The following is a 115,343-nucleotide window of genomic DNA, read 5'->3' on the forward strand; positions in this document are numbered from 1 at the left end:
TGTAGAAGAAACGCGACCAAAAAATCAGAATCCATGCCAGAACAAAGAATGGGATAAGCGAACGCAGTGGCGACTCGCGATCTGGCTCTGCAACCGGTTTACTCAATGTTCCACTCGATTTCTGTAGGCTGAGTCGAAACTCAGCGATTTCACAGCGGAAAAGCAATTGAAGCTAATGAGACGATTTCTGATTGTCGCCTGAATTGCCTTGCCGGGAGGAATCCCAGCCAACTCTGATTCACCCTCGTCCAGTTTGTCCTTGCCAGCGTAGCCAGTGGTCTGCGAGGACGATGGCGATCATCGCTTCTGCCATTGGAATGAACCTTGGAAGCAAACAGGGATCGTGGCGTCCTTTGGTTTGGATCGTTGCTTCCTCGCCGGTTTGTGTGACGGTTTCCTGTTCGATGGGCAAGCTGCTGGTCGGCTTCACAGCGGCCCGCAAGACGATGGGCATGCCAGTGGTGATGCCCCCTAACATTCCGCCGTGGCGATTTGATTTCGTGACGATTTTTCGGTCACCATCTTTATTGGCACCGTTCTGTTTCTCGGCAGTAAACAGATCGTTGTGTTCACTCCCTTTCATGGTGACACATCCAAAACCGATGCCATATTCGACGCCGAGCACCGCCGGGAGTGAAAAGAGTGCCTTGGCAAAGTCGGCTTTAATCTTATCGAAAACTGGTTCTCCCAAACCCGGGGGAACATTTGTCGCCACAATTTCGGCTGCTCCGCCGATGGAATCGCCAGCTTTGCGGCATTCATCGATTAACTGAATCATTCGGTCGGCCGCTTCGAAATCGGGACAGCGAACGATGTTCGCCTCACCGTTAGGAAGTTTTTCGACCTGTTCGAGAGTCACCTCGCCCGGGTTTTCGATCTCAGCTTTGATTTCACCAACTTGTGTGACATAGCCGACGACAAGGCCACCAAATGCCTCGGCAATAATTTTCTTGGCGACCACACCAGCTGCGACACGGGCGGTTGTCTCGCGGGCACTGCTTCGTCCGCCACCACGATAGTCTCGGAAGCCGTACTTTGCATCGAAGCTGTAGTCGGCATGACCGGGGCGATAAAGATTTTTGATGTTGCCGTAATCTTTGCTTCGCTGATCCTGATTTCGTATCAAAATCGCCAGACTTGTTCCGGTCGTACGACCTTCGAAAACGCCGGAGAGAATTTCCGGTTCGTCCGCTTCTTTTCGCTGGGTGACGATCTTGCTCTGACCCGGTTTTCGACGATCCAGGTCAACCTGCAGATCTTCGACGGTCAATGAAATCCCCGGTGGAACGCCGTCAATAATCACGACATTCCCGGGACCGTGGCTTTCACCTGCGGTTGTAATACGAAACGATTGTCCAAATGTATTTCCTGCCATGGCGGCATTGTAGAGAGAGCAGGGGCTGCTTGGCGAGTCAGTTTTGGTCGTCACTTTCGGTGGTTGTTGAAAGGCTCCTTGAAACAATTTCACTCGCCACTTGACGAGCATTCCTTAACTGGCTTCAATTGACAGTTCACCCACCTGAAATCCTTGCTCGCCGGAGCCATTATGCGAATCCTGTTTGCCTTTCTCACCCCCCTCCTTCTCGCAACGTCACTGTATTCAGCTGAAGTCACGCTGGAGCAAAGTCCTGAAAGTGTCAAAGCGACCATCGGTGATGATGTCTTTCTTGTTTTTCAGTTCGATAAAAACCGCCGCAAACCTTTCGCGCTTCCAGTCACTGGACCGGGAGGATTCGAGCTTTTGAAGTCAGCGAAGGCCTCGGAAGAAGAGGGAGCAGCGGGACGAAAAGTGATCATTGCTGACGAATCGCCAAAGCTCAAAGGTGGCAAGGCGGACTTCAAAATTGGTGATGAGGTCGAAGTGGGCAAGATTGAAGAGAACTGGCTGGAAATTCCTGCCAAGAAGTTGTGGATTCATCGCAGTTCAGTCGCTCCCATGGTTTCGACTGTAACACGTCAGATCAACGACAATCCGACCAAAGGGCTCGATCGCAAACACCCACTCTATTATGACCATCCGCACCACAAAGGGATCTGGCTGTCGGTTGATGAAATCGAAGGGATCAAGTTTTGGAATGAAGATGGCGAAATCAAAAACCAGTCGGTCGAAATCGTCAAGAAGTCCGGGAATCCGGCAGTTTTGAAAACCGTCAATCACTGGGTTGGGACCGACGGTAAAACACTTCTGAAAGAAGAGACGACGATCTCCGTATATGCAAATCGTTTGCTTTCTTATGACGTGACTTTCACTGCACCCGAGCAGGACGTCAACATCCGCGACACCAAAGAGGGGATGTTTGGTATTCGACTTCCGAACAGTATGCGGGAAATGATTGCGGGCGGTCCGGTCACAAATGCTGAAGGTGCCGAAGGGACCGCTGCCACTTGGGGACGTACGACAAACTGGATTGATTACAAAGGTCCTGTTGATGGTCACGTCTTTGGGGTCACAATCATGGATCATCCGAAGAATCCCTGGAAGTCACGGTATCATGTTCGCAACTATGGCCTCTTTTCTATAAATCCTTTTGGGGCAGGAGCCTACACAAAAGGTCGCGACGATGAACAGCCCGCTCATCATCGAGTTCTCAAGCCAAATGGTGAGAAGCTCAACTTCAAATACGGCCTCTACGTTCATGGCGGAGAGACCACCCCGGACGACATCAACAAAGTGTTCAAGCAGTTTGCGAAAGCAAAGTAAATTGCTCCACTTCCCCCCGGTCGTTGGCCGGGGGCTTCATGAATTGATTCGAGAGAAACGGACGTCTCATGCCGAATAACCCTGTTCAGATTGGCGAGAACGAATGCGGTTCGCAGTTGCCGTTATTGGTCATTGCTGGACCTTGTGTCATCGAGAGTGAGTCATCGTTGCGCGAAATCGCCTTGCGGTTAGCAGACATCGCCAGCGAACAGGAGATTCAGCTTGTTTTCAAAGCAAGTTTCGATAAAGCCAATCGCACCAGTATCGATAGCTATCGTGGTCCCGGTTTGGATCGAGGATTAGAACTTCTGGAACTCGTCCGAGATGAAACCGGGCTGCCGGTCACAACGGATCTTCATGCCCCTGAGCAGGCGGATGCGGTGGCATCGGTCTGTTCGATCTTGCAGATCCCCGCATTTCTTGCGCGTCAAACCGATTTGGTTGTCGCCTCTGCCGAAGCTGCGGCAAAGCATGGTCGAGTCGTCAACATTAAGAAACCACAATTCGTGGCTCCCGAGGATGTCATCCATGCTGTGAAGAAGTGTGAAGCTTCCGGTCAAGACGATATTTTACTCACCGAGAGGGGAACGACCTTTGGTTATGGTCGGTTGGTGAACGATTTTCAATGCATTCCCATCATGCAGGAGATGGGGTGTCCGGTTATCTTCGATGCGACGCACAGCGTGCAACGCCCCGGCGGTTCAACTACCGGAGGGAATCGAGAAATGGTCCCTATCCTGGCTCGGGCCGCAATCGCAGCCGGAGCTGATGGAGTCTTTATGGAAACGCACCCTGATCCGAACAATGCGAAAAGCGACGGTCCGAATCAGGTGCATCTGGAAGATCTCCCGAAGATCCTTGATGAATTGCAACAACTACGTGATCTGGTAAATCAGTTCGCATAAGGAATTTGCCGCACATCTTATAGCAAGAGCTGATTCTCAAACATGAATTTGCTCTCTCTTAGAGCATTTTTCGAATTGGTTTGAAGGATCTGCCTCGTGGCGAACAGCATTTTTAATAGAGAAATGCGTACTTCACGGGCACACGGTAGAGCAAACTGCTCTAGATACCGAAGAAAAGTGACCTTCACGGGGACGACAAGCCTTGAACTGCTTTAAATGTAAACGTTTGTAGATGGCCAAAGCATTCATTCTTCCGTTTGTTGTTTACCTTGCCGGGATGAGTCTCGCTGCGAAGTGGTCGGATCAATTCCCTCTCCTTTATTCGCTCACCGTTCTTGCGACGCTGCTGGTTGTCATCTGGAGTTGGCGAACTTCAAAGGCGATTGTCCCGCATTGGAAAATCATAGATGCGGTTTTGGTCGGACTTGTGGGTATCGTCTATTGGATCTGGATCAGCCACTGGCATCTGGAAGCGACTCTCACAGCAGGTTTTCCAGAATGGATGCAGCCCAGTCCACGGGTTGCTTACGACCCATTTGCAGCGTTTTCCAGTCACCTTGCAGCTTGGGGATTCGTTTCGATCCGTTTGCTTGGGCTCGCTGTTCTTGTGCCGATTGCGGAAGAGTTATTCTGGCGAGGATTTCTGATGCGGTGGATCGTTTCAGAAAAGTGGGAGAGTGTTCCCATTGGCACGATGACAGCTGCCTCTTTCTGGGGAGTAACTCTATTGTTCACTCTCGCTCACCCAGAATGGTTCGCAGCTGCCGGTTACTGCATCTTGCTCAACAGTTTCTTGTACTGGAAGAAAGATCTTTGGAAGTGCGTTGTCGCTCACGGGACGAGCAATCTCGCTCTCGGCGTTTATGTGCTGTCAACTGGACATTACGAACTCTGGTAACGTTCGCGTTGTCGCTCAGTTCAGGCTGAACGGTGGTGGAAATTCGGAGGACAGAAACGCGGGTCGCTCTGATTTCAGCATGTTCAAAACAAGCTCACAACGACGGTCTTCATCGAGTTCATTCAGGATGGTTTCGTGTTCAACGTGGTTCAGCTGACAGCTAAATGCGAAGAGGTCACAGAGTGCTCCAAATGAAAGTTCCCGTTCCCAAAGTGGGGTGACAAACGGGTTTCGCGAGTGTTCAGGAAATCGATTCAGGAATGCGTCGATCAGTAATTCCCGTTGATCTGCACGATTTTGATATGATGAACCGTTCTCGTTTCGTTGTTCTGGGAGGCTGTTCATCGACGTCGTTGAACAGGCTGTCTTGAGATGAATTCGCCGGATTCCTCGGAATTGAGCTTGTCCGGAACTTTCGTCAAAAGCAATCAGAGTTGCCAGGCAGCCGATTTTTGATGTTGCTGTCGGAACGAGAATCACTTGCCGCGTGCTGGTCCATAGTTTGCGGAGGGTGTCCTTCAATTGTCGAGAAACGACCGTCAACGGGAGAGCTAAACCCGGCAGGATCGGGACTTGTGAAAGGCACAAAGTTGGGGGATTCGTTGGGGCAGCTATGGCGCATGTTGGTGATGTTGAAGCATCTTGCATTATTCATCTTCCTTGAAGGTCAGCATCAGTTGAGGAATCAGGGATTCGTCGATACGAATTCCCTGCGGATATGTTTTGTGATGCCCCAAAAGCGGAGCAAAACATTCATCGAACCGAACGAGGAACTGCGTTAGTTCAACACCTTGGCAGCTTGGTTGAAAAGGAGATAAATACCGCACTGCGGAATCGTGCATCTTGCGAGCTCCTCCGAGGTTGCCTTCGGTGAAGTGAAACAATGCGACCGCAGCATGAATCAAGCCTTGCAGGAACTCTCGTTCATCAGTAAGTGTCTCGTCCCAAAGATCTTCGAGTACGTCGTGGCAAGCGAAGTACTCTTGCGAGTTGAAAAGTTCAACAGCCTCTTGAAGACGGGAGTCATTATCGCAAGTTGACATTCTTAAATTTATCCAGTGAGGTCTTTGGCCCCTCGTCCCTGATCACGTTTGCGATTCTAGCGCCGACGTTTGAGGTGTGTCGAACGGAAATTCGTGTAAGATTCACATTTCCTGGAAACGTTTGGAGTCCAGGAATCCGTTTGTTTAGACCCTGAAACAGTTCGTCGCAAATGTTCGATACAATTGATGCCAAAAAGAAACAGGCCCGCAAGGTTGTGACTCGGTTGCGGAAGCAGTATCCGATCGCTGAGTGTGCGCTGCACCATGAAACACCGTTTCAGTTGCTTGCGGCAACAATTCTTTCGGCTCAATGTACTGATGAACGTGTGAACTCTGTTACTCCGATTCTGTTTGAGAAATTCCCTGATGCCGAAGCGTTAGCGGCAGGAACTCAAACTCAAGTCGAGAAAATCGTGAAGTCTTTGGGTTTCTTTCGAGCAAAAGCAACGAACTTACGAGGGATGGCCCAGCGAGTCGTGGAGGTCTATGGTGGGGAACTTCCGCGAACTCTCGAAGAGTTGATCACACTGCCTGGTGTCGGGCGAAAAACTGCCAACGTCTTGCTTGGAACCGCATACGGAATCGCTAGTGGAGTCGTGGTCGATACACATGTTCGGCGAATTTCCAACTTGCTCGGTTTGACGGAAAACCAGAACCCGGACATTATCGAGCGAGACTTGATGGCTGTGCTGCCAAAGAAAGAGTGGATCACTTACTCGCACCGGTTGATTCACCACGGTCGACAAATTTGTATCGCCCGCCGCCCGAAATGCACGGAATGCCCTCTGTTAAAGATCTGCCCACGGGTCGGCCTTGACCCACTGGAATAAAGTTCTCTTCTTGCCACATGTTGAAATGTGTCAAGAAGTCGAGAGTGATTCACTGGCTGCATTTCGTTAAAAAAATGAGAATCAGCTGGAATAAAATCGTCTTGAGTTGGATCATTTCTCTTGGTGACCTTGTTTTGAGGCATTCATGAAACTTCAAAAACTGGAGAAAACGATGAAGACTTTTGCAACAATGTTGACTGTTTTGAGTTTGTTCATCATGGGCTGTTCCGATACGACTGTTGAAAAAGCAAAAGAGACCGCAGAATCGGCAGGGACCGATTTAGGCGAAGCTGCTGAAGACGCCAAAGAGGCCGCAAAGGATGCCGCTGAAGAAGTGAAAGAGGCTACGAAGGACGCTGTTGAAGGTGGCAAAGAAGCTATCAAAGATGGTGCAGAAGCAGTTGAGGAAACCGTGGATGACGGTGTGGAAGAAGGCGCTGAAGCGATCGAAACTGCAACCGGCGACAAAGTCTCGGAGTAATCCGAGGTGAGATTGTCTCGGGGCGAACATCAATTTTATTGATGAAACGCGTTCTTCACGGGCACACTGCAGGGCACACTGCTCTTGCGTGGGGCTGAGTCGTATTGACAAGATCGAACCCGGCACGCTCTTTGGCGTGCCGGTGGTGTATGAGAACGTCTACAACTTTTCTTGAGTAAGCGTTCGCGTTCTGCCTCGTTGCGACCTGCCAAGTTGGGTGCTTATGCAGACCATGGTCTGTGACCATACGATGAGTACGGTCAATCTGGTGGCGAAAGATGTTTTTCTGGTGAAGCCCGTTCTGCGTGGCTTCGCGGTAGGGCAGTCTGCTTTCAAGCAGTACAGGTTGAGTAGTGCGGGGCAGCTGGGTCGAAGTCTTTCGCCCCGTCCGCGTAAAATCAATCTGTTCGGACCGGGAGAGCTCGACGCCACTCAAGAAGTTGTTCACTCAGTTTTTTAGTGACAGTTGGGTGTTGTTTGGCGACGTTTTGCATTTCGCGATTTGATTGCCGAAAATCGTAGAGTTCGACTCTCGATCCATCGTCATTTATTAACAGTTTCCACTGGCCGTCTCTGAGCGCCAGGTTTGGGCTTTGGTCTCTCTTCAAGCCGGGGCGCAAGTAACTTTCATCTCTGCCGTATTCCCACAGAAGCGGTTTGGTTCGTTGACCTTCATTGTTCAGAAGCTGCTGACTGAGGTCTTCGCCATCGAAGTACGTTTTCGGGTCAATGTTGAGAGTCTCCTTGAGGTCGATCCCGGCGAGCGTGGCGAAGGTTGGGAAGAAGTCGACAGTCGATAAGATGAGATCCTGATTGACGGAATTCGCTTCGATTTTCCCAGGCCAGCGTGCGATGAACGGCATGCGGATTCCACCTTCGTACAATGACCATTTACGACCACGGAATCCTGCCGTGCTGCCAGCGGGGTCAACTTTTTGTCGACGGTAATAACGTGCCCAGGCAGTCGGCCCGTTGTCGCTGGTTAAGACGATGAGCGTTTTTTTATCGAGACCAAGTTTGTCGATTCGCTGAATCAGTCGGCCAATCTGTTTGTCCATTTCGACAAGGACCGCAAAGAACTTTTGCTCATTAACATTGTCGGTTTGTTCAGTGAATTTCTCTGCTTCGCCGGGAGCGGGGTTGTGTGCATCATGAACGTCGTTCAGCCACAAATGCAGATAGAATGGTTGATCCTGATGACGCTCGATGAAGTCGATACTGCGGTCGACATAGATGGGGGTCTGCTCATGTTTTTCAACGTGCTCGATTTTCCCCCGTTTCAGCTTCGCACTTTGCTCGGAAAGTCCGCCCGGTGGAAGGATGCGGTCTCCGAGACCTTCGAAGGAAACGAGTGACTCATCGAAGCCGTAGGCGCTCGGCAAGGGAGCGTCGTCAACATCTCGTCCCCCTCCCTGATGCCATTTCCCGAAATGAGCGGTTGCGTAACCATGTTGTTGAAATGCTCTCGCAATGGCAGGGGCATCCGGGTTCAGGAAATCGGCCATTCCGCGTGCTTTGTTCTTCTCACGGCTATTCAGGTAGGAGTTTATCAAATGCCGCGATGGAAATTGTCCTGTCGTGCAGCCAACTCGAGACGGTGAGCAAATTGGTGATGCCACATAGAAGTTCGTGAGACGCAAGCCTTCGCTGGCGAGTTCGTCGATATTCGGAGTTTTGGGGTATCGAGAGATCGTTTCCGAGTCCCAGCCATCGGCTCCCAGATGGTGAAAACAACTCAGGTCCCCGTACCCCATGTCATCAATAAAGATGAACACAATGTTCGGTTGCTCTTCTGCTCTGGCATGTGCGAACAACGAAAAGCTAATAACGACGGCGATCAACCAGTGCGACATGAAAACCTCGAGAGCAAAGATGGATTCCTGATTTTTGTTTTGATCGCAGTCGACTCAGTGGACATCAACTTACAGAAGTATTTCCTTCACGACGCGAGCTTTTTCAACACCGGTCAGCTTTAAGTCGAGACCCTGAAATTTGACGGTGAATCGATTGTGGTCGATACCGAGTTGATGCAACATTGTGGCGTGCAGGTCGCGAACATGGACAACGTCTTCGGTAGCGTTGTAGCCGAGTTCATCGGTGGCACCGTGGCTGATGCCCGGTTTGATTCCTCCGCCAGCCATCCACATCGTGAACCCTTTGATGTGATGGTCTCGACCAGCTCCCCCCTTGCCCTGAAACATTGGTGTCCTGCCAAATTCGCCGCCCCAGATGATGAGTGTTTCGTCGAGCATTCCTCGCTGTTTCAAATCCTGAATCAGTGCGTAGGTCGGCTTGTCGGTCAGGTCGCAGCAGATGTTCATATACCTTTCGAGACCACCATGGTGATCCCAACCGCGATGGTACAGTTGGATAAAACGGACGCCTCGCTCAGCGAGCCGTCTTGCGAGCAGGCAATTTGAAGCGTAGGTTCCGTCGCCGGGTGCAGCTCCGTACATGTCGAGTATGTGCTTCGGCTCGTTTGAAACATCCATGAGTTCCGGAACGGAAGTTTGCATTCGAAATGCCATCTCGTAGGCAGCGATGCGAGCATCGACTTCGGGGTTTTGAATGTTTTTGTTGCGGTGCCGATTAAGTTGATTGACAGCAGCGACAAGTTCTTGTTGCTGCTGCATCGAGATTCCAGGCGGAGGAGAAACGTAGTGGACAGGGTCGCCGGTTGAGTTGAATTCAACTCCCTGAAATCGACTTGGAAGAAATCCTGCGCCCCATTGCCGTGACGCAATCGGCTGAGGGTTGCGTCCGCCGACACTGGTCATCACAACAAATCCGGGCAGGTCTTCGCTCTCGCTTCCGAGTCCGTAATTGATCCACGAACCCATTGACGGTCGACCACTGATCGCCGTGCCGGTGTTCATGAAAGTGTGTGCTGGATCGTGGTTGATTTGTTCCGTCACCATGGACTTGATGACACAAATGTCGTCAGCCATTTTCTGATGCCACGGAAGAAAATCTGAAATCCACTGACCGCTTTGACCGTACTGGTTGAATTTCGTGAGCGGCCCCAGGCACTTCAGTTCCTGCCCTTGTAGCTGTGCGATCGGCTGCCCTTGTGTGAACGAGTTCGGCATCGGTTGGCCATCTAACTCCGCCAGTTTGGGCTTATAGTCGAATGACTCCAGGTGCGATGGACCGCCCGCCATGCAAAGGAAGATGACTCGCTTCACTTTCTGCCCGAAATGCGGAAAGCCAGTTAACCCCTCAGTCAGGCCCCGCGGCAACGATGTCGACGACGAATCGCTCGCTGAAAGGTCGTTCGCCAAAAGCGAAGAGAGTGCGGCACTTCCCAGTCCGACTCCTGTCGATGACAGGAACGTGCGACGGTTCTGGTGGTTGGATAGGTCCGGAAAATTCATGAGGACACTTTCGTGTTTCCTGTCTCCGTGAAACTCGTTGTTACGATTTCATCGATGACTGACCACAAAACAGGAGCTGAGCATCAGTTCTACATAAATTCTCGGCAAGATGTGATGGACTTCGCAAGTTTTAACGACGACATCACTCCGGTGCTGGCTCTGAGCTTCTTGCTTTGTCGGAAATGTCTTTCCGGCACCAGGCACCTTGCCAGCGAATGCACTTGATCGCTTCGTAGGCTCGTTTCTTCGCTTCGGAGAGGTCATCTCCCAGAGCAGTGACTCCGAGGACGCGACCACCGGTGTTGATGACATTGTCACCATCTGTTGCTGTTCCAGCGTGGAAGACTTTTGTTTCCGGAGTTTTCGCAGCTTCATCCAAGCCGCGAATTGGATGTCCTTTGGAGATCGGACCTGGGTACCCTTCTGATGCCATTACGACGCAAATGGCGGATCGGTCGTCCCATTCGAGGTCTGGCAAGTCTTTGAGTTTTCCATCGGCAGCAGCGAAGAGAACTTCGTACAGGTCGGACTTGAGTCGCATTAAAACTGGTTGTGCTTCCGGGTCTCCCAGGCGAACGTTGTATTCAAGGACCTTTGGTCCCTGTTTGGTCAGCATCAGCCCGGCGTATAAGACCCCTTTGAATTCCGACCCATTTTTTCGCATCGTATGAATTGTCGGAATGAGAATCTTTGAGATCACTTCATCGATCAGTTCCGGAGTTGCGAACGGTGCGGGGGTGTAGGCTCCCATTCCACCGGTGTTTGGGCCTTCATCACCATCGTAGGCTGCTTTATGATCCTGTGCCGGTTCGAGAGTGACGATCGTTCTTCCGTCGACGAGTGCGAGCACGCTCACTTCTTGTCCTTCGAGAACTTCCTCGATGATGATTTTTTTTCCAGCGTCACCGAAGACCTTCTGCGTCAACATTTGATGAATTGCTTCGATGGCATCTGATTTGTTGGAGCAAACCGAAACGCCTTTCCCGGCTGCCAGTCCATCCGCTTTGATGACGAACGATTCTTCTTCTCGTTCCTGTACGAATTGAACAGCGTCGGTGGGATCGGTGAAAATCCAGTAGTCCGCTGTGGGGACATTTGCACGGCGCATGATGTCCTTGCAGAAAATCTTACTTCCTTCCAAAGCAGCTGCAGCTTTCGACGGGCCGAAAATACGTAGTCCCTGTGCTTTGAAGATATCAACGATTCCTGCCACGAGTGGGACTTCAGGGCCGACAACCGTCAGGTCAATTTCATTTTCTTTTGCGAAGGCTGCCAAACGTTCACAATCGTCAGCTGCGATATCAACATTCGTGGCGTCTTCAGCCGTACCGGCGTTTCCGGGGGCACAAAAGACTTCGCTCACTTTTGGTGATTGACTCAATTTCCACACGAGAGCGTGTTCACGCCCTCCTTGTCCGACAACAAGTACCTTCGCCATAATTCCAAACCTCGATCAATTGCGGTCGCTGACTGCAATCTTCTAGCTGCTGTTGATTCTTATTACTGTCTTGAACGTTAACACGGTCCCCGCCGGATCGTCATGACGACTTACTGGCGCCTCACCGATTTTTGGCGTCTCACTGACACCACTTGTGCCGGGGCGGAAGTCCCGCCGTACTATATTGACCCGTCGAATTTTCCCGCTGAAACCGTTCTGGACCAAGCCGAAAAACTCAGGAGTCGTCGCTTTTCTCACTGTTTGAGAGAGCAAATTCAGGCTTCAGGATCAGTTCTAGAGCGTTTTCGCAAAGGATGTATGTATCCTGCATCTTGTGGAAAAGGTCGATTCATCATTCGAAAATCGCTCTTTATGCACACTGAAAACACGAAAGTGTTCTAAAACTGGTCTCAAAACTTGCTGTTCACTTCTCTGGTACAGAGAAAGGTCGCGATTCCATTGGTTCTGAGACTGCCTCTAGAGCAGTTTGCTCTACCGTTTGCCCGTGAATAACGCATTTCTCTAGTAAAAATGCTGTTCGCCACGAGGCAGATCCTGCAAACCAATTCGAAAGATGCTCTAGATTCAAATTCTCTGAAGAAGTTTATTTACCGCAGAGGCTCAATCGGTAGCGAGAGAGGCCTCTGTTCAGAAGAATCTCGGTGAGAAACCATCGACAATGATTTCAGTCCGATCTCAGCACCATTATAGTTGCCAGAGTCTGAACTCGCGAGCGGACACTCTGAGCAATTTCAATCAGGAATGCGCGATGGAATTACACCAGCCCGGCCAGTTTTGCACTGTTTCTGCGGTAGAAGTTGTCTCAGAGAAAGCGATTGCGAGGCGAAAAAAAGACGAGATCGCAAAGCGAAACTGAAGAAATAGCCCCGAGTGTCGCATCGACTTGAGTGTTTCTGAATGCTTGTTGTGTCTGTGAATACGACTCTCACAGCTTCATGGATTGCCCACTTGGGTGGAAAGTGAAGTTCAGGATTGAATTTAATTATGAGCCAAGACGAAAAACGATTTGCCACACTTCAAGGGCTGACAGCCGTTGTGACCGGCGCCTCTTCAGGCATCGGGCGAGCGATGGCGCTGGAATTCGCCCGGGGTGGGGCAAATGTTGTGATTCATTATGCGAAATCTCTCGACGCAGCTACTCAGGTCGTAGCCGAGGCTTCTCAGTTCGGTGTGACTGCCTGCAAGATTCAGGCGGGCTTAGGTGCTGTGAATCACGAAGAGTTCGTCCAATCTGTCGAAGAGATTTCAGGTCCGGTTGATGTTTGGGTGAATAATGCTGGAGTCGATTTGCTGACAGGGGAGGGGGCTCAGCTTGCTTATGAGGACAAGCTGACAAAACTGTTAGAAGTCGATGTCGCTGGAAGTCTCCATTTGAGCCGAGCGATTGGGCGGCGTATGAAAATGCGAGGTTCGGGCGTGATTCTCAATATTGGTTGGGATCAGGCCGACCGAGGAATGGAAGGTGACAGTGCAGAGCTGTTTTCGACCGCAAAAAATGCTGTTATGGGTGCGACTCGGTCATTGGCTGTCTCCTTGGCGCCGGAAGTTCGAGTCAATTGTATTGCTCCCGGGTGGATACAGACGGCCTGGGGAGATCAGGCGAGCACAGATTGGCAGGATCGGGTTTTGCGAGAAACTCCGTTGAAGCGTTGGGGGCAACCGGAAGATATTGCCAAACTTGCCCGATTTCTGGTCAGTTCAGACGCTTCATACCTGACAGGACAGGTGATCAATGCAAATGGTGGCGCAATTCGTTGAGAGTTGCCTTGACGTCCAGAGTGAACAGTTTCTAAACTCTTCCATCGCAAGGACAATGGTGAGATTTCACCGGTCTTCAGCGGGTGTAGCTCAGTGGTAGAGCACCACGTTGCCAACGTGGTTGTCGAGGGTTCAAATCCCTTCACCCGCTCTAAAAGATAAACATGAGGAACCAGGTCTTCGATCATTGAAGACTGGAGACTTGTTTCTCCAAGCAGGTCGCAGCTCGGTTTATCTTGATAACGCAGAAGTAGAGTGCGAAAAATGACATTCTCTTATGATGGAGAATGTCCCGCAGTGAACGCAGTGTGATCAATTCAAATGTGGTCAATGCAGTGCATCACAAACAACGAATCAACACACTCTTGTTTGGCCGTGATCCTGGCGGGTTACCGGCCGTTTTTTTTCTAAAGTCTGGCGATACTGGCTCGATCTTCGATACGATCTTTCTATCATCAGGTGAATTGAACCATTAAACGTTTTTGTCAAACCAGCCATGCTGGGGGGTAGTCGACGTGTCTGAAGAAATTGATCAGAACGCTGAAGTACAGGCTGATGGCGATGTTGGAGTCGCAGAAGCAGAACAGGCAGCTGAATCCAAAATGGACTTGAACGTCACGATTGAAGACGTTGGTCCATGCAAAAAGCATGTTCGAGTCTCCGTTCCACGGAATTCTATTGACGAAGTCTTTTCGGAACTCCTCGAAGAATATGCCGAAAAAGCGGAAGTTCCGGGATTCCGAACTGGAAATGTCCCAACTTCGCTGGTCGCAAAACGCTTCAAAAGCGAGATTTCAGAGCAGGCGAAGCAGCGTGTTCTGATGGCAAGTCTTGAGCAACTTGGCGAAGATTCTGATCTCGACCCGATCAATGAGCCAAACCTCGACCTCGAAAGTATCGAAATCCCTGAAGAAGGTGATTTCGAATATGAGTTCGACGTTGAAGTTCGTCCCTCGTTCGATTTGCCAGAATACAAAGGGCTGAAGGTTGAGCGGCCAAATCGCGAGACAACCGATGAAGAAGTTGACGCGTACCTCGAGCAGTTCCTCGAGCAGTACGGTTCGTTGACTCCGGTTGAAGCTCCTGCTGAAGAGGGTGACTACGTTACCGTCGATATTCAGGCGGCTCATGACGGAAAAACTCTCACCAAAATTGACGATGTTTCCGTTCGCGTCCGACCGACTCTCCGGTTTCAGGATGCGGAATTTGAAGGATTTGCGGACTTCATTAAAGGAGCTTCCGCAGGGGATTCGCGTGAAGCGGATGTGACCGTTTCCATGGAAGCTGACACAATCGGCATGCGAGGCGAGTCAGTCCATCTGACCTTCAAGGTTTTGGACGTCAAACGTATTGACACACCAGACCTTAACGAAGAATTCCTTGGTCGAATTGGAGCATCATCCGTTGATGATCTTCGTGATCAAGTACGGCAAATGCTGGATCGTCAGGTCAAATACGAACAACGGCAAGCCACACGTCGCATGGTGATGGAGAAAATCACTGAGTCGGCATCTTGGGAACTGCCAGAAGATCTCGTTAATAAGCAAGTTGATAATGCCTTGCGTCGTGAAATCCTTGAGCTTCAACAAGCAGGGTTCACGTCAAAGGAAATTCTCGCAAGAGAAAACGATTTGCGACAGAATTCACTCAGTATGACGCGACAAAACTTGCAGGAACACTTTGTTCTTGACCGCATCGCTGAGCAGGAAAACATTGAAGTCACAGATGAAGATCTCGATATGGAAATCTTCAGCATGGCGATGCAAAAGGGTGAAAACCCACGTCGTGTCCGTGCCAGAATGATCAAAAACGGAACCATCGAAAACCTGGAAGCTCAGATTCGTGAGCGAAAAGCAGTCGATGTGATTCTGGATTCTGCAGAATTTACTGACATTAAGATGCCACCAACCGTTTCTAACAACATCGAAGCACTCAATCGAAGTGTCTGTCGAACGACTTCACAGTCGGATATCGATGCAGATGCGGACGATGACGAGGGCGACGAAGAGTAAGGCCTCGTTGCTGCAAACGAAATTTTGTTTTGCAGATGCAGGAATCACGATTGAAGGTGCGAGCAAACCTGCTCGCACCTTTTTCTTTGCGCTAACGAACCTCTCTCACCTGACGGTTTTCGTCTGCCAATGATCTCGCTATCGTTCTGAAAACAGGAGCAAGGATGTGCGGGGATCACGTATTTGCTTATTCGGGGAGCTGTCTTGTTGTTGAGGGACGAAAGTCTTCTCCGGATACTTCAGAAATTATTCAGATGCGTAGGCGTAGAGGAGGAAGAGTTCGGAAGTGGAGTGTGGAAAAGTCATTTTGAGCATGTTCGCGACTGGTCAACGGTTAGTCGGCAGTAAGATCGCAGCATCTTTGGTAAACATTGAGTCTCAGTTGAGTCGTCGGAGGCTAAATGGGACACTGAAGGCCTGATTGAAGCAGGTTTTAGAGCAGGGAAGAATTTGGGTGCATATTCTTTACTCGGTCGCTCAAAGAGCATGTGAGCATCGACGCTGATGAATCCAACTTGGAGTGACCCTGCACAGCTCGTGAATTCTTCGCTTGGAAGTTTTCGCGTAAAGCATCTTTCGAATTGGTGTGCAGATTCTTGCTCGTGGCAAAGAGCAATTTTATTGATGAAACAGGTTCTTCACGGGTACACGGTAGAGCAAACTGCTCTAGATAAATCGTAAGATTACTTTTTCGAAATCATTTCTTTCTACGGAAAGCTAACGACGTGGCAAACGTTCTGGATAAAATTGTTGAGTACAAACGTGGCGAAATCGCTGCTGCCAAGCTTCGCCGGTCTGTCGCCGACATCCAGTCAGCGATCGTCGACGCTCCTCAGGTTCGCTCATTCACTGAGGCTTTGAAGTTCCGTCACCCAATGGGTTTGATCGCAGAAGTTAAGCGGGCATCTCCCTCGGCGGGGTTGATTCGTGAAGACTTTGATCCAGTCGAAATTGCGAGAATCTACGAGCAGAACGGAGCAGCCTGCATTAGCGTTTTGACGGATGAGCACTTCTTTCAAGGTTCGCTTGGTTACCTTGAAGAGGTCCGCAAACAGGTGGGCATCCCGGTCTTACGTAAAGACTTTATTCTGGATCCATATCAGGTCTATGAAGCACGGGCAGCAGGGGCGGATGCGATTCTACTCATCGCTGAGTGTCTTAACGATCGCGAGTTACTCGAGCTTTATACTCTCGCGGTTGACCTTCAGATGGAAGCGCTCGTCGAGGTTTATGAACCTGCGAACGTCGAGTGTGTGCTTAAACTGAACCCTCCACTGATCGGTGTGAATAATCGCAATTTGCAAACATTTAAAACTGACCTGAATCATACGATCTCGCTCCGAAAACAGATCCCGGACCATATTCTTCTAGTCGGAGAAAGTGGTATCCACACACGAGCAGATGTTTTGCAACTCCAGAGCGGTGGGGCACATGCAATTCTGGTCGGCGAATCCCTGATGCGCTCTGCAGACATCGGCTCGCGGGTCCGTGACATTCTTGGAACATCCTCGACTTCTGAAAAGGAAGACTGATGACGACTGAATCAACAACTGTCGAACATGTGCTTGTGGTCCCAACGTCGCTGTTTCACGAAATAGGGCATTTCCAAGGCTACACCACGGATATCCAGCCATATCTGGAGAGACTCTTCGATCCGGAGCACATGAGTTATCGTCCCAGAAACGAAGTTGAGGAAGACCCTGGCTTCAAGCAGCTCATTCCCTACTGCATCTTCCGTCATGCGGGGGAAGTCTTTTATTACACGCGCGGCTCGGAATCTGGCGAAGGACGCCTGCACGCGAAGCGATCGATTGGGATTGGCGGACATATTTCTGCAGAAGATCAAAATTCTGGAAGTCATGTTTATCACGTCGCAATGCAGCGTGAAATTGAAGAGGAAGTCTTTATGGAATCGGGGTTTACGCAAAAGTGTGTAGCTCTGATTAATGATGATGAAACCGAGGTTGGAAAGGTCCATCTTGGGATTGTTCACATCTTTGACCTGGAAGCGGCAAAAGTTCGACCACGTGAAAAGTCGATCATACAGACAGGATTCGAAAAACCGGCACAACTGGCTAAGTCTTCAGAGAACTTTGAGACTTGGTCGCAAATCTGTCTCGAATTCCTCAAGGACGAAAATAATTCATAGCGACTCGAGTGCGAGCAGCCTCATGGCCTCAAATCGAGTCGCTCAAGCGAGTCGGATGCAGACAAAGGAGTCTCTGTCGTGAAGGTCATTAAAAGTTTGCTGGTCGCCGGAGTTCTGGCGAGTGTGGGGACATCCACAGTGAGTGTTCAGCAGGCGTCTGCTCAAGATCAGGCTGCTGTCAGGGTGACAGAAGATCAGCTTGGAGAGCTCATTTCTGCTTTGGGGCTCGAGCCCGAGAAGAAAGTCTCGCGGTACGATTTCGCATTTCAGACAGTCGTCAATGACGAAGAGTGGGAACTCTCAATGTCTGCGATTTTGAGCAAGGATGGATCAGGTGTGTGGCTCATGGCCTGGCTGGACCCGCTTCCTACAGTCTCGGCGGAAGTTCCTAAAACAGCCCTTCTTCGCCTGTTAGCCCAGAATGACGAGCTTGGAGGCGGGAAATTCTTCTCATATATCCCAACCACGCGTCGTTTTGTTTTACAGAGGACAATTCCAAATGAGGAATTGACCTCGGCAAAGCTTCGATTAAGCTTGCAGGACCTGGGAGCGAGTGTCGTGCAAACTTATCCCGTCTGGTCGGTTTCCAACTGGAATCCAACTGGAATTCCAGCGGCTCCAACTGGTCGAAGCACGCAACCTGCCTCAACAAGCGCGACTCAATCTGCTGTCAACGAATCGAAGTTCGAGCAGCCAATTCGTAAGTAAAAAGCATGTTCAGCATAGTTTGAGCCGATTAGAAACGGCTGCTGAACACCACGACTCCGGGGGCGATACCCGGGTTGCAGCCGCGACTTCATCGGCAGGGTTTCCTGATTCAGGAGGCTCTCTCGATGGAGTTGCGGCTCACCTTGTTGAACACCGATTGTTTTCTCATGTTTTGAACTTGATTTGGTTCGAAAAATCACACTGGTTCTCAGGGCCAGAAATGTTTATGCTGATGGCGACAGATACTAGAATGCAGAATAGAATTCGAGTTTTTTGACTCACAACTTACCAATTTTGTTCACTCTCATTTTTTAATTTGCGAGGGAACGTGAAGCGAACGATAGAGAGATCTGTCTCTCGTTCGTCAAAAAGGAGTGAAGGGCGTGTCGACAATTACCGACGAGAATCCGACAAGAACCACGCCCGGTGCTGCAAGAACATTGTTCACTCGCCGTACTAGTTCGTTGCTTGGAATCCAGATTGCTGGATGTGGGTCGTATGTCCCTGATCTGGTCGTCACCAATGAACAGCTCGATCAAGAATACGGCTGCGATCCGAACTGGATTGTGCAGCGGACCGGGATTCGTGAACGACGCCATTGTCCACCTGGAATGGCCACCAGCGACATGTGTGTTGAGGCCTCTCGTAAGGCGATCCGCTCATCCGGCGTCGATCCGCAACAGATTGACCTCCTCGTTTGTGGGACGTTTACGCCCGATTATCACTGCCCCTCGACAGCCTGCCTGGTGCAAGACAAGTTAGGGCTCGATTGTCCTGCGTTCGATACTGCAGCCGCCTGTGCTGGCTTCATGTACGCTCTGGTGACGGCATCGCAGTTCGTTGCCACTGGAAATGCAAGATACGCCCTCGCAGTCGGAGGTGATCTGAACAGCCGTATCGTGAATCCAAAAGATCAGCGGACTTATCCTCTCTTTGGGGATGGAGCAGGGGCTGTGCTCGTTACAAGAGGAACACCGCATCAGGGGCTGGTTTGCTATCAACTCGGCTCAGACGGGTCAGGTGGGCCGCTGTTAGACCGGCCAGCTGGCGGGACGCATACACCAATTACGCCTGAAGCGATCGTTGCGGGAGAGCAGTATCTCCGTATGGATGGTCGCAGCGTGTTTAAATGGGCAGTCCGCATGCTGGCGGACACTATTGAGCTCGTTCTGGAAAAGAGCGGGATGAGTGTCCACGATATCTCTCAGTTTGTCCTGCATCAGGCCAACGTTCGGATCATCAACGCTGCTGCCGATCAGCTTGGGATTCCTCATGAGAAGCTATTTGTGAATCTGGATCGCTATGGCAACACATCTGGCGGGTCCATTCCCATTGCACTGGATGAAGCTTTCCAGGAAGGGAAGATCCATCGAGGTGACGCCATTCTGATGTGCGGATTTGGTGGTGGGCTGACTTGGGGAACTGGCGTCTTCCGCTGGTAAGCTTGCGAGCCTTTGATCTCCGTCCCTGCTTTGCTTAATAGCATTTCCGAACTGGTGTTCGCTTTCTGCCTTGAGGTGAACACCAATGGTACTCGTGAATCGCGTTCTTCGCGGAGACTCGGTCAGCCAACTGATCTACAGATGATCTACCGACTCGTGTAGGGCAAATTCACGATTGGTCTGCAGTCATATCGCTTGATCCTGGGTGTGAGATGCCCCGGTGAATAGCTGCCAAAGATGCAGCGATTTCACTGCAAATCAGCCGTGAAGATGCCCTAGTGAAAAAGCTATTCGCCACGAGGCAGAGCCTGCAAACCAATTCAAAAGATGCTTTAGTAGTTGTGCATCGTTCGTTTCGAGTGTTATCTCGGATCGTGCTCGATCAAATTTAATGCGATTCACGCTCGTGAAGATTGCTTTCGCGCGTTTGTCTGAAGTTCGCTGACGGTACAAAAAAACGCCGAAAGCTTTGCGGCTTTCGGCGTTTCTGTTTCACGTCACAGCGGGATCAGGTTCAGATCACGCGAACGTTTTCTGCACGTGGTCCTTTTGGGCCTTGTCCGACGTTGTACTCAACGCGTTGACCTTCGCGGAGGTCGTCGTAGCTAACCCCTTCTAGTGCTGAACTGTGGAAGAACATGTCTTTTCCAGTTCCATCTTCAATAAAGCCAAATCCTTTTGAGGTGATTCGCTTAATTGTTCCTTCTGCCATAACTCTCTTCCAGTACTCTCAGAATGGTGTGCTGTCATCTGTTCGTGAAACACTCACGTAGTCTTGACTGCAAAGGTTGTCGTAAAATCTTCTTTGTACACTTTGCAAAATGCGTCAGTGTTTTGGCTTGTGCCTATGAATTGTGAGTGTGATTCACATTTCACTTTTGGCGGATAGCAAATATTAGCAGAGCAAGTCTGCCCGGAGTGATTGAACGTGTTGACGAACCGTCTCAAACGGACTCAGATTCATCAGACGGATCCGCTTCGGCGTCTGGAGGCTCCGGAGGAATAACAAGTCCTCCAGTTTCTTTTCTCTCCACGCGGCGAGCACGCTTGGCTTCTGCTTTAGCGCGTTTCTCCGCTTCTCGTTGACGCTTGGCGAATGTGTTCTGATTTTTTGCGATGAGGTCTCTCCATTTAAACGGGATTCAGTTGAATTCACAATCCTATGAACCACGACTGATACTTCTAGTTGATCTCTGTCGGAAAGTCACGTGACTCGCATTGAGTGGCACGCTTGTGAGTGTGCCGGAGTGCTAAGTTTTACATGACTTTGAGTTTTAACAGAGACTCCAAGGTGTTGTTGAGACCTTGGATGCACAGTCGCAATTCCATGTGTTATTTAAGTGAATTCAGGCTATTCATGGCTCTTTATTATATCCAGTGAAAGGCTGGACTGGCAATCGATTCAGTTATGAAGGTGTGTGTTTGACCTTCGGACCCTTCTTGAATGGCTTTTTCTTTGAATTGTATTTTCTTTTGGGTTTCCCATTCGGTGTCGCTGCGGACTCTGTCGTCCGGCGTTTTGCCGGTCGGTTTTGTCCACCACCGGGCCCCTTACCAGATGCAGGTCGGTTGTTCGATGAGGAGTTTCCACGTCGACGTGACGGAGAACCACCTTGGCGTTCTCGTCGTTGCGGAGCCGGAAACTCTGGGTCGACAGGAACTTTTTGGCCAATGAACTGCTCGATGACATGTAGCAGTCGACGTTCTTCACTGCTGCAGAAAGAAATCGCAATTCCATCTGCTCCAGCGCGTCCGGTACGTCCAATTCGGTGAACATAGGCTTCCGCTTCGAGCGGGATATCGTAGTTGATGACATGGGTAATGCCGTCGACATCGATTCCTCGGGCTGCGACATCGGTTGCAACCAGGACTTTGACGTGCTTGCTTTTGAAGGCGTTTAGTGCACGTTGGCGAGCGTTTTGTGATTTGTTTCCATGGATCGATGTCGCTTTGACATCACGATCTTGCAATCGTTCAGTCACCATGTCAGCAGTCCGCTTTGTCTTTGTGAAGACAAGAGCTTGTTCAACACCCGGTCCGTCGAGGATCGTCTGCAGCATGTTTTGCTTACGACCACGGTCCATGTGGAGGACTCGCTGTGTGATTTTCTCGACGTTTGTCTTTTCCGGAGTCACATCGACAGTGGCCGGTTCAACAAGCAGGCTTTGCGAGAGTTCGATAATCTTTGGAGGGAGCGTTGCTGAGAAGAACAGAGACTGTCGCTTCTCAGGAAGTTCTCGAATGATTCGCTTTAAGTCTGGGAGGAATCCCATGTCCAGCATGCGATCCGCTTCATCCAAAACGAAGCACTCGAGTTGGTTCAGTTCGATATGTCCCTGGTTCATCAGATCGAGCAAGCGACCTGGTGTAGCGATCAGGATATGCGCCCCACGTTTGAGTTTCCGGACCTGGTCTCGTTGGGAGACTCCTCCGTAAACGAGGACGTGTCGCAACCGCAGGTGGCGACCATAAGTCGCAATACTGTCGCCGATCTGGACAGCCAATTCACGTGTGGGGGCGAGAATTAAAGCGTGTGGTCGATTCGAAACGGCTCTTCGATTCGTGCGTCCGAGTTGGTTCAGGATTGGCAGTGCAAATGCTGCTGTTTTTCCTGTTCCTGTCTGGGCAGAGCCGAGAACGTCTCGTCCTTCAAGAGCAACCGGGATGGTCTGCGCTTGAATAGGTGTTGGTGTTTCGTAGTTTTCATCTGCCAGTGCACGTTGCAAGGGAGCAATGAGATTCAGTTCCGCAAACGTCTTCAATTGAATTCCTTAAGTGGTTTAGTGCCAACCAGAAAATTTCTGAGATGTGAGGTTCTGTCAGTATTTGAGAGACCAGAGTCAGTTTTTCGGATCAGTCCTTCAGCAACGTCGTTGCTTATTGATTTTGGTAATGATGCTGTTTGAAATCGACGTTTTGATTCGAATTATCCGTACTGATTTTCAATCAACAATTTTGGCACAAGGTCTTGTCAGACATTGTTCACACAGGTTCATCCAGAACATCAGGCCGGTTTCTCACACTGTTGATTCAAAAAGAACAACACGCGGGGCCGAAACCAGGCTAAAGTTTCAAATGGCGGAACACAGTATTTTGCATCGCATGGAGCACTTCGATGGAGTTGGTTATCGACAGTTGACAGACCAATTCGTCGGAGACTTGCGAAGATGTGTCAATAAAATCGACAACACCAGATAGCAAACGCCGCGTTCCGGGGAATTCTGGACAAACAAGAAATTCACAGAATTCATTGCATCATTTGATGACGCTGGCGGCTTCCCAGAGCGGTTAACACAACCGATAGTTGGCAGCAGGATGTGCGGAAAAAAGACCGACACACAACAACGGGATGACAGGAGGTTCCAGCTCTTAGATCAAAAGTACCCGTTCGACCGGAACAACGTCTTCATTTTACTGAAGCCGTTACTCGCTTTTCTCCGACCGATTTGTTCCGGGAAAATTTCCTTGAACAGGAGGGAGTATATCCATGGGATGGGCATTCGCCAACCCACAATTTTAAGAAATATGACTATCTGGAGCCTTTTTTCAGTTCACGGTCAATATCGGAACTACTCAAATTACTGTCATGATAGGTTTTCGAGTGGGTGAGAAGACTCACTGATCCATTGGTCGTTTTTTCTTTTTTGGGCAAGTTTTCCTTCCAAGTATTGAAGGATCTCGGGTCTTGAGAAATGAATTGCCATTGTTTGAGGGTGGATCTCGAAGCTGATTTTGAATTCCTTGAGAGCGAAATTCAGAGCCAGCATATCAAGATCTGGACTATTAAACTTTGGATCTTGATTTCGTTTTGCCAACCTCACTTTCAAGCCATTACTTCATTTCGGGATGTGCAGCCTGAACAAATGTATTCGAGTAAACCTCGACAGACATGACCGGATTTGCGAAAGTCTGCTATGACCAATCCGCGACATAAAGAGGAGACAGCTGTGATTCAGGATGATCAACAGCCAAAGAATTCTCAGAATTTGTGCCAGGACTCCTCGATGGGAATGGCTCTCGGAAATGCGTTCGCTGGTCCTCAATCCTCTTTATATCTGGGGATCGACCCCGGATTGAACCGGACCGGCTATGCTTTAATTCGTCGTTCAACACAGCGTCCGATTTTGCTCGAAGGAGGGGTCATTTCATCGACAAAATCGAAAACGCTTGCAGAACGTGTGCACGAAATCGGTTCGGGAATTCGCGAGGTGCTGGCTGAGTTTTCACCCGGAGCGATCGCGATTGAGCAAGTCTTTTCGATGACTCGTAACCCGAAGACTGCAGTCTTGATGGCACATGCCCGTGGGGCGATACTCTTTGCTGTTGCGGAAACTGGAATACCGCTGGTCCATTATACCCCTCGGCAAATCAAAAAATTGTTGACAGGAACCGGGACCGCCTCGAAAGAGCAGGTGCAGTTGGCAGTTCAGCGAGAATTGAAACTCAAAAGAGTCTTGGAGCCGAACGATGTCGCCGATGCGAGTGCAATTGCTCTTTGCCATTACTACAGTGCAAGAGTGAATTTGAACGAATCGCAACCCTGTCCAGTGATTTAAGCTTCTAACTTGCACGTCACTTCATCAACCTGCCATGCCTTTAGCCCCTTATCGAAGACGAGATGTCTGATCGCCCCGCACCGAACGTTTTGATTCTCTGCAAAGACCTGATGTTCTCCAGCCAACTTAATGGAGCCGTTCAGCGAGCGGGACTCGTTCCCCAAACATGTCTCGGGCAGATCACGCTTACTCAGAGTCTGTCCCAATACGAGATTCAATGGGTCATTGTTGACCTGGAGACAGAGAAGCTCGACCTGGAAGCTCTCAGGTCTGCAACTACCGGCAAATTGGTTGGCTTCGGCCCGCATGTTCATACTGCGAAGCTGGGAGCCGCTCAAGAAGCGGGGTTCGACTTTGTCTTAAGCCGTGGGCAAATCTCTCGAGGACTCGATCAGCTACTCGGCTCTTGAAGATTTTCGTGCCCTCGAAAAGATGCCTGTAGTAACGAATACGCCCGAGCAGCTTTCGGCATTGTTGTGATGTTCTGCCTCGTGGCGAGGAGCTTGTGAAGTAGTGAAAGCGTTTTTCACGGGCACGAAAAACATTGAAAATGTTTATGGGGTGATGACTGGGAGTGTTTGTGTTGCTTTTGGCGATTTTGGTTTCGGCTGTTCGGTGGCTTTGCCTTCTCGGAGTTCTTTTGCGGTTCCGCCGTGGACACGTCGGTTGAAGATGTCTGGATCGAACGGGTCGGGCTGGCTTTGGTTGAGGATATCTTGCAGGCGGATGCTTTCTCGCCGAGGAGTTGTCGCTGGGGTTGCGGTGGTCTCTGGTGAATTCATCTCTGCGCTCGTCTGTTGAATCACTTCTTGTGAGTCAAGTTCTTCAGCATTTGCGATTGTGTTGGACTTGGGGGAACCGATGAGATCGCGGGCAACGCTTGCAACCCAATCCTTCAGGACTTGATGTTGGTCATTCCCGTGCGGTCCGAGAAAGATTTTTTGATGATGCGAATCGACAGCGATGGCCTTCATTAAAAAGGGGCTTCGCTCGGGGGACTTCAGGTCAAGTTGTTGCAACACATTCTCCAGGTTGCTTTGGCTTTGAAGTTTATTCCCCAATGAACCCTGGCGAATTGCATCCAAGTGAAATCCATTCTTGGCGGCCTGTCCGTGGCAGTAGGCGTTTCCGCATTTATTATGAATCAGCGGTTGGATGTGTCGAATGAATTTCTGGTGAGTCTCTCGGCTTAACCCGGCAGATGTTCGCTCTTGGGGGCGTAGGAACCCATCCATTGTCATGGCTGGCCCGGATGGAAGTTGGACCTGTTTTTTGGCTGGATTCAATTTTTCTTCGATTTTGACCATCAGCGCTCGCGACTCAGGGCGAAGCGGTTCCAGCTTCAGAGCTTTGGAAACTTCTGTTCTTGCTTGTCCAACTAAGTCGTTTGTGAGACACCACTCAGCCAGGACGAGGTGGTCATCGGCTCTGGGGTTGAGTGTCCGGTCTCGCAGTGCAATATATGCTTCGTTGAGGGTCCGGGCAGTGACGTACACTTTGCCAAACGGCACGATTCCATAGGTTCCGTTGTTGTCGATCCGGTATCCTCCCGCGACGTTGCTGATTCGTCCAGAGAAGACTCGCCCGTCTTCGAGGACGATCACTCCATCGGTAAAGTCCAGACCAGGAGATCCCGGAGTTTGAGTCGCATTGGGGGGCTGGATTTGTCCGGGAGCTTGAGGCTGCACCGCGTCCTGAGCCTGCGATGATGCCGAAAGACAGCAGAAGACAGAGAGGATCATCAGGCGAAATTGCCTCGTCCGACTATTCATTTCGTCACTCCTTGACGTGAAAATATCCAGTGGCTGACAGTCTCTTGGAGATTGGAGCAGAGAGTCAAGATCGGTTCTCCGAATGTCTCGACTGACAAGAGCGGGGAGGGGGTGAGTCGTTGCTGAGCGGTCCGTGAGCGGCATAACCGGACCTTTCGAGGGAAGAGAACTCCTGATATTGGTGAATCGAAATGTGCATTTTGTCGGGAAGTTGCTAGATTGACTGGACTTGCGGAACGGACTTTTGATTCGATGTTGGCTTGTCGACGAGCGCCATTGAAGCAATTCAACCTGTTGTTTTCGTTTGTTTTTGCTGTTCCGAAAGCCAATGCTGGAGCGAATTGATGCCGAAGATCCGTTGCAAAAGTTGTGAAGCGACATTGAATGTTCCCGAGAAAGCTCTCGGCAAAACAATCAAATGCCCTAAGTGCAGCAACAAAATAAAGGTTCCGAGTGGCGGGAGTGGCGGAGCATCTCCTCAGCAACAACGAAGAAAGAAGAAGCCAGTCAAGTCGGCGGCTGCAGATGACCCGTTCGGTTTGGGGAATCTTGATGATTATGATCTGGAAGACAAAGACGAGCAGATCTGCCCTTACTGTGCGAAGGACATCGACGAAGATGACGTGATTTGCCAGAGTTGCGGGATGAACCTCGAAACCGGGCAGATGGATCGTCGTGAAAAGAAAAAGCGGTCCCGCAAAGGTCCTGACCCTTCCAAGTTTTTCGCTGCGGCATTTCCGGAATCGTGGAAGTTCGTGCTCAGTGAACCAAGGATGGCGATCCGGGTGGGAACCGGCTTCACGTTCTTTACAACATTAGCCCTCATGTGCGGCTACATGGGGTTTGTTTATGTCCAGGAGCAAATGCCACCCAAAGTCTTCTGGATTATGTTGTCTTTGCTTTGCGGTCTCTCAGTGCCAGGCTTGATGTGGTATCTGACATTGAAAATTGTTGACTCGACCCGACGCAACGATAAATTTCAGTCCGATCGAATTCAGTTTGATCTGTTTACTTCTATTGCAGCTGGGGTTCGTGCGTTCTTCTGGCCGCTGATTCTGATCCCCGGAGCGCCTGTGATACTCGCTGGAGGGGTTGTTTATAGCTTGTTGTTTTCCGGTGATCTGAGCAATCCAGCCTTTCTGATCGTCGGTGGCGGGCTGTTAGGGTTTGCACTCTTTTTGCTGCCGATGGCCATGGTCCACATGACCGCGAGATACACTTATAAAGGCTGGATTCTCTGGGAGCTCTTGCAGATTCTCTTCCAGAATTTGGTCGGGATTATCTACATGCACCTCGTCGCCTTTGTAGCCCTCATTCCCGCGTTGCTGGTGGCTGTCCCGATCCTGCTGGTGATTAAGGGAGATGGTGGGTTCGAATCGATGAACCCCTTCGGAAGCGGTGTCGTCAACGGGATTACCGCAGGGATTACAACCTGGTTCCTGAACATTGTTGGTATGAATCCAGACCCGGAAGGGGGAATGTTCACAATTATTCGGGCGATGCTTAACATCGCAGCGGCGTTTATTGTCATCGCTCCGATCGGCTATCTCTCAGCCTTCCCTGCCATTTTCGTAATGAAAGCGTGCGGGCTGTTTGGGTACTACCACAGCTCAACGCTGGGGCTGGTTGACCAGAAACGTGAGTACGAAATCGCCACATTCTGGGTCCGCTACCTGGGGCATATTATTGACAACTTATGTGCACCTCTCGCGGTGTTTTTAGTCAGTTCGAATGCCAAACTCTCTAAGGTCGCCTGGGTCTTTACCGGTTTCCTTGTGCTTTCATTTATCTTTGCGAAGGTCGCGTTCCCAGGGATGTTTGTGTTGTGGCTAATCTATAGCAATTGGATGTACTGGGTTGTTCAGGAAGCCTCTGAGATTCGCACGACACTCGGAAAGGATGCTTTCGGTTTGATTGTGATTACAGAAGACAACAAGCAATTAACGATGAAGCAAGCCACGATGAAATGGTTTCTCCGAAATGTCTCGGATAATCTGGCGGGCATCCCGTTCCTTTTCGCAGCTATTCCCCCCAAGAAACAAGCTCTGCACGACATGGCTACAAAAACCAAAGTCGTCTGGAAAGGGGATCGATAGATCCGTCGGGAATCGTCGATCTATATTGCCAGTTGAAAGGTTGATTGAGGAACATCAACGGGCCAGCGCCACCTTCCGCGTTGCCGTTTCCAAAATGATCTTCTAATTTGGACAGGGCGGGCTGGCCAAGTCCGTTTTTATGAACGACTGGTGTTAATACAGTCATGAAGATGATGACGTTTCAAGAATGGCTAGCAATTCGGGAAGGGTTGTGGCTCAACGATAACAAGGCCGTGGAAGGTCTGTCGAAATTGCCCCAGCCCAATCCGAAGACAACACTCCAACGTAAGCCGCTCACGCAGGCCGTGAGGCCGGCTAAGCCGCAGGTGCGTCCCGTGCTGCCGACGTCTTCCATCGTACCAACGAAAAACGGACGACCGTGATGGTCGCCCGCCTTGTATGCTTGCTAGTTCTGTCAGTCAGGTTACGCCGTAGCCTCTTGCTGCTTCTCGCGTCGGCGCCGACGAGCGGCCCCAAATCCTGCGACGCAGGCACAGATGCCGAACAGAGCTAGTGATGAGGGTTCGGGAACGGGAGCAAGGTCGTTTGTCGTAATCACTAAGTTGTCAATGGCCCAATGGTCAAAATCTGGCCCACTATGGGCTCGCTGTTGAAAGCGAAATTGTGTCAATGTGGTCTGGGCTGCCAGCGGAATTACGATGTTAAAATTGTTCCATGTGGTTGGATTCTCACCTTCATCCATTTCGGTGTTCAGTATTTGGAAATCAATAAAGTTCGTTCCCCCATCAATGGAGTAGGCAAGGTCAGCCCATTCATTGGACTCACTGTCTTCCCAGAAAGCTTCTCCATCTGTCAATTCATTACCGCCACGAAAGTCAAACGAGATCGAGCCCCCTTGTGATACGTCGAGTGGATTCGTGATGGCAAACGGTGTTGAACTGGCTTGTCCACCAAAGTGCAAGGCGTTTCCAGAGAGGAACCCTTGGAGGCCATTTCCTAACGCTGCAGCGTTTTGAGTGGATTGGAAAGTTCCTGATCCAAGCCCAGGGTCAAAGTCATCAGAAAGAATAATACCCGCCTGCACCTGCCCCGCCGTGGCGATCAGCACTGCCACGCACGCCGCTGCCCGTTGAATAGCCCGTATCATCACGCTTCTCCCGTGTTGTTTTATTGGAAAGTTTGGCCCGCTAACGATCCAATATCGGTAGCGTCTGATGTATAACGCTAGCTTGCCGTGCAAGGGGGAGCAATAGACAACGGTGCAAAAAATTAGAAAAAAGGAAATTTCACGCCTTGCCCAAGCGCTCAAATTGGATCATAAAGTGTAAGGTCTCGATGTTTGCGGTAGAAAGCGGTGATGCGTTTGTGTTTTCGACTTTGTTACGCTTAGTCTGGCCAGAGGCGTCATTGTAAAACTAGGCTACGGGATAGAGTTGCAGTAGCAACTCTTTTTCAGATGGATCGTTGATTTCTTCCAGTTGCTGTTTGAACTCGTTTCTCGCTTGGGCTGCTTGCTGCTCTTGCCCGGCAAGCTGATGTGCAAGGGCACTCGCACCTGCGAGGCAGGCGTGGTCGAAAGGGTTTGCGTCCTTAATGGTTTTCAAATGCGCTCTCGCGTGTGAAGCGTAGACGAGTCCATTTTCTGGACGTTTAGCGATGCAATACGCTGTCGCCAGCAACAGGTCTGCTTTCAAAAGATTCAGCTCTGTACCAGCATGCTGCCAGTGAAATCTTGCGGCATGGGCCAAATGCAACATTTCCTCGGTTTGTGTCTCGGTCCGTGTCTCCGCCTCAACAAGATCCCAACTTCCGTTGTTACATTCAATTGCAAACCAGCGATGAGCAGCTTCGACGTCAATCTGGGGAGTTGTCATGTTTCTCTCTCAATAAGCTTTGAACTGGAGCATTTTTCGAATAGGTGGACAGGTTCAGCCTCGTGGCGAGTCGTCTATGAATTCATGTAAGTGACTTTCACGGGCAAAGTAAGTATTAAAGATGCCCTGAGTTATGAAATTCTTTTATTACTTTTTGCAGGCTTTCTCCAGGTTTTTTAGTCGACAAGTGGGAGCTGGCTGTTCAAGCTTGTGTCTGCGACGCCAGGAAAATTCTGACTTGTCACATTAGAGCAGTTTGCTCTACCGTTTGCCCGTGAAGAACGCATTTCTCTAGTGAAAATGCTGTTCGCCACGAGGCAGAACCTGCAAACCAATTCGAAAGATGCTCTAGAAGTCGCAAGGACATCGAGAGCAGCACTCCTGAGGTTTGAGTCGTTTTGAATCCAGATGTAAGTTGTGTTTGCATGTCCTCGCAAGATACCATATCAGTTGAATTGACAATGCTCATGAACACTGTGTTTGAGGAACCTGCTGTGCTCTTAGGTGATATTCACTTGACTAAGGTCGAGGTGGAATCCAGATGAGTAGTGGAATGACCCCCGTCGAAGAGATGGTCCACCGCATTCTTGTTGTCGAAGATAACAAGGACGAGGCGGAGTTTCTGAAGACATTTCTCAACGAAAATAAGTATACAGTCGAAATCGCAAAAGACTCGGGGCAAGCACATGTCGCCTTCTCGATGCACCTGCCGGATTTCGTGATTCTTGATGTCATTCTGCCGAATGAGGTCTCCGGTTTTGAAGTTTGTGAACGGATGAAGAAAGAGAATCCGTTTATTCCCGTCATGATGCTGACCGCCATCGATATGGATGACGCCCGCTTACTCGCTTCACGCGTTGGAGCGGATGGATATATGACGAAGCCGTACGATCCGGAAGAACTCCTTTCTCAGATTCATGTCATCGCAGAGGATGTCTGGAAGCAGCGACATTTAGGAACTCGTCCTGACACGGGTGAGAAAGTCCGCTTTAATTGTGGAGAGTGCGGGAAACGTTTGAAGGTGAAGGCGTCGCACCGAGGTCGCACCTTGAATTGTCCTCGCTGTGGCCAGCCGGCAGTTGTTCCGCTTCACGATTAATCACGAAACACATTCTTGATGTTGCTCAAGCCAAGTTGAATTCACTGATGGATAAATTACCTCTCCTCGAAATTCAGACCGGACGTCACAAAGGTCGAAAGATTCGGTTGACGGATTCGGAGACGATCATTGGTCGTTCCGAGGACGCCAAAATTCGCATCAGTTCGGAAGACGTCAGCCGCCATCACTGTTTGCTGGTCGTTCGCGACGATACAGTTCTCGTCAAAGATCTTGAAAGTCGTAACGGAACATTTGTTAACGGACGACCGATCGATGGGGAAGTGGTGCTTCAGCCCGGCGGAACGCTGGCAGTCGGTCCGATGGTGCTTCGCTTGCGAGGTGGTTCAGAAGATTCAAGCAGCGTCGAAGTCAAAATTACTGTGAAGTCTCCGTTACAAATCGCAGAGCCACTTTCGGATGATGACATCGCATCTTGGCTGTCAGATAGTGAATTAGAGAATCGCATTGAGTCGGACACTGCGACTTATGATACCCCGTCCGTACCTCCTCCACGCGAAGCCCCAAGCGTTGAAGATACGGCTCCGAAAATACGACGCCGGGCTTTTGCATCGGTCGCAGAGGAAGCCAAAGACATTATCAGGCGGCACTTCGAAGGGCTTGAACAGGATTGATTCATCCGTTCGAAGATGTCCACGACGAACTCCTCTGTTGAATATGCTGAGCATGGAAACCTAATGCGAATTATTGCTGGGAAATATCGAAGACGAAAACTGCAAACGAACCCGGGGTTGACCACCAGGCCGATCACGGATCGGGTGAAGGAGGCTCTGTTCGAGAACATTCATCAACGTGTCGAAGGAAAACGGGTTGTCGATATCTTCGCAGGGACCGGGACGATTGGGCTCGAGGCTCTTTCGCGAGGAGCGACGAGCGTGACCTTCATCGAGAAGGATCGCAAAGCCCTTCAGTTTCTCAAAGAAAACGTTGCCACACTGGATTGCAAAGAGGACGTTCTCGTCTGGCCAGCGGATGTGCTTCGCTGTTCCTACCGTCCCAAGGGTGATCGCATTGCGGACTTCGTACCCTGGGAAGTGGTCTTCTTCGATCCGCCATATCAAATGGTCCGAGACATTATCCCCGAGAAGCCATTATGGACCTCTTTGAAGCGGCTCGCCAAAGAGGAATCAACAGCTGAAAACGCCACGCTGGTCTTACGGGTCCCCAAACGTGCAGAATTCGAACTTCCCGAAGAGTGGGCGGTCAATTGGTCAATGACAATGTCCGGCATGACAATCCACATCTGCGAAAAGACGTCCGGCACAGCGGCTGAAACAGATCCGCCATCGGAGACGCCGTAACGCTTCGTAACACGTACTCTTCTTGAAGCATCTTTTGAATTGGTCTTCAGTATCGATATCGCCCCCGGTGAGTCACTACCGGGGGAGGTCATCGACCACTCAAAATGCAGTAATATTACTGCGGACAAATCGTTAATTGACTTTAGAGCATCTTTCGAATTGGTTTGCAGGATCAGCCTCGTGGCGAACAGCATTTATCTAGAGGTGGTCCTGAAGCTTGAAATTGCTCTCTCAAACGTTGAGGAACGCGACGATTCCAGAGGTTTTCGAACTGGTTCTAGAGAAATGCGTTCTTCACGGGCACACGGTAGAGCAAACTGCTCTAGAAGTCGCTGATGATTTCTCCGCCGCTGCGAGTTGCCAGCGATTGAAAAACGCCTTCGTCAATGTTCTCGCTGATGAAAGCAACATGACCATCACCCAGGACGAACTGAGCTCCTCCGGTGTGGGAGCTACCGAAGTCTTCAGGGTGGTGATTAAAGTTCGGGGGATGTTCCGCGTGACCAACTATGCGAGCTGCTTCTTCGTCAACTTCAGGGAGAGCTCCTGACCAGGTGCCGTAGAACTTTTCGCCAGTCGTGGTGTCTGTGAAGGTTGTTCTCTCACCAACAATGATTGTTGAACTCGATCCATCAGTAAAATCACGAAACCTGATTTTGCTGTTGTGAAAAAAAGCACCGTCGCTGATGCATTGTCCAGACGAAGTGACCGGTGCGGTCCCCGGAGCATTTTCGCAACCATGGAGTTCAACTGTTCCGAAAACAGCTGGGTAGTTGAAGGTCGCTAATTCAATGTCGGCTCCATTCCTGTCCTGAATTGTAAAGACTTCCGGCTTTGGATCGCTCGGACATTGATAAGTCGATAGGGAGCTGTTGAGGAACTGGCGATTTGGTGCAGCGTCCATCGGGAAAGAGAAATCAAGTTGATTGTAAAGAGGAGACTGGTCCAGGAACGGCAGCAACATCGTTCCCCAACCGAAACCACTTTCGCCCGCTGGGTTGGCCATTCTGTTTTGAACACCGATCCACCCGGACGGGAAGCATCCGTGGACATCGTGGTAGTTATGCAGGGCGAGGCCAATTTGCTTCATGTTATTCTTGCAGCTGGATCGGCGAGCCGCTTCACGGGCTTGCTGGACAGCAGGCAACAGCAACGCCACTAAGATCGCGATGATTGCAATCACCACGAGTAGTTCGATGAGCGTAAAACCCTTTTTGAGTCGGGCAGGCATAAGAAACTCCAAAGTCAATTTATGAAAGATAAGTACGAATATGAAGAAGTCGCTGATGGCAGAAATCCTGCCATTAGAAAAAATATGATGATTCGATACATGCACAGCCACGCGCCCGGTCAGGCAACTGGCTCGGACAAATTCGGACTGTGGGCTTTATCCCGCGCGGAAGAGACGTTCGAGAGTTGAGACGGTTTCAGGAAAGAGAATCGATCGCAGATGGATCTTGATTCACTTGTTGCTGGAAACCTTCCAGGGGCTCTTTCATATTCAACATGCGCACGAATACGGCTTTAAGACCATGGCGTGATGTTGAATCGCACTTCTTGTCATCGCCAATCAATTTGCGCATGCAAACAGAGAACAGCGAGAGCGGCAACGGGACTACGAGAGAGCAGGTGGTCCGCGAACGAATGCTCGGTATTGAGATGGAGCAGAGAGAAAGATCGCGACAGCATCAATCGCAAATTCGACTGATTCGACGCCAGAGATTTCTATGTCGCACGAAAGCGTGCTGGCACGTTCCGTGAGAAAACTACAAATGTGGCAATCTTCAGCCGGGTGCGGATGAGGATGTGGACAGGCGGGTTTCCCGTCAGCGGCAGCGGGATGAGCGTGCCCGTGTGAATGGCAGCACTTACGTGAGTGGGCTTGCTGATGTACTTGTGTCTCAGAATGGTGGTGGGAGTGTCCATGCTTTTGATGAGCTTCAGCATGCTCTGACTGAGCCTGCGACTCAAGAGATTCAACAACATGGTGCAGAGGCGAGTGCAACCATTGGGTCGCTAACAGCATTGCGAATGACGCAATGGCTAGCACTTTTCCCAATTGTGTGTGGAATCGCCGCATGGTGCTTGATTCGTTCTCACATGATCTGAATGTGTGGTCGTCAGCAGAGAAGACGTATCCTGATTATTCAGTGCACGGCCACTATCTTAGTATTCGTCATTACGACAATGAAGAATAGGGGGAGATTGTGAATTATGCGTTAAGTTCAACATCAGTTGGAAGTTTTTTCAAAAATTCGAAACCGAGCCAACTTTAATTTTTGCAACCAGAATTGTAACAAAACCCAAAGTGTGGTGCATCCGTACTTGACGCATCGCCGGAAGTTGATGCTTGACGCTTCGTCGAAATAACGGACTGGGACAGGAATATCTCCCAGCTTGAAGCCGAAGTGGACAGCCTGTGCCAGAAACTGGCTGTCAAAGGCAAAATCGTTCGTGTTGTTCCTCCACGGAATCGTTTCCAGAACTTCTCGACGATACGCCCGGAAGCCGCTGTGAAAGTCTCCCAGATTCTGTCCCAAGGCGATATTTTCGGTGAGCGTTAAACAGCGGTTGGCGACATATTTCCACGCTGGCATTCCTCCGTCGATCGCTTCGCGTCGGGTTCGAATTCTCGATCCCAGAACGACATCACAGATCTCCAGCTTCATCACCTCGACTGCAGCTCCAATCATTCGCGCATCGTATTGATAATCGGGATGGATCATCACGATATAATCCGCGCCATTCTCCAAAGCTCGAGTGTAGCAGGACTTCTGATTCCCGCCGTATCCTAGATTGTGTTCGTGAGCAATGACCGTCAGCCCCAAGCTCTTCGCAAGTTCGACTGTGTTGTCGCTGCTGCAATCGTCGACGAGGATAATTTCGTCAACGAGACTTTTGGAGATGTCAGCGACTGTCCGTTCCAGTGTCGCTTCAGCATTATAAGCTGGCATGACAGCGATCACGCGATGCGAACTGGTATCCCGGAGATTCACAGCTTCAGATTCTGTACTCGCCTCGCTCACAGTTTTCCCCGAGAATGCATTGGCTGCTCTGGCTTAAAACAAGATTCATGGTGAACATACGAGTCGTATGCTCGCCAGCTTAGAATTTGTGCCCTTCTCGCGGGCCGTTTTTCGTGGTTGTCAGAACTTCTGGTCCCTCTTCTGTCATCAGGATGTGATGTTCAAATTGTGCGGAGAGTGAGCCATCTTCGGTGAGGACGGTCCAACCATCATCGAGCGGAGGTTGTGTGGCAGCGACGCCCAGATTTAACATCGGTTCAATTGTGAATGATGTTCCGGGAACCAGAATTTCACTTCGACTTCTACGAAATGGAACATGCGGGATGCCCGGCTCTTGGTGAAATTTTCGACCGATTCCATGCCCCTGATAATTCTCGACGACGCCAAAACCTTGCTCTCTCGCGAATTTCGTGATGGCTGCCCCAATTTCGATGACCGAGCAAAATGGATGCGTTGCATGAATTCCGATCCAGAGTGCGTCGAACGCCCCTTGAACGAGACGCCGTGCTTCATCAGACACTTCGCCAATCAGGAATGTTTCTGACTGGTCGCCGAACCAGCCATCAACAATCGTTGTGCAATCAACGTTGACGATGTCGCCATCTTGCAGCTCAATGTCATTCGGAATTCCGTGACAGACAACATCATTCAAGCTGGTGCAAATTGTCTTGGGATATCCGCTGTAGCCCAGGCAAGCGGGGATGTGGCCGTGATCGCGAGTATATTGCTCAGCGAGTGCATCCAGATGATTCGTGCTGACGCCAGCTTTGACGTGCGGTCTCAAAAAATCGAGCAATTCCGCATTGAATCTTCCGGCTGCGCGCAGCCCTTCACGTTCCTCATCAGTATTGTATTGAGGAAATCTGGGTCGTTTTCGTAATGGTAACATTCGTTTCATGGGCTCTCTTTCAGGAAGACTCCATTGTGGTGGGCGTTCCATCATCCTTCAAGCCAGTCTAGTCAGGTCTTCGAATCTGTCTCAATCAGGAATCAAAGCCACTTCTGAAATGGTCGGAAAAAAACGAAAAAAACGACGTTCAAAATCAACGCTCGGCAACCATCAGCGAGGTTGGCTTTGGGGAAGGCACGCCGTATTGGAAACGTTACGCGCTGGACGCTGGCGACCTTACGAATTATTGATCTGCGATGAACTCCTCGAAGCTGCGTTGTTGAAGGAAATTTTGCAACGCTGTGACGATGATCAAATCCCATTGGGTTTCACAGATGCGAACGGTTTGGAGGATCTGGTTCGTGCGCGAGATCATCAAGGGGTCGCTGCCCGGATGCCCGAATTTCCTCTCAAAGATTTTGAAGAACTCGTGAGTGAACTCCCCGAGAGACCATTCCTCCTGATTCTCGACCGGATTCAAGATCCGTACAACTTCGGTTCAATCCTGCGCTCAGCTGACCTGTTCGGAGTGGACGGGATCATCATCGGAGATCGTGAACAGGCTGGAATCTCTTCACATGTCGCACGCAGTTCCTCCGGAGCGGTCAATTATCTGAACATTACGCAGGTCGAATCTCTCCCCGCAGCCGCGCAGCAACTACAAAGTGCGGGCATTGAACTTATCTCTGCTTCGGAGAAAGCCGAGACGTCTCCCGCTGAACTCGACCTGACACAAGGGGCAGCGATCATCATTGGTAACGAAGGAGCAGGGGTTGCATCGGAATTGATGGAACAGTGCACCACTCTCTGTGCCATCCCCCAGACCGGCCACGTCGATTCCCTCAACGCCGCCGTCGCAGCGGGGATCTTGTGTTATGAAGTGCAACGACAACGCCGCAGTTCATGAGCATGGCTTCGAAGGCGACAGCAAGACACTTTCAAAGTGAGTGATATGTCGTTTTCTCACAGACCAGCGAGGCAGCGGGAACCTTTGTCGCAAGTTTCAATTCTCCGGGAGAATTCAGGGACTTTGTTGCTTAGCGAGCATCGATTAAACTGATGTGGCAAAGTCTGGAACGGACGACAAAGCTTGTCGATCCTGCTTGGCGGGCTGATTCACAACAACTCTTCCTCTGATTTGAATTATTGACCTATGCGTGCTGTCGTACAACGTGTTTCTTCTGCGAGTGTCACTGTCGACAATGAAATTGTCGGGAAGATTGACCGGGGATATCTTGTTTTGCTGGGGATCACTGCGGACGATACTCATGACGATGTCAATTACCTCGCCAATAAAATTATTGGCCTGCGAGTCTTCGAAGATGCCGAGGGCAAAATGAATCTCGCTCTCGGAGATGTCGACGGAAGCGTTCTCGCAGTGAGTCAGTTCACCCTTTATGGTGATTGCCGAAAAGGTCGCCGCCCCAGTTTCGTCGAGGCGGCCCGACCCGAGCAGGCACGACCATTGTATGAAAGCTTCGTCGCTGAGTTACGAGCACAAGGGATCAAGACAGAAACCGGCAAGTTTCAGGAACACATGGATGTTGCATTGGTCAACGACGGACCGGTGACATTGTTGCTGGAGAGCCCGAAGCGGTCCTAAGCAAGTTTCATTCAGATTTTCTGTAACCCATTTAGCCTTTGGATAGTCACTGGAGGAGAAAAACTCCCAAAGATGCAGCGAGTTCACTGCAAACCAACCGTGAATTTGCTCTATCCAGTTTGGCTTTTCCATTCCTGAAGCAGTTTAACCAGCAGATCGATCTGTTCAGGCGTATTATACAACTGACACGAAACTCTCACGTGCCACTGCTGATGCCATTCGAAAACTGGAACTTCTAATTGATGCTCCGTTGCCAGCCATCTCTGTAATGGGTGCGGCTCACCCGGTTTCAGGTTCGTAGTTTCACCCGCATCAAATGGGACGGTCACCATCGAACCGTACCACTCTTCAGAGTCCTCGGAGAGTGGGGCGTGGTCGGTCAGTTCCAACAATCGCTCTCTCACATACTTGGCCAAGGCGTGCGTTTGCTCTCGAAATCGTTTGAGGCCAATCTCTTTGAAAAATTGAATCGCGGTCGGGATGCTCAGATATCCGGTTGGGTCGAATGTCCCAGGCCAGTGGAATTCATCCGTCCAGTGTGCATCGTCTCCCTGCAAACTTCGGCCCCAGCTAATGGTGTTCGGAACCAGACCCTGCTTGTACTTCGACTTCACGTAAAGGAATCCGGTTCCAAACGGAGCGCATAACCATTTGTGAGTACTGGCGCAATAAAAATCACAACCCATCGAGCGGAGGTCGACATCGACCATGACAGGAGCATGCGGACCATCGATCACGACCATGAGTCCGGACTGTTTGGCTCGCTGGCAAATTTCTTGCACAGGAAGAATCACGGCTGTCGGTGAAGTGACATGGCTGACGACAAGAATTCGCGTCTTTTCAGTCACCGCTGCGAAGATCGCCTCGACGACTTCATCTTTCGATTGCAGCGGTTGCGGCAATCGGACGAGCACCGTCTTCGCACCCACCTGTTTACAGGCATTCCCCCAAATCCGAACGACAGCACCGTACTCATGGTCTGTCAGCAGGACTTCATCCCCAGCTGCCAGCGGAACGTTTTTGGCAACGACGTTCATGCCTTCGGTCGCATTTGGCACGAAGGCCAGATTCCCTTGTTCGCAGTTCAAAAACGCAGCCAGCGATTGAGTTGCCTCTTTCAACAACCGAGGAGTTGTACGAATCAAAAACTCCATCGGCTGCGATTCGAGCTCGGCGAGAAGTTCCATTCGCTTCTCTTGAACCGGCAAAGGCGACGGTCCAAACGATCCATGATTCAGATACGTGCACCCCTCAGCGATTCGCCAATGATGAACAAATTCGGTCCAGTTGAATGTTTTAGTGGGCGGCATTTTGAAAGGTTCTCTTTGTGGAGCACAGCCAAAATTGGCCATTACGTTCTACCTCGTGGCGAAATAGAACCTGAACACCAATTCGAACGATGCGACAAGGTTCGAAGTGGTTCAAAAGTTCATAGCGATTACTTCGCAATGCTCCATCGCAAGTAGGCTTCGATCAGTTCGTCCAGGTCGCCATCGAGGGTCTCAAACGGATTGTTCAGCTTGAGCTCCATGCGGTCGTCTTTGACGTACTGCTGTGGCTGCAGTACGTAGTGACGGATGGTTTGACCTCCAAAACCGATTTTGGATTTCTCACCTCTTCGAGCTGCCGTTGCGGCACTCTGTTTTTCCTGCTCGATCTGAAACAACTTTGCCTGCAACATTTTTCGAGCTGAAGCCCGGTTTTTATGTTGGCTGCGCTCGTTCTGACATTGCGACACCACGCCGGTTTCCAGGTGCGTTAAGCGGACGGCAGAGTCTGTTTTGTTGACATGCTGACCACCTGCGCCCCCTGCGCGGTAAGTATCTTCGCGGACATCTTTTTCCCAGTTGATCTCGATCACTTCGACATCACCAAGATCGGGGATGACATCGACTGCGCAGAAAGAAGTGTGCCGACGGCCTGCCGAATCGAATGGGCTGATGCGCACTAGGCGATGGTTGCCGGTCTCTCCTTTGAGGTAGCCAAAAGCATACGCCCCTTTGACATGCAGGGTCACATTTCGTAAGCCTGCTTCTTCCCCTTCGGATTGGTCGATCACTTCCGCTTTAAATTTGTTGTTTTCAAACCAGCGCAGGTACATCCGCATCAGCATTTCGCAGAAGTCTGCAGAGTCTGTTCCTCCTTCGCCCGCCTGGATCGTCAGGTAAGCGTTCCCGGAGTCTTCCGGGTTTTTCATGCTGGACTGAAGTTCAATCGCTTCCAGTTGCTTTTGGAGTGCCTCAACTGTCGTGCGCAGTTCCTCTTCAGAAGAGCTCTCGTCATCTTCCATTTCTGCAAATTCGATCAACACTTCCATGTCGCCAGCACCGGTGGAAAGTTCCCCGACGGGCTTGATCACAGCGTTGAGCCGTTGCATTTCGCTAATTAATTCTTGAGCCTTCTCCTGTTCATCCCAGAAGTTCGGCGCAGCCATTAATGTGTCGATCTCGGCAACACGTTCTACTTTGATGTCGTAGTCAAAGAGAGTCCTTTAGCTGAACAATGCGCTCCATCAACATCGTTGCAGTTTCTCGTAATTCACTATCCATCACTCAATCACTTTCTTTTTATGGTTCTTTAAAAATTTTCGCGGCTATAAATCGTTCGCAGTAGAATTTCACCGCAGAGACACCGGGAAGGAAAACAAAAGCTGCTTTTATTAATTCAATGCTTCACGTGGCTTCAAACTCTGTGGTGCTGATCGCAAGTCTCATTCTTGGAATATCCGGGAATGAAAGTCGATTTGTGTCAGGTCAACAGGCTTTCTGGCTAAAGGCGAGTTGATACTTTCAGACCTCTACTGCAAACAATTCATTTTCATCACATGAAAACGATCGGGCTCGGCGATCAATGTTTTCTTTGATGAACTTTTTGGTTTCTGATTTTCTGCGAGGAAACCAATCTTAGAGATTTCAGCGATGGCAAGCCAGCAATCTAAACTCGAATGCACAGACAAAGCGTACAACGGATGCAAAGGGCACGGATGCAACGGATCAAACAGATTGAATCGGAGCAACTTTAACGAAGGCGAAACGGTTCCTCCCAAAATTTTCTTGCGACATCGCTCCGTAGTGCGAAAGTTTCTGATCACATTTTCGAATTGATGTTCGCATTCTGGTTCTTGGCGAACACAAGTTTGCTGATGAAAGGCGTTCTACAAGAATAGACGGTAGAGCAAACGGCTCTACTGAATCAGGTTCGTTCGACATTGAGGAAGCTGAGTTTATCAGCGAGCGTTCGCTGTAAGAGTGGTTCGGCTTCCAGGAATTCCAATTCGATATCGACCGCCCAGAGCGGAATTTGTCCGATCTGATCCGAGCGAATTTTGACGAGATCTTTTCGAGTGACAATGAGAGATTCTGCGTACTGAGTCGTCGCCCAGGCGGCGACATTGTTGAGGTCACTTTGAGTGTAGTGGTGGTGATCCGGGAAAGCTCGAAAGCGGTTGTCAGAGACAGCTAGCCCGACTCCGGAAAGAGTCCGTCGAAAACCTCCCGGATTCCCGATCCCTGCAAATGAGCAGGTTCGTTTTCCATTCAAATCTGCGAACGGAAGTTTTACTCCACTTGAATTCACAAGTCCGGTCGCTGTGAATGCGCTGGCGATGACAGGCGTCTCGACCATCTTCGAAAGCTGAGCTTTGAGTTCATTGAGTCGCGTCGCTGTCACGAGGTCGCAGCGGGTCAGTAAGATCGCATCTGCACGGCGAAGGCTCCGCAATGGCTCTCGCAACAGGCCACGCGGCAGCAAGTGACCATATCCCCAAGGGGTGAGTGCATCGATTAAAACAAGATCGAAGTCACGGTGTAAGCGTCGATGTTGAAACCCATCATCCAGAACAATGACGGAGCAGTCCGAATCTTGAATAAGGCGAGCTGCGCCCGTGACACGATCCCGGTTTTGCAGGTGTGACACTCCCGGGCAAAGTTGATCGAGCAGTAGCTTTTCGTCGTTCGCTTCTCCGTCGAGGCTCTGGTATCCCCGGCTTAAGATCGCTGGCATCTCGTGTTGCTGTTGCAGCCAGTTGACAAGCCAGGCAACTGTTGGAGTCTTCCCGGTTCCACCTGTGGTGACATTTCCAATGGAAATGACCGGTCTCTCTGCTTGGTGAATTCGCTTGAGACCGGCGTCGAATAATGCATTACGTAGACCCACCGCGCAGCCGTAGAACGGTTCTGCAACGCAAAGTCCTGCACGCAGGGAAGAAGGGAGGATTCCTCGGCTTTGACCTGAAACGAGATCAATGAAAAACGACTCGGTCACTCGGCGTCCTGTCTTCGCAGGACCAAAACCGCACAGTGAGCGTGTCGGATGACCGACTCTGCAACGGACCCCAGCAGCATACGTTTGATGCCATGGTATCCGTGAGAGGAAATGACGATCAGGTCAGCTTCGATTTCATTTGCGTAGGTAGTGATCTCATGCCCCGGGCTTCCAACTCGAACTTCTAAAGTCGCTCCGCTGGCACCATGGTCGAGTAAAAACTGCGTTGCATAATCCTTCACAGACGCTTTGCGAGTATCGTCGGAGAGTTCTCCCCAGACAACCGCTGGTGAGATCGCTTCCAGCGGAGGCAAAACATGAACCACATGCACCTTTGTGGCGTCTCCTGCCATTTCTACAGCAACGCTCAATGCATTTTGAGACTCTTCAGAGAAATCAACAGGGACAACTACTCTATCGCGTTTCAAATTTGACATCCGAAAACCTGCTGGAAAAATGGACGACGAAGAACTTTTTCAAAAACTCGTGCTGTGAATGAGGTATCACTCTGAGTGAAAAGATTCACGAAATTCGCGTTTTCGAATCTGTCCTGAAAAATAATGATAAACTCCGTGTAAAAACGGTCGCCCTGTTCTATCCGCTCGCTCGGCAACCCTCAAGCCTGATTCGCTTTAAGAGAATACCCTTGGCAAAAAACAGAGTCGGTTCACGGTTTGTCATTCCGTCAATCTCACTGAGTTCGTTGATTTGCCTGGAGGAAAATTTCAGAAGCCAGGTTACTGTTCCGCTGATTTCTTCGGCTCAATCCCGAACAGGAATGAATATTCAAGAAGGATTCGTTCCAACGGCGAGAGTGAAGCACGCTCGGCCAGAACCTGACGAGCGAGGTCGGGGCGATCGGTGATGATGTTGTTGACTCCGCGTCCAATCATCGTGGACATGGTCGTTGCATCGTTCACCGTCCAGACAAAGACCTCTTTGTTCTTTTGATGGGCAGAGGAGATAAACGACCGGGTCGCCAGCTCGGTGTTGACTGCAAGGAAATCAACTTTTGCTCGTGTTAAGTCGCTCGCGGTGACAGCTGTCAACAGGCCGACGGTCCAGTCCGGGCGAAGCTGTTTCACTTTCTGAACGCCAGCTAACTTCAGCGACATGATCACCACGTCGGACTCCATCTGGTGCTCTTCAACAAGCTGAATCACTTTGTTGACCAGATCCTGATCGTGTCCATAATATTTGAGTTCAATGTTTGCTCGAACCTTCCCTTTGCAAAGCTGAAGAACTTCTGCCAGAGTCGGCACACGTTCGCTTGAAAATTTCGAGTCAAAGAAGCTGCCGATATCGATGGCCTGCAACTCTTCGGCTGTCGAGTCCCAGATTTTTTTGGAGACCCCGGAGACTTTCATCAGATCGCTATCGTGAGCAACGATCACAACTCCGTCTTTCGATTCTTGAACATCAAATTCCACCCAGTCGGCACCGTCGTCGATCGCCTGCTGGAATGATGCCAGCGTGTTCTCCGGAGCCTTTGCAGAGGCTCCGCGATGTGCGGTGATCTCGACAGCGTCATCGAAGTTGACAGATTGAATCGCCAATATCCCCACGCCTGCAGATGCCAAAGTCCCGACAGCAATAACAGCTGTGAGTCGTCCGCGAGTCCATGTGAGTGACCAGGCTGGGCCTTGTGATGTACGATTCGTCGGCAGGAGACAAGCGTCGCTTTTCCCAATGAATTCATAAAGGGAAGTGAAGACCACTGCGAGTGATATCGCACCGAAGAGGTTTACTAACAGGTTCACGAAGCTCCAGATCGACAAGACCGTTCCCAGTATAAACGCCAGCCAGACAATGGAAGTTGTGGAACGAGGAACCAGCCACTGCCCGAAAGTGAAAACGCAGGCGGAGGCAACCATCGCGAGAAGAGAGTTGACGAGTAGCCAGAAGAAAAGCCATTTCGCGATTTCTTTTCGCTTCCCCAAAACTCGTTTGTGACTCTCCTCCAAGCACTCTTTCGGTGAGACGTTTTCGAAGAGGTTAATCTGCAAGGCCAGCGACCAGTTGATCCCACAGCGAATCAAAAGAACGGTCATCGCCAGGAGGATGAGTCCGATCAGGCCGGAGACAATCATGAACTTTGGAGGTTGGTCGGTCAGGTAAAAGTTGATGTCGTGGTCAGTCAGGAAGAAGAGAAACAGCCCTCCTGCCACAACGAGAAACGGGGCTGCGATCAGTAACATCCATGTCGTCGCTAAAGCGTTGAGTCGAAAAATTCCAGGAGCCTTTCCGGCAATGAATCGCAAAGCTTCCAGTAGTCCCAAGGTGTGACCAGCACGTTGCGACATGCTCACGGTGATCAGTGTCGCTTGTTCCATCGCAAACATTCCGAACAGTGTCGTCCCCACGAGAATCAGCCAGACTATTCCCAGTGGATGCAGGAAGAAGAAGGCGATGTCGGTGTCGGTGAGAATCTCGTGGCCAGAATAGGAGAGGAATAACTGAAACAGCAGGCTCGATAGCGGAGTCAAAACGATGAATGCGATCAGTTTGAAAAGCAGGTCTGCAAGAACCAATGACCTCCAACTGGTTTTGAAGAGTCCGGTCATTGTTTGAAGCATCAGTTTGCTTTCTGTCTTGAAACAGCACCGACTCTTCGAGGCGGGGCGAGTTTCATTGGTGTGTGTTGCTTTGTGATGGGGCGTTTATGGTTATGTATCGAAGAGTGATCTTCACGCATTCGACAGCATCGAGAGTGCTTAAAGTACCAAGACCTGGCGCAGAAAAAGAGCCGCAATCTCCGGGAGACTGCGGCTCTTTTTGAATTGTCGTTCAATCGTGTCGCCTGCAGCACTTTCGTGCATTGAATTCTATGAAGCAGGTTGCGAGTACGATTTTCGAAATCGCTTAGCTATCGTAGTTGATCACGAGAGTTCCGCGACGATTTGTCACTTTCACACCGTATTTGCCGTAATCGAATTTCGTGCGACGACCATCTTTGCAGATGCTAACTTCTTCGCAGGCACATGGTGGAACGCAGATTTCCACGAATACACATTCTGGCTCTTTTCCACAAGGATTGCAGCGATCGTAGCAAGGGTTTGGAACCTGAACGATCTTCGGCACTGCACATGGGTGGATCTTGCGAGCCTGAATGACTTTCACATTTCGGTACAACTCGATTCCTTGAGCATCGCAGGAATCGCAAACAATTGTCCCAATCGGGCTTCCAGCTGGAACGGGTTGCAAACCATCATCGACGACAACGCCCTGTGCGGGAGTTGGTGAGTAGTCAGCCTGGTATGCGATTGCTGAATCCTGTGGCGCTGCTGGAACCATGATAGGCTCGCGAGCGTTGGTGATTGTGGTTGCTCCCAGCAACAGAGCCAATGCAACAAACTTCTTCATCTTATCATCCTCGTAAATCTGAATTGTATAAACAGACGTCGTTCATACACCAACCGTAGACTTGGCCGTCTTGGCTGTATACCGGGAACTCCATTTCTTCCGGTGAAAAGATCACTTTTCTTTCACGATAGGAATACTGCGCAAACATTGCGGGTGTCAACGGTCAGACTGCTATTACCAATCCTAAGAGCAACGAGTGTTGATTCGTTTCTGGTTGTATGAGGGGAGATTGATGTACCGTTTGTCAGTGGGCAACGGGTTACGTCAATTAAACGGCGTTTCCTATGAGAAGCCCCTCATCAGATTAAGAGTACTCTTCACGCAGGCAGGAAACACGAACGTCTTCTAGAGCAGTTTGCTCTACCGTGTGCCCGTGAAGAACGCATTTCTCTAGAGGTGGTCCTGAAACTTGAAATTGCTCTCTCAAACGTTGAGGAAAGCGACGATTCCAGAGGTTTTCGGACTGGTTCTAGTAAAATGCTGTTCGCCACGTGGCAGAACCTGCAAACCAATTCGAAAGATGCTCTAACGTTGTGGAGTTACGAATCGCAGGTTTTTGACGATCTCGCGATCGCGATCACCTAGCTGTTCGACAAGTGGGGATTCAACAGCGAAGACGAAGGAGAGTTGCTGGCCAGTTCGGTCGGCGACGATGTAATAGATCCATGTCATCGGGATGAGTGCCGAGCCTTTTTGTCCTTTGACTTCGTGCTCCCCTTCAACCGCCACTCGCAGAATCTGTTTTCCATTTTCGGTGGGTAATTGTTCGCTTTTGATGACAGACTTGAAGGCTTTGCCGAGTGACTTTTGAATATCGGCCTCGAATTGTTCTAGCGGGGTGATCTCTCCCGGCGCGGCTTTGAGCAATGGGGAAAAGTTGCATTGGCAAACGAGACTGCCATGTTCAACGAGTCGGAAAATCGCTACTTGATTGGCTCCCTCCATTACGGAGTTGAACAGATGCCAACCACGTCCATGCTCGATGGTCACTCCCCAGGGGGGAGCTTCAAATGTGAGTTGTTTCATGTTTTCGCTGGGGTCCAGCGGGACATCTTCGACAATGGCGTCAGTGAGCCGACCCTTCTCCTCGCTCACATTTCTGACGAGATTCGAGGTCACTTCGATATCAAGACCCGGGTAGACGGTCCCGATTCCGGCTGAAATTTTGTAGATCGCCTGAGTGCGCGCGACGTGCGATGTACGGAGGTCAAAAATCAAAGTGCCGCGAACTTCGACTTCAGTCGAAGCTCCAAACCTTTGCCCTTTGATCTTTCCGGAAAAGGTAATCTTTGCTGAGATGGAATTGCTGGCAGACAGTTGGCACTTCAACTCTGAAGTTTCAACCGCTTCGATTCCGGTGAGCATCTGCAAGACCCAGTCAGAAGGTTTCCATTCATCCTCCACCTCGACTGCATTCGGAGGAAGCAACGCCGCCAGAACCAGAGGATCGCCTGGGATCTCAAGGAGATCGAGAGAATCTCGGCTGAGTTTGACCAGGGGAGAGTAATGCCGGACCCCTTCACGGTAGCCGTCGGAAACGATGAAGGTCGCATTCTCAGGGAGCTTCACTTCTGTGCGATGCCCTCCCACTGTGGTGACCATCTGTGCTGACTGAAAGTCTCGGACCGATCGGAAAGCAAGTGAATCGCGACCAGCTGGCGGGAGGCGTCGTTCAAGAAAGCTGAACGATGCGTTTGCGGAGAGTTTCTCTCGCTGATCTTTTGTTTCCGAGTTGGTGAAAAAGACTTCACCTTGGGAGGAGACAGTTGCCTGGCAGTTGTACGTGGTATCACTGCTGTAGGACTCGATGAGTTCGATTTTGTCTGCAACTGCGTTCTGACACATCAGCAGACAAAACAGGCCAAGTGCACTCACGTGTCTCACCAGAATGGAGAGGTGCTTGAAATGGCCGTTCATCGTTCCGCTAAAACACTTCACGTGTTTAACAGGATTGCAAAGAACAGAGCGTCCTTCGAATTGAGTGAGTCGCGAAAACATCTTCCCTCCCTGGAATCGTTTCGATTCAATCGTCTGAGCTGGATGTGCTGAGAATCGTTCCCTCAATCCTCAAGTGTACCTCTATACTCAATGCAACCCAGCATTCAAGTGAATTCAATCTTGTGGATCGTTATTCAAATGTGATGCTGGGGCATGTCACGGCAATGGCACGTGGGAACAATTGTTCATTAAGTACGAACAATTACTCTTCTTCGCCACCTTCATCATCGTCTTCACTGTCATCATCTGGAGCACTGGCGAGGCTCTGGCCTCCATCTTCGTTCCAAATCATGAGTTTTGTTTCTTCGTCGAACTCCACCGAAACTCGATCTTCTTCACCTGGGGTAATTGTTGCACCCCATTCTTCGAGTTCTTCTGCATGTTCGCCAGCAAGGACGGTCCGGTCATCTCGAATGGCTCTCCACCATTGAAGATGCGGCCAGTCACGGCGGATTGTTTTCATGCAGGTGATCATTGCACGACCGTTTGCACCGGCGCTGAATCCAGCACGGGTGGCGATGTTACAATAGGTGGCCAATTTGTCGGCGCGCTTGAGTTCCCACAGAACTTCTGCGACTGCTGGAGCGCGTGTGGAGGCCATAGGTTCTTCCTTCTTAAATGCTGCTTGGGTGTTGAGCACGCATCCGCTCTGATGGAGGGATGTGATTGACGTGAAGTGCCGACCCCGTTCGGGGCCGCATGAACGTGCTCTCGATCAAAATTGGCAATTTCACGTTTAAGAAATACCAACAATACTTCTGGAATCGCTGTCATTCACAGGAATGACAACTCCTTATTCCATATTTTTTAGACCTTGTAAAATACCGCAAAAACTTCGAAATCACAAGCTGAAAATGAAGTTCTCGCTCAATAGATCAACCTTCACCGATCTTGTTCGGGCAGAGATGGCTCGACCCGAGGGGGCAATACAGGCTGCATTCGGCCCTGATCGACGCGGAATCAGCCTGGTTGTAGCCTCTGTCCCGGTCCGCCAGCTATGGGATCAGGAATACAAGTCCGGTCGTCGCAGCACCTTGTACGACAATCGCCTTCCAGCTGAATGGGGGACGTTCGCAAACGTAGCAAGCATGGTTCCCCGGACGTGACTCGCCGAGAGTGTATTGCGTCTCTTGCGGCGGTTCGGCTGTCATCAGGAAAGGGAGTGCAGGAATTCGGCTAAAGAATTTTGCACCCGAGACAAATGGCTGCCAGCAACCATGAGAGAATCCATGTCGCTCTAGATTCACGTCTTCAAAGTACAACGGCTGGTGATTCAATAAGGATGCGTCCCAGTAAAACGATGTTCCATTCCAAAGACGATGCGTTCCCGGGATGTGAGCCTGGGCAGTCAACTTTTTAAATCTTTCAGCAGCACGATCTGGTGGAAGCTTGCCAGGTGGAGGAGTGATGTTGATGGAGATTTGTTGCAGGGTCTTGACGTTCTTCCCCTCGGTCTCCTGTGCATCAGCGAATGATCCACCTGGGTCAGCTGGTCCGTTCGAAGCGAGTGGTGACCCATGAAACTCGGCGTGGCTGACCGTTTCGATGAAGTGCGAAAGTGAATATCCCTCGGGCATGCAGCCTTCCAGGTACATGCTCGAAAGACGCCAGTTCACCATACGTTCTTGCAATGAGCAGCAAATTGGTCCCGGCTCAGAGGTTTGGCATTCATCTTTCCAAAAGATCCAGCGACGGCTGGCTGGTGTCTCAAATTGCTCCGATGGGCCTCGCATCTGGCAAAGGCTTTGATCGTCCAGTACGAGTGAGCTGTCCATGCCGCTTTCAGTGGAAGCAGTCAGGCAGCTGTTTTCCGGTGTGCAGCTTGAGTTGCATTGTTGCCCCAAACAGCCATTCTCGCTCTCGGTTTGAATCACTGGAAAGGGAGCGGGTGCAGGAATGTCGGTCGTTGTTAGTTCTTCAATTTCGCTCTCAGGAGGAGCAGGAGCGATCTCGTTTGCTTCGAAGTCGACTGTATCAACTGTGTTGACGATTTCTTGTTCAGCAGAGACCCATTGAAAAGCTTTGAATGAGGTCTCGACCGGTGTCGTTTCGATAGTAGTCGCATTTGCAGTCGCAGAATCTGTCGCGTTTTCGCTTGCGTCTGCAGTTGTCTCTGCCGTTGCAGTCATTGGGGCAGGGGGACTTGCTTCTTCGATTTCATCAACCGGTTTCTGGCGAACTTTGACCGGCACCCAGTTCGGGTCATACTGTCTCCAGACTTGAGCAAATCCGGATGAAACCATAAGACATGTCAGCAAACACGCGGCCAACGCACTCTTCTTCGTTGCATTGAAGTTGCAAAAAGACCAGAGTTCCATCATCGGAGAGTGAAGATCTGACATGATGTTTTTGAGCAATATGTTGAAGAAATGAAGAGGGGATTGACGCCCCTGCTCGCTCGTCGTCCTTTTGACTTTTGCTTGGTGAGAGAAGCTTCTGTTAGCTGCGCCCTCCGAATGCATCGACACCGGAATATCCGTGAATTCAGCTTGTCTCACAGGACCTATACAAGCCATCTGGATGACCTATTTTAACGCGGCCTTTTTAGCGGTCTTTACAATTCCATGACATCCAGAACGATTCCACTCAAGATTGACTCCCTTCAGGATCAAATCAGAACAGCTTCCCTTCTGGAAGTCGCCGCCCGGAAAGCGGGCAACGTTCATCCGGGAGCCTCGTTCGCGGATCTGCGTTTCGAGGATTTTGAAGTCGCAGCCGACGTCACAAGCAGATCGCTCTCGCGAGTTCAAGTAGATGGTGTGGGGCAGGCGATTCTCAACGCGATGACAGAAACGCAGCGTACGCTTCAGTCAAACGCAAACCTTGGAATTGCATTACTGCTGGCTCCCCTCGCAGCTGTTCCCGCAGAGTCGGATCTGGCATCAGAAATTGGATGGATCATCGATTCACTCAACATGGATGACACTTCCCGAATCTACGAAGCGATCCGTCTTTCAGAACCTGGTGGCTTGGGAGAAGTCTCGGAGCAGGATATTTCACAGCCTCCCGGTCAGCCGATTCAATATGCAATGACGTTGGCTGCCGAACGCGATGCCATTGCCCGGCAGTATTGCAACGAGTTCAGCGACGTTCTGATTTTCGGCCGGGAGCGATTTCTGGAATGGTTTGAACACCACAACGATTGGGAGATCGCCACGATCGGCACGCACTTGGAACTCATGGTCCAGCTGCCCGATTCTCTAATCGCCCGCAAATGCGGAGCGACGATTGCTAACGAGTCCGCACGGCGTGCACAGCAGGTTCTTAATCAGAAGTGGCCGAAGCAGCCGCAAGGAGCTGCAGCATTTCAGGAGTTTGACGACTGGCTTCGTGCGGATGGAAACCGAAGAAACCCCGGGACCACCGCCGACCTGATCGCTGCAGTTTTGTTTTCCCTGATCCGTGAGCAACAATGGGTTCCTCCAGAATCGATAACGATCGAGTTATCGCTTCCGCCCTCCAGCTCAACTCCTCCTTCTTCAAGTTAGAGATTCCGATGCCTGTCTCGCGCACGTTTTCAGTCGATGTCACCAAAGATCATTTGGTTTTCTCAGCTGCTCACTTCATCACAATCGGTGAAGATCTTTGTGAACGTTTGCATGGTCACAACTGGCGAGTCGCAGCACGTGTCGAGGGAACGCTCGATGAGAATCAATACGTCTTTGACTTCATCGCCCTGAGAGACACGCTGCAACATCTTGTCGATCAACTGGACCATCGAATGTTGCTGGCGACCGAGCATCCGAAAATTCGACTTCACGAGAGTGACCGGGAAGTTGAAGTGACGTACGTAGACCGGCGGTGGATTTTCCCGAAGGACGAATGCATCCTCTTACCGATTCAGCAGACAACCGCAGAACTTCTGGCCCAGTGGTTAGGAGAGCGACTTCTGGAAGGCCTTGTCACCGAGAACTTGACGAGCCTGACCATCAAGGTCGAAGAAAACTTCGGCCAATGGGCGGGTTGTACTTTTCACCTGAATGAAGAATAGAGCAGTTTGCTCTACCGTGTGCTCGTGCAGAGCGCGTCTCGATTTACTTTGAGACCAACTCCAGGCTGGCCCACAGTGTGGGATCGCTTTGGTATGGGAAGTCATCGCCAATTGTGAAATGCTGTTTCCCGAGTTCTTTGTCGTTCACGCAAATGTAAAAGCCCATCCGCGAATAGGCTTCAGGATCGAAACCGTTCAGAGCTGCGCAGGGAAACCAGGCAGAGACCGTGTAGCCAGTCTCATCAGCTTCGCTCTCGGTGAGAATGATGTCATCGTCAACTTCGGGAGCGTCATCACTCGCTCGTGGGACTGGGAGTTGCGTGATCACAGGAGTCATTCCGTCGGCGCCTTCTCCGATCGGAAGTAGACAAAAGTAATGGCAATATCGCGATGCGCGGTGAATGTTTTGTGTATCTCTTGTGTCGAACCAGATCTGGACACCGTCTGAGGATTGAGGGGAGTCGGGTGAACAGTCCGGCCAGTCAGTCTTCCCTGATACAGTTACAGAAACAGCGAGGCCGTTCTTGTTCCAGGCGAGCGAAAGTTTCGCAAACTCAGGTGATTCTTCCATCACAGCCGGGAAAACAACTTGTGCCTGCTTCGGGAGTTTTAATAAAGGAGCTTTCGAACGTGGAAGTGACTTCATCTCCACGACCGGGATGGAATATCGAAACAGAAACGGGGAAGGGAGCAAGCTCATTTCAAATGACTCGTCTGCATCAAGGGCTCAGAAGGTCCGGATTTTCAAGAACCTGCTCTGCTGATTTTTGCAGCATGACAAGTCCGACGTTGAAGCCATTAAACAAGGCGTGAATGATGACGACAGTGAGGTAGCTGCGACGCATGTGATACACAATCCCCAGAATCAGAGCCAAAGGCAACAGTCCCAGAGAATCGGGAATTCCATGAACGGCCGCAAAGAGGACCGCTGTGACGACAATTCCCCAGGTGACACCGATCTTTTTGACCAGCCAGGTTTGGAGGATGACGCGGAACATCAACTCTTCTTTTAATGGGGCCATAATCACAGCCGCATAAATGACAGTCAGAAGTGCACTCGTAGTTTCTCTGTCACTAAGAAAACGCAAAAAGGGATGTGTCTGCTCAAGCGAACGAAGAGGGAGCGTGATTAGAATTGCAATAAAAACAGGCAGAATGGCTGCCACAAAACCGAGAAAGCCATCCAGAATCTGTCCGGGGATGTGATCAAGCCGGAAGCCGAGTCGGTATAGCTCCGTCACGCGTTCAGCGCTGAGATAAATCGCCAGCCCCAGAATCGACGTTAGGATCACACCTTCGATGATCGAAGCGTGAAGCAAACGCTCAATTCGTTCCGGGTTATACTCCAGTTTTTCCCCTGGGTTCAACGTGCTGTAAAGCCCCATCAATAGATAGGCAGCCGTTAACAGCAGGGCGAAAAGCGACACATTCGCGTAAGGAGAGCGAAAGCGATCTTTGAGAAACGGTTCTCCCGATCTGTATCGAATAATTGCCCAAATCCAGAGCCCTCCACTCGCAACAACAAGCGAGGCGATGAGCAATCCGCACAGGGACAGAAGGGTAAGCTGCAAAGACATTGATGTAGAATTCGAGTTACGAAACCGAAGAGTGAAACTCAAAGTGTACTCCGAACGTCTTCGAAGTGGAATCAGTCGGCCTGGTCGCACATGTGGGTGCTGATGTGAAGGTGCCGTTTGACATTGTGGGTCAGGTTTACACAATGGGGTTCACTGCACATCACTCGACGAGTGTTGACTTTTCGTGAGTCCGGCGCGTTTTTACGCCGCTGTGAGCGCAAGGAATCTGACGAGTGGGCTACCGGCTTTCGGCTCGCGTTGTGTGAATGCAGTTTTCACGAATTTGACATTCCAAGGAGCTTAAACCCAAATCGACAACATGAACCAGCGCTACCGAATTCAGTTTCCACCAGAGGAATCACACCAACTTGGACAAGATGAAGTATACTTCTCTGTCGTTGAGGACGGTCAAAACAAACGCCTCAGATTTCACGACTACGATAAGATCTATTTGCGGCCGGGGCTGTACGAGCAGATCTTTTATGAGCGTCTCAAGTGTACCTCTCCCGAACGTGTGGGAACGATTCTGAAATCTGCGATGGATGAGTTCGGCGAAAATTTTTCAGAACTCCGCGTGCTGGATCTCGGAGCTGGAAACGGGATGATGGGGGAAGTTCTCAAGGAATACGGAGTTGCCAGGCTGATTGGTGCGGACATTATCCCCGAAGCAAAAACAGCTGCCTATCGCGACCGCCCCGATGTCTATGACGAATACTATGTCGCGGATTTTACAGATCTGAATGAAAACCAGAAAGCGGATCTGAATGACTGGTCGGTCAATTGCCTCTCTGCCGTCGCGGCACTTGGGTTCGGAGATATTCCTTGCTCTGCATTCATTCAGGCGTTGCAGTTTGTCCAAAATGATGGATGGGTGGCATTTAATATCAAAGATACGTTTCTGGATGAATCAGACACATCAGGGTTTTCTCGCTGTATTCGCCAACTCTTATGGTCCAAATATCTGGATCTGTTTCATCTCGAAAAATACCGACATCGACTTTCGATGGAAGGTGTGCCGTTGTATTACTTTGCGTTAGTCGCAAGGAAGACAGCAGAAATTCCGGACAACTTTTTGGAGATGCACGGCATCGAGAATGAGTAACATCTGGCGAGCAGGGGCAGCCTCCCAAATCAGTTTCCTGTTTTTTATGTCCGCGAGTGGTGCTTTCACTTTGTGGTGCATTCATTTTCGCGAACATGAGACAGAACAGGTGTCTCTTTCTGGAACTGCTTAAGCTGAAGGATGCCCCCCGCGAAGTGTGCGGGGCTGGGCACTTCTCAACGGTGCCTCTGAACAAGAGTTCCCCTGAAGTTTAACGCCGTAAATTTCGACGTTGAACGCTCGGGGGCTTCTTTGACAGGAACGTCACTTCCGCAGCTAGAGTCATATTGCCTGGAGCATCTTTCGAATTGGTTTGCAGGTTCTGCCTCGTGGCGAATAGTATTTTTACTGGAAAAATGCGTTCTTCACGGGCACACGGTAGAGCAAACTGCTCTAATGTGAAGAAAATCGAAATCTGGAATTTGAGAGATTTTCGCGTCAGTTCCGGATTGTTTGTTTGCTCACTGAGCCTCCTTCACTACTATTCACTTCCTGACAGAGCGTGCTGAATGTTGCACGTTTAAATTTGTGTGCATTTCAATGCATCTCTCGAACCTGTTCAGGAAATCCTCAGTATGTCGACTGCAATTGGAATCATCCCTGCTCGGATGCAGTCCTCTCGATTGCCTGGCAAAATGTTGCTGAAGGAGACAGGCAAACCACTCATTCAGTATGCTTGGGAAGCTGCAAGTGCTTCTGCCTCACTGTCTGAAGTCATCATCGCGACCGATAGCGAAGAGATTGCGACTGTTTGTAAGAGTTTTGGGGCACGAGTCTCCATGACTGGAGACCACCCGAGCGGAACCGACCGAATTGCAGAGGTTGTACAGAATGAGAAGCTCCAGGCCGATTTGATTATCAACGTGCAGGGGGATGAGCCTGAATTAGACCCGGGCTGTATTGATCGGTTGGTCGCAGCCATGCAGAAGTCTCCTGATATCGAAATGGGAACACTCGGAACGCCGATCACCTCTCAAGCAATGCTTATTGATCAGGGATGTGTGAAAATCGTCAGGGCAGCCGATGGGAGAGCCCTCTATTTCAGCCGTTTGCCGATTCCTTTTTTCCGCGATGGTGACCCCGACGACCTCCTCTTCGCGAGTCCCGAAGATGCTCATTTCAGTCGGAGTCCCTGGCTGCTGCATTTGGGAATTTATGCCTATCGACCCGATTTTTTACTGGCGCTGACGCGAATGCCTCCGTCGGAGTTGGAACAACTTGAGAAACTTGAACAATTACGTGCGTTAGAAGCGGGAGCTTCTATTCTTGTCGAAGTTGTGCATCACCGATCCGTTGGAATCGACACGGCTGCCGACTATGCTGCGTTTGTGGAACGAATGCAGAGGAAACAGGATAAATAAGACAACTTTGGACGCTCGGTCGAGTGTCCAAAACTAATTCTCCGGAGGCCGTTTGCCTCCGGTTTTTACATTAGAAATCACTTGCAAGACTCCTGAGATCGTTTTTGGTTGAAGCATTTTCCGATCACTCATGCAAGTTTATCAATCTAATCAGCTAGGCTCGTCCTCGTCCGAATGTCTTCATGAAGAAGGATTTTCTCAGTCTTTGAGAGACCAATTCAGGGGTCCGGATCAGGTCTCAATACAGGATGAATGAACGATGGCAAAGCATATCTTTGTCACTGGCGGAGTTGTGAGTTCGCTCGGAAAAGGGTTGACGTCCGCTTCTGTTGGATTGTTGCTCGAACGGCGTGGACTAAAAGTCCGCATGCAGAAGCTCGATCCGTACATCAACGTTGATCCGGGGACGATGAGTCCTTATCAGCATGGCGAAGTGTACGTTCTTGATGATGGTTCTGAGACTGATCTCGACCTGGGGCACTACGAGCGATTCACAAAGAGTCCGCTGTCGAACAAGTCAAACTACACGACCGGACGGATCTACAGTTCTGTCATTGAAAAAGAACGCAAAGGAGATTATCTGGGCGCAACTGTCCAGGTGGTTCCTCACGTGACCAATGAAATCAAGGCGAGCATTCTGCAACTTGCGACCGACGATGTCGATGTTGTCATCACCGAACTTGGTGGAACTGTTGGTGATATCGAAGGGCTTCCGTTCCTCGAAGCGATTCGACAGATTCCGCTCGATATTGGCAAAGAGAATTGCCTTTTCCTGCATCTGACATTAGTTCCGTATCTGAAAGCAGCTCGCGAAGCGAAGACGAAACCGACGCAGCACAGTGTCGGTCAGCTTCGGCAAATCGGAATTCAGCCTGACATCCTTGTTGTGCGAACCGAACGTGCGATGGGACGCGAGAACGCTGAGAAGATCGCGCTCTTTTGCAATGTCGAAAAAGAGGCGGTCATTGAAGAGATCGACAAGGAAGTTTCGATCTATGAAGTTCCCGTCGGATTGGCAGAGAATAAGCTCGATGAATTGATCATCAAGAAACTGGATCTCCCGCGCGGTGAACTCGACATCGCTGACTGGAAGGATCTAATGCACCGCGTTCGCAATCCGTCGCACGAGGTGAGCATCGCTGTCGTTGGGAAATATATTGAACACCGGGATGCGTACAAGTCGATTTACGAGTCGCTCACACATGCCGGGTTTTCGCATTCGACCCGAGTTCTGATTAAGCGGATCGAAGCAGAAGAGTGCGAAGGACAGGATCTCGATCAGCTGTTAGGCAGCGTCAGCGGAATTCTCGTTCCGGGTGGGTTTGGTTATCGAGGAATTGAAGGAAAGATCAAAGCTGTCCAGTACGCTCGCGAGAAAAAGATCCCTTACTTCGGAATTTGTCTGGGGATGCAATGTGCAGTGATTGAGTATGCCCGCAACGTTCTGGGACTCGAAGCAGCCAACAGTACAGAATTCGCAGCGGACTCGCCTGACCCGGTCATTTGCCTGCTCGAAGAGCAAAAAACAATCTCCGACAAAGGCGGAACAATGCGTCTGGGAGCGATGCCATGTCTTCTTGGCGAGGGGACAAAATCGCATCAGGCTTACGGAAAAACTGATATTTCCGAACGCCATCGACATCGATTCGAGTTCAACCCTGCTTACAAAGAACGGCTCATTAACGCTGGAATGATACCAGCGGGAACCAGCCCGAACGGGAACCTTGTCGAAATCGTCGAAGTCCCCGAACACCCATGGTTTGTCGCAGTACAATACCATCCCGAATTCAAATCGAGCCCGCTCGAACCACACCCTCTCTTCCGCGACTTCATCGGCGCTTCACTTAAGAAGCACCAGTCAAGGTAGAACAGATCCTGCAGCCTGACCTTGCTCTTGCTTCACGGGGAACTGCTCGATGGTGAGCCTCCCCTGAAGCGACTGCATGATGCGAATTAAGAATCCAATTCACAGAGGTCTTCGTCACCGGTTACGTTCTTCTTGCCGGGAGTTTCGGTTTCGTCACGAGAGTTGACCGTCGTGGCACGTTTAACCTGGCTGGAGCGTGTGCGGGATTCAGAGATGTAGCGTTTACGCATTTCACGGCGTTGAGAGAGAACCTGATTGAACTCGAAGGCCCAGTTGCGTTGATTGCGATACGGGCTCAGTAGCTCGATCACCTCTTGCATGGTTTGGGGACGCTCATCAGGATTGATCGCCATCATCCGTCGGGCGATTTTGGAGAGGGCTTCCGGCGCCTGTGAGTTGAGGTCCTTCACGAGAGGACGTGGGTGAGATCGATGTGCTTTAACGGTCTCTGGGCGTTTGAGTCCGGGGAAAGGACGCTTGGCGGTCAATGCGGTATAGAGCGTACAGCCGAGCGAGTAGATGTCGGCACGATTGTCGACGTTGAGTGAATCCAGAGATTGCTCGGGGGGGATGTAGTCAGCCGTTCCTAAACAGTCGTGTCCGAAGATCATCGCCAGGGAGAATTCTTCTTCAAAGGCTCCCTGATCGGCAAGCGTCAAACCAAAGTCCAGCAGCTTGGAGTTTCCGTTGACTTCAATCAGAATGTTGTCCGGTTTCACATCCCGGTGCACCATGTTCAGTTCATGTAGATACGCCAAACCATCGGCAGCCTGGCAGATGACATCCGCTGCGGCATCCCATTTCAACGGGCCTTTGCTGAAGTTGATTCCCTCGAGTAGCGTCACTCCCTGGACCAGCTCCATGACCATGTATTCGGACTCGCCGTACAATTCCTGAAGCGTGCCAAGCTCTAGCGTTTTCACAAGCTTCGGGTGGTCAAACTGCATTCCAGCACGGGCTTCGAGTTGAAATCTCGCTCGAATTCCGGCGTCATGTTTGGTTTGTTCTCCCAGCAGTTTGATGGCAACCAGTCGTTTCGTTTCACGGTGCTTCGCGATATAGACTGTTCCCATCCCTCCATATCCGAGGATGTCGAACAGAATGTAGTCGCCTACAGAAAGAGTCCGGGCGCGGCCGTTGAGAATCTCTTCTGCCTGGAACCGCGTCATCAGCTTTTGCTTGACAGCGGAGGTCGCCAGTTGCACCTCGCTCACTTCTTCAGTGAGATGAAGTGTGTTCGTAAAAGCTTGAAACTGCTGAGCAGTCAGGATTCGGCTTCTTTTCAGTTGTCGAATGAATGTCGAACTGGTTGTTGGCATAGGGAGTAAATTGTCTCCTTTCGATGGGATTTCGTCTGTATTAAGTCCTAAATTCCTTCAAGCGAAAGCTCTGTCAAAGACTCGCTCAAAAACATTAACATTATGATGAAGGATTTCTGACCCCCTGAGAGACTAAATTCAGGTTGCTGGATCGATACTCAATGCAGTGAATCGCATCTTGATATGAAGTTCAATCTTAACATGTTGATTCGTTGAGCTGAACTATTTTTTGCAGAAATTCAAGCCGTCAGGAGAATTTTGGCTGATTTGGCCCCCATAATTTCCGTATGGTCCAATCTCGATGCAGCGTGGCAGGAAAACAGACGTCATTTCCGGTACATTGTTACCCAGACGCTCAACAGGGCCTTGAAGCAAAAATTGCCAGAGTCTGTCGCTGAGGAGAGAAGCGGGCGATTAAGGCTAAGGAACAGGCAGACATCGGCAACAACGGCTCGTTCCCAAGGGGTACGCAGGAACGACTTGGCTCGCTGAGAAGATGTGCAAGATGCAAAACTTTGAACCTTAAGTAGCACAAAGAGAACCAAAACAATCATGTCAGATGCCGTAGAAATCGATGGAATCCGTTTACACCTCGGTCACGCCGATTCGACACCGGGAGAATGGATCGGGCAGCAAGAAGTTCTTAAGCAACTGCTTGCCTGTTGGCTGGTTATTGACAAAGTTGACCTTCCTCTCGCTCCCCGTTTAGTAGGCGCTCCCGGAATTGGCAAAACGACGCTAGCCATCGCGGCGACGCGGCAACGCAATCAAGAACTGTACATCTACCAATGTACAGCTGATACCCGACCGGAAGACCTGCTTGTGACTCCGGTTCTCGCTGAGAGCGGGAAAATTCAGTATCAGGCATCTCCCTTGGTGACAGCAATGATTCGAGGCGGCGTCTGTGTCCTCGATGAAGGGAACCGCATGAACGAAAAGTCGTGGGCGTCGCTGGCTCCGCTGCTCGATCATCGTCGGTACGTCGAATCGATTGTCGCGGGAATTACGATTCCTGCTCATCCGGCCTTCCGCTGTGCTGTCACGATGAATGACGATGAATCGACGTACGAAATTCCGGATTATATTTTGAGTCGTCTTCAGCCAACTCTTTCATTGGGGCATCCATCGCGCGAGGAAGAACTGGCGATTCTGAAATACCATTTGCCGTTTTCGAATGAGGAAATGCTCAATCTCACCGTGGAGTTCCTGCAACAGTCACACGGATTGAAGCTTGATTTCTCAACTCGCGATGGCATCAATGTGTTGCGCTTCGCGTTGAAGCAACTCGCTTCGGAGTCAGATCATCCGCTTTCAAAAGATGAGGTGTGGCGGATCTCTTTGGAGAAATGCCTGGGAGAAGATGCTGTCGATTTGCAATCGCTGGCAGATCGCAAACAGCAGTCCCTGGGAGGGAACGTGCTTCCAATGGGTTTAGGCGACTTTTTCTTCGACCCCAATCATCCTCTTCATCCCGATCACGACGACGACGAAGAAGAGGATGATGACGACTTCTAGAGCAGTTTGCTCTACCGTTTGCCCGTGAAGAACGCATTTCTCTAGAACCAGTCCGGAAACTTGTAGAATGGTGGCTTTTCTCAGTGTTTGAGAGCACAAGTTCAGGTTTCAGGATCAGTTCTAGTAAAAATGCTGTACGCCACGAGGCAGATCCTGCAAATCAATTCGAAAGATGCTCTAGAGCATGTTTACGGTGATCTGCAGACATGTCGCTGTGTCGTTGGCAGTCCTATAGCCCCCAGTGACTCACCGTTGGGTTAATGGTTGGGACGTGAAGACCTCAATGGCACTTGGTCCAAGACGCCCAACATGGTGTGGCTGTGATCTTCTGCGTCGTGGTGAGCAGGCTATGAAGTCTTTCCCGAATCCTTGAACTCCTGCACGGGGAATATCGTCGAGATCGAGTTGGTCAGTCGTTGTTCGATTTGCGATCTGGGGTTTCTGTGAGTTGGGCTGTCTGGGGAGTTATTGCGATTTCGTTTTTGATGATCGCTGCAGTCTGTGATCGAGGAACCGGTTCGCGCAGGCGAATTAAGAGGTTCGCAGCATGGTATCGGGACTGAATCCCGGGCTGCGGAGCAAGTCCCCCGCCGATGATCAATACGACGATAATCAAGATTGTGATGCGTTCACTGGGGCGACAACTCATTGAAATCGAAGGGTGGTGTCGGGTTCCGGTGAAGACGTGAAAGTACGCCTTGACGACGGCGATTCCGTTTAATGCGGCAGCCAAAACAATTGCCAGTCCAACCAGCGGGAAGATTTCAACAACACCTTCCAGCAGGAGCTCAGTCCCAACGAATCCGATCGTGCCTGGGAATCCAATTGATGCTAATCCTGTGAGTAAAAACATCCCGGCGAAAAAAGGTGTGTGCTCATACAAGCCATGGAAGTTCTCCAGCGTCAAGCGTCCCGTGCGGGCTTCAACGCTCCGCAGGGCAAGGCCGAAGCCGAGTAGCGAGATCCCCACAGACAGCCAGACGCACAACGCTCCAGTCAGTCCAAGCGGTGTGACCAATCCAAGTCCGACCAACACGAGCGAAGAGTGGCTCAAAAATAAATAGCAGAAGAACCGTCGAGAGTCCTTTTGCACCAGAGCCATTCCGGCTGCGTAAACAGCCGTCGTCAGTGCCAGGATGGCAATGCATTGCAGTGCCCACGCTGGAGCAATCGGAAACACCAGTCGCATGACGGCATAAACACCGGTCATCGGTGTGACGAATAACAATGCGGTGCCGAATGTCGCTTTCTCAAACAAGTCAGAAATCCAGCAGTGCAGCGGACAGATTCCACTTCGAATTAAAGCTCCTGCTGTGAGTAGGCATCCCGCAAAAATCGGCGGATTTGAAACGGATGCATTGTCGCCGACGAAGAATTGACCAACCGTCATCAACCCGATCGACAGTCCCATGTGAATCGAGAAAATACGAGTGGACTGCTGTCGTTTTCGTAACTCCATCCAGGGAGGAACGGCCGCCACTGCAAGGAACAGGATGATCAGCCATGGATGTCGGCAGGTTAGTGTCGCGAGCAAGATCGATTCAGAAAATAGTGTCCAGCCAAGCGAGAAGCGATTGAGCTTCGTTCGCAATGTCGTCATGACTGTCGTGAAATAGAGTAGTGCTCCCAACGGAAGTAACGGGGCGCTAAGCTCATCGATTGCAAAGATGTCACGATGGAAAACCAGTTGGAGCAGATTCCAGTGATCGTCACTGACGAAGATTCCAGATAAAGAAAATTCAAGCCATTCACCGAGCGCACAGATCAGTGTGAGACCGCAGACCACAATACTGTGCTTCCTCGCACGGTCACGATTTTTGAGCAGTGAAACCCAAATCGCTCCCAGCAACGGCAGTAAGACAGAGAGTTCAAGCCAGGGAAGGTGGAGTTCCGACATTAGACGACGTCCTCCAGCGAATCACCGTACGGCGCCAGCCGGTCCGATTCACGTGGCTCTCCTCCAGATAGGTAGCTGGTCCAGCGTCGTTCCAGTGAATCGAAGAAGCGAAAGGTCCTTACAAATGGTCGAACGATCCAGTCATCCAAAATAGCATCGAGGTATCCACGTTCCAGGGCGAAGCGGTACAGGCCGACCTGAAACTTAGTCGCGGTTTGCGGTGGGTTCACCGTATCGCCGGTCAATCGGCGACCCACCGCGTCTTCGTACGTCTGGTGATCACGTAATACCGAAGGCGCCCGTAGCAATTGCAGTGTTCGCAAGCAGGCATGTCCGATCATGTGAATCAGGGCAACGTACCTCAGGCCGAGGCCGATCTCAACGGTGATGATTCCAACTTGTGTGAGCGATGCAAACGCCAGAGCGTTCTTGACATCGCCTTGTACACGAGATGCCAGCGCCCCGAAGATCGCCGATACCAGCCCCAGTGTGATCACTGCGACCTGCAATGGCAGGGAGACTGCTAACAGCGGGCTGACTCGTAATAAAAGATAAGTTCCCAAGTGGACCGACAACGCTCCATAGAACACTGCACTCGATGGCGTTGGACCCTCCATTGCTCGCGGGAGCCAACCTGAAAATGGGATCATTCCCGACTTCCCAGCTGCGGCGAGAAGTAGCAGCGAACCGACTGCCAAGGCTTGCCATGAACCAATTACTGCAACCCCATCAGGCCAGGGGCCGGAACCCATCAACCGATCGAAATCACCTGCTCCAGTGAAGTGGTGCATCGCCAGGGCTGCAATTAGAAATGCAGCGTCAGCGAAGCGATATGTCGTCCAAACGCGAAGCCCATTTCGGACTGGACCAGGGCGTTCGTGGAAATATGCCACGAGCAATGCTGAAGAAAGCCCAACGAGTTCCCAGCCAAAGAAGAGTGTCTCAATCGTTCCGGCGAGAGCTGAAACAATCATCCCTGTTAAAAAAAGTGCGTAGAGTAAAAAGAAACGGCGGTAACCTTTATCGCGATGTAAATAGACCGTCGAGAAAGCTCCGACTGTTCCGCATAGCACAAACGAAAGGATGGCAAACGGAACGGACAGGCGATCAAAGACAAACTTCAGGTGGAAATGGAAATGTTCCTGTTCAATCGAAACCCAGTTGCCGAGTTCAATCGGCACATGTCGCGAACCGGAGACCAACATCAGACAGAGGATCGAGACCGCTGCCACAAGCCCAACTGAGACACCCGTCTTTGTTAAACGGGCCTGAGTTCGTTCGCTCAGGTTCCATCCCAGCAACATCGGAAGCCCCAATGCTGCCAGTAAGAGAGCAGGGCTTGCTACGACCACCAAACCTAAAAATTGCAAAGTCGATTCGACAGTCATTGAACCAGCTCCGTTTCTCGAATCGAGGTAAATGGAAGATGGTCACGTGAACCTTGATAGCATGCCAGGGAGGAGTCGGCTACAGACAATTCGTTCCCGTTGGTTTCGTATGCTTCAAACTCTCCGTTGCGATAGATCTGAATCTTACTCGTTTCAGGATCAATGGTCGCCAGGTGAACCCAGCTACCGCGGCACAAACGACCGATCGTTTCATTACGTTCTATAATTGACAACATCGCTTCGGGGGTTGTTTCGATGACAAACAGGATTCGCAGAGGTTCATGAATTTCGACCATCTGCTGATACAGCCCTGTCCGCAAGTCGCTCGAGGTTCCTTCCATGACTCCAAGAAGAGAAGCAATGTTGTGTGGCAGTTTTGATCCAGATCCGTAAGTCGTTGTGTCAACTCGCGAGAAGTAGTATTCGAGGTTGATTCCGGCACAGACTGGAATGGCAGCGGCGAGAATCCGAAGCAGGATCGAATGTTCTGCGTCATCCTGAGTCGGATCGTACGTTGTCACAAAGGCCCGGCGATCCATGTACAATCCGCGAGTCCAGTCACGGCGGCCGACAACGCAGAGGGTATTGGTTGCATGGTTGTATTCTGGGCGTACCTGAGAGATGTCTTGTGCGCGACCTTCCACGTGGCGTAGAGCTTCGTCCGGTGTCAGCGAAAGTGGCGCGGAATCGAAGCGCCGGCAGCGTTCATGAGCATTTCGCCGTCGGGCATTCTCGATCGATTCACGTGCCGATTCGAAATCATCACGATGCGAACCAGGTAAGCGGTCGAGGTCATAAAAGACGACAGAGTCATCGCATGTGTTGTGATAGGCTCCGACAAATACTGTGTCGTCAGGAATTTTAATTCCCTGCGAGGCGACCTTCGCTCGGACCCGCCAGTCATTTGCCATTTGTGCAAATGCGCGAGCGTTGGGACCACCTCGTTTTCCGGCACAAGCCCCACAACAGTAAGCCGATTCATGAGGGTTGTTCAGGCTCGAAGATCCATGACCGCAAATAATGAACATTCGCGAGAACGCGTTCGGAGTGGTGACTCCCATGTCCTGGAGCAGTCGCACAACAACATTTGCCATTTCATCAATGGTAAATCCGATGTGCCCGTTTTCCGGACCGGGGTCGTCTGCGTAGCGTTCCAGTTGTAACTTCGTAACCGGTGGAGGTTGCAAGAGCGACCCGAATCGTCGACGAATGCGAGACGTCAGATGAGGAAACAGTACGCGGGCCACTAAGGGGACTGTGGCGAGTGAACCGACGATTCCGGCAGCGATCCCCCCGAGAAAAGTTCGGCTGCGTGTGTGAAATGCACGCCTGGCCAGGCCGATCTTACGACGCAACTCGGCTCTCTCCCGATGGACTCCCTCAAATGTGTACCCAACGTCTTCTTGAACATAATGATCCGGCGTGATGACTGCAGGGCACAAAGGTTTGTAAAATCCATCTGTTGCACCACGATAATAGATGGCAATCGCAAAGAAGCCGGCAACCCCGAAGGTTTCACACAGTGGTTGAATTTCTTCCAGGTGCCGACGGAATGACTCCTCTCTGTCGTCAAGGCACGTGGCAATTTGAAACTTGGGTCTTTGAGAACCCCAGGGGGCAGCGATATTCTTGCGGCGCGATGCATGCGTTGCGAAAGCGTCCAGAGCAGCGTGCCGATATTTGCGTTCGTAGGCCTCGTGGTAAATGCGGCGTCTTTCGATCCCGGAGAAGCTGTCGATTTCTTCTGAGAGTTGTTGCCATTCTACTTTTGATAACGACATCAACTGCTGAGGTTGCCAACCTAACATTTGAGCAGTCTGAAACAGCAGGAAAGCTCGTCGTTCAACATTGAGCGGAGTTTGTTGAGTGAGAGATTCACGGGCAGATTGCAGAATTGCGGGAATCGATTCTGTTTCTCCAAATTGATCTTCTCCGATGTGCCGAATCGCGTGCTTCTCCAGGATTAATTGAGCAGCCAACATCCCGACAAGCGACCCTTTGGAGATGGAATGCACAACCCAGTCGACACCCGATTCAAGCTGCCAAATCATGCCTGCCCAACCTCGAAGTGTCATCAAGGATTGTGTGATGAACTCCTGCTGATCCGTTTCTGCAATATCCAGTTCTCGAAGACTCGCTTCAATAGATTCGTCGGGGGTGGTCCCATTTCGACTCAAGTTTGTGAGTTCTTCCGACAGTCCTCGCATCCACCGGCTTAATCCGGGTGACTTGTCAGAATAGAGCGTCAAAAACGACTCGAAGAACCCCTCATTGCGATTGGGTAAAATCCAATCTGAGTAACCTTGATCGGTAAATGCGATACAGAAACGAATGAGCACATCGTCAACGTAGCGGTCGATGTCGTGGCCTGTTGCATGGAGCAGCATGTCACGAGGACGAAGAGAATTGGCCGGGTTTGGAGCGACAGGACAAGACCGGACTCCATTTCGACAGGCCCACCAGAGAAGGTGAAGCGTTAGCGATTCCCACGCTGCGTCATTCCACTTCGAAGTGTTGCGACCAAACTTTGAGAACAACTCGGTCAATTCATCAGGGAGATTTGAATCATTCGCAAGGGAATCCTGAATCCAGGTTCGCGTTCCTGCAAGGACTCGTAAGCGAGGTTCCTGCGAGACTTCCGGGCGAAACCGATCGAGGGCATCGGTCTCGGCGACGATCCATCGTAGCTCTGCGTCGTGGCCAACATGGAGAGGGTGTCGGAGCATCGTCAGGCGAACTTGCTCGCGCGTTCCGAGTCCATCAATCCATTTGTGATTTTGTTCCGACAGATCCTCAATGACGACCGCTTCGAGATCATCGTCTTGAATCCGCCCATCTTGCAATAAGCTGCGATATTCCTGCTCCGGGAGGTACGGTTCGGCTCCAAATCTCGTGTACCCAACCTTCACGGCATCATGAAATGGAAGATTTTCAAGCGCATGCAGTGTGTTGTGATGGATGAAGACCTCAAGGGGGCCTTGGGTCGGCAGTAAATGTGCAGCATGTTCCACCTGCTGTCGAATCTGAGATGGTTCGGCAGGATGGTCAGAAAGGAAATCTGCTTCTTCTTCGGTATCTATAGACGACAAGATGTGCCCTCCAGGGCGTCTTGAATTTAGGAATCATCCGAGACTCAAGAAAGTTCATGTCTGTTTCGGAAGGCTGACGTGGTGTATGAGTGCTGTAACTGGTGCAACACCTCGCTCGCGACTCAATCCGAATGGGGATTTAATTCAAAGTGATTCAAGAATCTATGTGAAGATTCCGAAGGAATTCACAAGTTTCCGAACGTTTTTTTGCACTTGCGCAGTTACTGAGAATCGAGGAAGCTACAATTCAAGCACGGCGGAACTGCAGGTGTTTGCAGGTTATCTTCAATTGAATGCATAAACCAGTCGAAATAAAATAGATGAATAGATAAGGTTCGAGCGATGCAAGTACTCGTTGATGGGATTCACAAATTTCAAAGAGAGGCGTTTAGCAAGGGACAGAAACTTTTCGAAACCTTAGCTGAAGGCCAGGCACCGCTTGCCTTATTCATCACCTGCTCTGATTCACGTATTGATCCCAGTCTACTGACCCAAACGAAGCCCGGACAACTCTTTATTCAACGGACAGCTGGGAACATTGTTCCACCTTATGGTTCCGTTTTCGCTGGAGAAGCCGCCACCATTGAATACGCTGTGACGGCACTCAATATTCGAGACATTATCATTTGTGGGCATACTCACTGCGGAGCGATGACAGGACTCCTTAATCCATCTTCCGTTGAATCAATGCCCGCTGTGAAAGAGTATCTCAAACACGCTGAATCGACGCGACGAATTGTTGAAGAGAACTACAGCCACTTGACCGATCCAGAGAAGCGGTTGACCCTCACGGTGAGCGAGAATGTGCTTGTTCAACTCAAAAGCCTGAAAACTCATCCCTCGGTCGCAGCAGCGATCAGTCGTGGCGATCTCAAGCTGCACGGCTGGGTCTATAAGTTTGAAACCGGCGACGTCTTTTCTTTTGATCCCGATAAAAACGAATTTGTTCCAATCGGAGACGTCGTTTTAAGTGAAGACGAATTGAATCGATCACTCCCAGTCATTTAGAGCATCTTTCGAAGTGGTTTGCAGGTTCTGCCTCGTGGCGAACAGCATTTTTGCTAGAGAAATGCGTTCTTCACGGGCAAACGGTAGAGCAAACTGCTCTAGAGCATTTTCAATGCTTGTTGTGCCCGTGAAGTTCGCCTCCATGACTTCATAGACTGCTCGTCACGTGGCAGGGCACGAACACCAATTTGAAAAATGCAATTGCCGGCGGAGCACTTAAAGCAGGTGTAGAGCGTAGGCCAGTGAGTTCAGGCGGGTTTCGACACTATCTGCGCGGGACATAAAGACGACTGGACTGGTTGTCCCGCAGAGGATTCCGCCGAACTGACAAGCTGCAGTGTACATGATTCCTTTGACCGTCAGATTTGCGGCCAGTAGGTTGGGGAATATCATCGCATCGGCAGCTCCGGTGACGTCGCCATCGATCCCTTTTTTGACCCCAGCATCAACAGCATAGGCGAGATCGAACGAGAGTGGACCCTGCACGATGCACTCACCAAATTCTCCCTGGCTGGCACGTTGAACAATCGTGTCTGCGACCTGCGTATCTGGCAAGGCAGCCGTCACTTTTTCCGTTGCGGACATCAATGCGATGCGAGGATTTGAACAACTCAGCTTCTGGGCGACATCAACAACGCTCTCGATCAGTTCGATTTTTTGATCGATGGTGGGGTCAATCGTGACGCCAGTATCAGTCATCAGAAAGCTCCGTTGGTCCCTGGCGATTTCCATCAATACGATTTGACCAATCGTCTTTCCGCTCCGTAAACCATGTTCCTTGTCCAGAATCGCCTGCATGAGATAGGGGGTTGAAATCTGTCCTTTCATTAACAATTGGGCACGACCCTCTTTGACTTCTTTCACTGCGATTCTCGCAGAGTTCGGTTCCTCTTCGATCAATTGGAATTGAGAAATATCGACATCCAGAGAGTCTGCCCGCTCTCGAATTGCTTGTAGATTTCCAGTGAGAATTGGATTGACCCAACCGCGGCGCCGAGCCAACTCCAGCGCCTGGATGACAGTTGAGTCCGCACCCCCGGCAGCTGCAACTGGAATGGGTGATAACAGCTTGTCAGCTGTCGCATACAGCTCTTCAAAACTTTTCAGCGGCATCTGTTTAAACTCAATTTCGTGTAGAACAGCTTTCGAATTCTTATTCGCGATCTGCCTCGTGGAGAGACTCTGTTTGGAGCTGATCCTGAAACCAGAATTTGCTCTCTCAAACACACAGGAAAGTGATCATTTCACAATTTTCCGCACCAGTTCTGATTAACGAAACCCGTTATTCATGGGCAAACGGGAGAGCAGTTAGCTCAACTGGCCTGTCTGACTCGCCCGAAGCACTGATCCCGCTCTTCGGATTCAGGATGCGGATTCTGAATGCTGATAAGGTTGTGAGATTTTTCTACTGCTCGTCTTGCAACAAATCACAATGCAGCACAGATCAATTTCACTCGGACCCCGCAGTCTGACGTTTTCCCAGGCTCTTCATATATGCATTCAGGTGTGCGAATTCGCGATCTGAAAGATCTTTCAATAACCCAGACGGCATCAGCGACTGATTCCGTCGGCGTCGGGCTTCAATATTCTCCGTCTCGATTCGGAAAGTCTGATTGTTCGAATCTCGTAAGACGAGTCCATCAACTGATTCATAAACGATGAGGCCGGTATGGACTTGTCCCGATTTCGTGGCGATTTGCGTTGTTTGATATCGCGGGGAGACATCTCGGTTTGGAAAAACAATGGCTGTAAACAGGTCTTCTTGTGAGAAACGATTCGCGACACCGCTGAGGTCCGGGCCAAGGGCTTTTCGTCCACCATGGCACTGAATACAACCACGCGATCTGAACAGTTGTTCGCCAGCGAGGACGCTCCCTTTGGTCCAGTCGATCATTGAGAGACGAGCCTTCAGGTCGTTAATGTCCTGACCATCTTCACCCGCTTGAGCGGTGTATTCCTCGGGAAATTTCTCTTGAATTGCAGCGGTCCATTGGTCAACAATTTGCTTTTGGGGATCACCGTTTTGTCCGAATTTGTAATCGAAATTCAAGCCGGTGTTTCGACGGAGTAACTCCACGAGTTGGTCCCGCAGTTGGCGTTCTTCTGAATCATTTCCTAGACGTCGCAGAGCGCGAACCATGGCGACGTTCTCGGCTCCAGATTCCGAAGCAGAGAGCAACCCAAGTGCGGTGATGCACTCTTGCATGATTTCCATCGGGGCCGATTCAAGAGCCATGTAGATGTATTCACGGTCGCTTTCTTGTGGTTCCCCGGTCAAGGCGACGACGACTGCGTTTCTCAATGCGAAATCGTCGAACTTGCTACGGATCAACTGCTGATCTTTTTCGTGGGGAGAAGCTGCGAGAAGTTGAATCACTTCTGCATTCCATTGATAGTCAGGATCGTTGTGTGCTCGTTTCGAAAAGGCTTCTATGGCATCGTCGAATCGCTCAGGTGGGAACTCACTGATCAGCTGGACGTGTCCCGGATGACCAAATCCTTGCGATTCCAGAATTGAAACCGGAAGCTCAGGGTCTTGGTCGACTAAAGCTGTGTACATCTCCAGAGTTCGATCTGCCCAGTTACTGTCTTGTCTTAACTTGAGCTTTGCGATCTTTGCCTCAAGATTCACAAGACCTTCTGCGATTCGTGCACGCTGCTCCGGAGTGCGAGGTGCTGTCATCCGGGAAGCTACAATCATTCGGTGAATGTCATCGACCGGATGGGAGTCGTCGTTGATCTTCTCAGTCAATTTGTTGAGCAACCCGACATCGCCAGACTCGACCATGGCGAGCACGCGTTCGAGCTCCCAATCGAGTTTTTCAATTCCGGTTGGATACAAAGAAGCGAGAGCATCGTTGACAAGTTTCAGTTCCTCCGGGTGCTCCTTCAGATTCTCTGGGGATGCATAACCATCGAAGACAGGGTCAATCTCTGCCGAGTTCGGAACCAGGTCCCCCAGTCCAAGTTGAAGAACGCGGACCGCTTCCAGCTTCAGAACTTCGTCACGGTCCGACTTCAGAATTCGCAGGGCAATATCGATGGGGTACTTCTGCACCCCTTTGTTTTTATTCGCAAACGCTGCCGTGACGGGAATTGAGGCTTCCCAGCCAGTTTGAAAACCTTTGGCAGCCATGTCACGGAAGATGCTTCCTTGTACATTTTCCAGAATACGCGAAGCAGTTTGGCGAACAAACTTGTCTTTGTTTCCAAGTTGCTCACCGATGACGTCGACGTACTCAGTGAGGTTGGAGTTCTTTGCACCAAGCAACGCTTCCATCGCAGCTCTGACCACTCTGGGGTCAGAGTCCTTCAAGTATGGAGAGAGTTCACGAAAGTTGGGTTCTTCTGGATCGGCTCGTCCAATCGCCCACGCGACTCGCATGCGAACGAGAGGTTCTTCATCGACAGAGAGGGCAGAGATCAGGTCGCCGTCGAGCCCACCGAATTTCTCTGTCAAAATCTCAATGGCACGCACACGTTGGTCAACTGGTAGATTTCGATTCAGAGCAGCCGAGATGAAAGGTTCGCTCGTCAGGTCTGCAACAAGTGGTTCCCAGATGCGGCGGGACCAACTGCTAAGCGGTTGCGGCGCCTGTAAGCACTGCTCGAGTTTCTGTTGTTTTGAAATAGGAATGATCGATCCATACGGCAGCGTCCGATTGAGGGGCGACTCTTCTTTGGCTCGAATTCGGTAGACTCCTCCGCGTGTTCCGCGGCCTCCGACACTCACATACAGCGAACCATCCGCGCCGACGGCAACATCGGTGGGGGCAAATCCGTGTTGTCCCACAGCTGTCATGAACTCAATCGGCTGGCTGTTCCAGGTACTTCCATCCTGCTGAAGCGGCAGTGCCAGAACACGTCCATAAGTCCAGTCGAGAACGAAAAGAGCTCCGGAGTATTCTTCTGGAAATTGAGTGTGCCGGTAAGTTTCGACTCCCGTGGGTGAACCGCGTCCGAACGCACCAACAACTGGAGGCATGTCGAAGAACCAGTCGGGGCGCTTCCAGCTTCGCGTGAACCATCCTTGATGAGATCCGGGAAGAACATGAAAGACTCTTGTCGGACGATACCAAGGTAAGCTGATGTCTCGCTCACCATCGCTGTCAAAGCTGAAAATGTCTCCGGTCGCCCCGAAATCGAAGTCATAAGCGTTGCGGAATCCGTGTGCGTAGACTTCACTCTCTGATAAATCGGGACTGAAACGTAAGATGGTGCCAGCTTGTGGGTCTTTCACCGGAGATGTTTCGAGGGTCACATAGTCTTTATTGATTCCGGCCATATTTCCGGCGATCACGTACCACCAGCCATCTGGTCCTTTTCGCATCGTATGCAAGTCGTGTTCACCACCGGTTTTGATCTTCCAGAACAGGTCCGGTTTTCCGTCAGCCCGGTCATCGGCGTTTCGGTCTTTGTAGCGAATCAGCCCTCCATCGGCGGCACACAATAGATCCTGCCCGACAAAATACATCCCCTGAGCCCCTGATTTCGGACCATCGACGAAAGTTTTCGTCGTATCCGCGATTCCGTCTTTGTCGGTATCAATCAGTATTTTGATGTATCCAGCCCCGGAGACGACCACTCGACCGAATGAATCGATCGTCATCGAGTAGATATCGTGGGCAAGATCGTCATCTGCATAAAGCGTTACTTCAAATCCCTCGGGGACTTGGACTCCGAGTGGTTCCTGAGCGATCAGGCTTGAGTTGAATCCACTCAAGACCAGCAGGGTGGTCAACACTTTGCTAACAATCGATTTGGAGAGCAGAAATGTCGGTGAGAATCGATCCATCAGTTTCATTTTTCATCCATCAATTCAAAAGCAGTGCTAGAGTCAGTCCAGAAACTTGTGGAATAGTCACTTATCTCAGTGTTTAAGAGAGCAAATTCAAGTTTTAGGATCAGTCCTAGATCACCTTTGTGTTTCTCGTGTCCGCGAAGAACGTCCTTCATGAGTGAAATCCTGCACGCCACGAGACTGAACGCGTACATCATTTCCAAAATGCTCTTGATACAGACATCGCTCAAAACGCTGAGCCTAAGAACCGCAAGTCAGGCCGATTTTGGGCCGACACTTTCTGAAAACATCCTGGTCTCAGTCCGCAGCGATTCTTGAAAATCCGAACGCTTGACACAAATCTTGCCTTGGTTCAGTTTCCTGCTAAGGTCCGGATCATATCGGGATTTCCAAATTTGCCGCAATGCAGGCTTGCGAAATGTCAAGACTTGTTAAATTACGCCCTTTGGGGAGCTTCAACTGTGGAAAATCCCCGTTCTAAACTCATTTTTCGCTGATGCCTGGGACATAGTAAGACCACTTAGGAACGCTAGCATGGCTGCGAAAGTCGTTGTACTTCACGGGAGGTGCAATCTCTTTTCGGTTTTGTTAGGGCGACTAAATCGTCCGATCCATCTGCACTGAATCGCCAGGAGCGTTTCCCTTGTCCCGCGTACACCGTCCAACAAAAAACTTGCTCAACTTGGTCCAAAGAAGAAAAAGATCGATTCCAAAATCGGTTTATATTCTGGCATTGTTGCTGATTCTGCCGTTCTGCTCCGGCTTGTCATTCTCAACAAATGTTGTGGGGCAGGATGCAGTGACAGATCAGGCGACAGCAAATGCTCAAGTGATTGCTGACAAAGCGGACGCTGAAAATTCTGGCAGCGAAGATTCAGACGGTAATCATACCGAAAGCAATCTTCCCGGGAGCGAGCAATCAGCACACGCGACCAAAGAGGATGACGGCAACTCAGAAGCGGGCTCTGTTCATATCGAAGAACACAAAGAAGAGCAGCATGCCAGTGGACATGCGAACGTCGCCGCACCACTCTTTGCTGCGATTGTTCTCATTTTACTGCTTGCGAAGATCATGGGTGATCTTTTCGAACGAATCGGGATGCCGGCAGTTCTTGGCGAACTGACCGTTGGGATTATTTTAGGAAATATCCTGCTGTTGACCGACTGGGGTGGCTTCGATTTCCTGAAAGCTCCGGCGGAGCACTCGATCGGTGATGTGTACAACACCGGGGCGGCTCTCAAGATGCTCGCTGAAATCGGCGTGGTGCTGTTGCTCTTCGAAGTTGGTTTGGAAACAAACGTCCGCGATATGATGAAAGTGGGAGTCTCCGCTTTGCTCGTCGCGGTCTTGGGAGTGATTGCTCCTTTGATTTTGGGGATTGGGTGCGGATGGTTGTTTCTCCCTCATGAGCCTTGGCAGGTTTGGTTATTCCTGGGAGCAACGTTGTGTGCGACGAGCGTCGGCATCACTGCTCGCGTGTTGAAAGATCTTGGTCGCTCACAGCAGCGGGAATCTCAAGTCATCCTCGGAGCTGCGGTGATCGATGATGTCCTCGGTCTGATAATTCTGACAGTGGTCTCCGGAATCATCGAACAGGGTGACAACTTCGATGTGGCAAGCCTGGGGGTTATCGTCGGGAAGTCTGTCGGATTTTTAATTCTCGCAGTCACGCTGGGAACTCAACTTGTCGTCAAACCTCTTTTCGCAGCGGCCAGCTATCTGCGAGGTCGTGGACTTCTCGTTGCGACCAGTTTGGTGATCTGCTTTGGTCTCTCTTATATCGCAAACCTTGTCGGGTTGGCACCGATTGTGGGAGCGTTTGCAGCTGGGCTCATTCTTGAAAAAGCCCACTACCAGGAACTGGGCAAGAAAGAACATCTCGATCTTGAAGCGGCTCTTGGTCCGCTCACCGCGCTGCTGGTTCCCATCTTTTTCGTTCAGATGGGGATTATGGTTGATCTGAACAGCTTTGCGAACCCGAATGTCTGGCTTCTTGCTGGCTCAATCACTGTGGCTGCGGTACTTGGAAAGCAGGTTTGCTCTCTTGGTGTTCTGGAGAAAGGTCTCAACAAGCTGGCGATCGGCTTGGGGATGATTCCGCGTGGAGAGGTTGGACTGATCTTCGCCAACGTCGGTCTTGGACTCGTCGCAAATGGCGAATCAGTCATCTCTTCCGACACCTACTCAGCGATTATTGTCATGGTCATCCTGACAACCATGGTCACGCCGCCACTCTTGAAATGGTCAATGAATAAACCCGTTCCCGGGGAAAAGACTGCGTAGACCGAGGTTTCTAGCCCAAGCAGGGAGAAATCCTACTTGTGCGACGTTCATAGCGCGACGTTTATGGGGCGATGCTCGTTGCACGACACTCACTTGAGTAGCCCGGGGCTGCCTGTGTGGCCGGGTGTGCGAGTGTAACCCGGGACCATTGTCCCGGGCAAAAGAACTTTCGTGCTCACTCAGCCGCTGAGTTCGCCAATTCGATCGCTCGATTGATACGATTGATGCAGCTCTCTTTACCCAGTAGTTCCAGGCAATCAAACATTCCCGGTCCGGCTGGTTTGCCTGTTGTCGCGACACGCAAGGCGTGGATGATGTCCCCGTAACCGAGGTCGTTCGCATCGAGCCACGCCTTGAAGTCTTCTTCCAGTTCGCTCGCCTTGAAATCCTCTCGTTGAGCAATATGGTCACGATACTTCGCGAGGAGTTCGGTGGCTTGTTCCGGTTTGCTGATTCGTTTCTTGAACGCCTTTTCATCAAAGACAAGTGCGTCGTCCGTGACGAAGTATTCCTCGTAGCTGAGGATGTCGCTGAAAAGTTTAATGCGATCGTCAAGAGCGGCGATCAGTCGCTCGACTTTTGAACGGGTCGCCTCGTCGGGAACGCCTGTGATGAAATTTGCTTTTTGCAAAAAACGCAAGCAGTGATCAACTTTTTCAGTGAGTGAACATTGCCCGATCCAATACTCCTGATACGACAGCAGCTTGTCAGGGTCGAGACCGGCGGAAGATTTCACAACTCGGTCGAGCGAGAAATTCTCGATGAGAAACTCACGAGACATGTTTTCAGTTTTGTCATCGTAGGACCAGCCTAGCCTCGAAAGTCCATTGAAGACCGCATCAGGGAGGAATCCGACAGCGTCGTAGTACGAGACCATCACAGGGTTGAGAGTTTCAGAATTTCCGAGCCCCAGCTTCGGCAAAACATCGTCGGCAATATCGAAGAGTTTTTTGAACTGCGGATTTTTTCGATACTTCTCAATCTTCTTTTCTCGTTTGCTGAGCTTCTCTTTTGTTCCCGGGGCAGCCACAAATGGAATGTGTGCAAACTCGGGTAAGTCATGTCCCAAGGCCTCGAAGAGCATCACCTGGACAGCTGTGTTCGTCAGGTGTTCTTCTGCTCGAATGACGTGCGAAATTTCCAATTGAGCATCATCCACAACAGTGGCGAAATTGTAGAGTGGCGTGCCATCTCCACGCATGATGACTGGGTCAGGGATGAGGTTGCAGTCCCATTCCACGTGCCCGCGGACGTGGTCATCAATGCTGACTTTTTGAGTGCGGTCGACCAGAAAGCGAATGACGTACGGTTTGCCTTCAGCTTCGTTCGCTTCGACTTCTGTAGCTGTCAGTTCAAGTGATCGTCTGATGTTGAGAAATGGTCGCTTCTCTTTTTCGGCTGCTTCGCGGTCCTGCTGCGTGAGGGCAGGGGGATCGAAATCTTTATACGCTTTTCCGGCTGCGAGGAGTTGCTCGCACGCTGACGTGTAGAGTTTAGAACGCTGAGATTGAAAGTACGGGCCGTGATCTCCGCCGACTTCCGGTCCTTCGTCCCAGTCGAGCCCCAACCAGCGAAATGCGTCCAGAATCGGCCCGAGTGCCTCATCCATGTTGCGTGCCTGGTCGGTGTCATCAATCCGGAGAATGAATTCTCCGCCATTGTGCCGCGCCCATAACCAGTTGAATAGAGCCGTTCGCATCCCGCCTATGTGCATGTAACCGGTGGGTGACGGAGCAAATCGAGTTCGTACTTTTGACATTCTTCAAACACCTCAAGTCGGTTCCACACAGGTCGCCGACGTTTTTAAAAAGAAACAGGAAGGGGCGAAGACAAGAAGGAGATGAGCGGGCTGAAACTTGTTCGAGCCAACGTAGCCTCTGTGTCTTTGCGTCTTCGTGGTCGATTTTGATGAGCGACCCGCGAAGGATAGCCGATCTTTCCTGCCATCGAAATTCCCAAGGCAGCAGTCGCGAGGACTCAGGTCGAATTCGACTTGATTGATGCAATCGTCTCGGAGATATACCGCTCAATGAGTGTAAACGTTTCGGCGTCTTTTTCGTTTGCTGTCTTCTCGACAATGATTTTCAAGCTGGCGATTTGCTTGTTCACACCTTTGGTATCGAGAATGTGCAAGCGGGTGGCAAGGATGGCAGCTTCGAGGATCGCGTTGCGTGCACGATTCTGACCCCAATAATCTCTGAGATGTCCGACATGTTTCAATTCCGTCGTGATTTCAGTTCGCTGCTGAGAATCATCAATGGAAACCACTTCGAACTCATACCAGCGGCAGGCCGTCGCAATCACCTTGCCTTGGATTTCTTTCGCAGCGAGAAGCTCTGGTTGAGTCTCGAGTTGTCCAATCGCGGTCTTTGCGATCACGTCGACTTCGTCCGTGACATGAAACACACCTTGACCGGTCTTCTTCAGGTTTTGAAATGTCGTCGATGATTGAAACGGACGGAACAGGAACGAAGTCAACTCTTCATTAACGACCGGCCCCATGGGAGCGATGTTCACGCTTCCGTCAGGATTTAGGGTCGTGCAGAGTCCTTCAATGATCACTGTTTATCATCCCAGAGAAGCTTCGCAATCCAGATACGATTGTTGCTGCCATATTTGTCGACGCCAGCTGGTTGCATCCATTCTGTCACCGTCACGAGAGATTCGTTTGAGCTGACTTCGGTCACACCAAAGTTGCCAAGTCGCGCTCCCTTCTCAGGAACCAGGACACGCTCTGTAGCGCGAATCACTTGCAGTGTTTCCGGGTTCACTCTTGCGATGAAGAGTGGGGCACGATGTCGGAAGACATGATCGTTGTCGGCACCTTTGCGTGTGTAAACCAGATACAGTCCAGATTCATGCGAAACCCAATGCTGCTGCGTATTGTAGTTTCCAAGTTCCTGTCCATCGTCAAATGCCCAGACTTTCGGTTCGGAGAACTTCAAGCCATCGTCACTGACGGAAACGTATCCGCGATCATCATTGCGCATCGTTAAAAAGAACTTGCCATCAAACGTCGCGATAGAAGGCTCGTAGAGTCCACGCTTGATCGGAACCGTCAGTTCCGACCCGTGTTCAAGGTAAGTTAAGCTGTTTCCGTCAAAGCTGCATTTCAAAACAGTTGTACTGTATTGAGTCTCTCCCGGAGCTTTGTAGTAGATCGGCAGCAGGACATCCCCGTTCGGTAAGTCGACTCGCTGAACAGATCCGGCGCCAGCGTTTTTGAATTTGGGGAGGTCGGGAAGTTCGAGTGATTTCCATTTCGTCCAGCGACGCGATTGCGGATCGAAGACAGAGTACGCAGACTCACGAGGACGGACATGTTTCACACGGTTGTTTTCATAGACAACCGTATGCCCGATGCCGAGGAGTTTTCCTGTTGCGGCGTGCCATTTCGGTGTGAAGTCGCAGACTGTCATCTCCGTGCCATCTTCAGCGGTTTGTCTTTTGAAAACTTCCTGTTCGGTCAGTGGTGACCACTTCTCCTGGTTGCTGGGCGCAGTCGCTGAATGCAGAGCGTAGAATACATCCGAGCCGCTCAATTGCAGCTTCTGTGTTGTCATCACCAACAGCGGGGCATCGGCGGCATTGCCAGCGCTGTGAGACGGGATCGCTCCGACACGAGCATGGACCCAGCACATCTTTCCATCAAAACCCTGCTCGGCAATCGACCGTTCAATCCGGAAAGGCATCTGGCTGACTGCAGCATCATTCGGTTGTGTTAATTTTCGGAAAGCATCGGCGTATCGACGTCCGAGTTCGCGATACGAATCGGCGTCGAAGTGAACGTTGTCACCTTTGTGCTTCAATCCGTCGGAGGAAACAAAGGCAGTATTCTTCACCTTCGCAGGCAGGTTCTGATGTGCGGCATCAACCATCTTCTTCGCGTCGTTCCATGGCCGTTCCGAGAATTGGCCCATCTGGCCAGCGATAAATGGAACGTTTGGGGCTTTCAGTTCAGTGCGCAGTCGCTGAATCAAATCGTGCAGCTTCTCTTCGTGAATCTCAGCGAGTCCCTCTTTGGAGTCTGACTCACCTTGATGCCAGAGAATCCCTTTCAGAGTTCCATGTTTGAGAGCGACCTTCGCACGCTCCATGGCATCATCCCAGGGATGGCTTTTGGTCGGCTTGTAGAATTCTCCCGGTTGCCAACTCGAAATCGGCGAACCACCGACTCCGCAGGGGATGAGCCCGATTGTGACATCAGGATTGTCGCTGGCGATTTCAGCCCCGAATGTCTTTCCAATGCCAACGCCTACAATGCCCGGCTTATCAAAATGTAGCGGATCAACTGCGGGAACCCATTCCTGTTTCTTGTTGAGCATCAAGACTCTGGGGTGTGGCTGCTGGTCTTGAGGCGTCACTTTGCCCCGTCCCGCCATGTTCGATTGGCCAACGAGCAGGAACAGGTGGAAGTTCTCTTTCTGCTCGGGAACAGCGGCTTCCTCAGCCCGAACTGGTCCGTTTGAAGAAATCACCAAAAGTGAAAACGCAACTGCGAACAAAGTGCTCAAGGGCTTCATCTGTTTTCCCGAATTTTATTTTTGAATATCGACGTCGTCGTGAACAGTTGAAGAATGCTCGCCGCACATTTGATGTGTACGGCGAGCAAGAGTTTCGATTCTTAGCGGTTTTTCCAATCAACGCCAGACATCTCAGCGAGAGTCAGCATGAGTGCGTGAGTTCCTTCGCGGCCCCAGCCTTTAGCTTTGACAGATTGGTAAAGTTGTTCCGCCAGTGCCAAACCGGGCATGGACAGCCCCATGCGTCGACTTTCTGCGAGGGCGATGCCCATGTCTTTAATGAAGTGTTCGACGAAGAATCCGGGATCGAAGTTATTCGCCATGATGCGCGGTCCCAGGTTCGACAGTGACCAACTTCCGGCAGCTCCGGTTGAGACTGACTTCATCACTGTTTCAAGATCAAGACCAGCTTTGTACCCATAGAGCAGGGCTTCGCAGACGCCGATCATCATGCTTGAAATCAAAGTCTGGTTGACCATTTTTGTGTGTTGACCAGCCCCGGCTGGACCTTGATGCACAATGGTTTTTCCCATCGCTTCCCAAGCTGGGTTGAGGGCATCGACGACCTCTTTTTCGCCACCGATCATGATTGAGAGTCGAGCTTCCTTAGCACCGACATCTCCACCGGAAACAGGAGCGTCAATTGAGTAGACGCCTTGGGCTTTCGCTGTTTCAGCAATTTCGACAGCCAGCGAAGGCTCGCTGGTCGTCATGTCAACCAGTACGTTCCCTTTCTTCGAGCCAGCTAAAGCTCCGTTCTCTCCGAGGAAGACTTCTCGAACATCTTGCGGAAACCCGACAATTCCGAAGATGACGTCGGAGGCTTCGGCGACAGCTTTGGGGGAATCGACCCAGGTTGCTCCCTTTTCAATGAGTGCTTTCGCTTTGTCTTTCGAGCGTGTGTAGATCGTGGCCTCAAACCCTTTGTCAATCAGATGTCCACACATGCTGGAGCCCATTACTCCGGTGCCAATCCAGCCGATTTTTGTTTTGCCAGGAACGATTTCAGAAACTGCCATGGAATTTTCTTTCTTTTCTTCAGGTGCTTAGCAATGAATCTATTCAGAACAGATTACAAAATCCAGCCGCCACCAAGGACGCGGTCGTCATCATAGACGACCAGTGCCTGTCCGGGGGCGACGCCAAATTGTGGTTCGTCGAAGTCGACACGGATACGGTCGTCTCCAATTTCGTGGACGGTACATTTTCCCGGTGTGTGTTGGTAGCGAATTTGGGCGGTCCCGGTGAGCGGGAACTTCAAATCCGGCTTCAACCAATTGACCCGGTTGGCTTCGAGTGAATCTCTTCCCAATTCTTCCTTTGTCCCGATCACAACTCGCCTGGTCTCTGCTTCGATTCGTACAACGAATCGTGGATCTCCAAACGCAACTCCCAATCCTCGACGTTGACCGATCGTGAAGTTCTGGTAGCCCTCGTGTTGCCCAACGACATTTCCGGCGGTGTCAACGAGTTCTCCGGCTGTTTCTTGCGGACCACGGAAGTCGTTTAAGAAGCGTGAATAGTCGTTGTCTGGGATGAAGCAGATTTCTTGTGAATCAGGTTTGTTGGCGGTCCGGATTCCGGCTTTGGCGGCCAGTTCACGAAGTTCGCTCTTCTGGTATCCCCCAACCGGAAACAAGATTTTATCGAACAAGTCCCGCTGAGTTCCAAACAAGACGTAAGACTGATCCTTCCCCGGATCGAGACCGCGAAACAACCCCGGTCGATCTTCTCCTTCAACCGGTAGCAACTGTGCGTAATGTCCGGTGGCAATATGGTCCGCACCGACTTGTTGTGCGAAGTCCCACAGCTTGCCGAACTTCAGCCAGATGTTGCACATCACACATGGATTTGGAGTGCGGCCAGCGAGATACTCGTCAGCGAAGTATTCTTTGATTTGGTCGAATCCATTGCTGAAATTCAATGCGTGGAAGGGGATATCCAGGCTGTCCGCGACACGTCGTGCGTCTGCGGCATCAGAGGCACTGCAACAACCTTGCTTGTGGGCTTTCGCTGAAACAATGGGAATTCCGCCAATTCCGGTTTCGCAAGCGTCGTCCGTCGCCCCTGAGCGCATGAACAGGCCGACCACATCATATCCCTGTTCTTGTAAGAGCCAGGCTGATGCAGAACTATCGACTCCTCCACTCATGGCGAGTACAACACGCGGCATTTGAGATTGTTTCTCCGTATAGAAAATGAGAGACGTCGCGATCGACTCAAGGATCTGGGATGAGCCGGTCCGAAAAATTGCTTCTGGGGTCAAAAGCCTTGAGAGTCAGCTTCACTTTGCTGGTTTCCCGACAGGTTTTGAATCTGGTATCTTATGGTCCGGCAGCCTGAATTTGTAGATGCGGGCTGAAATCTCTTTCTCTGGAATTCATGCTGTGTCGAGCAATTCATTGAAAACGTTTAAGAATAACTTGGGATTTTTGTTGCAACTCGCAGCCTTAACTCTACTTCCACTCGTCATTTTGCGTCAGTTGAGCACAGGATTTCAACTCCTGTGGATGCCAGCTCTCACGATCTTGGGGATTGTGATTTTCATGCTGGGACAATGGTTAAGAGAGCCCGAATGACATTGAGACCATCGAAATTTGCTGATTTCAAGCAATGTCTCAGACCTCTCAGCGGTTGCCAGGGGACTCTTTTTCGCTCTCGTTTTCTTGCAGTTACGGTGCTTTTCTTCGTTCTTCAGACGAATTTGACGGCACAAGTGATTCGGAATCAACTTCAGGTTTCGTCGAACATCGATGCGAATGCCGAGCGACTTTTTACCGGAATTCTGCTCGATCTTGAAGCGAACGATTACAGCCGAGTCACGGAGGATCTCCAAAAGTTGCGCAGCGAATTCGCTGGAATCATGGTGCCGGTGGCTTCGCATCAACAAATCGAAGCGAGCTTGCTGGCAGACTTCTTAACCCAGCACCTTTCAGAAACTTCTCCCTTGCTGAGCGAAACGCCCGTCTCAGATGATACGATTGTTGAGACAGCCGGGTTTGAGTTGTGGCGCCTGTTGCTTACGAACAGAACCAGTCCAGAGACTCTATTGAGCATCGGGGATCGGCAATGGAAAGATGGGGAGATCTCAACCGCCAAAAAGTGTTGGAGAATCGCACGAGCGGAGACTGCAGATTTCTTGCCTGTTCAGCAGCGCGTAGCACCGAACATTTTTAGTGATCTCATCAAACGTGAGATTGTCGCTGCGATGCTCACTGGTCATTTTCGCGAAGCGACTTCAAAACTCCAGCGACTTCAAAACGTCTCTCCCGATGTTGCAGGGCGCGTCGGAGGAGAAGAAGGCAATCTTGCAGAGTTGTTGAAACAGCAGATGCAATCGTTGCGGCAGGCACCGTCTGAAGCGTTTTTGCGGTTGGATAAGTTGATGCCCAATGAGTCTGTTCGTTTCAGCTTTGAGAAACAGGGATGGTCCGTCGAGATGGCGCGAGGAGCTTCTCAACGGAAGGTTGTTCGCCCAATTATCTGGAACGATTTTTTGCTTCTACACGATGCCAACGGGCTTCGAGCGCTCAATAAAGCGACAGGCCAATCTGCATGGCCAGTGGATGAAAATGACGATGGTTTTCTGTTCGAGACTACAGCAGAGCGCCCAGAGAGTGATCAATCACTAATGGCTATCGCGAGAGGGGCTCTGCACGAAGATACCCTTTATATTTGTACAGGCCATTCCGGTTCTGCAAACGACGGAATGCTGACCCCAGCAGAAAAATCAAGAGTCTCGGCATTCAACTTACAAGCGGAAGGTCGACTCGATTGGACCGTTGCAGCGGACTCACTTCCCGGTTTTGGACCTGATCGTCAGCTGCTGTTTACCGGTTCGCCTGTGATCGTTCAGGACCAACTTCTTCTTCCTGTTCGCTCGCTCTCTCCTGGTTCGCAACTACAAATAGCGTGTCTGAATCAGGCAGATGGTTCAGTTCGATGGATTCGTGACATCGCTGCGAATTTGCAAGTTCCGGACGCTAGAGCTGCTTCTTTTGATGATCACATTATTCGGTCCGAAGGTTGCCTGCTCTGGCTGATTGATGGAGAAACTCTCTGCTGTATTCACGAACGGACTGGTCAGGTCCAATGGATTTCGGGGATCGACCCAGCTTCAAGAATCACCAGTCCAGGATTTTCGGGAGAAAGAAGTTGTTTCGCCTCGGAGGGGGTCGTCTATTGTGCCACTCGGAACGGCGTAGCTGCTTTTGATCTCTATTCGGGATCGCTGTTGTGGGAGCAGTTTCTTGCTGAACCGCCTCAAAATGTGCTGGGACTCAATGACGGGTTGCTTGTCCTGTCGACGCCGGGGTTGATGGCCCTCGATTGCTTCACGGGGAGAGTCGAATGGAAACTGTCAGCACCGAAATTGTCTTCAAATTTTAATCGGGCAGAACTTATCGGTAGGACGGTTCTTTGGCCTCGATCGTCCGAAATTTGGACCCTTGATGTTCAGACTGGAAGACTTATTCAACGAGACCAGTATCAAAAACTGACTGGGCAACAGGCCCATGGCCTCATGCTCTCGGGGAAAACCCTCTACATAGACGGAGGGGATCGATTTTCAGCCATCGAAGTTAATACAAGCAGGCTTCAAGGCCCTCGCTGATATTCACTTGGTCCGTATGTTCTGCCTCGTGGCGAGCTGTAATTTCTCTGATGAAACGTGTTCTTCACAGGGAGATGGTAGAGCAAGCTGCTAAGTGGTTTCTGCGTCTGCGAATGGGTCGAGGATTCCACCAGTCGGCTTCGGCTGATTGCTAGCATTGCTTTCAGGATTCGGATTTTGCACAGGTTTCACGTCTTGCGGGGCTTCGGAGAGAGGCTCTTCGTTGGGGGCGACGAGTCGGACTACAACCCGAGTCCCATTCGTCGAGACGACTTCGATCGGGACACCGGACTCAATGCTGAAGCCTTCTCCAATGGCATGCAGTCGTTCTCCGTTCACCTGAACGAGTCCTCCCGGTGTGAGCGGGCTGAGAGCAGTCCCTCGCTGACCAATCAAATTCTGTAGGTGTTCAATCTCGCGCTGATATGGAGTCACTTCCTCAGTGGATGGGGCAGCCAGCAGCACACGATTCCCGAAATTTGTATTGTTCAGCAGATAATAGACACCGGAAATCGTGATCGGGATGAGCGCCAGAAATGTGACCACGTAAATCCGCCAATACAACGGGTTCACCTCAGCCCAGGCCCGGTACGCAAATATTGCAGATCCCAAAAATGAACATGCACACAGCACACCCACGATTCCGCCCGTTGGGAGCAATAATTCCACTCCTAAAAGCACGAACCCAATGAGCATCAATACAAATGTCAGTGTTTGGTCATCCATAGTCGAGTTGCTGTCTCCGAAGTCTGAGAAGGCAGCCAACCAAATACCGAGTTGGCTCAATTCCATTCTACCTTGAAGACAACCATCGGCAATACTTTCACCGGTTGTTTCGGCCTCGAAGGCGAAAGCTCAGCTTTTTCATCTCTGATCATGTTGAAATCAGAGCGAATGATCGGTTGATCTGCGTGGCGAGCAGTTTGTGAGGGCCTGAACGAGGAGATCATGCACACGACGAGCGTTGAAAATGCTCGACAAGAGAGTCTGGAGCCTGAAATCGGACTCTCAACCTCTGAGGGAAGTGACAGTCAGAGAAGTCTCCGGGCTGGTTCTCAGCTACTCTCAAGCTGGCGGACTGGTCTGAGTGGGGGATTGACCCGCTATTGGTTTATTCGAAATACGATTCAGACCAGCTGAGGAGTTCTTTTTGCGAGGCGTAGCCCGTGCGGGATTTTTTGAGGCGGCCATCCTTGAACAGGAAGATCCGTGGGATTCCGCTGACTCCGTAGTGTTTTGCGAGGTGTGGTTTCTCGTCGATGTCGATCTCGACAACATCCAGTTTTTCGGAATAACGGCTTCGTAATCGGGACAGTTCTGGGTCCATCGCACGACATGGGCCGCACCAGTCCGCTCCGAACTTCACAATCACCGGTTTCTGGCTTTCAATAACTCGAACCTGAAACCAGAGGTCATCTGGTGGAGTCGTGAACGCGTAGCGCAGCGAAGAAAACGCCAGTCCGAACAGGATAGCGACAAGAATCAAGGCGGGATGAGCCCGCGTGTTTCCAGAAAACATCATCAGAGCCTGTTTGGAATGGAGCAACACATTCGAAACATAGTTTGTGATTTTGCTTGATGAGCAGGCTATTTCAGTTGTTCGCAAAAAAATCGAGAGAGACTGAAAAACGCGAACAACACCTCAGCGACCATTGTCACTCATTTGAACCGTTCGTGACGAGGCAGAACCTGAAGACTGATTCGATAACGCGAAATATGATGTTTTGGGCTGAGAGGGGACTCGTCACATGCAAAGCATTGTTCACAGAGACTGGGAATACGAAAGTATGCGGGAGACTCCATCATTGCGGTGAAGAAGTGAGGAGCCTCTGACAAGGCTGTTGAAAACGTTCTGTTTTACTCGGTTTTCGGTCATTTGAGTCAGGATTGCTTGAGCGAGAGCATTTTCGGAAATGATAGACGGGCTCTGTCTCGTGGAGTTCAGTGGTTTTTCTGGTAGAATCATTTCACTACGGGCACGAAAGTGCTTTAATGACGACCTCGTATGGAAACCTTTCTCATGAAGTGATGAAGTGCTTCCTCTGTGTTGATAAGGTCGGATTCAGGTTTTGGATCAAATTTCAATCTCAAATCAAAATTCAAAAGGTCGTTTCGTGGTTCGAGTCGCAATTATTGGAGGGACAGGTTACACGGCTTTGGAAGTGATGCGGTTGCTGCATCGGCATCCTCAGGCAGAGGTGAAGGTTGTCTCCAGCCGGTCCGAATCAGGTGCCGTCTCTTCAGTTCATACTTCGCTGTCCGGCATGTTTGATTTCAACATGACCAATCCATCGACCGCAGAAATCGTGGAGCAGGCGGATGTGGTCTTCTGTTGCTTACCACACAAGGCGAGTATGGACGCGATTCCGAGCCTGCTTTCTGCCGGCTTAAAAGTGGTCGATCTTTCCGCGGACTATCGACTGAGTGATCCGAGTGTCTATGAGAAATGGTATGGGCATGTGCATACGGACCCGACTCGGCTTGGGAACACCGTCTACGGACTGCCAGAACTCTATCGTGATCGCATCAAAGGGCAGGACTTGATTGCCAACCCCGGATGTTACACCAGCACCTCGATTCTGGCACTTGCTCCGTTCGTCAGTGGCGGACTGATCGAGCCTTCTTCAATCATCATTGATGCAAAGAGTGGCGTTTCCGGAGCTGGCAGAGCTCCGAAGTTAGGGACGTTATACGCGGAATGTAATGAGAGCTTCTCTGCGTACGGAGTCGGAACACATCGACACATGCCGGAAATCGAGCAGATCCTCAGTGATGTTTCCGGCGACAAAGTTGAAGTCCTCTTTACACCCCACCTGGTTCCCATGGACCGTGGAATCTTTGCCACAATTTACGCCACACCGAAGACAGAGCTGACCGAGAAGCAGGCCATCGATTGCCTGCGAGAATTCTACATCGGGAACCCGTTTGTTAGAGTTGTCTCGCACTTACCCAAAACGAAAGACGTCGCATACACCAATTATTGCGATATCACTGCCCGAGTTGTGAAGGGTCGCTTGATGATTTTGGCGGTTCTCGACAACATGATTAAAGGCGCAGCTGGTGTTGCGGTTCAGAATTTTAATTTGATGTGCGACTTCGACGAAACAACCGCGCTGTTGTAATCTCGGCAATTCAGATCAGGATCAAGTTCGATGAGTGAACCGACAGAGAAAGCGTTCGAACAGGAGCGGGAAATTGTCGAGAAGCTCAGGTCCAGTCGACAGCAAATACGAAATGAGTTGAGCAAGGTCATCGTCGGGCAGGACGAAGTCATTGAACAGGTGCTGATCACTCTCTTTGCAGGGGGACACTGTTTGATCACAGGTGCTCCCGGGTTGGCGAAGACATTGCTCGTCAATTCCATTTCAAAGATCTTCCATCTTGAATTTCGCCGAATCCAGTTCACCCCCGACTTAATGCCTGCAGACATTACGGGAACAGAAATTCTTGAGGAGAACGCTGAAGGACAGCGGCAACTCAAGTTTGTGAGAGGCCCGATTTTCGCCAACGTCATCCTGGCAGATGAGATCAATCGGACACCTCCCAAAACACAGGCAGCTCTGCTGGAAGCAATGCAGGAACATCAGGTGACTGCCGCGGGAGATGCTTACGCTTTGGAAGAACCGTTCTTTGTTCTGGCGACGCAAAACCCCATTGAGATGGAAGGAACTTATCCACTCCCTGAGGCGCAGCTTGACCGGTTCATGCTCAATGTCGTGATCAATTATTTGCCAATGGAAGATGAAGTTGCCGTCGTAGAGCGAACAACCACGGGAACCCCGGCGACGATTGAGCCCCTGTTTACGGGCGAGGATGTTCTCGCATTTCATCAAGTGGTCCGGACCGTTCCGGTTGCTAAAGAGTTGATCGAATATGCCGTTAAAATTACGGCGGCCTCACGTCCGGGGCAGTGTGGCACGTCTGATTTTGTGAACAAGTATGTCAGCTGGGGAGCGGGAACCAGAGCATCGCAATATCTCATTTTGGCAGCCAAGGCCAGGGCACTTCTGAACGGCCGATCACATGTCAATGTCGAAGATATCCGGTCCATCGCTCACCCGGTCCTGCGTCACCGTGTTCTGCTGAATTACAAAGCAGAAGCAGAAGGAACATCCATCGAGGAAGTGATCACTCAAATCATGGACTCGATCGCGACGCCAACAGGCTAGAGCATCTTTCAAGTTGGTTTGCAGGTTCTGCTTCGCGGCGAACAGTCCATAAAGTCATGAAAGTGAGCTTCTCGGACGCCAATGAAAACCGGGAATGATTTTGACTTATGATTTTAACCAACCCTTTCGCCAAAAGTAGCCGAGTAGGCCAAAGCCGATGACTCCCATCACCATTAACGCGAATGGGTAACCGTAGTACCATTCCGTTTCAGGCATATTCCATTCAGAAGCACCTCTGTCGAAATTCATTCCATATACGCCAGCGATAAAGCTCATGGGCATGAAGATCGTGGCGAAGATCGTCAGCGTTTTCATGACTTCATTCTGTCGGGCGCTCATTTCTGAAAGATGCAAATCTCGAAGGTTTGTACATTGGTCTCGAAACGATTCCGCGACATCAATGAGCTGGATCGTGTGGTCATAACAATCTCGAAGGTAAACCTGCGTTTCTGATGAGACGAGTTCATGGTCTTGTCGAATCAACGTTTGAATTGCTTCGCGATGTTGCCAGGCATGCTTGCGAATGCGGAGCAAATCTCTGCGGATTTGATAGACCTGATCCATTTCTCCTTCCTGATTCAGGATTTGTTCTTCGAGGAATTCGAGCTTCATCCCAAAGTCTTCCAGGCGTGGGAAATATCCGTCAATGATGGCGTCGATCAGGGCGTAGAAAAGATAGTCAGGTCGGCGACCTCGAATTCGAGAATGATTGCGGATGCGGTCGCGGATTGGGTCGAAGCAATCTCCTTTTTGCTCCTGGAATGAAATGACAAAGTTCGGCCCCAGAAACAGACTGACTTGTTCACTCGCGAGCGATTCGTGATTCGTCAACATTCTGACGACGAAAAATAATCGCGATCCATAGTCGTCACATTTTGACCGTTGGTGAGTATGGACAACATCCTCAAGAGCAAGTGGGTGGAGGCCGAATTGTCGACCGACTTCTTCAACCAGCTCTCCATTCCCGACTCCGATAATGTCCACCCAGAGAACACCGGGCTTGTCGGTAGGGTCCATGATTTCCTTCGCTGAACTCAGTTCGACTTCGGCGATCTTATCTTTTTCAAAATAGATCTGGCGAATAAGAGTTTCGGTTTCTCCCTCGATTGAGGTGACTGTCCCGGGGGCAGTTGCGGGAGTCGTTCGGCGGTGGAAAACACGCTTCGGTTTTGGAATCCGAATTTTCCGGATTAGTTTATTCATTGAGCACATCCATTGCAGAATTCAAAATTGACTTGCTGAACATCATCAGTGACGAGATCCCGCCACCAGTCTGAACAGAATTTTTATGGCACAACTTGAACCTCAAAGTTCATGACGGTTCCAGAGACTGAGATCTTCAAAATTGAGTAGGGAGTCGCTGAGAGAACTCCACCATGATAACTCATCGTTCCTGGGACTGTTCCTGGTGTAATCAACGAGGTGAGCGTTCCTCGATAAAGGTCGTCTCCGGTCCCTTTGTCCTCTCCTTTTTCAAGGCTGTATTTTCCGTCGGCTTGAAGAACTGCAATGCGATAATGCCGTCCATTTGTTGGCCAATTCGTTTGACCGGGAAAGCCAGCTCGATTTAAGACATCTGTTTGGTTTTCATCGATGTGCCAGATCGCCAGTCCGCCGCATCCATCTTTATCGACGGGAATTCGCTGGTCGAATCCGAGTGGTTGTCGATTCTCGATCAGCAGGTATTCACCCTTTTGAAATCCTTGCGTGAACTTGAAAACTTCCGGGGATTGTTCGATCGCTTCCAACTGCTTTTTGCTGGTGGCGTGAATTTCTTTCGGAGTCACCCAACCGAGTTGGATTTTACACCAAGGTGAAAAATGTGGCGGATAAAGTTGAGTTTGATCGAATCCCCAACAGTTTCCCATCATGCCCCATGAACCGATTCCGTGTCCAACGTGCTCGCCGATTCCGTTGGGCATGTTATCGTACAGATCGGGAAGACCCATCACATGACCGATTTCATGGGCCAGAATTCCAATCCGGGTGGGCACGGTCCCTGTGTGGCCAAAGAGGCTGGGGCAAATGGCGATCCGGGAAACTTTCACACCCTCGTCAGAAACCCACGGAGGATCGAGGACATCAAAGCGTGACCAGATTCGATTTCTTGGCGGGGCTCCTGTGGGGTCGAGTCCGTTCGCTTCTGAACCATAACCGGAATGGGTGAAGGTGACGCAATCTGCGAAATTGTCTCCGTTGGAATCGAGCTTGGAGAAGTCGATTTGATGATCGACAAGTTTTAACGAATCTCGAACAGCCTGAAGTGCGAGATTTTTCGGTCCGCGCCCCCACAGCCCTTCAGAATAATAGAGTTCGGACTTCGGCAAATCTGCCCAGGTGGAAATCGTCGAGACCGGTTCACTCATACCATATGAGTTCTCGTAGTAGACATCGCGGAGGCTTCCAGTCGGAGCATTTTGTGGATCTCCTCCAACAGTGTTGAAGATGTGGTTCATCGCCTGTTGAGTCGGAAGTTGCCTGTTGTGGTGGTCTGAAAAACGGGCCAGGACAACAAGGTTCCGGAAGTTCCCGATCTTTTTCGGAATCATCATCCGGCCGTCATTTGGACTCTTTTTGAGGCGATTGATCTCTTCGAAATCTGGAAGAATTCCAGGCTTGATGTTTGCATCTTTAGGGTCCGATTGACCAACGAGGAGTTTCGATTCGATCAGCTTTCCACTCACTGCATCGGCAGCGTAGACGTAAGCTCCATCATCACGATGAACGACTGTATGACCAGATTTGGTTTCCAGCCAGTTGAACCATTCATCCCCTCGTAAACGTAGAAGAATTTCGGTTTTGTCGGGCTGCTTGTGAGTTCGAAATGCTTCGGATGCCGGTGCGGAGAAGCCGGTGCGCGAAGTGCAAATCAGAATTGTGAAGAGTATGTAGAACTTGAAAGATCGTAGAAACATTGGTGTGGCCCTCATTGGATAGCGCCGGTTTCGTAACTTAAATGGGACTCTTCAAGTCGCTGTTCTTCACTGAAACGACAATCACTGATGCAGGTTTTTCGAATGAACCAGAACTGTCAGCGCGGTGATGTGTTCGCCACCAGCGTCACCAATCAGTGATGACCGGTTCGGAGGTTTCACAATTTTTTGATCAGGCTCGATGAACTGTTGCGAATTGATCGCGTTATGTTTTGAGTCGCGGTTTGGCTGCTTGAGAGTTGAGTCGTCGTGATTCACGGCTGAAAGAATTGAATGTAATGTAGTCCCAGTGTCGGTAGATCTCAGAGGCTTTGCGTAACTCGCTATGAGCGCCGATCCCTTCGACTTTTCCGTCATGAAGTAATACGACTTGATTGCATCGCCGAATCGTTGAGAGACGACTTGGCAGGAAGATCACGGTTCTGTCCTGTGTGATTCGCTGATAGGCATCATCAATGGCATCACGGAGATCGTCTTCGAGGACAGCCTCTGGTTCCTGAATGATGAGGACAGCCGGGTCACGCAGGATGGCACGCGCAAGCCCGAGTTGAAAAGCTTCGCCAACTCCTATTGATGTGCCATGTTCACCGAGCACCGTTTCATAGCCAAGTGAAAGGCTCGAAATAAACTTATTGATATGCACAGTCTTCGCAGCTTCGATGGCATCTTGCATCGAGATTCTTGAGTCACCGCAGATCAAATTTTCGAGGACTGTCCCAGAGAGGACGGGATCGTCACCCCCCACGTAAAGAGTTTCGGCATGAATCGACTCCAGCGTTCCCCAAGCGATATCTTCCCCATCGAAAAGGACTCGCCCTTTGGATGGTTCAATAAATCTGGGAAGTAAATACGCGACAGCTTTAGGAAGAAGAGGGTCCAGAGAAACCAGAGCGACTTGAGTGTTCGCTTCGATCCTTAAGTCGATTCCGCGAAGAATTTCATGTCCGCGATTGTGATAGTGGACCGTTTCGAGAACGATCGCTTTCGAAGCGGGCTGAATAAACTTTGCTCCAACTGCTTGCCCCACCTCGGGGATCTCATCCAGGTACCGATAGATTCGGTCAGCAGCCATGTCCAGGCTTCGTCGTTCACCAAAGACCCGTTCGATGGAGGCAGATTCCCGCACGATAATTCCCAAGGCAATCGCAATCGCTACTCCACTCGCCAGAGGCAAAGGCTCTGTCTGCGAAAGAATTTTGAGACCGATCAAGAGCAAGACGACCGAAATCGAAGCTGCGACAACGAAACGCGCCAATCGCAAGGCGTTTTGTTCGAATTGCCGACCTGATCGATCTTCGGTAGTGAATCGGCCCAAGTGATTTTCGAAGAGAGATTCCTCGAAAGCTTCCATGTTGTATCCGCGAACGAGACGGGTTTGCTTCAAGCCATCTGCGAGAAATCTCGCTTCAGTCTCTGCGTGAGATTCTGCGAGCAAACGGCGGGCAGCTCCGCGCTGTCGCTCATAACGATACACCCACCAGCAAGCTGCGGTTGGGAGAAGGCACTGCAAAGCTAAACGCCAGTCGATGGCCAGAATCGCCAGGATCATCGCCGGGAGCAGAGTCGCTCCTCGCATCATGCGCCAGCGATACTGAGTGATCGACTCGCGAATTTCGTCAACAGTATCGGTAAAGAGTTTGAAGGCGGTGTGGTATCGCTGACCAGTTAAATCACTTGGACCGAGTCGTAATGTTTGTCGATGAATCGATTTGCGGAGGCGTGTCGTAATTTCCCGTGCCGATTCCAGCGAATGATTCCTCGATTTCGATCTGGCAAACATCAATACGACAGCGAGGATCAGCCCCAGTCCCACCAGAAGAGACATCGCTCCCTGACTCGAACGAGCGAGTGGGATTGTGTGGCAAACCCACGGAATCCACGACCAACCGGGGAGGTCGTCGAAGCGAACGGCCTGTGCCCACAGCCCGACGTCACTTCCCATTGAGCTGAAGTCAACGTCGAACTCTTTTTGAGCCTTGGCGAGTTCTGCTGCCGACAACTGTCCTTTCGTGACAAGCAGGTCAATAAAAAGCGTTGTGAGCAGAAGACTCGACAAAACTCCTATGACAAATATGAACACCCAGACAATCAGCCCTCGCCCGTGATGCTCGGTCGAGGTGCGTTTGGGAATTAATCGCTGCAGTGGTCTCGACACTCCGCTCATGTGATACCGCCATCATTGGGGACTTACGCCAAGTCTCGATCCTCGAACATCAGAAATGCCAGCATAATCATCGCAATGACATACGCAAGACAGTACATCGCCGCGAATCCGATGTAATCCATCGGGATGACCTTTCCTGTCGAAATCGCCGCAGACATATTGAAGTGCTCAAGGGATGGAAGGATCGTTGCCAGAGCTTGTGCGAAAAATTTCACAAACACGTTCTGGTCTTTCGCTTGCACAAGAATCGGCGAAAGGTGGCCGATCACAAAAAGTGAGAAGCAGGTGCTAATGTTGACGAGCATTGGCATTCGGGTTGAAATCGCCACGCTGACTGCAGTGAGAACACAGACTTCCATCGCAATCAATGTGAGCCCCGGAAGGATTGTCCGTGCAACGTTGAATCGTTCCTGGGTGAGGTAGGGGATTTGGAATGGAAGCCATCCTACGCTGCGATAGAAAAAGAGGTCAGCTCCGCCTTTACCCGCTTCCGTTTGGTCATATCCAAATTTGAAGTAGGTAAAGAAGAAGAAGAGGGATCCTAAAATCACCAGCATGATGACAGCTGACTGCAGGATTCCTACGTATTTTCCCAGTACGAATTGCCGTCTGTTGATCGGTTTGGACAGCAACGTCATTGCTGTCTTGCCTTCAATTTCCTCGGCGACACTGGTACTTGCTGTCCAGACAGAGAGGGACAAGGCACAAATCAGAGTCATCGCCAAGCCGCAGTCGATGTACATCTTTGTATCTTCCCCCATGGAGAAGAAGGGAATATAGTAGTTGGCGACCATGACCAGGATCGCTGCCCCCGTCATGAGGAAGAATATCGGTTGACGCAGGGCCTCTTTCGTTGTCGCCCGAGCAATGGTTCCGGCTCGCGACGAGAAATTGAATACGATCAAACCCACAAGAAAAACGATCCACCCGATCAATAGAACGGTATACGGAGGTGTGATCGTTCCTTCTGCCGCCTGTGCGAGAAGCAGAGGAAGTTCAGTCATTTGCTTACACCTTGGAAATGAAGGAAGATAAAGTCAAATAAGGAATCTGAAACGCGGAGAGAAGAATATCAAAAACACCGCAATTTCAGTTCTTCCAATGTATCGTGCGGCACGACCCTGAGCAAATGTCTTGGGGAACGGATCAGCATGGATTTGATCATCGGATGCAGATTCGTTGAAAACCCTCCTTCCCCTTACGATCCCTTTCTCATGAAAAGTTTCCAGGATCTTGTTCAGTCACGACGGCAGTGGATTGATGAAAATCTCACCCCGTGGTGTAAAGTCGCTTCAAGAAAAGACTTGTTACTCGCTGAGCATGAGTGGCAAGACCTGGCCGGTCGCCCGGCACCTGAGATGACTTTGTGGAAATGGGCGTGGGAACGGTTTCCCGTTCTCTCTCAGGAAGGCTTCCACGGGATTGACGAAACCAATCCGGTGGTTGTGACTTGTCAAGATGGTCGAATTGGAGAAGGTTACCCTGATGCGGGACGTTCAGAAGGTGGGTTGTTGTTCTTGATTGGGGGGGAAGGAGAAGTCGTGGGGCCGTTTGCCATCGATGAAATTTCCACGATCGAGCCTGCGAGGTGACACACGTCAGGAATCATCTCAGGCATTTTTTGAGAAAAATAACGTGACCTGTCTCGTGAATATGAGTGATTCATCACATGAAATGGACTCTTCACGGTGACTAGAAACACGAATGTGTTCTGAAGCAAAGCCAATGTTGGTCTTTGCGTTCCGCCTCGTGGCGGGCGGTCTATGAAGTCGTGACGTGAAGTCATGAAAGTGAGCTTCACAGGCACGACAAGCATTGAAAATGCTCTATAATGAATTTTGCACCACTAGGAAGTTAGAAAACTCAAGGAAAGGTACTGTGATGTCAGAAGATCAGATGAAACAGATTATTGACGAATTGAAGGTTGCTTATTGGATGGAAATGGAGACGGTCATGAACTACCTCTCCAACTCGATCAACTTGGACGGCGTCCGTGCTGAAGAGATCAAGAAGTCTCTTGATGCAGACATTCAGGAAGAACTCACCCACGCACAGACTCTCGCGCAACGCATCAAAACGCTCAGCGGAATCGTCCCGGGAAGCAAAGAATTCAAAGCGACTCAAGAATCGCTGCAACCCCCTGCGAAACTCACCGATGTTGTCTCTGTCATTAAAGGTGTGATCGATGCTGAAAATGGAGCGATCTCACAATACAACAAATTGATTCAGCTATGTGATGGAGTTGATTACGTCACACAGGATCTTTGTATTCAAGCACTCGGCGACGAAGAACAGCACCGCAGAGAATTCCAAGGCTATCTCGCAGAATACGAAGGCTAAAGCAACTTTCGAATTGGTTTGCAGGTTCTGCCGCGTGGCGAACAGTATTTTTCCTAGAGAAATGCGTTCTTCACGGGCACACGGTAGAGCAAACTGCTCTAAAGTCGCTCCGATGTTGGTCTGTAAGTTCTGACTCGAGAATGTGAGATGAAGCTCTCGTTGAGTGAGAAAGCACTTCATTTCACGAATTTTCGTCGAAGCGTTTCATGATCCCTGCCATACAGAAGATGGCAGGGATTTTTTTATGTGATGGTCTCTTCCGCTGTCGCTGCCAAAGCACCTTGCTCCTCAGAAACTTGGCTGGCCTCTGTCGGTGGGAAGTGTTTTAGGATCTCGGCAAAGATTGTCCCGGTGGTCATGCAACCAAATGCGAATAGACCGCAGGGCAGGGCGATTTCAGGCTGATCAGGGAACAGCGTCTTGGCGAGGCTCGCGCCGATTCCGGCGTTCTGCATGCCAATTTCGAGCATAAGAGCACGACGCATCCCTGTATCAATCCCCAGCACGCGTCCTCCAATTTGTCCACTGAGGTAACCGCCGAGATTGATGAGCAACAGTGCCCACATCAGCATGAGCGGCAACTGTTGGATATTGTCGCGATTCACCGCGACGACGACCGCAATAATCCAGAGAATACTGAAGTTCGCCACTGTCCCTGAGAATTTCGCAGCGTATTTCGCTACGGTTTGACTCACTTGAGCCAGAGTAAATCCAGCGATGACCGGGATCACCACTTGTTGGACAAGTGTGATCGCTGTGTTCATCAGAAGTTCAGCATCGACAGCTTTCCCGAGGGTCAGCTTCATCGCAATTGGAACGATCAATGGAGAGAGTAGCGTGGCAGATGTTGTGAGCCCGACGGAGTAACTGACGTTGCCTCGCGCGACCATTGTCAACACGTTCGAAGCCATCGCCCCCGGGACACACCCCACGAGGATCACACCGATCATGATGTCTCCGGTGAAGCCGAAGACTTTTGTTGCCATGAACCATGCCAGGAAAGGCATCGCTGCATATTGAATTGCCGTCCCGCCGATCACCAGTGGCCACCGCTTCAAGACGTTAAGAACTTCGTCTTTCGGGAGAAGAGTCCCGACACAAAACATCACGACAGCGACGAGCCCGCCGAGCCATGTTTTGCTAATCAGAAAAGGGTCTGGAACATTATTAGGCCAGACCCCGGCAATAACCGAACTCAAAACGAGCCAAAAGAGAAGATAACGCTGCAGCATTGATGAGAAGAGGGGAGTTAGTGGTGAGTGAAGTTGATAGCTGCAGTGTGGCTTTGGGGATTAATTATCGCCTGCGTCAGGGGCTGCTTTTTCGTGTTCGATATCTCCCCACATGTGGCCGCCCACTTTTCCGTGATACCAGCTGCCGGCATAACGGTCTTTGTAGAACATCACTCGTGCGGTGAACCCTTCACCCATTAGCGGAATCTTCAGATCTGTCACTTGAAGGACAGGTGTGTCACCCGCCCATTCGACCTGAACAGGAACAGGAACGGGAAGGTCGTATTTTCCGTAAGTGATACGAGCCTGAACGATCCAGTTGTTGTCGCCTGTTTTTTTCACAGAGGTGATCGCATATCGCTCTGCCTGCGGGGTCATGTTCTTTCGACCTTGGATGCTGAATCGTCCGACGAGCGTCGCGTTTGTGAGTTGATCGACGAATGCCTGCTCAGCTGCGGAGAGTTCAACCGGCGGCGTCTTTTCAGATGCCGTATCCTGAGCGAACAGTGGGCTCGCCAGCCACAACATGGCTGCAATGATCAATGTCGGATTTTTCATTGTTCTTCTCCTGAATTACGAAAGAGAAATGTCTTATCCCCGCGCAAGCTCTTCGTCCCATTCATCAAGCAACGGCCAATCAACGGCACATGTGCCGAAGTCTGCCATGTGTTGATACTTTTCAAGACGATCGATTGTCTCTTGCAACTGCTTGTTATCTTTCTTGAATGACGGTCCGTGGCTGGGGAGCAACCATTCGACATCACTCTCTTTGATGCGTGTTAACGATCGAATGAACGCCGGGATGTCGGACCCGTGGTGGGCGTCGATGTTCCCGACGCAGCCATCACGATAGATGTTGTCACCCGAGAGCAAAAGGTTCCCCATGCGAAATGCCAGCTGAGCGGGAGCATGACCAGGTGTGTGCCAAACGTCGAGTTTCAGGTTCCCAATTTCCAGCACATCCCCTTCGTTGATTGTCTGATCTGTTTCCACGGTTGGCAGATCGATAGAGATTCCCTGTGCAGTGATTTCTGCATAGGTCATGATTCGATCCCCCTCGGAGAGTAGCTTCGCAGCTTGTGGATGCGCAAGGACTTTCGCATCGGGCATGAGATCCTTTGCCAGCTTCAGACCTTGGACATGATCGACGTCGGCATGTGTTGCCACAAGGTATTTGCACTGGGAGAGAGGAAAATCCATTTGCCGGATCATCTCGATGATGTCGTGGAAAGTGTCCTCGTAGCCGATATCGATTAGCCCCCATTCGTTTTGATCAAACACCAGATAGACACAACATCCGAGTTGCCTCCGGGCCTGATAGTTCATCTCGATGACGTTTGGGAACAGTTCTCGCCGCGCTAACATGCTTTGTAATTTCCTACTACTGTCGCTGATGGTGATTTTCGTAGTCGTCCATCTCTTCCAAAATGTCATTCGGTTTGAATCAGTTGCAGGCCAACGAGCGTGCCGGCTTGCTCAAATCGCGTGACATTTCAACTCGACGGATCAGTAGTGCTCTGTCGAGCTATGAGTGTCATACTGCAACTGCGTACTCCGCATCGTTGTCGCTACGCAACACGTTTGTCGAGATGACACTCATACATAAACGGACGAGTCGATCAGGCAATGCCCGATCTGTTCTGATTGCCTTTGTTTCGAAAGGCGTTCAGTTCCTGTTGTCTCTACCTGCTTCGTCAGGAAGTGCCTGACATTTCTGCAACGCGCTCGGCGCGTCGATACCTTAATCTGACACTCTAACATGGATCGAACAGTAAGCTAGGCTGTGTCCGACGTGTTGTTGATGCCTTCCCTTCGTTGGGAAAGTCTTCGCTTTGAATCTCTATAAGTTGTGAACTCAGACAGGACCATGGCTCGCACCTGCTGTCGTGCTGAAAACAATTTTTCGAGGCGCACGACTGTTAATATCGTGCGAGGTCGCTGGCTTCTTCTGATGGATTCAGTCCGGAAATTAGCTCTTGTGCCTGCGTGACCAGCATTTTTAAATCGCTGCCCAATGCTATGAACTGCCAACCTTCAGCGACTCGTTGATTCACGTCGTCAACTGTTTGCACATGCAAGCCGACAGGTGTCCCGGTCTTCTTTCCGGTTGCGACAATTCGGGCGAGCATTGCTTCGAATTCTTCGACGGTCGGATCGGTTCCGTCCGGAGTTCGCATTTGTGCTCTTAAATCATTCGGCCCAACGAAGATTGCGTCCACCCCTTCGAGGGCATAAATCTCCTCGGCATTGTCGACACCCTCTGGCGATTCGGTTTGCAAAATGACCAGAATCTCGTCGTTGGCGTATTTGTAATAGTCCCCAGCTGTGGCGTCGAAATTCAGGGCATGAGTTGCCCCACCGACCGAGCGATTCCCTTGTGGCGGATACTTTGCCGCAGCGATGGCAACCTTCGCCTGCTCGACAGTATTCACCATTGGGACGATGATTCCATGAGCCCCAGCATCGAGGACTCTTTTGATGTGATCGTGTCGACCTTCGGGAACGCGTACCAGTGGAACGCAACCGGCATCTGCGATGGCACCAATGAGCATCGCCGCTTGATTCCAGTCGATTGGAGAATGCTCCAGGTCGATCGTCAGCCAAGGGAATCCAACCCGTGCCAGTAAACGAGTCGCTGTCAAATCACCAAAGCTCAGCCAGGTTCCAACCTGTGGCTCACCGGCTCTTAGAGCCACTTTTACTGGATTCTTTTTCATCGCTTCTCATTCCTTCTCAGGGCGTCTCATACTTCCTGTCTCATTCTGACAACCCCGGCACGATTTGTCACTCATTGGGGAGTTTGAGAAATTCGGCACATCTGGCATGAAACTCTGAGGAAATTCACTTTTTCAGTGAGTCAACATTGACGAGCGTGGTCAAAGTCCCATAGTCTTCATGAAATCTCAACGAGAAATTTTAGAACAATGTCTTCAGATTTCGCCTCATACATCGATTTTTCTGCCGCGATTCTTCGCGACGAACTGGTTATCGGTGCGCCCATTATTATTGGTGGTCCAATTATGAGTGACGATTGAACTGAGGAGATTGCAAGCAATACATAAGCCCCTCAGGTCAAATGGTCTGAGGGGCTTTTTTTATCTCGAAACGCTCCTTCCACTTGTGGGATGAACAGTTTCCTGAAATTTGGAAGGCTGAAGACAATTTCAGGATCAGTCCGAATCCGGCACCATCCGAGCCGCATTTCAGCCGCATTAACTTACTCTTGGTAAAAACTAGCAATTACTGCATGAGTCACAATTTGTTTATGTTTCAGTGAATATCGATTCAGTGAATGACAGTGATTTCAGCAGCCTTGATAGCGAAATTTAACATCGGAATTCCCATGTACGTTCAACTTTATGACACGACTCTCCGCGATGGCAGCCAGGGTGAAGGAGTGAATTTCTCCCTCCAGGATAAGCTGCTCATCACTAAAAAGCTGGACGAGATGGGCTTCGACTACATTGAAGGGGGATACCCGCTTTCGAACGAAAAAGACTTCGAATACTTTCAGCAGGTTCAGTCTCTGAACCTGAAGCATGCGAAGGTATGTGCCTTCGGAATGACGCGCCGACGTGGTGTCGAAGCCAAGGACGATACCGGGATGCAGTCTCTCATCTCCTCGAAAGCACCAGTCTGTACCGTCGTCGGAAAAACTTCGGATTTGCACGTCACCGAAGTCTTGCGAGTCGATCTCGAGGAGAACATCGCGATGATTCGGGACTCGCTCTCGTATTTGAAATCAGAAGGCCGCGAAGTTCTTTATGATGCCGAACACTTCTTCGACGGATTCATCGCCAATCCCGAGTACGCACTCAAAACTGTCCGAGCTGCTCAAGAAGCGGGTGCGGACATGGTCGTCTGTTGCGATACGAATGGTGGAACACTGCCCGAGCAAATCGCGGAGATTTTGACTCAAGTTCAGAAAGAACTTTCTATTCCTCTTGGCATCCACTGCCACAATGATTGTGACGTGGCTGTTGCCAACTCACTCGCTGGCGTTGACGCGGGAGCGAAACAGGTTCAGGGAACGATCAACGGGATCGGAGAACGCTGCGGTAACGCCGATCTCGTGAGTGTGGCAGCGAATCTTTCTCTCAAGAAAAAGGGCTACGAAGTTCTCACCGCTGGTGCCGGGTTGACGCATCTGACAGAGCTTTCTCGCTATGTCTACGAGATGGCAAACATGAACTTCCGAGTCAATCAGGCGTTTGTCGGTCGCAGTGCCTTTGCTCACAAAGGGGGCATGCACGTCCACGCAGTGAATCGCTTTGCCCATAGTTACGAGCACATTAATCCGGAAACCGTCGGGAACGAGCGAAGAATTCTCGTCAGCGAACTTTCTGGACGCTCAAACATCGTCGCCTTAACAACCAAGTTTAAGCTCGATTCCGACAAAGAACTGATGGGGACGATTCTGGAACAGGTGCAGGAACTCGAAAGTCAGGGATATCAGTTTGAAGCGGCTGAGGCTTCTTTTGACTTGCTGGTGAAGAAGTTGGCGAAAACCTACGAGCCAAAGTTTCAGCGAATGCACTATCGAGTGAACGTGGAAACCGCCCGGCAGCAAGACCCGCTGACCGAAGCGACCGTGAAGGTGAAAATCGATGGAGACGGAGAAATTCGTCACGAAGTCGGTGAAGGAGATGGCCCAGTCAACGCCCTGGACACAGCCTTGCGTAAGGCTTTGATTCCGTACTATCCCGGTCTCGAAGAGATGACTCTTGTCGACTACAAAGTCCGCGTCATCAACTCTGCTGAAGGGACCGCTGCGAGTGTTCGCGTCGTCATCGAAAGCAAAGATGACCAGGACGTCTGGAGCACCATCGGCGTTAGCGAGAACATCATTGAAGCCAGTTGGCTCGCGCTCGTCGATGCGATTGAGTACAAACTCTTTAAAGACGACGGTGAACTACAAGGGTAAGCCCGTTGAGTTTGCCTGACAGTTCACCTGTCCGGCAAACTCCATTCTACTCGACATCTGATTACAGCTTCTCTGGATCGAGTGCCACGTGTTTGATGCGTTGACGCTTCCAAGTGTAGGTGATGTGGATGTCACCGTTTTTCGCCTGAATCACGGCGGGGTAGGAGTACTCACCTTTCTCGGATTCCAGTGTGACCTTGTTCTCCCAGTGGATGCCATCTTTGCTGATCGCCACGTTCAGCGGAGATCTCCCTTTGGGGGTATCGTTGTAAACAATAAGCTGCCGACCATCTTGCAGCGTGACGGCATCAGTTCCAGAGTTTGGGTTGGGCAGTGACGTCCGTTCTGGCTTGGACCAGGTTTGGCCTTGGTCTTTTGACCAACTCGTGACCACGCTTCCTTCTCTTGATCGACAGAGGATTTGCAGCGAGCCATCTTTGTGCTGCAGGATACTTGGTTGAATGATGTTGAACTCTTTGCCATCGTTGATCGGTCCGATTCGTTTCCAGGTTTTTCCGTCATCTTTTGTGACTTCGAAATGGACGCGCCAGCCATCATATTCTGTCGATGAACCACAAAGGAGAGTCCCATCTTCAAGGCGAAGCGGTTTGTTCTTCACCGGACCATCGATTCCTTCGGGAAGTCGCCGTGGAAAGGACCAGCCTTTTTCGTCGTGCGTCATCAGCATTCCCCACCATTCACTCGGGCTGGGACCGCATTTGTAGTACAAGGAGATTTTTCCCGGTTCGTCATGGTTATTCACCAGAACCGGGTTCCAACAGGGGTAGCGAAGGTCGTCGTGTTGAATTCCGTTCGCCACTTCAACGGGGGCAGACCAGTTGCCGCTGGAATCTTTCTCAGAAACCCAGATGCCGACGTCTTTATCTTTTTCACGAGTCCCGCCAAACCAGGCGGCCATCAACCCACCTGTTGGCTTTTCAATAATGGTTGAAGCGTGGCATTGTGGAAAGGGGACATCTTCAAACACGAATTCAGACGCTTCGATTGATGGGTGTTTCTCTGCTTGGGCAGTTTGAACGCAAAGCAGAGCGACCGTGATCAGTGAGCATTGAATCGCAGTTCGGGAATTTTTTGGTAAAGGCATTCGTGTTAGATTCCGTAGTCAGGTGAAATGTTCGAATGGTGAAATATTGAAGAACTCATCGCTTGGGACATGATCCCGTCTGAGTCAGGCGATGACTGTCAGGTGGGTTACTCATCAGCATTGTTGTTCTGGTCGTCAAAGTTTTCGCGAGTCTGTTCTTTGATGACCTGTTGCAACTCCTTGCGAATACTGGCTTGTTCGTCGCTCAGCTTGTCGATCGAAAGTGGAGATTGTTCATAGAAGTCCGTCGAGACATCATAGAACTGTCCGGTTTTGTAGAGCTTGTATCGCTCATCTCTGGCGAACTCGCCAGCTGAGTGCTTCTTGCCGCCATCAACCGGTGTTCCATTTCGGAAGTACCAGCAGTAAACCCATTCACGGGGCGTTCCTTTCTCTCCTTTGAGTTGAGGATAGAAACTTCGGCCGCTCAGTTTCAAGTTCTTGGGAATGTCAGCTGCACCAGCCTCGGCGAGCGTCGGAAGGATGTCAGAGAAATCGAGCAGGTCTCGGTTGATGGTCCCGGCGGTGATTCCGTCAGGCCAGCTGGCGATAAGAGTTGTGCGTGTTCCATTGTCGGTCATATACCGTTTACCGCCCCGCCAGTCGCGACCTTGAAACTGCGATACGATCGATTCGTACGTCCCGTTGTCTCCGGTGAAGAGGATTAAGGTCTCGTCACGAACTCCAGAGTCTTCAAGTTGCTTGACGATTTTGCCGACGATCTTGTCGACATAGTGAACCATGTCGATAAAGAACTTCTTCGATTTTTTGTTGGCTCCCTTTTCTGTGTCGTCATTCACTCTGGCCTTCGGGTCCCATTCTTCAGAGTCAGGAGTCGGTTCGAACGGCCAGTGAGGCAGAATCATCGGGTAGTACACAAAGAACGGTTTTTCATCATCCGCTTTGCGTTTGATGTAGTCGCACGCGTAGTCGCTGGCGATGTCCGGTCCGTACTCACCGTTTTTGTAATCCTTTTCATGATGATTTACCTCGAGTCCCGGGTTGGGATATCGATTGCCTCGGCGGGTCAGTTGCCACAGGCAGTATTCATCAAACCCGAATTTGTTCGGCCCTTCGAGGCCCCCTTTCAATTGCCATTTCCCCACGATACAGGTGTTGTAGCCACCGTCGCGGAGCACGTTTCCAAATGTGACCGAACCTTCGGGAAGCAGACCGAACTCTTTGTAATTTCGACTATTGTAAATTCCCGTCATGATTTGCACGCGGGACGGAGTGCAGAGCGGCTGACTGAAACAATTCTCAAACCGCATCCCACTGGCAGCAAGCTCGTCGAGGTGAGGAGTTTTGTAAGTCTCCCCACCATTCGCTCCGACACACTCATACCCCATATCGTCCGCCATGATCAGAATGATGTTTGGCGTTTTTGCATTGGCTTGCGAGTACGGGATCGCAAGGATTGAAAGAAAGAGCAGCGAGAGCGAACGTTTCGGTTTCATAGGGTACCTGCTGAGAGCAATGGACCTGCGATTTTTCAATCAGAATCTTAATGAGTGCAGAACCTCAAAGCATGCTATCAGCTCAATCCAGAGGTGGTCGAGTCAGTATTGGCTGAAGCTTGATGGGATTTCAGCTCTGTTTTTCTTGTAACAAACAGCTCATATCCAGAAGGGAGAGCTCGCAGGCCCATTGAAAAATTGCTCTAGCAGAATTTGCCGAATTCTGATTAGACTCTTCAATGTCCCCTTCCTAACTCCTCATTTCACTTTCTCCCCTTGTTTCAAACATGATTCACACAACAATACGTTGGAGGAAATGCGTCCACTTTGTTTGTGTGACCATTCTATTGGGAAGTATGGGATGTGTGTCCCCGTTTAACACGCGGACCCCAACTGTTGTACATCGTCCAGCAGAAATGGAACGTCGCGAGGCACAGATTCACGATCCTTACCCTGACAAAGTGTTTGGTCCCGATACCGGATTTCGCCCTCTTGGGTTCAACGAACAACGTTCCGAACCTCAGCGAGCCAAGGACCGTTTTTACACAGCCATGCTCAGGTCCCAGAACGCAAATCCATTCGCAGCACCGCAAACGATGGCTCCCTATCCTCAGCAAGCATACGGGCAACCTGCTTATCCTCAGCAGGGATATGTCCCGCAGCAAGCTTATGCACCTCAACAGCAAGTCATGCAGCCGCAGCAGTACCCGCAACCGCAGCCATACATGCAGCCACAGCCTCAACCACAACAGCAACAGTTTGTGCAACCACAGCCTTACTCTCCTCAGCCGTCAAGATAGATGAGGCGAGTTCGTTGCTAAGACTTCTGTTGATTATTCCAACTCTTGACCGCTCCGGAGCAGAAAAACAATTCTGCCTGCTGGCTGAAGGACTGTCGAAGCAGGGCATTGAAGTTGAAGTTGTCGCTCTAACTCGCGGAGGGCCGGTGGAAGCACATCTGACGGCTGCCAATGTTCCCTATTCGATTCTCGGGAAACGCAACCGTTTTGATCTGACGGCTCTTAGAAAACTTCGAAAGTTAATTATTGAGAGAGAGCCGGATGTGCTGCTCTCCTGTTTATTTGCAGGCAATTCCTACGCACGCTTAGCCACGATTGGGATGGGATCGCGACGTCCCAAGATTCTGATCTCGGAACGCTGCGTTGACTCCTGGAAATCGAGCTGGCAGCACTGGCTCGATCGGCGATTGCGGTCTCGAACCGATTTGTTGATTGCCAACTCCCAAAGCGTTTCTGATTTTTATTCAACGGGTGGCTTCCCGAAAGATCGCATCCGTGTGATTCCGAACGGCGTGATTTCCCCTTCTCAACCTGAGCTCACAAAAGCCGAGTTCTGTGAGGAAATCGGAATTCCGGCGGAGTCAAAATTGATCGCCTTCGTCGGTCGGCTCGCTCCTCAAAAACGGTTGAAAGATCTGCTTTGGGCGATGCAAATGCTCCGGCATTCGAGGCCTGATGCGTACTTCCTGCTGATTGGGGAAGGGCCTCAAAGATCCGAACTGGAATACTTCGCCCAAGATGCTGATGCCGCTTCTCATTCAAGATTTTTAGGCCATCGCGACGATGCTGCTTCGCTGCTGCACCTGATCGATGTTTTCTGGCTGGCCAGCGAGTTCGAAGGGATGTCCAACAGCCTGATGGAAGCTATGGCCTGTGGAAAACCCGTAGTCGTCAGTGATATCTCGCCAAACAGAGAACTCGTGGAGCACGGAAAAGAAGGCTGGATTGCCAATCTCGGCGACCCAGCTGGGTTCACTCAATACACATTGAAACTTCTCGAAGATCCCGAAACCGCCCAGAAAATCGGAGCAGCTGGTCAACAAAAAATGGAATCCGAATTCTCCATCAAACAAATGATCGACCGGTTCCATTCACTCATTGCGGAAGTTTGCCCTGAGAGTTCTGCAGGCAATGCCCGGTGACGGGTAGGGCTGCTCTCGGTAGAGAGCAGGACTTGAGCATCAACGCTGGTGGACTGAACCGCTCTTTTTGTCGGTTCCATTGAGTCATCCACTTTTTCGAATACAGCCTTCTATTGCTTCACGCTCCATGTGCAAAGTCCTACGAGAGTCAGGATTCCGGTAGTGATGAAAAAGTAAGCCAAGAGGTCTACGCGAAATAAATCAGCCGGAGTGACTGTGCTTTCGATCGTAGTTGGAGATCGGTCTTCAAAAAGAGTCCATCCCGAAGTGTAAGCAAATCGCAAGCAATCTGAGGATTCAGCAAAGTGGTCTTCGCGGAGACGACAAGCATTGAAATGCCCTGAAAGGTGACAGATGAACACTTCGCGGCTGCGTCAAAAGCACAATGGATCACGACAGACCAGGCCGCAGCAAGGGGAAGAAATGAAAAACCGCATTAAAACTGCGAATTCACAGTAATAATGCGGTTGATAGTAAGTCTGAAAATAGCGGTGGAGGGACTCGAACCCCCGACACGCGGATTATGATTCCGCTGCTCTAACCAACTGAGCTACACCGCCGAATTTGTGGGATGGCGAGAATAATTATTCAGGTCTGCGGGTGCAATCTTGAATACGTCAGTTCATGAATTTCTGGACAGAACTGCCGGTTTCTCGCCCATTTTCCAAAGTTTAACACTCGGAGAGGTGCGACACTTTATCAATTCGCCCAAACCTGTAAAGCAATCGACGATGAATTGATCGAAAAGTGTTGACGAAGATCCACTTTTCAGGTTTTTCGTACCGCAATAAGACACGAACCGCCGAGGACCGGTTCACTGGTCATGAACGGTTTCCCTGACGGAGGATTTCTAATGACGCATCAACGATGGTGGTTGCGTTGTCGGGTGTCGACGAGCTTCAACCTCTATGTTGCTCCAGATGTCCTATGTGTAGCGGACTTCACGGTATTGTTCTTCGAAGTATTCTGTGAGCAGGCTGTCGGCCTGCAACAGTCCTTTTCTGGTGAGGCGGACAGTGTCGCCATCGACTTCGAGGTACCCGGCTCGTTGCTGGTTACTGAGAGGTTCAGCGAATTCGACGAGTGGATCGACTCCGAATTTATCGCGAAGAGGCTGCACGGAAATGGATCCTTCTTTCATTTGCAGAACCCATTCGCGGATGAGTTTCTGATGTTCGGTTGGAACCATTGCGCGGTTGACTGGCAATTCGCCTGACTGGACGGTTTGGATGTAGTCTTCGAGCTGATCCTTGTTTTGGTAATGCACACCTTGCAGGTGTCCAAAACTGGAAACTCCGACAGCGACGATATCACTTCCACGGAACAAGTTGTCCCGGTAAACAAAGCGATCTGTATCGAGATTTTTGACGAGTTCGTTGCCGCTGGAAATCTGATAACCTGCTGCGAGGAAGCGGTCCATGGCTTCGCTGGCCCAGCGACGTTTCGTAGGCCAGTCTGCAACAGGAGATTTCACACCCTCTTCCAGAATTTCTTTGGAGTAGACGGTATTCCAGGGAAGTTCCATCTGATAGACGGTTAAGTTATCTGGCTCCATTTCAAGAGCCTTCTCGACACAATTTTGCCAGTTCTCGTCAGTTTCTCCAACCATGCCTGCGATGAGGTCGATGTTGACCTCTGGGAAGCCGACCTGCTGAATCCACTCGTAAGCTCGCAGAATTTCAGGTGAAAGATGTGCCCGGCCATTCTCTTCAAGTAGTTCGTCGTTGAAGTTTTCAACACCGAGTGAGACACGCGTGACACCGATTTCTTTGAGTGTCTTCACTTTCTCCAGGCTTAACGTTCCCGGTTCGCACTCGAAGGTGACTTCTTCCGCACTATCCCACGAAACGGATTGGCTCAGCCGCTCTCGAAGCATCAGCAGTTGTTTCGAGCTGAGATAAGAAGGCGTCCCGCCGCCGAAGTAAACAAACTTCAGGACACGGTCCTTGATCGCTGTTTGATCACACAGCAGTTGAACCTCTTTGTCGAGGGTGTCGACGTAGTTCTTGATTGTTTCTGCGTTTTGCTGTGTGTAGACCCGGAAGTAGCAAAACTTACATCGTTTGCGGCAAAACGGAATGTGCAAATACATCCCCATGGGAATGCTGCGATCCGGTTCGGCCTGGAGAACTTCGTGAAATTTCGGAGTGAGTTCCTTCTTCCACTGAGAGAATGGAGGATAGTTGGAAATGAAATAGCTGCCAATTTCCGTCGTCGTTTCGCTCGACATTGTTCGTTCCACCTCTGGGACTACGAATTCGCTCTTACAGGGCCTGTTGAAGTGACCGATCTTGGAGTGATCGTCATTTCAGTGAACATCAACGACTGAAAACCGTTGATATCTGCAGGGTGAGTAGAGTTTCTTGAACTGATCCTCAAACCTGAATTTGCTCTCTTTAACACTGAGAAAAGTGACCATTCCACAAGTTTTCGGACTGGTTCTCAATATAATTAAATTGTGAGGAGTTATCAGTATAGGCAAGCATTGAAAGAAGTTCGAGTCGGGTTCTCTGTCGCCCATGTTGGAAGTTGCTCATCAAGAGAGCGTAAAGTTGAGTAAGAAGTTGTCTTAAAGCGGTCGGCCTCACGGACGAAGTTTATCTTGTGCCGTCAAGTTGTCCAGTTTTTTTGCTTCACTGCAAACAGTTTCAGGAGAAGGTGTTACATTTTTTGCGAGCGGAATTCCGTAGAGATCCTTGACTCGAAACGGTTCAATTCCCGTATAGTTGTTTGTAACCATTCAAAGGGGACATCATGCCGAGTCAAGCATCGACCAAGCCGAAACACTCTCAGTCGACGACAGAGAGTCAACATAGTATTGGGAGCTATCTGATTCAGCGGCTCCAGGACTATGGATTGCGAGATATCTTCGGGATTCCCGGAGACTTTGTTTTGCAGTTTTACGGGTTACTGGAGGAGTCGCCGATTAATGTTGTCGGTTGTACTCGTGAAGATAGTGCTGGCTATGCTGCCGATGGTTACGCACGTGTGAATGGGTTGGGGGCAGTCTGTGTGACGTATTGTGTCGGGGGCTTAAGTACGTGCAACTCGATAGCGGGTGCGTTCGCAGAGAAATCTCCCGTTGTGGTGATCAGTGGCGCTCCGGGTGTCGAAGAGCGGCTCAATGATCCGCTGCTCCATCACAAGGTTCGTGAGTTCAGCACTCAGCGAGAAGTCTTCGAGAAGATCACGATTGCGGTCGGTGATTTGCATGATCCGCTCACCGCGTTTCGGGAGATTGATCGCTGCCTCGAAGCAGCCGTGCGATACAAGCGCCCGGTCTATCTTGAGCTCCCTCGCGACCGAGTTCACACGGTCCCCGATGCTCCTCATACTGCGTTGTGTTCAGTTCATCAAAGCCATAGCGGAGCGTTGCAAGCTGCCCTCGATGAGGCAGCTGATCGCATTCAACATGCGAAGTCTCCGGTGATAGTGGCGGGTGTCGAAATCCATCGTTTCGGATTGAGGGAGGAAGTTCTGGAGCTTGCAGAGAAGAACCAGATTCCGATGTGTGCGACATTGCTGGGGAAGTCGGTTATTAGCGAGAAGCACCCGTTGTATCTGGGGGTTTATGAAGGTGCCATGGGGCGGAAAGAGGTGACCGAATTCGTTGAGCAGAGCGATTGTGTGCTTCTGCTTGGAACGTTCATGTCGGACATCAATCTCGGAATTTACACTGCTCAACTTGATCCTCGGAATTGTGTTTATGTGACCAGTGAACAGCTCCGAATTGGGCACCATCACTTCCACGATGTCCTCCTCCATGATTTTATTGGCGAACTCCAGAAGAAGCAGCTTCGATCATCAAAGACTCAACTGAAGCTTCCTCAGCGAGAAGAGTTGAAAACTCCCGAATTCAATCCATCGGCTCCTGTGACGAATGCGAGCCTGTTCTCTCATATCGACGATATTCTCGACGACAACATGGTGGTCGTTGCGGATGTGGGGGACTCGCTGTTCGCTGCGTCTGATCTGACGATCCATAAACATACAGAATTTATCAGCCCTGCCTATTACACTTCGATGGGGTTTGCGATACCAGCTGCGCTCGGTGTACAGGTTGCGAATCGTGAACTGCGACCGCTCGTTCTGGTTGGCGATGGAGCTTTCCAAATGACTTGCATGGAACTGTCAACGATTGTGCGGAACAGCTTCAATCCAATTATCGTGGTGCTGAATAACAAGGGTTACACGACAGAACGTTTCCTTCAGGATGGGCCGTTTAACGATATCCTGAACTGGAACTACCATCGTATGCCAGACATCTTTGGCGATGGCTGGGGGTTTGAAGTTCATACAGTCGGGGAATTGCACCAGTCAATGAAGGCTGCCCTGGCGCATCAGGATGCTTTCAGCATTTTGAATGTTCACCTTAAGCCAGATGATATTAGTCCGGCACTGGCCCGATTGGCGGAGAAGATGAGCCAGACGATTTGAAAATTGTCCTAAATCTGCCCCGCTTCCTCGAAGATTTCTTTGCAGGCATCACGGAATTCCTGCATGGGGAAAGTTTCCGGATCGGAGCATCCAGATGCTCTCGATTTCACATGATCACATTTTTCAGGAGGTTTTCCGTTGTGCGGGGTTTTGACTTTTGAGCCTAGAGCATCTTTCGAATTGGTTTGCAGGTTCTGCCTCGTGGCGAACAGCATTTTTACTAGAAAAATGCGTTCTTCACGGGCAAACGGTAGAGCAAACTGCTCTAGAGAATCATCCAAAATTACCGATGTTTCAGGTGTCGTAGTGCGAAGAGTGCAAAAATCACTTATCCTATTCAGGTGAGCAGAAGCAGAGAGATGACCAGCAATTCCTTCTTTGGGAACATTTTCCCAAGCGAGCCAGACGGAACAGCGGTCCCGTCCAGCAAGGTCGTTCATCTCTGATCGCTCATCAAAGAAACCTGCCCCGCATCCTTGCAACCCAATTTGGGCGAAACCATGTCGACTGACACATCCTCGAAGCCGTTTTCAATTCGTTGTCCGAATTGCCAGAAGAAGTTGAAGATTGAAGATCAACGACTGATCGGTAAGAAGGTGAAGTGCCCCAAGTGCAAAGCTCCTTTCCTGGTGCAGGTCTCTCAACCAAGCCAGCCAGCGAAACCACGAGCAGAATCGCCAGCGGAGACACCAGCTCAGGCGTCAGCCCAGAGACCGACGGAGCCGCCAAAGCCAATCGAGAAGGCTGCTGCCTCGCAACCGGCTCCTTCTGCACCAACTCCTCCCACACCAAATCCGGTCGAACCACCTCAGCTTCAAAAGCAAGTGGAAGAGGAGGTCCAACTCGAATTAGTCACCGACGACCCGCCTGTTGGAACATCGGCCAAGTGGGTTCCAGATGCTCCAGTGCTTCCAGCAACTGGCAGCCTTCCTCAGTCGACAACATCTCCTGCAGAATCAGTACTACCAAATTTCGCTGCGACTCCTGCTCAGTCACCTTCACCGTTGATCGCTCCTGCTACGGCAGAAGCAAGTGGTGGGACCAGCGAACTGAACCGGATTCGGTCGCGCCGTAAGAAGGGGTGGGGACCGACGGTGATCGTGGGGACCTTCTTGCTTCTAGGGATTGGTACAGTCGCGTTTTTAGTCATGAGGTACGAACCTCAAAAGTCGACCACCTCTTCCGATCCCGTCGCGGTCGAGGAGAATCTTGAATCACCAGTTGCCGAGGACGAACCGTACAGCCGAAGTCGATTGGAAAATCGTCCTCAACTTGTCAGCGAGTTTGAGCCAACCAGCGGGAAGCCACTGGCACTTCGAATGATGCCTCAAGGTGTCACTTTCTTTATTCATGTCCGACCATCTCTTTTGTGGTCAGATGATCGACAATATCAGGAACTGAAAGTAAGCCTGACCGATGATGTCACTAACTGGATTGCTGCGAAGCTGAAAGAAATCTGTCGGCGCGATCCCGAAGAAATTGAAGAAGCTTACATTGGCTTCCTGCTGGGTGCTTCCGGTACCGAACCTGAGATCTGCTCGGTGGTCACTCTGAAAGAGCCAGCGAAGATGTCCGATTTGATCGAAGAATTCAGGGGACAGTCAGTCTTTAGCCTTGAGGAACGACCAGATCTTCAATTGAAACAGGATGAAAAGTATGCGTACCTGATTCACGATACTCAAACGATTGCCATTGCTCCTCGTATGTATGCTGCAGAACTTGAGGAATCTCAAAACCGGCCTTTCACAATGTCGGTCGCATTAGAAAATTTGATGCGAGAAACGGACGATCAGCGACTCTTTACCGTCGTCGGGATCGTCCGTGATCTGCAACTTCACTATCCCCAAATTATGCCAGAGGCCTCTCATCAAACGATGGAGCAGGTCGTCAGCTGGATTGGTGAAGATGTCGAAGCGATCAGTTGGTCGGTACACACCGATCCCTATTTTCACTCAGAAATTAACGTTCATCCAATTGCGACAAGTAATCCTGCCAAGGTGCGTCAACGACTGAATGCACAACTGGAAACTCTTCCGAAGACGTTGATGGACGAAGTCTGCCTGAAGATGGCTCCTCGTGAAATTCGTTTTCGAGATTTCATCGGACGTCTCCCCGCAATGGCTTCAGCGATTCAGAAATCGACTGTCAGTATGACGACCGCAAACTATGTTTCGCTCACGACAGTGTTACCACAGAAAGCCGCTCCGAACTTGGCATTGGCGACACTCTTTACTGCCAACGAAGCGGCTCGAACGGACTTCCATTCTGAAGTGGTGATCGCTGCGGCAGATAACAAGCCCAAGCTGCCCGACACAATTGTTGAACGTCTGAAAATTCCAGTCGATGCTGAGTTCAATCGAACTCCACTCGAACCTGCTTTGAGTTATCTCGTTGGTGAAGTGGAACTGAATCTGGATGTCGATGGCGACGCTTTGAAAGATGCCGGTTACACGAAAAACATGCCTCAAACGTTTAAGCTCGGTGTCGTTCCACTTGAGCAGTCGCTGAAGAAAATTCTCGACACCTACCAGGAAGAAGGAAAAGTGATGGTGATGTCGATCAATGAGAAAACCAAAACGATTCACATTTTGACTGAAAAATTCGCCAAGCAGAAAAACATGCCGATTTACAAGTTTGATTAAGTCGAACGACCTAAAAACGAGATCGTTTTCGCTCCGAATCAGAGTGGCGAACTGAAGTGTTCCTGAAACTGCTGTTCGCGTTTCAAACGAAGCGAAGAACAGCCTCAATCCTTAACCGTCCTTCCTGCCAATAATCCCACCAAACTGGACAGTGCCACTTTAGAACTGACCCTGAAAGCTGAATTCGCTATCTCAAACACTGAGGAAATTGACCATTCCACAAGTTTCCTGACTGGTTGTAAGTTGAATGAGTTGCGGAGACGATTTTTCGATCAGGCTCGCTTGTGAGCTTACTATAATCGTTCAAGTTGAGGTGAAATTCGTCGTAACTCATTTCATCCAAAGGTTTCAAAGCCAGATCAGGCTGGAAAGTCGCGCTGTCAAACTCAACTCCTCACTCAGTTCTGTCGAGCTATATGAATATCAGGTGTTTGAACAATTGGACGCGGATGCGAACAATTTCAGTTGCAGATCACGTGTGACATTTTGATTTGTCAGTGGCAAGTAGACCCAGCACAAAGTAAGCCAGCGCAAAGTAAGTAACTCCGCGCGAAATCGACCGAGCGCAAAGTAAACATTGATACTAAAGATACCAAGCTATGAACGGACTTCCATTAGTTTCTCGACGTGAACTTCTCCAGCGATCCGGTCAAGGACTGGGGATGCTCGGCTTAGCTGCCATGTTGGGTGGAGAGGGTGTTCTCCGTTCCGCGACGGCTGCCACTTCGCCAATGGATGCCAAGAAGCCGCACTTCCCCGGAACAGCGAAGCATGTGATTCACATCTTTTGCAACGGCGGACCATCGCATGTGGATACCTTCGATCCCAAGCCGATGCTGACAAAATATCACGGGAAAGAACTTCCGACGAAGAATCTGCGAACGGAACGGAAAACCGGATCTGCTTTAGGTTCACCGTTCAAGTTCAAAAAGTATGGTGAGTCTGGCCTCGAAGTCAGCGAGCTCTTTTCGCACGTCGCTGAGTCCATCGACGACATCTGCGTGATCCGCTCGATGCATGCTGATGTTCCGAATCATGAACCATCACTCATGCTGATGAACTGTGGTGATGGACGACTGATCCGTCCCAGCTTCGGAAGTTGGACAACGTACGGTTTGGGGACAGAAAACCAGAACCTTCCTGGATTCATTTCGATGTGCCCGGGTGGTTATCCAATTACCGAAACCGCGAACTGGAGATCTGCCTTTTTACCGGGTGTCTATCAGGGGACCTATCTGGATACGAAGCATCAAGACATCGATAAGCTCATTGCCAATATTCGCAATAAGAATCTTCCGCTGAAGCAGCAGCGGAGCCAACTCGACCTGGTGCAGTCTCTCAATCAGCAGCATCTGGAAAGCAGAGGCCACGATTCTCAATTAGAGTCTCGAATCCATTCGCTGGAGCTGGCCTACCGGATGCAAATCCAAGCTTCGGACGCTTTTGACACTTCCAAAGAGCCGAAACATATTCAGGAAATGTATGGAGAAGGTGTCCATGCACGACAATGTCTGATGGCTCGACGACTGGTCGAACGTGGAGTTCGTTTCGTACAACTCTGGCACGGGGCTGGTCAACCTTGGGATAATCATGACGACATTGAAGCGGGGCATCGCCGGCTCGCTGGTCAGCTCGATCAACCTCTCGGTGCCTTGTTGAAAGATCTTAAACAACGTGGCCTGCTCGATGACACGCTCGTTCTCTGGGGCGGAGAGTTTGGCCGGACTCCGGTTGTCGAGTTGCCGACTCCGGGAGCCAATCAGGGGAAGCAAAATGGTCGCGATCACAACCACCACGGGTTTACTGTCTGGATGGCTGGAGGAGGCGTCAAAGGGGGAATGGCCCACGGAGCGACCGACGAGTTCGGCTTCAAAGCGATTGAAAACCGTATGCATGTCCACGACCTTCATGCTACGATGCTGCACCTCCTCGGTTTCGATCACGAACAACTGACCTATCGTTACTCTGGACGGGATTTCCGATTAACTGACGTCCACGGACGGGTTGTGAACGAAATTATTGCTTAAGATACTGCCCTAAGATGATTTTTCGCCGGAGACTTCGAGTCTCCGGCAAACACGGGTT

Annotated in this window: 92 protein-coding genes and 2 tRNA genes (1 of these 94 only partly in view); 41 read left to right on the plus strand and 53 right to left on the minus strand. The window is 50.6% G+C overall.

Annotation, left to right across the window (positions count from 1 at the left end; genetic code table 11):
- Together ACN0YR_RS05730 and aroC are read right to left on the minus strand one after the other, a co-directional pair.
- Window positions 1-106: the start of an ArnT family glycosyltransferase gene (locus tag ACN0YR_RS05730; RefSeq protein WP_417848231.1), read on the minus strand. Its footprint begins 2,195 nt before the window's first position; the window shows 106 of its 2,301 coding nt (coding positions 1-106); the start codon lies at window positions 104-106; its stop codon lies off the left edge, out of view.
- A 132-nt stretch (window positions 107-238) separates the two neighbouring features.
- Entirely contained in the window at window positions 239-1,375 is a 1,137-nt protein-coding gene (gene aroC, locus ACN0YR_RS05735) for a chorismate synthase (protein WP_417848330.1), read from the minus strand.
- 171 nt (window positions 1,376-1,546) lie between these two features.
- On the opposite strand from aroC, the gene ACN0YR_RS05740 reads away from it, so the two are divergent.
- The 3 genes from ACN0YR_RS05740 (at window position 1,547) to ACN0YR_RS05750 (ending at window position 4,504) form a co-directional block, all read left to right on the plus strand.
- Complete coding sequence (locus tag ACN0YR_RS05740) at window positions 1,547-2,701, plus strand: PmoA family protein (RefSeq protein WP_417848232.1); 1,155 nt, start codon at window positions 1,547-1,549, stop codon at window positions 2,699-2,701.
- Window positions 2,702-2,769: 68 nt separating this feature from the next.
- The gene (gene kdsA / locus ACN0YR_RS05745; protein WP_417848233.1) at window positions 2,770-3,606 is read left to right on the plus strand and encodes a 3-deoxy-8-phosphooctulonate synthase; all 837 of its coding nucleotides are present in this window, start codon (window positions 2,770-2,772) and stop codon (window positions 3,604-3,606) included.
- Between the two features lie 232 nt (window positions 3,607-3,838).
- A complete protein-coding gene (locus ACN0YR_RS05750) occupies window positions 3,839-4,504 on the plus strand; it encodes a CAAX prenyl protease-related protein (protein ID WP_417848234.1) in 666 nt (221 codons plus the stop codon).
- Between the two features lie 15 nt (window positions 4,505-4,519).
- On the opposite strand, the gene ACN0YR_RS05755 is transcribed toward ACN0YR_RS05750, so the two are convergent.
- Window positions 4,520-5,152 carry an LON peptidase substrate-binding domain-containing protein gene (locus ACN0YR_RS05755; RefSeq protein ID WP_417848235.1) on the minus strand — a complete coding sequence of 211 codons (633 nt, stop codon included), beginning with the start codon at window positions 5,150-5,152 and terminating at the stop codon, window positions 4,520-4,522.
- Entirely contained in the window at window positions 5,152-5,547 is a 396-nt protein-coding gene (locus ACN0YR_RS05760) for a DUF309 domain-containing protein (protein WP_417848236.1), read from the minus strand. Before ACN0YR_RS05760 ends, ACN0YR_RS05755 begins: the two co-directional genes overlap by 1 nt.
- A gap of 170 nt (window positions 5,548-5,717) precedes the next feature.
- Here ACN0YR_RS05760 and nth point away from each other — a divergent pair, with 170 nt between their 5' ends.
- Together nth and ACN0YR_RS05770 are read left to right on the plus strand one after the other, a co-directional pair.
- Complete coding sequence (gene nth / locus ACN0YR_RS05765) at window positions 5,718-6,377, plus strand: endonuclease III (RefSeq protein WP_417848237.1); 660 nt, start codon at window positions 5,718-5,720, stop codon at window positions 6,375-6,377.
- A gap of 172 nt (window positions 6,378-6,549) precedes the next feature.
- Entirely contained in the window at window positions 6,550-6,858 is a 309-nt protein-coding gene (locus tag ACN0YR_RS05770; RefSeq protein ID WP_417848238.1) for a hypothetical protein, read from the plus strand.
- 398 nt (window positions 6,859-7,256) lie between these two features.
- Here ACN0YR_RS05770 and ACN0YR_RS05775 read toward each other — a convergent pair whose 3' ends face one another.
- From ACN0YR_RS05775 to purD, 3 genes are all read right to left on the minus strand, one after another.
- The gene (locus ACN0YR_RS05775; RefSeq protein ID WP_417848239.1) at window positions 7,257-8,711 is read right to left on the minus strand and encodes a sulfatase-like hydrolase/transferase; all 1,455 of its coding nucleotides are present in this window, start codon (window positions 8,709-8,711) and stop codon (window positions 7,257-7,259) included.
- Between the two features lie 69 nt (window positions 8,712-8,780).
- Complete coding sequence (locus ACN0YR_RS05780; RefSeq protein WP_417848240.1) at window positions 8,781-10,232, minus strand: DUF1501 domain-containing protein; 1,452 nt, start codon at window positions 10,230-10,232, stop codon at window positions 8,781-8,783.
- Between the two features lie 142 nt (window positions 10,233-10,374).
- Complete coding sequence (gene purD, locus ACN0YR_RS05785) at window positions 10,375-11,670, minus strand: phosphoribosylamine--glycine ligase (protein ID WP_417848241.1); 1,296 nt, start codon at window positions 11,668-11,670, stop codon at window positions 10,375-10,377.
- Window positions 11,671-12,675: 1,005 nt separating this feature from the next.
- Here purD and ACN0YR_RS05790 point away from each other — a divergent pair.
- The 7 genes from ACN0YR_RS05790 to ACN0YR_RS05820 all read left to right on the plus strand — a co-directional run bounded on the left by ACN0YR_RS05790 (window position 12,676) and on the right by ACN0YR_RS05820 (window position 19,760).
- On the plus strand, window positions 12,676-13,449 hold the full coding sequence (locus ACN0YR_RS05790) for an SDR family NAD(P)-dependent oxidoreductase (protein ID WP_417848242.1): 774 nt from the start codon (window positions 12,676-12,678) through the stop codon (window positions 13,447-13,449).
- Window positions 13,450-13,528: 79 nt separating this feature from the next.
- A tRNA-Gly gene (locus tag ACN0YR_RS05795) sits at window positions 13,529-13,600 on the plus strand.
- A gap of 364 nt (window positions 13,601-13,964) precedes the next feature.
- Window positions 13,965-15,461, plus strand: coding sequence for a trigger factor (gene tig / locus ACN0YR_RS05800; RefSeq protein WP_417848243.1), 1,497 nt, complete (start codon window positions 13,965-13,967; stop codon window positions 15,459-15,461).
- 725 nt (window positions 15,462-16,186) lie between these two features.
- Complete coding sequence (gene trpC, locus ACN0YR_RS05805) at window positions 16,187-16,993, plus strand: indole-3-glycerol phosphate synthase TrpC (protein WP_417848244.1); 807 nt, start codon at window positions 16,187-16,189, stop codon at window positions 16,991-16,993.
- Window positions 16,993-17,610 carry a phosphoesterase gene (locus ACN0YR_RS05810; protein ID WP_417848245.1) on the plus strand — a complete coding sequence of 206 codons (618 nt, stop codon included), beginning with the start codon at window positions 16,993-16,995 and terminating at the stop codon, window positions 17,608-17,610. Before trpC ends, ACN0YR_RS05810 begins: the two co-directional genes overlap by 1 nt.
- Window positions 17,611-17,688: 78 nt before the next feature.
- Window positions 17,689-18,318, plus strand: a complete 630-nt coding sequence (locus ACN0YR_RS05815; RefSeq protein WP_417848246.1) for a type III secretion system chaperone — start codon at window positions 17,689-17,691, stop codon at window positions 18,316-18,318.
- A gap of 383 nt (window positions 18,319-18,701) precedes the next feature.
- Window positions 18,702-19,760, plus strand: coding sequence for a 3-oxoacyl-ACP synthase III family protein (locus tag ACN0YR_RS05820; RefSeq protein WP_417848247.1), 1,059 nt, complete (start codon window positions 18,702-18,704; stop codon window positions 19,758-19,760).
- A gap of 514 nt (window positions 19,761-20,274) precedes the next feature.
- Here the strand turns inward: ACN0YR_RS05820 and ACN0YR_RS05825 are convergent.
- Window positions 20,275-20,472, minus strand: coding sequence for a cold-shock protein (locus ACN0YR_RS05825; RefSeq protein ID WP_145195362.1), 198 nt, complete (start codon window positions 20,470-20,472; stop codon window positions 20,275-20,277).
- Window positions 20,473-21,166: 694 nt separating this feature from the next.
- The gene (locus ACN0YR_RS05830) at window positions 21,167-22,522 is read right to left on the minus strand and encodes a DEAD/DEAH box helicase (RefSeq protein WP_417848248.1); all 1,356 of its coding nucleotides are present in this window, start codon (window positions 22,520-22,522) and stop codon (window positions 21,167-21,169) included.
- Window positions 22,523-22,835: 313 nt separating this feature from the next.
- Between ACN0YR_RS05830 and ACN0YR_RS05835 the strand changes: the two genes are divergently transcribed.
- From ACN0YR_RS05835 to ACN0YR_RS05845, 3 genes are all read left to right on the plus strand, one after another.
- Window positions 22,836-22,958 (plus strand): hypothetical protein, encoded by a 123-nt coding sequence (locus tag ACN0YR_RS05835; protein ID WP_417848249.1) that lies wholly within the window; start codon window positions 22,836-22,838, stop codon window positions 22,956-22,958.
- Window positions 22,959-23,674: 716 nt separating this feature from the next.
- Window positions 23,675-24,316, plus strand: coding sequence for a crossover junction endodeoxyribonuclease RuvC (gene ruvC / locus ACN0YR_RS05840; protein ID WP_417848250.1), 642 nt, complete (start codon window positions 23,675-23,677; stop codon window positions 24,314-24,316).
- Window positions 24,317-24,378: 62 nt separating this feature from the next.
- Window positions 24,379-24,726 carry a hypothetical protein gene (locus tag ACN0YR_RS05845; RefSeq protein ID WP_417848251.1) on the plus strand — a complete coding sequence of 116 codons (348 nt, stop codon included), beginning with the start codon at window positions 24,379-24,381 and terminating at the stop codon, window positions 24,724-24,726.
- 144 nt (window positions 24,727-24,870) lie between these two features.
- Here ACN0YR_RS05845 and ACN0YR_RS05850 read toward each other — a convergent pair whose 3' ends face one another.
- Entirely contained in the window at window positions 24,871-26,088 is a 1,218-nt protein-coding gene (locus tag ACN0YR_RS05850) for a hypothetical protein (RefSeq protein WP_417848252.1), read from the minus strand.
- A 344-nt stretch (window positions 26,089-26,432) separates the two neighbouring features.
- On the opposite strand from ACN0YR_RS05850, the gene ACN0YR_RS05855 reads away from it, so the two are divergent.
- Window positions 26,433-28,184 carry an RDD family protein gene (locus tag ACN0YR_RS05855; RefSeq protein WP_417848253.1) on the plus strand — a complete coding sequence of 584 codons (1,752 nt, stop codon included), beginning with the start codon at window positions 26,433-26,435 and terminating at the stop codon, window positions 28,182-28,184.
- A 424-nt stretch (window positions 28,185-28,608) separates the two neighbouring features.
- Here the strand turns inward: ACN0YR_RS05855 and ACN0YR_RS05860 are convergent, their stop codons facing one another.
- Entirely contained in the window at window positions 28,609-29,292 is a 684-nt protein-coding gene (locus ACN0YR_RS05860; protein WP_417848254.1) for a PEP-CTERM sorting domain-containing protein, read from the minus strand.
- Window positions 29,293-29,560: 268 nt separating this feature from the next.
- A complete protein-coding gene (locus tag ACN0YR_RS05865; RefSeq protein WP_417848255.1) occupies window positions 29,561-30,019 on the minus strand; it encodes a hypothetical protein in 459 nt (152 codons plus the stop codon).
- Between the two features lie 553 nt (window positions 30,020-30,572).
- Between ACN0YR_RS05865 and ACN0YR_RS05870 the strand changes: the two genes are divergently transcribed.
- From ACN0YR_RS05870 to rsmD, 3 genes are all read left to right on the plus strand, one after another.
- On the plus strand, window positions 30,573-31,118 hold the full coding sequence (locus ACN0YR_RS05870; protein WP_417848256.1) for a response regulator transcription factor: 546 nt from the start codon (window positions 30,573-30,575) through the stop codon (window positions 31,116-31,118).
- A gap of 47 nt (window positions 31,119-31,165) precedes the next feature.
- Complete coding sequence (locus ACN0YR_RS05875; RefSeq protein ID WP_417848257.1) at window positions 31,166-31,750, plus strand: FHA domain-containing protein; 585 nt, start codon at window positions 31,166-31,168, stop codon at window positions 31,748-31,750.
- A 63-nt stretch (window positions 31,751-31,813) separates the two neighbouring features.
- Window positions 31,814-32,437: a 16S rRNA (guanine(966)-N(2))-methyltransferase RsmD gene (rsmD, locus tag ACN0YR_RS05880; protein ID WP_417848258.1), complete on the plus strand. Its 624-nt coding sequence runs from the start codon at window positions 31,814-31,816 to the stop codon at window positions 32,435-32,437.
- Between the two features lie 322 nt (window positions 32,438-32,759).
- Here the strand turns inward: rsmD and ACN0YR_RS05885 are convergent, their stop codons facing one another.
- From ACN0YR_RS05885 to map, 4 genes are all read right to left on the minus strand, one after another.
- The gene (locus tag ACN0YR_RS05885) at window positions 32,760-33,668 is read right to left on the minus strand and encodes a DUF1559 domain-containing protein (protein WP_417848259.1); all 909 of its coding nucleotides are present in this window, start codon (window positions 33,666-33,668) and stop codon (window positions 32,760-32,762) included.
- Window positions 33,669-34,052: 384 nt separating this feature from the next.
- The gene (locus ACN0YR_RS05890) at window positions 34,053-34,517 is read right to left on the minus strand and encodes a hypothetical protein (RefSeq protein ID WP_417848260.1); all 465 of its coding nucleotides are present in this window, start codon (window positions 34,515-34,517) and stop codon (window positions 34,053-34,055) included.
- A gap of 151 nt (window positions 34,518-34,668) precedes the next feature.
- Entirely contained in the window at window positions 34,669-35,391 is a 723-nt protein-coding gene (locus ACN0YR_RS05895) for a glycosyltransferase family 2 protein (RefSeq protein WP_417848331.1), read from the minus strand.
- Window positions 35,392-35,542: 151 nt separating this feature from the next.
- The gene (gene map, locus ACN0YR_RS05900; RefSeq protein ID WP_417848261.1) at window positions 35,543-36,361 is read right to left on the minus strand and encodes a type I methionyl aminopeptidase; all 819 of its coding nucleotides are present in this window, start codon (window positions 36,359-36,361) and stop codon (window positions 35,543-35,545) included.
- A 109-nt stretch (window positions 36,362-36,470) separates the two neighbouring features.
- On the opposite strand from map, the gene rlmB reads away from it, so the two are divergent.
- Both rlmB and dtd read left to right on the plus strand, forming a co-directional pair.
- Window positions 36,471-37,259, plus strand: coding sequence for a 23S rRNA (guanosine(2251)-2'-O)-methyltransferase RlmB (rlmB, locus tag ACN0YR_RS05905; RefSeq protein WP_417848262.1), 789 nt, complete (start codon window positions 36,471-36,473; stop codon window positions 37,257-37,259).
- Window positions 37,260-37,505: 246 nt separating this feature from the next.
- A complete protein-coding gene (gene dtd, locus ACN0YR_RS05910) occupies window positions 37,506-37,955 on the plus strand; it encodes a D-aminoacyl-tRNA deacylase (RefSeq protein ID WP_417848263.1) in 450 nt (149 codons plus the stop codon).
- Window positions 37,956-38,065: 110 nt separating this feature from the next.
- Here dtd and ACN0YR_RS05915 read toward each other — a convergent pair whose 3' ends face one another.
- The 9 genes from ACN0YR_RS05915 to ACN0YR_RS05955 form a co-directional block, all read right to left on the minus strand.
- Window positions 38,066-39,265, minus strand: coding sequence for an aminotransferase class V-fold PLP-dependent enzyme (locus ACN0YR_RS05915; protein WP_417848264.1), 1,200 nt, complete (start codon window positions 39,263-39,265; stop codon window positions 38,066-38,068).
- Window positions 39,266-39,393: 128 nt separating this feature from the next.
- A protein-coding gene (prfB, locus tag ACN0YR_RS05920; RefSeq protein ID WP_417848265.1) for a peptide chain release factor 2 occupies window positions 39,394-40,504 on the minus strand; the annotation gives its coding sequence in 2 pieces (ribosomal slippage) (window positions 39,394-40,434 and window positions 40,436-40,504; 1,110 coding nt in all).
- 643 nt (window positions 40,505-41,147) lie between these two features.
- Window positions 41,148-42,218 carry a tetraacyldisaccharide 4'-kinase gene (gene lpxK / locus ACN0YR_RS05925; protein ID WP_417848266.1) on the minus strand — a complete coding sequence of 357 codons (1,071 nt, stop codon included), beginning with the start codon at window positions 42,216-42,218 and terminating at the stop codon, window positions 41,148-41,150.
- Window positions 42,215-42,655, minus strand: coding sequence for a universal stress protein (locus ACN0YR_RS05930; protein ID WP_417848267.1), 441 nt, complete (start codon window positions 42,653-42,655; stop codon window positions 42,215-42,217). Before ACN0YR_RS05930 ends, lpxK begins: the two co-directional genes overlap by 4 nt.
- Window positions 42,656-42,955: 300 nt before the next feature.
- Window positions 42,956-44,794: a glycerophosphodiester phosphodiesterase family protein gene (locus ACN0YR_RS05935; RefSeq protein ID WP_417848268.1), complete on the minus strand. Its 1,839-nt coding sequence runs from the start codon at window positions 44,792-44,794 to the stop codon at window positions 42,956-42,958.
- Between the two features lie 286 nt (window positions 44,795-45,080).
- Entirely contained in the window at window positions 45,081-45,581 is a 501-nt protein-coding gene (locus ACN0YR_RS05940; protein WP_417848269.1) for a hypothetical protein, read from the minus strand.
- Between the two features lie 525 nt (window positions 45,582-46,106).
- Window positions 46,107-47,456 (minus strand): hypothetical protein, encoded by a 1,350-nt coding sequence (locus ACN0YR_RS05945; RefSeq protein WP_417848270.1) that lies wholly within the window; start codon window positions 47,454-47,456, stop codon window positions 46,107-46,109.
- A gap of 325 nt (window positions 47,457-47,781) precedes the next feature.
- Complete coding sequence (locus tag ACN0YR_RS05950) at window positions 47,782-48,180, minus strand: hypothetical protein (protein ID WP_417848271.1); 399 nt, start codon at window positions 48,178-48,180, stop codon at window positions 47,782-47,784.
- 394 nt (window positions 48,181-48,574) lie between these two features.
- Entirely contained in the window at window positions 48,575-49,822 is a 1,248-nt protein-coding gene (locus ACN0YR_RS05955) for a hypothetical protein (RefSeq protein ID WP_417848272.1), read from the minus strand.
- Window positions 49,823-50,143: 321 nt separating this feature from the next.
- Here ACN0YR_RS05955 and ACN0YR_RS05960 point away from each other — a divergent pair, with 321 nt between their 5' ends.
- Both ACN0YR_RS05960 and ACN0YR_RS05965 read left to right on the plus strand, forming a co-directional pair.
- Window positions 50,144-51,067: a triphosphoribosyl-dephospho-CoA synthase gene (locus tag ACN0YR_RS05960; RefSeq protein WP_417848273.1), complete on the plus strand. Its 924-nt coding sequence runs from the start codon at window positions 50,144-50,146 to the stop codon at window positions 51,065-51,067.
- Window positions 51,068-51,075: 8 nt separating this feature from the next.
- The gene (locus ACN0YR_RS05965; RefSeq protein WP_417848274.1) at window positions 51,076-51,570 is read left to right on the plus strand and encodes a 6-pyruvoyl trahydropterin synthase family protein; all 495 of its coding nucleotides are present in this window, start codon (window positions 51,076-51,078) and stop codon (window positions 51,568-51,570) included.
- A gap of 43 nt (window positions 51,571-51,613) precedes the next feature.
- Here ACN0YR_RS05965 and ACN0YR_RS05970 read toward each other — a convergent pair whose 3' ends face one another.
- Window positions 51,614-52,270, minus strand: coding sequence for a hypothetical protein (locus tag ACN0YR_RS05970; RefSeq protein ID WP_417848275.1), 657 nt, complete (start codon window positions 52,268-52,270; stop codon window positions 51,614-51,616).
- A 19-nt stretch (window positions 52,271-52,289) separates the two neighbouring features.
- Window positions 52,290-53,147: a CPBP family intramembrane glutamic endopeptidase gene (locus tag ACN0YR_RS05975; RefSeq protein WP_417848276.1), complete on the minus strand. Its 858-nt coding sequence runs from the start codon at window positions 53,145-53,147 to the stop codon at window positions 52,290-52,292.
- A gap of 319 nt (window positions 53,148-53,466) precedes the next feature.
- Between ACN0YR_RS05975 and ACN0YR_RS05980 the strand changes: the two genes are divergently transcribed.
- The 3 genes from ACN0YR_RS05980 to ACN0YR_RS05990 all read left to right on the plus strand — a co-directional run bounded on the left by ACN0YR_RS05980 (window position 53,467) and on the right by ACN0YR_RS05990 (window position 57,477).
- A complete protein-coding gene (locus ACN0YR_RS05980) occupies window positions 53,467-54,249 on the plus strand; it encodes a class I SAM-dependent DNA methyltransferase (RefSeq protein ID WP_417848277.1) in 783 nt (260 codons plus the stop codon).
- Between the two features lie 575 nt (window positions 54,250-54,824).
- The gene (gene kdsB / locus ACN0YR_RS05985; RefSeq protein ID WP_417848278.1) at window positions 54,825-55,610 is read left to right on the plus strand and encodes a 3-deoxy-manno-octulosonate cytidylyltransferase; all 786 of its coding nucleotides are present in this window, start codon (window positions 54,825-54,827) and stop codon (window positions 55,608-55,610) included.
- A 259-nt stretch (window positions 55,611-55,869) separates the two neighbouring features.
- Window positions 55,870-57,477 (plus strand): CTP synthase, encoded by a 1,608-nt coding sequence (locus ACN0YR_RS05990; RefSeq protein ID WP_417848279.1) that lies wholly within the window; start codon window positions 55,870-55,872, stop codon window positions 57,475-57,477.
- A gap of 86 nt (window positions 57,478-57,563) precedes the next feature.
- On the opposite strand, the gene ACN0YR_RS05995 is transcribed toward ACN0YR_RS05990, so the two are convergent.
- Window positions 57,564-58,796 (minus strand): serine/threonine protein kinase, encoded by a 1,233-nt coding sequence (locus ACN0YR_RS05995; RefSeq protein ID WP_417848280.1) that lies wholly within the window; start codon window positions 58,794-58,796, stop codon window positions 57,564-57,566.
- Between the two features lie 552 nt (window positions 58,797-59,348).
- Here ACN0YR_RS05995 and ACN0YR_RS06000 point away from each other — a divergent pair.
- Window positions 59,349-60,311, plus strand: a complete 963-nt coding sequence (locus tag ACN0YR_RS06000; RefSeq protein WP_417848281.1) for an AAA family ATPase — start codon at window positions 59,349-59,351, stop codon at window positions 60,309-60,311.
- Between the two features lie 409 nt (window positions 60,312-60,720).
- Here the strand turns inward: ACN0YR_RS06000 and ACN0YR_RS06005 are convergent, their stop codons facing one another.
- Genes ACN0YR_RS06005 through ACN0YR_RS06015 form a run of 3 tightly spaced genes read right to left on the minus strand, consistent with a single transcriptional unit; the run spans window position 60,721 to window position 66,685 of the window.
- Complete coding sequence (locus ACN0YR_RS06005; RefSeq protein ID WP_417848282.1) at window positions 60,721-62,208, minus strand: proton-conducting transporter membrane subunit; 1,488 nt, start codon at window positions 62,206-62,208, stop codon at window positions 60,721-60,723.
- The gene (locus ACN0YR_RS06010) at window positions 62,208-63,596 is read right to left on the minus strand and encodes a proton-conducting transporter membrane subunit (RefSeq protein ID WP_417848283.1); all 1,389 of its coding nucleotides are present in this window, start codon (window positions 63,594-63,596) and stop codon (window positions 62,208-62,210) included. Before ACN0YR_RS06010 ends, ACN0YR_RS06005 begins: the two co-directional genes overlap by 1 nt.
- Window positions 63,593-66,685, minus strand: coding sequence for a DUF2309 domain-containing protein (locus tag ACN0YR_RS06015; RefSeq protein ID WP_417848284.1), 3,093 nt, complete (start codon window positions 66,683-66,685; stop codon window positions 63,593-63,595). The genes ACN0YR_RS06010 and ACN0YR_RS06015 overlap by 4 nt, the downstream gene beginning before the upstream one ends.
- A gap of 342 nt (window positions 66,686-67,027) precedes the next feature.
- Between ACN0YR_RS06015 and ACN0YR_RS06020 the strand changes: the two genes are divergently transcribed.
- On the plus strand, window positions 67,028-67,693 hold the full coding sequence (locus ACN0YR_RS06020) for a carbonic anhydrase (protein WP_417848285.1): 666 nt from the start codon (window positions 67,028-67,030) through the stop codon (window positions 67,691-67,693).
- A gap of 216 nt (window positions 67,694-67,909) precedes the next feature.
- On the opposite strand, the gene ACN0YR_RS06025 is transcribed toward ACN0YR_RS06020, so the two are convergent.
- Both ACN0YR_RS06025 and ACN0YR_RS06030 read right to left on the minus strand, forming a co-directional pair.
- Window positions 67,910-68,806, minus strand: a complete 897-nt coding sequence (locus tag ACN0YR_RS06025; protein ID WP_417848286.1) for a phosphate acyltransferase — start codon at window positions 68,804-68,806, stop codon at window positions 67,910-67,912.
- 337 nt (window positions 68,807-69,143) lie between these two features.
- Window positions 69,144-72,497, minus strand: a complete 3,354-nt coding sequence (locus ACN0YR_RS06030; protein WP_417848287.1) for a PVC-type heme-binding CxxCH protein — start codon at window positions 72,495-72,497, stop codon at window positions 69,144-69,146.
- A gap of 640 nt (window positions 72,498-73,137) precedes the next feature.
- Here ACN0YR_RS06030 and ACN0YR_RS06035 point away from each other — a divergent pair.
- The gene (locus ACN0YR_RS06035; RefSeq protein ID WP_417848288.1) at window positions 73,138-74,778 is read left to right on the plus strand and encodes a cation:proton antiporter; all 1,641 of its coding nucleotides are present in this window, start codon (window positions 73,138-73,140) and stop codon (window positions 74,776-74,778) included.
- A gap of 175 nt (window positions 74,779-74,953) precedes the next feature.
- On the opposite strand, the gene gltX is transcribed toward ACN0YR_RS06035, so the two are convergent.
- The 5 genes from gltX to mnmA all read right to left on the minus strand — a co-directional run bounded on the left by gltX (window position 74,954) and on the right by mnmA (window position 81,474).
- Window positions 74,954-76,537 (minus strand): glutamate--tRNA ligase, encoded by a 1,584-nt coding sequence (gltX, locus tag ACN0YR_RS06040; RefSeq protein ID WP_417848289.1) that lies wholly within the window; start codon window positions 76,535-76,537, stop codon window positions 74,954-74,956.
- Window positions 76,538-76,755: 218 nt separating this feature from the next.
- Window positions 76,756-77,340, minus strand: coding sequence for a DUF447 domain-containing protein (locus ACN0YR_RS06045; protein ID WP_417848290.1), 585 nt, complete (start codon window positions 77,338-77,340; stop codon window positions 76,756-76,758).
- Window positions 77,337-79,301 carry a sialate O-acetylesterase gene (locus ACN0YR_RS06050; RefSeq protein WP_417848291.1) on the minus strand — a complete coding sequence of 655 codons (1,965 nt, stop codon included), beginning with the start codon at window positions 79,299-79,301 and terminating at the stop codon, window positions 77,337-77,339. Before ACN0YR_RS06050 ends, ACN0YR_RS06045 begins: the two co-directional genes overlap by 4 nt.
- 101 nt (window positions 79,302-79,402) lie before the next feature.
- Window positions 79,403-80,320 carry an NAD(P)-dependent oxidoreductase gene (locus tag ACN0YR_RS06055; RefSeq protein WP_417848292.1) on the minus strand — a complete coding sequence of 306 codons (918 nt, stop codon included), beginning with the start codon at window positions 80,318-80,320 and terminating at the stop codon, window positions 79,403-79,405.
- A 53-nt stretch (window positions 80,321-80,373) separates the two neighbouring features.
- On the minus strand, window positions 80,374-81,474 hold the full coding sequence (gene mnmA / locus ACN0YR_RS06060; protein WP_417848293.1) for a tRNA 2-thiouridine(34) synthase MnmA: 1,101 nt from the start codon (window positions 81,472-81,474) through the stop codon (window positions 80,374-80,376).
- Window positions 81,475-81,688: 214 nt separating this feature from the next.
- On the opposite strand from mnmA, the gene ACN0YR_RS06065 reads away from it, so the two are divergent.
- Both ACN0YR_RS06065 and ACN0YR_RS06070 read left to right on the plus strand, forming a co-directional pair.
- Window positions 81,689-81,880 carry a hypothetical protein gene (locus ACN0YR_RS06065; protein WP_417848294.1) on the plus strand — a complete coding sequence of 64 codons (192 nt, stop codon included), beginning with the start codon at window positions 81,689-81,691 and terminating at the stop codon, window positions 81,878-81,880.
- 137 nt (window positions 81,881-82,017) lie between these two features.
- A complete protein-coding gene (locus tag ACN0YR_RS06070) occupies window positions 82,018-83,913 on the plus strand; it encodes a PQQ-binding-like beta-propeller repeat protein (protein WP_417848295.1) in 1,896 nt (631 codons plus the stop codon).
- 90 nt (window positions 83,914-84,003) lie between these two features.
- On the opposite strand, the gene ACN0YR_RS06075 is transcribed toward ACN0YR_RS06070, so the two are convergent.
- Window positions 84,004-84,639 (minus strand): NfeD family protein, encoded by a 636-nt coding sequence (locus ACN0YR_RS06075; RefSeq protein WP_417848296.1) that lies wholly within the window; start codon window positions 84,637-84,639, stop codon window positions 84,004-84,006.
- Window positions 84,640-85,024: 385 nt separating this feature from the next.
- Window positions 85,025-85,435, minus strand: a complete 411-nt coding sequence (locus ACN0YR_RS06080) for a thioredoxin family protein (protein ID WP_417848297.1) — start codon at window positions 85,433-85,435, stop codon at window positions 85,025-85,027.
- Window positions 85,436-86,027: 592 nt separating this feature from the next.
- Between ACN0YR_RS06080 and argC the strand changes: the two genes are divergently transcribed.
- Both argC and ACN0YR_RS06090 read left to right on the plus strand, forming a co-directional pair.
- Complete coding sequence (gene argC / locus ACN0YR_RS06085) at window positions 86,028-87,035, plus strand: N-acetyl-gamma-glutamyl-phosphate reductase (protein ID WP_417848298.1); 1,008 nt, start codon at window positions 86,028-86,030, stop codon at window positions 87,033-87,035.
- 30 nt (window positions 87,036-87,065) lie between these two features.
- Complete coding sequence (locus ACN0YR_RS06090) at window positions 87,066-88,082, plus strand: AAA family ATPase (protein WP_417848299.1); 1,017 nt, start codon at window positions 87,066-87,068, stop codon at window positions 88,080-88,082.
- A gap of 105 nt (window positions 88,083-88,187) precedes the next feature.
- On the opposite strand, the gene corA is transcribed toward ACN0YR_RS06090, so the two are convergent.
- From corA to ACN0YR_RS06110, 4 genes are all read right to left on the minus strand, one after another.
- Window positions 88,188-89,285: a magnesium/cobalt transporter CorA gene (gene corA, locus ACN0YR_RS06095; protein WP_417848300.1), complete on the minus strand. Its 1,098-nt coding sequence runs from the start codon at window positions 89,283-89,285 to the stop codon at window positions 88,188-88,190.
- A gap of 83 nt (window positions 89,286-89,368) precedes the next feature.
- Entirely contained in the window at window positions 89,369-90,997 is a 1,629-nt protein-coding gene (locus ACN0YR_RS06100; protein WP_417848301.1) for a M6 family metalloprotease domain-containing protein, read from the minus strand.
- Between the two features lie 223 nt (window positions 90,998-91,220).
- Window positions 91,221-93,170, minus strand: a complete 1,950-nt coding sequence (locus tag ACN0YR_RS06105) for an ATP-binding cassette domain-containing protein (protein ID WP_417848302.1) — start codon at window positions 93,168-93,170, stop codon at window positions 91,221-91,223.
- 32 nt (window positions 93,171-93,202) lie between these two features.
- Window positions 93,203-94,183 (minus strand): ABC transporter permease subunit, encoded by a 981-nt coding sequence (locus ACN0YR_RS06110; protein WP_417848303.1) that lies wholly within the window; start codon window positions 94,181-94,183, stop codon window positions 93,203-93,205.
- A 210-nt stretch (window positions 94,184-94,393) separates the two neighbouring features.
- On the opposite strand from ACN0YR_RS06110, the gene ACN0YR_RS06115 reads away from it, so the two are divergent.
- Complete coding sequence (locus ACN0YR_RS06115) at window positions 94,394-94,771, plus strand: hypothetical protein (RefSeq protein WP_417848304.1); 378 nt, start codon at window positions 94,394-94,396, stop codon at window positions 94,769-94,771.
- 289 nt (window positions 94,772-95,060) lie between these two features.
- Entirely contained in the window at window positions 95,061-95,519 is a 459-nt protein-coding gene (locus ACN0YR_RS06120; protein ID WP_417848305.1) for a ferritin-like domain-containing protein, read from the plus strand.
- Between the two features lie 242 nt (window positions 95,520-95,761).
- Here ACN0YR_RS06120 and ACN0YR_RS06125 read toward each other — a convergent pair whose 3' ends face one another.
- From ACN0YR_RS06125 to ACN0YR_RS06140, 4 genes are all read right to left on the minus strand, one after another.
- Window positions 95,762-96,751: a bile acid:sodium symporter family protein gene (locus tag ACN0YR_RS06125; RefSeq protein WP_417848306.1), complete on the minus strand. Its 990-nt coding sequence runs from the start codon at window positions 96,749-96,751 to the stop codon at window positions 95,762-95,764.
- 60 nt (window positions 96,752-96,811) lie between these two features.
- The gene (locus ACN0YR_RS06130) at window positions 96,812-97,309 is read right to left on the minus strand and encodes a hypothetical protein (RefSeq protein ID WP_417848307.1); all 498 of its coding nucleotides are present in this window, start codon (window positions 97,307-97,309) and stop codon (window positions 96,812-96,814) included.
- A 33-nt stretch (window positions 97,310-97,342) separates the two neighbouring features.
- Complete coding sequence (locus ACN0YR_RS06135; RefSeq protein WP_145195473.1) at window positions 97,343-98,116, minus strand: MBL fold metallo-hydrolase; 774 nt, start codon at window positions 98,114-98,116, stop codon at window positions 97,343-97,345.
- Between the two features lie 554 nt (window positions 98,117-98,670).
- Window positions 98,671-99,468: an HpcH/HpaI aldolase family protein gene (locus ACN0YR_RS06140; RefSeq protein WP_417848308.1), complete on the minus strand. Its 798-nt coding sequence runs from the start codon at window positions 99,466-99,468 to the stop codon at window positions 98,671-98,673.
- 575 nt (window positions 99,469-100,043) lie between these two features.
- On the opposite strand from ACN0YR_RS06140, the gene cimA reads away from it, so the two are divergent.
- Window positions 100,044-101,675, plus strand: a complete 1,632-nt coding sequence (cimA, locus tag ACN0YR_RS06145) for a citramalate synthase (protein WP_417848309.1) — start codon at window positions 100,044-100,046, stop codon at window positions 101,673-101,675.
- 61 nt (window positions 101,676-101,736) lie between these two features.
- On the opposite strand, the gene ACN0YR_RS06150 is transcribed toward cimA, so the two are convergent.
- Both ACN0YR_RS06150 and ACN0YR_RS06155 read right to left on the minus strand, forming a co-directional pair.
- Window positions 101,737-102,780, minus strand: coding sequence for a sialidase family protein (locus tag ACN0YR_RS06150; RefSeq protein ID WP_417848310.1), 1,044 nt, complete (start codon window positions 102,778-102,780; stop codon window positions 101,737-101,739).
- A 107-nt stretch (window positions 102,781-102,887) separates the two neighbouring features.
- The gene (locus ACN0YR_RS06155) at window positions 102,888-104,237 is read right to left on the minus strand and encodes a sulfatase-like hydrolase/transferase (RefSeq protein WP_417848311.1); all 1,350 of its coding nucleotides are present in this window, start codon (window positions 104,235-104,237) and stop codon (window positions 102,888-102,890) included.
- Between the two features lie 365 nt (window positions 104,238-104,602).
- Between ACN0YR_RS06155 and ACN0YR_RS06160 the strand changes: the two genes are divergently transcribed.
- Complete coding sequence (locus ACN0YR_RS06160) at window positions 104,603-105,037, plus strand: hypothetical protein (RefSeq protein ID WP_417848312.1); 435 nt, start codon at window positions 104,603-104,605, stop codon at window positions 105,035-105,037.
- 14 nt (window positions 105,038-105,051) lie between these two features.
- Window positions 105,052-106,179: a glycosyltransferase gene (locus ACN0YR_RS06165; protein WP_417848313.1), complete on the plus strand. Its 1,128-nt coding sequence runs from the start codon at window positions 105,052-105,054 to the stop codon at window positions 106,177-106,179.
- Between the two features lie 486 nt (window positions 106,180-106,665).
- Here the strand turns inward: ACN0YR_RS06165 and ACN0YR_RS06170 are convergent.
- Together ACN0YR_RS06170 and ACN0YR_RS06175 are read right to left on the minus strand one after the other, a co-directional pair.
- Window positions 106,666-106,739: transfer RNA gene (locus ACN0YR_RS06170), tRNA-Met, on the minus strand.
- Window positions 106,740-107,104: 365 nt separating this feature from the next.
- Window positions 107,105-108,409, minus strand: a complete 1,305-nt coding sequence (locus ACN0YR_RS06175) for a coproporphyrinogen-III oxidase family protein (protein WP_417848314.1) — start codon at window positions 108,407-108,409, stop codon at window positions 107,105-107,107.
- A gap of 524 nt (window positions 108,410-108,933) precedes the next feature.
- Here ACN0YR_RS06175 and ACN0YR_RS06180 point away from each other — a divergent pair.
- Window positions 108,934-110,616 carry an alpha-keto acid decarboxylase family protein gene (locus ACN0YR_RS06180; protein ID WP_417848315.1) on the plus strand — a complete coding sequence of 561 codons (1,683 nt, stop codon included), beginning with the start codon at window positions 108,934-108,936 and terminating at the stop codon, window positions 110,614-110,616.
- 8 nt (window positions 110,617-110,624) lie between these two features.
- On the opposite strand, the gene ACN0YR_RS06185 is transcribed toward ACN0YR_RS06180, so the two are convergent.
- Entirely contained in the window at window positions 110,625-111,056 is a 432-nt protein-coding gene (locus tag ACN0YR_RS06185) for a hypothetical protein (RefSeq protein ID WP_417848316.1), read from the minus strand.
- Between the two features lie 60 nt (window positions 111,057-111,116).
- On the opposite strand from ACN0YR_RS06185, the gene ACN0YR_RS06190 reads away from it, so the two are divergent.
- The gene (locus ACN0YR_RS06190; RefSeq protein WP_417848317.1) at window positions 111,117-113,258 is read left to right on the plus strand and encodes a hypothetical protein; all 2,142 of its coding nucleotides are present in this window, start codon (window positions 111,117-111,119) and stop codon (window positions 113,256-113,258) included.
- Between the two features lie 599 nt (window positions 113,259-113,857).
- Window positions 113,858-115,285 carry a DUF1501 domain-containing protein gene (locus tag ACN0YR_RS06195; RefSeq protein ID WP_417848318.1) on the plus strand — a complete coding sequence of 476 codons (1,428 nt, stop codon included), beginning with the start codon at window positions 113,858-113,860 and terminating at the stop codon, window positions 115,283-115,285.
- Window positions 115,286-115,343 lie beyond the last annotated feature (58 nt).

This window comes from Thalassoglobus sp. (genome assembly GCF_048270125.1).
GTDB lineage: Bacteria > Planctomycetota > Planctomycetia > Planctomycetales > Planctomycetaceae > Thalassoglobus.

What these genes read in the sequence shown, in the direction of transcription:
- aroC (WP_417848330.1), bottom strand. Translation starts at nt 1,375, where the DNA reads ATGGCAGGAAATACATTTGGACAATCGTTTCGTATTACAACCGCAGGT.
- ACN0YR_RS05740 (WP_417848232.1), top strand. Translation starts at nt 1,547, where the DNA reads ATGCGAATCCTGTTTGCCTTTCTCACCCCCCTCCTTCTCGCAACGTCA.
- kdsA (WP_417848233.1), top strand. Translation starts at nt 2,770, where the DNA reads ATGCCGAATAACCCTGTTCAGATTGGCGAGAACGAATGCGGTTCGCAG.
- ACN0YR_RS05750 (WP_417848234.1), top strand. Translation starts at nt 3,839, where the DNA reads ATGGCCAAAGCATTCATTCTTCCGTTTGTTGTTTACCTTGCCGGGATG.
- ACN0YR_RS05755 (WP_417848235.1), bottom strand. Translation starts at nt 5,152, where the DNA reads ATGCAAGATGCTTCAACATCACCAACATGCGCCATAGCTGCCCCAACG.
- ACN0YR_RS05760 (WP_417848236.1), bottom strand. Translation starts at nt 5,547, where the DNA reads ATGTCAACTTGCGATAATGACTCCCGTCTTCAAGAGGCTGTTGAACTT.
- nth (WP_417848237.1), top strand. Translation starts at nt 5,718, where the DNA reads ATGTTCGATACAATTGATGCCAAAAAGAAACAGGCCCGCAAGGTTGTG.
- ACN0YR_RS05770 (WP_417848238.1), top strand. Translation starts at nt 6,550, where the DNA reads ATGAAGACTTTTGCAACAATGTTGACTGTTTTGAGTTTGTTCATCATG.
- ACN0YR_RS05775 (WP_417848239.1), bottom strand. Translation starts at nt 8,711, where the DNA reads ATGTCGCACTGGTTGATCGCCGTCGTTATTAGCTTTTCGTTGTTCGCA.
- ACN0YR_RS05780 (WP_417848240.1), bottom strand. Translation starts at nt 10,232, where the DNA reads ATGAATTTTCCGGACCTATCCAACCACCAGAACCGTCGCACGTTCCTG.
- purD (WP_417848241.1), bottom strand. Translation starts at nt 11,670, where the DNA reads ATGGCGAAGGTACTTGTTGTCGGACAAGGAGGGCGTGAACACGCTCTC.
- ACN0YR_RS05790 (WP_417848242.1), top strand. Translation starts at nt 12,676, where the DNA reads ATGAGCCAAGACGAAAAACGATTTGCCACACTTCAAGGGCTGACAGCC.
- ACN0YR_RS05810 (WP_417848245.1), top strand. Translation starts at nt 16,993, where the DNA reads ATGACGACTGAATCAACAACTGTCGAACATGTGCTTGTGGTCCCAACG.
- ACN0YR_RS05825 (WP_145195362.1), bottom strand. Translation starts at nt 20,472, where the DNA reads ATGGCAGAAGGAACAATTAAGCGAATCACCTCAAAAGGATTTGGCTTT.
- ACN0YR_RS05835 (WP_417848249.1), top strand. Translation starts at nt 22,836, where the DNA reads ATGGCGGAACACAGTATTTTGCATCGCATGGAGCACTTCGATGGAGTT.
- ruvC (WP_417848250.1), top strand. Translation starts at nt 23,675, where the DNA reads ATGACCAATCCGCGACATAAAGAGGAGACAGCTGTGATTCAGGATGAT.
- ACN0YR_RS05845 (WP_417848251.1), top strand. Translation starts at nt 24,379, where the DNA reads ATGTCTGATCGCCCCGCACCGAACGTTTTGATTCTCTGCAAAGACCTG.
- ACN0YR_RS05850 (WP_417848252.1), bottom strand. Translation starts at nt 26,088, where the DNA reads ATGAATAGTCGGACGAGGCAATTTCGCCTGATGATCCTCTCTGTCTTC.
- ACN0YR_RS05855 (WP_417848253.1), top strand. Translation starts at nt 26,433, where the DNA reads ATGCCGAAGATCCGTTGCAAAAGTTGTGAAGCGACATTGAATGTTCCC.
- ACN0YR_RS05860 (WP_417848254.1), bottom strand. Translation starts at nt 29,292, where the DNA reads ATGATACGGGCTATTCAACGGGCAGCGGCGTGCGTGGCAGTGCTGATC.
- ACN0YR_RS05865 (WP_417848255.1), bottom strand. Translation starts at nt 30,019, where the DNA reads ATGACAACTCCCCAGATTGACGTCGAAGCTGCTCATCGCTGGTTTGCA.
- ACN0YR_RS05870 (WP_417848256.1), top strand. Translation starts at nt 30,573, where the DNA reads ATGACCCCCGTCGAAGAGATGGTCCACCGCATTCTTGTTGTCGAAGAT.
- ACN0YR_RS05875 (WP_417848257.1), top strand. Translation starts at nt 31,166, where the DNA reads ATGGATAAATTACCTCTCCTCGAAATTCAGACCGGACGTCACAAAGGT.
- rsmD (WP_417848258.1), top strand. Translation starts at nt 31,814, where the DNA reads ATGCGAATTATTGCTGGGAAATATCGAAGACGAAAACTGCAAACGAAC.
- ACN0YR_RS05885 (WP_417848259.1), bottom strand. Translation starts at nt 33,668, where the DNA reads ATGCCTGCCCGACTCAAAAAGGGTTTTACGCTCATCGAACTACTCGTG.
- ACN0YR_RS05890 (WP_417848260.1), bottom strand. Translation starts at nt 34,517, where the DNA reads ATGCGGCGATTCCACACACAATTGGGAAAAGTGCTAGCCATTGCGTCA.
- ACN0YR_RS05895 (WP_417848331.1), bottom strand. Translation starts at nt 35,391, where the DNA reads ATGCCAGCTTATAATGCTGAAGCGACACTGGAACGGACAGTCGCTGAC.
- map (WP_417848261.1), bottom strand. Translation starts at nt 36,361, where the DNA reads ATGAAACGAATGTTACCATTACGAAAACGACCCAGATTTCCTCAATAC.
- rlmB (WP_417848262.1), top strand. Translation starts at nt 36,471, where the DNA reads ATGGTCGGAAAAAAACGAAAAAAACGACGTTCAAAATCAACGCTCGGC.
- dtd (WP_417848263.1), top strand. Translation starts at nt 37,506, where the DNA reads ATGCGTGCTGTCGTACAACGTGTTTCTTCTGCGAGTGTCACTGTCGAC.
- ACN0YR_RS05915 (WP_417848264.1), bottom strand. Translation starts at nt 39,265, where the DNA reads ATGCCGCCCACTAAAACATTCAACTGGACCGAATTTGTTCATCATTGG.
- ACN0YR_RS05930 (WP_417848267.1), bottom strand. Translation starts at nt 42,655, where the DNA reads ATGTCAAATTTGAAACGCGATAGAGTAGTTGTCCCTGTTGATTTCTCT.
- ACN0YR_RS05935 (WP_417848268.1), bottom strand. Translation starts at nt 44,794, where the DNA reads ATGCTTCAAACAATGACCGGACTCTTCAAAACCAGTTGGAGGTCATTG.
- ACN0YR_RS05940 (WP_417848269.1), bottom strand. Translation starts at nt 45,581, where the DNA reads ATGAAGAAGTTTGTTGCATTGGCTCTGTTGCTGGGAGCAACCACAATC.
- ACN0YR_RS05950 (WP_417848271.1), bottom strand. Translation starts at nt 48,180, where the DNA reads ATGGCCTCCACACGCGCTCCAGCAGTCGCAGAAGTTCTGTGGGAACTC.
- ACN0YR_RS05955 (WP_417848272.1), bottom strand. Translation starts at nt 49,822, where the DNA reads ATGGTTTCATCCGGATTTGCTCAAGTCTGGAGACAGTATGACCCGAAC.
- ACN0YR_RS05960 (WP_417848273.1), top strand. Translation starts at nt 50,144, where the DNA reads ATGACATCCAGAACGATTCCACTCAAGATTGACTCCCTTCAGGATCAA.
- ACN0YR_RS05965 (WP_417848274.1), top strand. Translation starts at nt 51,076, where the DNA reads ATGCCTGTCTCGCGCACGTTTTCAGTCGATGTCACCAAAGATCATTTG.
- ACN0YR_RS05970 (WP_417848275.1), bottom strand. Translation starts at nt 52,270, where the DNA reads ATGAGCTTGCTCCCTTCCCCGTTTCTGTTTCGATATTCCATCCCGGTC.
- ACN0YR_RS05975 (WP_417848276.1), bottom strand. Translation starts at nt 53,147, where the DNA reads ATGTCTTTGCAGCTTACCCTTCTGTCCCTGTGCGGATTGCTCATCGCC.
- ACN0YR_RS05980 (WP_417848277.1), top strand. Translation starts at nt 53,467, where the DNA reads ATGAACCAGCGCTACCGAATTCAGTTTCCACCAGAGGAATCACACCAA.
- kdsB (WP_417848278.1), top strand. Translation starts at nt 54,825, where the DNA reads ATGTCGACTGCAATTGGAATCATCCCTGCTCGGATGCAGTCCTCTCGA.
- ACN0YR_RS05990 (WP_417848279.1), top strand. Translation starts at nt 55,870, where the DNA reads ATGGCAAAGCATATCTTTGTCACTGGCGGAGTTGTGAGTTCGCTCGGA.
- ACN0YR_RS05995 (WP_417848280.1), bottom strand. Translation starts at nt 58,796, where the DNA reads ATGCCAACAACCAGTTCGACATTCATTCGACAACTGAAAAGAAGCCGA.
- ACN0YR_RS06000 (WP_417848281.1), top strand. Translation starts at nt 59,349, where the DNA reads ATGTCAGATGCCGTAGAAATCGATGGAATCCGTTTACACCTCGGTCAC.
- ACN0YR_RS06005 (WP_417848282.1), bottom strand. Translation starts at nt 62,208, where the DNA reads ATGTCGGAACTCCACCTTCCCTGGCTTGAACTCTCTGTCTTACTGCCG.
- ACN0YR_RS06010 (WP_417848283.1), bottom strand. Translation starts at nt 63,596, where the DNA reads ATGACTGTCGAATCGACTTTGCAATTTTTAGGTTTGGTGGTCGTAGCA.
- ACN0YR_RS06020 (WP_417848285.1), top strand. Translation starts at nt 67,028, where the DNA reads ATGCAAGTACTCGTTGATGGGATTCACAAATTTCAAAGAGAGGCGTTT.
- ACN0YR_RS06025 (WP_417848286.1), bottom strand. Translation starts at nt 68,806, where the DNA reads ATGCCGCTGAAAAGTTTTGAAGAGCTGTATGCGACAGCTGACAAGCTG.
- ACN0YR_RS06030 (WP_417848287.1), bottom strand. Translation starts at nt 72,497, where the DNA reads ATGAAACTGATGGATCGATTCTCACCGACATTTCTGCTCTCCAAATCG.
- gltX (WP_417848289.1), bottom strand. Translation starts at nt 76,537, where the DNA reads ATGTCAAAAGTACGAACTCGATTTGCTCCGTCACCCACCGGTTACATG.
- ACN0YR_RS06050 (WP_417848291.1), bottom strand. Translation starts at nt 79,301, where the DNA reads ATGAAGCCCTTGAGCACTTTGTTCGCAGTTGCGTTTTCACTTTTGGTG.
- ACN0YR_RS06055 (WP_417848292.1), bottom strand. Translation starts at nt 80,320, where the DNA reads ATGGCAGTTTCTGAAATCGTTCCTGGCAAAACAAAAATCGGCTGGATT.
- mnmA (WP_417848293.1), bottom strand. Translation starts at nt 81,474, where the DNA reads ATGCCGCGTGTTGTACTCGCCATGAGTGGAGGAGTCGATAGTTCTGCA.
- ACN0YR_RS06075 (WP_417848296.1), bottom strand. Translation starts at nt 84,639, where the DNA reads ATGGATGACCAAACACTGACATTTGTATTGATGCTCATTGGGTTCGTG.
- ACN0YR_RS06080 (WP_417848297.1), bottom strand. Translation starts at nt 85,435, where the DNA reads ATGATGTTTTCTGGAAACACGCGGGCTCATCCCGCCTTGATTCTTGTC.
- ACN0YR_RS06090 (WP_417848299.1), top strand. Translation starts at nt 87,066, where the DNA reads ATGAGTGAACCGACAGAGAAAGCGTTCGAACAGGAGCGGGAAATTGTC.
- corA (WP_417848300.1), bottom strand. Translation starts at nt 89,285, where the DNA reads ATGAATAAACTAATCCGGAAAATTCGGATTCCAAAACCGAAGCGTGTT.
- ACN0YR_RS06100 (WP_417848301.1), bottom strand. Translation starts at nt 90,997, where the DNA reads ATGTTTCTACGATCTTTCAAGTTCTACATACTCTTCACAATTCTGATT.
- ACN0YR_RS06110 (WP_417848303.1), bottom strand. Translation starts at nt 94,183, where the DNA reads ATGACTGAACTTCCTCTGCTTCTCGCACAGGCGGCAGAAGGAACGATC.
- ACN0YR_RS06115 (WP_417848304.1), top strand. Translation starts at nt 94,394, where the DNA reads ATGAAAAGTTTCCAGGATCTTGTTCAGTCACGACGGCAGTGGATTGAT.
- ACN0YR_RS06120 (WP_417848305.1), top strand. Translation starts at nt 95,061, where the DNA reads ATGTCAGAAGATCAGATGAAACAGATTATTGACGAATTGAAGGTTGCT.
- ACN0YR_RS06125 (WP_417848306.1), bottom strand. Translation starts at nt 96,751, where the DNA reads ATGCTGCAGCGTTATCTTCTCTTTTGGCTCGTTTTGAGTTCGGTTATT.
- ACN0YR_RS06130 (WP_417848307.1), bottom strand. Translation starts at nt 97,309, where the DNA reads ATGAAAAATCCGACATTGATCATTGCAGCCATGTTGTGGCTGGCGAGC.
- ACN0YR_RS06135 (WP_145195473.1), bottom strand. Translation starts at nt 98,116, where the DNA reads ATGTTAGCGCGGCGAGAACTGTTCCCAAACGTCATCGAGATGAACTAT.
- ACN0YR_RS06140 (WP_417848308.1), bottom strand. Translation starts at nt 99,468, where the DNA reads ATGAAAAAGAATCCAGTAAAAGTGGCTCTAAGAGCCGGTGAGCCACAG.
- cimA (WP_417848309.1), top strand. Translation starts at nt 100,044, where the DNA reads ATGACAGTGATTTCAGCAGCCTTGATAGCGAAATTTAACATCGGAATT.
- ACN0YR_RS06150 (WP_417848310.1), bottom strand. Translation starts at nt 102,780, where the DNA reads ATGCCTTTACCAAAAAATTCCCGAACTGCGATTCAATGCTCACTGATC.
- ACN0YR_RS06155 (WP_417848311.1), bottom strand. Translation starts at nt 104,237, where the DNA reads ATGAAACCGAAACGTTCGCTCTCGCTGCTCTTTCTTTCAATCCTTGCG.
- ACN0YR_RS06175 (WP_417848314.1), bottom strand. Translation starts at nt 108,409, where the DNA reads ATGTCGAGCGAAACGACGACGGAAATTGGCAGCTATTTCATTTCCAAC.
- ACN0YR_RS06180 (WP_417848315.1), top strand. Translation starts at nt 108,934, where the DNA reads ATGCCGAGTCAAGCATCGACCAAGCCGAAACACTCTCAGTCGACGACA.
- ACN0YR_RS06185 (WP_417848316.1), bottom strand. Translation starts at nt 111,056, where the DNA reads ATGAACGACCTTGCTGGACGGGACCGCTGTTCCGTCTGGCTCGCTTGG.
- ACN0YR_RS06190 (WP_417848317.1), top strand. Translation starts at nt 111,117, where the DNA reads ATGTCGACTGACACATCCTCGAAGCCGTTTTCAATTCGTTGTCCGAAT.
- ACN0YR_RS06195 (WP_417848318.1), top strand. Translation starts at nt 113,858, where the DNA reads ATGAACGGACTTCCATTAGTTTCTCGACGTGAACTTCTCCAGCGATCC.